The 92669-nt window shown below is 70.1% G+C and carries 72 protein-coding genes and 4 tRNA genes; 61 read left to right on the top strand and 15 right to left on the bottom strand.

Features of this window, described 5'->3' with window-relative positions:
• Positions 1 to 297: 297 nt before the first annotated feature.
• Positions 298 to 879 carry a biotin transporter BioY gene (locus GAS53_RS33965; RefSeq protein ID WP_151481591.1) on the top strand — a complete coding sequence of 194 codons (582 nt, stop codon included), beginning with the start codon at positions 298 to 300 and terminating at the stop codon, positions 877 to 879.
• On the opposite strand, the gene GAS53_RS33960 is transcribed toward GAS53_RS33965, so the two are convergent.
• A complete protein-coding gene (locus tag GAS53_RS33960) occupies positions 863 to 2251 on the bottom strand; it encodes an FAD-binding oxidoreductase (RefSeq protein WP_151481599.1) in 1389 nt (462 codons plus the stop codon). The genes GAS53_RS33965 and GAS53_RS33960 overlap by 17 nt on opposite strands.
• A gap of 277 nt (positions 2252 to 2528) precedes the next feature.
• Between GAS53_RS33960 and GAS53_RS33955 the strand changes: the two genes are divergently transcribed.
• On the top strand, positions 2529 to 3575 hold the full coding sequence (locus tag GAS53_RS33955; protein ID WP_151481590.1) for a serine/threonine-protein kinase: 1047 nt from the start codon (positions 2529 to 2531) through the stop codon (positions 3573 to 3575).
• Between the two features lie 82 nt (positions 3576 to 3657).
• Here GAS53_RS33955 and GAS53_RS33950 read toward each other — a convergent pair whose 3' ends face one another.
• Positions 3658 to 4410 carry an LPXTG cell wall anchor domain-containing protein gene (locus tag GAS53_RS33950; protein WP_151481589.1) on the bottom strand — a complete coding sequence of 251 codons (753 nt, stop codon included), beginning with the start codon at positions 4408 to 4410 and terminating at the stop codon, positions 3658 to 3660.
• 238 nt (positions 4411 to 4648) lie between these two features.
• Between GAS53_RS33950 and GAS53_RS56800 the strand changes: the two genes are divergently transcribed.
• Positions 4649 to 7117 (top strand): serine/threonine-protein kinase, encoded by a 2469-nt coding sequence (locus GAS53_RS56800; protein ID WP_404829365.1) that lies wholly within the window; start codon positions 4649 to 4651, stop codon positions 7115 to 7117.
• 116 nt (positions 7118 to 7233) lie between these two features.
• Here the strand turns inward: GAS53_RS56800 and GAS53_RS33940 are convergent, their stop codons facing one another.
• Positions 7234 to 8700 carry an amino acid permease gene (locus GAS53_RS33940; protein WP_151481588.1) on the bottom strand — a complete coding sequence of 489 codons (1467 nt, stop codon included), beginning with the start codon at positions 8698 to 8700 and terminating at the stop codon, positions 7234 to 7236.
• Positions 8701 to 9034: 334 nt separating this feature from the next.
• Here GAS53_RS33940 and GAS53_RS33935 point away from each other — a divergent pair, with 334 nt between their 5' ends.
• On the top strand, positions 9035 to 9520 hold the full coding sequence (locus GAS53_RS33935) for a ribose-5-phosphate isomerase (RefSeq protein ID WP_151481587.1): 486 nt from the start codon (positions 9035 to 9037) through the stop codon (positions 9518 to 9520).
• Between the two features lie 254 nt (positions 9521 to 9774).
• Positions 9775 to 10584, top strand: a complete 810-nt coding sequence (locus GAS53_RS33925) for an Fpg/Nei family DNA glycosylase (RefSeq protein ID WP_151481585.1) — start codon at positions 9775 to 9777, stop codon at positions 10582 to 10584.
• Positions 10585 to 10629: 45 nt separating this feature from the next.
• Here GAS53_RS33925 and GAS53_RS33920 read toward each other — a convergent pair whose 3' ends face one another.
• Entirely contained in the window at positions 10630 to 11865 is a 1236-nt protein-coding gene (locus tag GAS53_RS33920) for a GNAT family N-acetyltransferase (RefSeq protein WP_151481584.1), read from the bottom strand.
• Positions 11866 to 12050: 185 nt separating this feature from the next.
• Here GAS53_RS33920 and GAS53_RS33915 point away from each other — a divergent pair, with 185 nt between their 5' ends.
• On the top strand, positions 12051 to 13232 hold the full coding sequence (locus GAS53_RS33915; RefSeq protein WP_151481583.1) for a PP2C family protein-serine/threonine phosphatase: 1182 nt from the start codon (positions 12051 to 12053) through the stop codon (positions 13230 to 13232).
• A 171-nt stretch (positions 13233 to 13403) separates the two neighbouring features.
• Here GAS53_RS33915 and GAS53_RS33910 read toward each other — a convergent pair whose 3' ends face one another.
• The gene (locus tag GAS53_RS33910; protein WP_151481582.1) at positions 13404 to 14642 is read right to left on the bottom strand and encodes a cation:proton antiporter; all 1239 of its coding nucleotides are present in this window, start codon (positions 14640 to 14642) and stop codon (positions 13404 to 13406) included.
• 344 nt (positions 14643 to 14986) lie between these two features.
• Between GAS53_RS33910 and GAS53_RS33905 the strand changes: the two genes are divergently transcribed.
• Genes GAS53_RS33905 through GAS53_RS33895 form a run of 3 tightly spaced genes read left to right on the top strand, consistent with a single transcriptional unit; the run spans position 14987 to position 18770 of the window.
• A complete protein-coding gene (locus tag GAS53_RS33905) occupies positions 14987 to 15826 on the top strand; it encodes an ABC transporter ATP-binding protein (RefSeq protein WP_151481581.1) in 840 nt (279 codons plus the stop codon).
• Positions 15826 to 18288, top strand: a complete 2463-nt coding sequence (locus tag GAS53_RS33900) for an ABC transporter permease (RefSeq protein WP_151481580.1) — start codon at positions 15826 to 15828, stop codon at positions 18286 to 18288. The genes GAS53_RS33905 and GAS53_RS33900 overlap by 1 nt, the downstream gene beginning before the upstream one ends.
• Positions 18285 to 18770, top strand: a complete 486-nt coding sequence (locus GAS53_RS33895) for an HD domain-containing protein (protein ID WP_192583394.1) — start codon at positions 18285 to 18287, stop codon at positions 18768 to 18770. The genes GAS53_RS33900 and GAS53_RS33895 overlap by 4 nt, the downstream gene beginning before the upstream one ends.
• 61 nt (positions 18771 to 18831) lie before the next feature.
• Here GAS53_RS33895 and GAS53_RS33890 read toward each other — a convergent pair whose 3' ends face one another.
• A complete protein-coding gene (locus GAS53_RS33890; RefSeq protein ID WP_151481579.1) occupies positions 18832 to 20025 on the bottom strand; it encodes an acyltransferase family protein in 1194 nt (397 codons plus the stop codon).
• Between the two features lie 580 nt (positions 20026 to 20605).
• Here GAS53_RS33890 and GAS53_RS33885 point away from each other — a divergent pair.
• Entirely contained in the window at positions 20606 to 20800 is a 195-nt protein-coding gene (locus tag GAS53_RS33885; RefSeq protein WP_151481578.1) for a hypothetical protein, read from the top strand.
• Positions 20801 to 21212: 412 nt separating this feature from the next.
• On the top strand, positions 21213 to 22058 hold the full coding sequence (locus tag GAS53_RS33880; RefSeq protein ID WP_151481597.1) for an alpha/beta fold hydrolase: 846 nt from the start codon (positions 21213 to 21215) through the stop codon (positions 22056 to 22058).
• A 113-nt stretch (positions 22059 to 22171) separates the two neighbouring features.
• On the opposite strand, the gene GAS53_RS33875 is transcribed toward GAS53_RS33880, so the two are convergent.
• A tRNA-Gly gene (locus GAS53_RS33875) sits at positions 22172 to 22242 on the bottom strand.
• Positions 22243 to 22395: 153 nt separating this feature from the next.
• Here GAS53_RS33875 and GAS53_RS33870 point away from each other — a divergent pair.
• From GAS53_RS33870 to GAS53_RS33845, 6 genes are all read left to right on the top strand, one after another.
• Positions 22396 to 22472 (top strand) — tRNA-Pro (locus GAS53_RS33870).
• Positions 22473 to 22658: 186 nt separating this feature from the next.
• Positions 22659 to 24104 carry a trigger factor gene (gene tig, locus GAS53_RS33865; protein ID WP_151481577.1) on the top strand — a complete coding sequence of 482 codons (1446 nt, stop codon included), beginning with the start codon at positions 22659 to 22661 and terminating at the stop codon, positions 24102 to 24104.
• A gap of 427 nt (positions 24105 to 24531) precedes the next feature.
• The gene (locus GAS53_RS33860; RefSeq protein ID WP_192583395.1) at positions 24532 to 25143 is read left to right on the top strand and encodes an ATP-dependent Clp protease proteolytic subunit; all 612 of its coding nucleotides are present in this window, start codon (positions 24532 to 24534) and stop codon (positions 25141 to 25143) included.
• A 68-nt stretch (positions 25144 to 25211) separates the two neighbouring features.
• Positions 25212 to 25892 carry an ATP-dependent Clp protease proteolytic subunit gene (locus tag GAS53_RS33855; protein WP_151481575.1) on the top strand — a complete coding sequence of 227 codons (681 nt, stop codon included), beginning with the start codon at positions 25212 to 25214 and terminating at the stop codon, positions 25890 to 25892.
• 160 nt (positions 25893 to 26052) lie between these two features.
• Positions 26053 to 27339, top strand: coding sequence for an ATP-dependent Clp protease ATP-binding subunit ClpX (clpX, locus tag GAS53_RS33850; RefSeq protein ID WP_151481574.1), 1287 nt, complete (start codon positions 26053 to 26055; stop codon positions 27337 to 27339).
• Positions 27340 to 27524: 185 nt separating this feature from the next.
• Positions 27525 to 27779 carry a hypothetical protein gene (locus tag GAS53_RS33845; protein WP_151481573.1) on the top strand — a complete coding sequence of 85 codons (255 nt, stop codon included), beginning with the start codon at positions 27525 to 27527 and terminating at the stop codon, positions 27777 to 27779.
• A 72-nt stretch (positions 27780 to 27851) separates the two neighbouring features.
• Here GAS53_RS33845 and GAS53_RS33840 read toward each other — a convergent pair whose 3' ends face one another.
• The gene (locus tag GAS53_RS33840) at positions 27852 to 28799 is read right to left on the bottom strand and encodes a hypothetical protein (RefSeq protein ID WP_151481572.1); all 948 of its coding nucleotides are present in this window, start codon (positions 28797 to 28799) and stop codon (positions 27852 to 27854) included.
• A 136-nt stretch (positions 28800 to 28935) separates the two neighbouring features.
• On the opposite strand from GAS53_RS33840, the gene GAS53_RS33835 reads away from it, so the two are divergent.
• The 11 genes from GAS53_RS33835 (at position 28936) to GAS53_RS33785 (ending at position 45543) form a co-directional block, all read left to right on the top strand.
• Positions 28936 to 31560 carry a valine--tRNA ligase gene (locus tag GAS53_RS33835; protein WP_151481571.1) on the top strand — a complete coding sequence of 875 codons (2625 nt, stop codon included), beginning with the start codon at positions 28936 to 28938 and terminating at the stop codon, positions 31558 to 31560.
• A gap of 181 nt (positions 31561 to 31741) precedes the next feature.
• Complete coding sequence (folC, locus tag GAS53_RS33830; RefSeq protein WP_151481570.1) at positions 31742 to 33256, top strand: bifunctional tetrahydrofolate synthase/dihydrofolate synthase; 1515 nt, start codon at positions 31742 to 31744, stop codon at positions 33254 to 33256.
• Positions 33257 to 33259: 3 nt separating this feature from the next.
• Positions 33260 to 33613: a DUF4233 domain-containing protein gene (locus GAS53_RS33825; RefSeq protein WP_151481569.1), complete on the top strand. Its 354-nt coding sequence runs from the start codon at positions 33260 to 33262 to the stop codon at positions 33611 to 33613.
• A gap of 238 nt (positions 33614 to 33851) precedes the next feature.
• Positions 33852 to 34265: a nucleoside-diphosphate kinase gene (gene ndk / locus GAS53_RS33820; protein WP_151481568.1), complete on the top strand. Its 414-nt coding sequence runs from the start codon at positions 33852 to 33854 to the stop codon at positions 34263 to 34265.
• 1253 nt (positions 34266 to 35518) lie between these two features.
• The gene (locus GAS53_RS33815) at positions 35519 to 36538 is read left to right on the top strand and encodes a rod shape-determining protein (protein ID WP_081217257.1); all 1020 of its coding nucleotides are present in this window, start codon (positions 35519 to 35521) and stop codon (positions 36536 to 36538) included.
• Between the two features lie 161 nt (positions 36539 to 36699).
• The gene (gene mreC, locus GAS53_RS33810) at positions 36700 to 37653 is read left to right on the top strand and encodes a rod shape-determining protein MreC (protein WP_151481567.1); all 954 of its coding nucleotides are present in this window, start codon (positions 36700 to 36702) and stop codon (positions 37651 to 37653) included.
• 13 nt (positions 37654 to 37666) lie between these two features.
• Positions 37667 to 38338 carry a rod shape-determining protein MreD gene (gene mreD / locus GAS53_RS33805; RefSeq protein WP_151481566.1) on the top strand — a complete coding sequence of 224 codons (672 nt, stop codon included), beginning with the start codon at positions 37667 to 37669 and terminating at the stop codon, positions 38336 to 38338.
• Positions 38339 to 38413: 75 nt separating this feature from the next.
• Positions 38414 to 40669: a penicillin-binding protein 2 gene (gene mrdA, locus GAS53_RS33800; protein WP_151481565.1), complete on the top strand. Its 2256-nt coding sequence runs from the start codon at positions 38414 to 38416 to the stop codon at positions 40667 to 40669.
• On the top strand, positions 40666 to 41865 hold the full coding sequence (gene rodA, locus GAS53_RS33795; protein ID WP_151481564.1) for a rod shape-determining protein RodA: 1200 nt from the start codon (positions 40666 to 40668) through the stop codon (positions 41863 to 41865). The genes mrdA and rodA overlap by 4 nt, the downstream gene beginning before the upstream one ends.
• A 50-nt stretch (positions 41866 to 41915) precedes the next feature.
• Positions 41916 to 43430 (top strand): CYTH and CHAD domain-containing protein, encoded by a 1515-nt coding sequence (locus tag GAS53_RS33790; protein ID WP_151481563.1) that lies wholly within the window; start codon positions 41916 to 41918, stop codon positions 43428 to 43430.
• A 154-nt stretch (positions 43431 to 43584) separates the two neighbouring features.
• Positions 43585 to 45543, top strand: coding sequence for a TIGR03960 family B12-binding radical SAM protein (locus GAS53_RS33785; RefSeq protein ID WP_151481562.1), 1959 nt, complete (start codon positions 43585 to 43587; stop codon positions 45541 to 45543).
• Between the two features lie 123 nt (positions 45544 to 45666).
• Here GAS53_RS33785 and GAS53_RS33780 read toward each other — a convergent pair whose 3' ends face one another.
• Positions 45667 to 47061 (bottom strand): condensation domain-containing protein, encoded by a 1395-nt coding sequence (locus GAS53_RS33780; protein ID WP_151481561.1) that lies wholly within the window; start codon positions 47059 to 47061, stop codon positions 45667 to 45669.
• Positions 47062 to 47230: 169 nt separating this feature from the next.
• Between GAS53_RS33780 and GAS53_RS33775 the strand changes: the two genes are divergently transcribed.
• From GAS53_RS33775 to obgE, 8 genes are all read left to right on the top strand, one after another.
• A complete protein-coding gene (locus tag GAS53_RS33775; RefSeq protein ID WP_151481560.1) occupies positions 47231 to 47764 on the top strand; it encodes a GNAT family N-acetyltransferase in 534 nt (177 codons plus the stop codon).
• Positions 47765 to 47779: 15 nt separating this feature from the next.
• Complete coding sequence (locus tag GAS53_RS33770; RefSeq protein WP_404829364.1) at positions 47780 to 49255, top strand: hypothetical protein; 1476 nt, start codon at positions 47780 to 47782, stop codon at positions 49253 to 49255.
• A gap of 236 nt (positions 49256 to 49491) precedes the next feature.
• Positions 49492 to 50301: a TIGR03936 family radical SAM-associated protein gene (locus GAS53_RS33765; protein ID WP_151481559.1), complete on the top strand. Its 810-nt coding sequence runs from the start codon at positions 49492 to 49494 to the stop codon at positions 50299 to 50301.
• Between the two features lie 249 nt (positions 50302 to 50550).
• The gene (locus GAS53_RS33760; RefSeq protein ID WP_151481558.1) at positions 50551 to 54711 is read left to right on the top strand and encodes an Rne/Rng family ribonuclease; all 4161 of its coding nucleotides are present in this window, start codon (positions 50551 to 50553) and stop codon (positions 54709 to 54711) included.
• A 273-nt stretch (positions 54712 to 54984) separates the two neighbouring features.
• Positions 54985 to 56340, top strand: coding sequence for a phospholipase D-like domain-containing protein (locus GAS53_RS33755; protein WP_151481557.1), 1356 nt, complete (start codon positions 54985 to 54987; stop codon positions 56338 to 56340).
• Positions 56341 to 56560: 220 nt separating this feature from the next.
• Positions 56561 to 56881: a 50S ribosomal protein L21 gene (gene rplU / locus GAS53_RS33750; RefSeq protein ID WP_028802589.1), complete on the top strand. Its 321-nt coding sequence runs from the start codon at positions 56561 to 56563 to the stop codon at positions 56879 to 56881.
• 14 nt (positions 56882 to 56895) lie between these two features.
• Positions 56896 to 57150 carry a 50S ribosomal protein L27 gene (gene rpmA / locus GAS53_RS33745; RefSeq protein WP_006374707.1) on the top strand — a complete coding sequence of 85 codons (255 nt, stop codon included), beginning with the start codon at positions 56896 to 56898 and terminating at the stop codon, positions 57148 to 57150.
• 120 nt (positions 57151 to 57270) lie between these two features.
• Complete coding sequence (obgE, locus tag GAS53_RS33740; protein WP_151481556.1) at positions 57271 to 58707, top strand: GTPase ObgE; 1437 nt, start codon at positions 57271 to 57273, stop codon at positions 58705 to 58707.
• 170 nt (positions 58708 to 58877) lie between these two features.
• On the opposite strand, the gene GAS53_RS33735 is transcribed toward obgE, so the two are convergent.
• On the bottom strand, positions 58878 to 60962 hold the full coding sequence (locus GAS53_RS33735) for a hypothetical protein (protein ID WP_151481555.1): 2085 nt from the start codon (positions 60960 to 60962) through the stop codon (positions 58878 to 58880).
• 362 nt (positions 60963 to 61324) lie between these two features.
• Between GAS53_RS33735 and proB the strand changes: the two genes are divergently transcribed.
• The 5 genes from proB to GAS53_RS33710 all read left to right on the top strand — a co-directional run bounded on the left by proB (position 61325) and on the right by GAS53_RS33710 (position 66395).
• On the top strand, positions 61325 to 62431 hold the full coding sequence (gene proB, locus GAS53_RS33730; RefSeq protein WP_151481596.1) for a glutamate 5-kinase: 1107 nt from the start codon (positions 61325 to 61327) through the stop codon (positions 62429 to 62431).
• A 138-nt stretch (positions 62432 to 62569) separates the two neighbouring features.
• Entirely contained in the window at positions 62570 to 63028 is a 459-nt protein-coding gene (locus GAS53_RS33725; protein WP_151481595.1) for a hypothetical protein, read from the top strand.
• Between the two features lie 98 nt (positions 63029 to 63126).
• Positions 63127 to 64413 (top strand): glutamate-5-semialdehyde dehydrogenase, encoded by a 1287-nt coding sequence (locus tag GAS53_RS33720; RefSeq protein WP_151481554.1) that lies wholly within the window; start codon positions 63127 to 63129, stop codon positions 64411 to 64413.
• A 120-nt stretch (positions 64414 to 64533) separates the two neighbouring features.
• Positions 64534 to 65124, top strand: coding sequence for an SCO2584 family spore wall biosynthesis protein (locus GAS53_RS33715; protein WP_151481553.1), 591 nt, complete (start codon positions 64534 to 64536; stop codon positions 65122 to 65124).
• A gap of 203 nt (positions 65125 to 65327) precedes the next feature.
• Positions 65328 to 66395, top strand: a complete 1068-nt coding sequence (locus GAS53_RS33710; RefSeq protein ID WP_151481552.1) for an SCO2583 family membrane protein — start codon at positions 65328 to 65330, stop codon at positions 66393 to 66395.
• 134 nt (positions 66396 to 66529) lie between these two features.
• Here the strand turns inward: GAS53_RS33710 and GAS53_RS33705 are convergent, their stop codons facing one another.
• Complete coding sequence (locus GAS53_RS33705; RefSeq protein ID WP_404829363.1) at positions 66530 to 67627, bottom strand: M48 family metallopeptidase; 1098 nt, start codon at positions 67625 to 67627, stop codon at positions 66530 to 66532.
• 101 nt (positions 67628 to 67728) lie between these two features.
• Here GAS53_RS33705 and GAS53_RS33700 point away from each other — a divergent pair, with 101 nt between their 5' ends.
• The 7 genes from GAS53_RS33700 (at position 67729) to GAS53_RS33675 (ending at position 72942) form a co-directional block, all read left to right on the top strand.
• Positions 67729 to 67884 carry a hypothetical protein gene (locus tag GAS53_RS33700; protein WP_151481550.1) on the top strand — a complete coding sequence of 52 codons (156 nt, stop codon included), beginning with the start codon at positions 67729 to 67731 and terminating at the stop codon, positions 67882 to 67884.
• Positions 67885 to 67994: 110 nt separating this feature from the next.
• Positions 67995 to 68159: a hypothetical protein gene (locus tag GAS53_RS55450; protein ID WP_192583393.1), complete on the top strand. Its 165-nt coding sequence runs from the start codon at positions 67995 to 67997 to the stop codon at positions 68157 to 68159.
• Positions 68160 to 68206: 47 nt separating this feature from the next.
• On the top strand, positions 68207 to 68881 hold the full coding sequence (nadD, locus tag GAS53_RS33695; RefSeq protein WP_151481549.1) for a nicotinate-nucleotide adenylyltransferase: 675 nt from the start codon (positions 68207 to 68209) through the stop codon (positions 68879 to 68881).
• 16 nt (positions 68882 to 68897) lie between these two features.
• Complete coding sequence (locus GAS53_RS33690; RefSeq protein WP_151481548.1) at positions 68898 to 70688, top strand: LCP family protein; 1791 nt, start codon at positions 68898 to 68900, stop codon at positions 70686 to 70688.
• A gap of 362 nt (positions 70689 to 71050) precedes the next feature.
• A complete protein-coding gene (gene rsfS, locus GAS53_RS33685; protein ID WP_151481547.1) occupies positions 71051 to 71497 on the top strand; it encodes a ribosome silencing factor in 447 nt (148 codons plus the stop codon).
• Positions 71494 to 72186, top strand: a complete 693-nt coding sequence (locus tag GAS53_RS33680) for a histidine phosphatase family protein (protein ID WP_151481546.1) — start codon at positions 71494 to 71496, stop codon at positions 72184 to 72186. The genes rsfS and GAS53_RS33680 overlap by 4 nt, the downstream gene beginning before the upstream one ends.
• Before the next feature lie 683 nt (positions 72187 to 72869).
• Positions 72870 to 72942, top strand: a tRNA-Ala gene (locus tag GAS53_RS33675).
• Here GAS53_RS33675 and GAS53_RS33670 read toward each other — a convergent pair.
• Entirely contained in the window at positions 72934 to 73854 is a 921-nt protein-coding gene (locus tag GAS53_RS33670; protein ID WP_151481545.1) for a helix-turn-helix transcriptional regulator, read from the bottom strand. The genes GAS53_RS33675 and GAS53_RS33670 overlap by 9 nt on opposite strands.
• Positions 73855 to 73966: 112 nt before the next feature.
• Here GAS53_RS33670 and GAS53_RS33665 point away from each other — a divergent pair, with 112 nt between their 5' ends.
• The 3 genes from GAS53_RS33665 (at position 73967) to GAS53_RS33655 (ending at position 75915) form a co-directional block, all read left to right on the top strand.
• Positions 73967 to 75436: an MFS transporter gene (locus tag GAS53_RS33665; protein ID WP_151481544.1), complete on the top strand. Its 1470-nt coding sequence runs from the start codon at positions 73967 to 73969 to the stop codon at positions 75434 to 75436.
• Between the two features lie 68 nt (positions 75437 to 75504).
• Positions 75505 to 75678, top strand: a complete 174-nt coding sequence (locus tag GAS53_RS33660; protein WP_151481543.1) for a hypothetical protein — start codon at positions 75505 to 75507, stop codon at positions 75676 to 75678.
• A gap of 3 nt (positions 75679 to 75681) precedes the next feature.
• A complete protein-coding gene (locus tag GAS53_RS33655; RefSeq protein ID WP_010986886.1) occupies positions 75682 to 75915 on the top strand; it encodes a hypothetical protein in 234 nt (77 codons plus the stop codon).
• Here the strand turns inward: GAS53_RS33655 and GAS53_RS33650 are convergent.
• Positions 75894 to 77093, bottom strand: a complete 1200-nt coding sequence (locus tag GAS53_RS33650) for a glycosyltransferase 87 family protein (RefSeq protein ID WP_225859248.1) — start codon at positions 77091 to 77093, stop codon at positions 75894 to 75896. The two genes, GAS53_RS33655 and GAS53_RS33650, sit on opposite strands and share 22 nt — an antisense overlap.
• Positions 77094 to 77205: 112 nt before the next feature.
• Between GAS53_RS33650 and GAS53_RS33645 the strand changes: the two genes are divergently transcribed.
• Positions 77206 to 77278: transfer RNA gene (locus tag GAS53_RS33645), tRNA-Ala, on the top strand.
• A gap of 170 nt (positions 77279 to 77448) precedes the next feature.
• Here the strand turns inward: GAS53_RS33645 and GAS53_RS33640 are convergent.
• Together GAS53_RS33640 and GAS53_RS33635 are read right to left on the bottom strand one after the other, a co-directional pair.
• Positions 77449 to 79065 carry an NADH-quinone oxidoreductase subunit NuoF family protein gene (locus GAS53_RS33640; RefSeq protein WP_151481542.1) on the bottom strand — a complete coding sequence of 539 codons (1617 nt, stop codon included), beginning with the start codon at positions 79063 to 79065 and terminating at the stop codon, positions 77449 to 77451.
• Positions 79065 to 80294 (bottom strand): cytochrome b/b6 domain-containing protein, encoded by a 1230-nt coding sequence (locus GAS53_RS33635; protein ID WP_151481541.1) that lies wholly within the window; start codon positions 80292 to 80294, stop codon positions 79065 to 79067. Before GAS53_RS33635 ends, GAS53_RS33640 begins: the two co-directional genes overlap by 1 nt.
• Before the next feature lie 534 nt (positions 80295 to 80828).
• Between GAS53_RS33635 and leuS the strand changes: the two genes are divergently transcribed.
• The 9 genes from leuS to holA form a co-directional block, all read left to right on the top strand.
• Complete coding sequence (gene leuS, locus GAS53_RS33630) at positions 80829 to 83717, top strand: leucine--tRNA ligase (protein WP_151481540.1); 2889 nt, start codon at positions 80829 to 80831, stop codon at positions 83715 to 83717.
• 175 nt (positions 83718 to 83892) lie between these two features.
• Positions 83893 to 84675: a hypothetical protein gene (locus tag GAS53_RS33625; RefSeq protein WP_151481539.1), complete on the top strand. Its 783-nt coding sequence runs from the start codon at positions 83893 to 83895 to the stop codon at positions 84673 to 84675.
• 72 nt (positions 84676 to 84747) lie between these two features.
• A complete protein-coding gene (locus tag GAS53_RS33620) occupies positions 84748 to 85593 on the top strand; it encodes a DegV family protein (RefSeq protein ID WP_151481538.1) in 846 nt (281 codons plus the stop codon).
• Between the two features lie 108 nt (positions 85594 to 85701).
• Positions 85702 to 86745: a ComEA family DNA-binding protein gene (locus GAS53_RS33615; protein ID WP_151481537.1), complete on the top strand. Its 1044-nt coding sequence runs from the start codon at positions 85702 to 85704 to the stop codon at positions 86743 to 86745.
• On the top strand, positions 86742 to 89465 hold the full coding sequence (locus GAS53_RS33610; protein ID WP_151481536.1) for a ComEC/Rec2 family competence protein: 2724 nt from the start codon (positions 86742 to 86744) through the stop codon (positions 89463 to 89465). The genes GAS53_RS33615 and GAS53_RS33610 overlap by 4 nt, the downstream gene beginning before the upstream one ends.
• 4 nt (positions 89466 to 89469) lie before the next feature.
• Positions 89470 to 90297, top strand: coding sequence for an arylamine N-acetyltransferase family protein (locus GAS53_RS33605; RefSeq protein ID WP_151481535.1), 828 nt, complete (start codon positions 89470 to 89472; stop codon positions 90295 to 90297).
• Between the two features lie 172 nt (positions 90298 to 90469).
• Complete coding sequence (locus GAS53_RS33600; RefSeq protein ID WP_151481534.1) at positions 90470 to 91351, top strand: YceI family protein; 882 nt, start codon at positions 90470 to 90472, stop codon at positions 91349 to 91351.
• Between the two features lie 102 nt (positions 91352 to 91453).
• Positions 91454 to 91699: a hypothetical protein gene (locus GAS53_RS33595; RefSeq protein ID WP_151481533.1), complete on the top strand. Its 246-nt coding sequence runs from the start codon at positions 91454 to 91456 to the stop codon at positions 91697 to 91699.
• A 60-nt stretch (positions 91700 to 91759) separates the two neighbouring features.
• Positions 91760 to 92669, top strand: a 910-nt coding sequence (holA, locus tag GAS53_RS33590) for a DNA polymerase III subunit delta (RefSeq protein ID WP_151481593.1), incomplete at its 3' end; no start/stop codon positions are given.

Below are 92669 nucleotides of genomic sequence, written 5' to 3'. Positions count from 1 at the left end.
TCGGGGGCAGCGCCCCCGACGGGGTCTGGGGCGGAGCCCCAGAAGGATGGGACGGGTAGGGGGGCGGGGGCGAGAACCGTTTGGCGGGAACCTACAGTCCCCGCCCCTGCCGCCACTCCGGACAAAACATCCCCACCTCAGTGACCAGCATCACGCCCACGCGGGTGTACACGGCACTCTTTGTGAGAGTCCCACCACGCCCCCGATCCCCGCTTTGTGGACCGCTGCCGGTGATCGCACCAGGCGCCCTGGGATAGCGTCACGGAGTCCCCAACTGCCCTCACCGCCGGAGTCCGCATGACCACCGCCGCCGTCACCACCCGCCCGGGCCAGGTCCTCGCCGACCTGCTCCCCGCCTCCCGCGTCAGGGACGCCGCACTCGTGGCGGGCGGCGCCGCGCTCACCGGGCTCGCGGCCCAGCTCGCCGTGCCCGTACCGGGCTCCCCGGTGCCGGTGACCGGCCAGACCTTCGCGGCCCTCCTCGTCGGCACCGCGCTCGGCGCCGGCCGGGGCCTCTCCTCCCTCGCCGTGTACGCGCTCCTCGGCCTGGCAGGCGTCCCGTGGTTCGCCGGAGGCAGCTCCGGCGTCACCGCGTCCTTCGGCTACATCCTCGGCATGCTGCTCGCCGCGACCGTCGTGGGCGCGCTCGCCCGCCGCGGCGCCGACCGCTCGGTCGTGCGCATGGCGGGCACGATGCTGCTGGGCGAGGTGATCATCTACGCGATCGGTGTCCCGTACCTGGCCTTCGCCGCCGACCTGACACTCACCCAGGCCGTCGCCGCCGGCCTCACCCCGTTCCTCCTCGGTGACGCGCTCAAGGCCGCCCTGGCGATGGGCGTGCTGCCCACCGCCTGGAAGTTCGTCAAGCGCGAGAGCTGACAGCCAGGTTGCAGTTCCCGCGGAAGAGGTTCGCCGGGTCGTACGTCGACTTCAGCCCGGCGAGCCTCTTTCGCGTCTCGGAGTCGTACAGCCCTTCCGCCGTACGACCGCCCGCCCCGTACGCGAAGTTCAGCGCCCGCCCGATCGTCCACGGCTGCACGGTGGCGAGGGCCCGGTGCAGCCGCTCCCGCGCCGAGTCGTCGACGCCCCCGAGGACCCGTACGAGGAAACGCCCCGCGCGATGCGGCACCGCGTTCGGCCACTCCTCGCCCGATGCCGATGCCGATGCCGATGCCGCTGCCGGTGCCAGCGCCAGTGCTCCGCCGAGGTGGTTGATCTGGACGACGTACATCGAGGGCGCGTCCGGGCCGGTCAGCGCGAGGAGTTCGGCCGCGGCGTCCACGTCCAGCTCGCTCAGCACCGCGCTGTCCCCGTAGTACGCGTGCGGGAAATCCGGGTCGGAGTGGATGGTGTGGCTCTCGGGGTACGGCATCTCGCGGAGCGAATCGGAAAGGACCGGGCCGATCTCGCGCAGCGGGGCGACGAGTTGCCCGCCGTCGTCACCCGTGTAGGCGACCCGTACGGAGATGACGTACCGCCCGCGCAGATGCGGCGGCAGCGCCGGGATGTCCGGATAGGGCACGGCCGCGAACGACGAGGTCAGACCGTCAGGGACGGTCGTCGTCCAGCGTTCGTACGCGCGCAGCGCCGCCACAGGATCCACCTCACGCCCGTCGAAATCGAGCGATCCGCCGTACAGCCGCGCCACCGGTACGAGGCCGATCTCCAGCTCCGTCACCACACCCAGGTTCGCACCGCCGCCGAGCAGCCCCCAGAAGAGCTCGGAGTCGCCGGAGTCGCCAGAGCCGTCTGAGTCGTCTGAGTCGTCTGAGTCGTCCGAGTTCGGGGTCACGTGCCGGAGCCGGCCGTCCGCCGTGACGACGTCGAGGGAGCGGACGTGGTCGGCCGCGTACCCGAACTCCCTTGCCAGGATGCCGAGTCCACCGCCCAGCGTGTACGAGACGGCGCCCACGCCGGGCGCGGATCCGTTCAGCGGGGCGAGCCCGTACGGCTCGGCCGCCGCGACGACCTGACCCCAACGAACGCCTGCCTGCACACGGACCGTTCGCGCCTCGGCGTCGACCGTCACACCGTCCATGCGTTTCGTCGTGATCAGCACGCCGCCCTCCGTGGCACCCGGCAGCCCGTGTCCGGTGGCCTGGACGCCGACCGGCAGCCCCTCGGCGGCGGCGTACGCGACCGCGGCGGCCACGTCATCGGCCGAGCGGGCGGCGAAGACGACGTCTGGGCGCTGTACGAACCCGGTCTGGAAGCCGGCGAGTTCGTCCTCGAAGCCGGGGTCGCCGGGCATGAGGACGAGGCGGTCGGGGCTGTCAGGACGGTCGGGATGGTCGGGACGGTCGGGGTTGATGAAGTCCTGCATGCTCACGGGGATGTCCTCCGCAGTCGATCTCGCTCATGGATCTTGTCCATGCGTCTTGTTCATGGGTCTCGATTACGGGCGCCATGCTGGCCGGATTACCTGACATCCGCCGTCAACTTTTCCGGGCTGCGATTTTTCCCGTTTTTCCCTTTCCCTGATCGCCGCGAACTGTGTTGTCATGGAAAGAGGTTGGAGGTGGAACCGCATGCGGATCGCGGGCCGCTACCGCCTTGCGGAGACGGTCGGGCAGGGCGGAATGGGGCGCGTGTGGCGCGCGCGTGACGAGATGCTGGACCGCGCTGTCGCGGTCAAGGAACTACGGCTCGACGGCGACCCGGACGCCGAGGACCCGCGCACCCGCCGCGAGCGTGCCCGGCGCGAGGCGCTGGCCGGTGCGCGCATCGACCACCCCAATGTCGTACGGATCTACGACGTGGCCGAGGAGGCCGACCGGCTCTGGATCGTCATGGAACTCGTCGACGCGCCCTCCCTGGAGCGAGTCGTCCTCGAGGACGGGACGCTGGGTGTGACCGAGACGGCGCGCGTCGGACTCGCGCTCGTCGAGGCGCTGCGTCGTGTGCACGCCGCCGGGGTGCTGCACCGCGACATCAAGCCCGGCAACGTCCTCCTCGCACCGGACGGTCGCGTCGTCCTCACCGACTTCGGGATCGCCACCGTCCAGGACGCCCGCTCCCTGACCCGGACCGGTGTCCTCGTCGGCTCCCCGGAATACATCCCTCCGGAACGCGCCACCGGCCGCCCGCCCGGCCCGCCGGCCGACCTGTGGGCACTCGGCGCCACGCTCTGCACGGCCCTGACCGGCCGCTCCCCGTTCGCCCGCGGCTCCACCGCCGAGACGCTGCTCGCGATCGTGTACGAGGAGCCCGAACTGCCCGGCGGGGACTGCCCGCTGACCCCACTGCTGCGCAGGATGCTGGCCAAGGATCCGGGGGCCCGGCCGGGCGTGGACGAGATCATCGCGTATCTGACGCCTCTGGCGGCGGCATCGCCTTCGCCGGAGAACTCGCCCGGCGAGCTGCCCGCCGAGTCGCCCGGCGACTGGCGGCCGCGCCTGCTCACCGCTCTCGTACTGATCGTGGCCGCGGCCGTGGCCGCCGTGATGATCGTGACGGCGATCGATCCGGGCGGCGAGACCCGCCTGCCCGACACGAGCGAGCCCCCCACGGTCGCGGGCACATCGCGCCCACCGTCCTCATCGCCCGCGACGGACACGCCGACGCCTCCGCGGTGAGCCCGCGACGCCTCCGCGGTTGAGCCCGCGGAGGCGCCCCAGAAGCGGGTGGTGGTACGCGTGTTACTCGTGAGCGCGGGCCTTACGACTCGCTCCGCTGGGGCCGTCGGTGTGTCCACCACAGGCCCGCCGCACCCGCGGAGATCAGCGCCCCGCCGACCGCGCCGAGCGGCAGAACCTGGTCGGCCGGACCGGTCTTGGGCAGTTCCTCGCCGCCCGCCTTGTCCCCGCCCGCCTTGTCCCCGCCCGGGGTGACCGGGCTGTTGTCGGTGCCGAGCAGGAGCGGTGTGGCGGGGGCGTTCGGCGACGGGTTGTTCGCGCCGAACGGGACCGGGCCCTGCTGCCAGAACGTCATCGTGCCGGCGGCGTCCTGGACGGGCAGGCAGATCTTGCCCTCCTTCTTCAGATCGAAGGTCGCGTCGACGGGGTACGACTTCGACTTGCCGACCGCGAGATTGTCGATCGCACAGGCGAAACCACTGTTGGATCCCTCGGGGAGGTCTTTCTTGGCGATTTCTGAGCAACCCTCCACGCCCGTGACGGAGAGTCCGTCAAAACCGACCACAAGCAGTCGGATTTCGCCGCTGTCCTTTGTTCCCCCGTTCTTTACGGTGGCGGTAATTTCCGTTTCTTGTGAGCTGTTGTCGACCTCGATCTTCTCGGGCAGCAGCGTCGTCAGCTTCACACCTGCCGGTGCCTTGTCGATGACCTTTCCCCCTTTATCGCTCATCGGCCCCTGGTCGTCCGCCCCGGCGGAGAAGGAAAGGATCATCACCGCCGAGAAAGATGCGGTGAGCAGCGATCCGGCGATGGCTGTCGTGCGACGAGAACTCATGTTCGTCCCCCTTGTATCCCCCTGACCGCGCCTGAATTCGCAGTCCTTGAAGAGGTACCACAAGATTTCTCCGCACTATGCTGGTGCGGCACGAAGTGTGACCATTGTGCTTCTTTGCGTTTCGTCTGTGGTGGGTGTGGAAGGGGGGCATGGGGTGCCGGGAATAACGAGGGGTGGTATTCCGGGATTGCTGGTGACGGGCCGGTACCGGCTGGCCGAGAGTATTGGCCAGGGAGGAATGGGGCGGGTGTGGCGAGCTGCCGACGAAATGCTCGACCGTCCGGTCGCCGTCAAGGAAATGCGTATAGACGGCATGGACCAGGAGGACGCCCGGACCCGCCGCGAACGGACCCTGCGCGAGGCCAGGGCCACGGCCCGGATCGACCATCCCAATGTCGTGCGTGTGTATGACGTGGTGGACGAGGGCGAGCGGCTGTGGATCGTGATGGAACTGGTCGACGGCCGCTCCCTCGAACGGGTCGTGGCGGAGGACGGGCCGCTGAGCCCGCGCGATACGGCACGGATCGGGCTCGAACTGGTGACGGCACTGGGCCAGGTGCACGCCGGGGGCGTCCTGCACCGGGACATCAAGCCGGGCAACGTCCTGGTCGAACGCCGCGCGGGCCGCGTCGTCCTCACCGACTTCGGCATCGCCGCGATCCAGGACGCGGAGGCGCTGACGATGGTGGGGATGCTCGTCGGCTCCCCCGACTACATGGCCCCCGAGCGCGTGTCCGGCCGCCCCCAGGGCCCACCGTCCGACCTCTGGTCCCTGGGCGCCACCCTCTGCGCGGCCCTCGGCGGCCGCTCCCCCTTCTCCCGCGCCACAACCCTCGCGACGCTGCACGCGGTGCTGTACGAGGAGCCGGAGATTCCGTCCGCGGCGGGGGAGTTGCGCGACGTACTGACCGCCCTGCTGAAGAAGGACCCGACGGGCCGCCCCGGACTGGAGGAACTGGCCGCGGTTCTCGGTCCGGTGGTGGACGGGGGTACGGGGACGAGGGCGGAGGCTGGGCGTGGGACGGCTGAGCCCCTTGGCCCAGGGGAGAGGGAGGGAGCCGCTTCGGGCGCGGGCGCGGGGGAGGGGGTGGCGCCGGTAACGGGACCGGGGCCTGGGTCGGCGTCAGGCAGTATCGAGGCAGGTTTCGGGCCCGAGGCAGGCTCGGGCACGGACCTCGGGCCGGACTCCGGGGCGGACGTGGGCGTTGGGTCGGCCTCCGGGGCGGACGTGAGCGTTGGGTCGGGTTCGGGGATAGGCGTGGGCCCGGGCTCCGGCTCAGGTACGGGCCCAGGAACCGGATCCAGCCCAGACCCCGGGCCGGGAACTGGGCTCCGATCGGGAGCAGGACCAGCGGCAGGCGTCGGGCCCTCGGGATCGGAACCGGGATCAGGAGCAGGGCCGGAGTCGGGAACCGGCACACCGGACGCCGGTCTTGCCCAGCCCTCGGCCGAGGACGCCGGACAACCAACACCGGTCGCCCCCGAGTCCCCCGTACCTCCGACACCATCCCCATCCCCACCCCCGCCCCCGGCCGAGCACCCGACACCTCCGTTCCTGTGGATCCCCGCCCTGGAGCCGCCGCTCACCCCGTCCGCGGGCGAGGGCACCCCGAGGCGGGCGGAACCCATACAGGACGCCGTGCCGGTACGGCGGCGTACGCCGACGCTGCGGAACGCACCCGACTCTGAAGCGCCGGCGCCGGCGAAGGCATCGCCCGCAGCAGCCGGCCCCGCACCAGCCCCAACTGCGGAGGAATCCACCCCCGAACCACTCCCCACAGGCCCGACCGGAACCCCACCCCCCGACATCGAGAACACCTCCTCCGAAGCCCCGCCCGAAGGCACCCCCGAAATCCCCTCCGCGGGCGCGGCGCCGGGGCACGTCTTCCACGCGTCCGGGGTTCAGCTCGAGCGGCCGGAGCCGGAGCCGGAGCCGGAGCCGGAGCCGGAGCCGGAGTCGGAGCCGAATCCGATGGAGCCGCCGGCCGAAGGGAGCAACACGCTGCCGACGAGGCCCAGGGCCGCACCGATGCCGCCGGGCGAACTGCTCGGCCCCGCCGTGCCGTCCGGCCCGCGCCGCGGCTGGAGCCGGAATCGCAAGGGCGTCGCGGCGGCCGCGGGCGTGGTCGTCGCCGGAGCTGTCGCCGCCTTGGTCATCCCGGCACTCGGAGGATCACCCGACGACAAGGACAAGGCATCCCCGTCCTCCTCCTCTTCCTCCTCCAGCGGTGGCACCCCGTCCACCCCACCCCCCACCGTCGCGGGCACCGCACGCCCGCCCACCCTCCCGGAGGGCTCCCGAACGGAGGCCGGAATGTACGCGTGGGTCCCGCCCGAGGGCTGGGAACGCGTGGTGCAGAGCGGCGCCGAGGTCCACTACTCCTCCCCGGACCGCAGACAGGAGATCCTCGCCAACGCGGCCCCGGCCCGCGGTGACCTGATGGACCAGTGGGAGAAGACGGAGAAGACCACCAGCAAGGGCCTGCACTACCGGAGGATCCGCCTGGAGGAGACCACGTTCCGCGACGCACCGGCGGTCGTCTGGGAGTACACCGTCACGGCCAAGGGACGGCCGTGGCACGCCCGCCTGCTCGGCTTCAACGCCGGCGGCAAGTACTACGAGGTCACCACCTGGTACCACCCGGACATCGAGGACCGGGCCCTCCCGGTCTACGAGGAGGTCAAGAAGGGCTTCACACCCCTGTGAGACACGACGACGCCTCCACGGAAAGTCCCGCGGAGGCGTCGTACGAGAAAGCAGGCAGAAGCAGGCAGAAGCAGTCAGAGGTAGAAGCAGTCAGAAGCAGGCGAGCGGCGAAGCCGTCAGACCTTGGCGTCCGGCTCCTCCTGGAGCGGGGCGAGCGGGGCCTTCCCGCGCCGCACCTTCTCCAGTACCAGCGCGATACCCACCACGATCGCCGCCACCAGCAGCGACAGCAGTACCGTGTCGCGCCCGTCGTGCTCGGTGTCGGTGAGCATGTAGCCGAGCACGAAGATGATCAGCGCGATCGTCGCGTACGTCAGATACGGGTACAGCCACATCCGCACGACCAGCTTCTCCGGCGTCTCACGCTCGATGATCTTCCGCATGCGCAGCTGCGAGAAGCAGATGACGAGCCAGACGAACAGGGCGACGGCACCGGAGGAGTTGACCAGGAAGAGGAAGACCGAGTCGGGGAACTCGTAGTTGAAGAACACCGCGACGAAGCCGAAGACGACCGACGCGATGATCGCCGTCATCGGGACACCACGGCCGGTGGTGCGGGCGAAGGCCTTCGGCGCGTCACCGCGCTGCCCGAGCGAGAACGCCATGCGGGAGGCCGTGTAGAGGCCGGAGTTGAGGCAGGACAGTACGGACGTCAGCACGATGAACTTCATGATCTCGCCGGCGTTCGGGATGCCGAGCGAGTTCAGGGCGGCGACGTACGAACCGTCCTTCTGGATGGCCTCGGAGTCCCAGGGCAGCAGCGTGACCACGACGAAGATCGAGCCGAGGTAGAAGACGCCGATCCGCCAGATGATGCTGTTGGTGGACTTGGTGACCGCGCGCTGCGGGTCCTCCGACTCGCCCGCCGCGAGGGTGGCGATCTCGCTGCCCATGAAGGAGAAGACGACGAGCAGGATGCCGGTGAGGATCGCACCGGGCCCGTTCGGCAGGAAGCCGCCGTGGTCCGTCAGGTTGCCCAGCCCGGCCGTGTCGCTGTCGACCCCCGGCAGCACACCGAAGACCGCGAGCCCGCCGATGACGATGAACGCGCCGATCGCGACGACCTTGATACCCGCGAACCAGAACTCGAACTCCCCGTACGAGCCCACGGAGACGAGATTCGTCGCGGTCAGCACGACCATGACGATGAGCGCCCAGCCCCACTGCGGTACGGCCGGTATCCAGCTCTCCAGGATGACCGCGCCCGCCGTCGCCTCGATCGCGAGCACGACGACCCAGAAGAACCAGTACAGCCAGCCGATCGAGAACCCGGCCCACCGGCCGAGCGCCCGGTCCGCGTGCGCGGAGAACGAACCCGAGGTCGGGTTCGCGGCGGACATCTCGCCGAGCATCCGCATCACGAGGACGACCATCGTGCCGACGAGGGCGTACGACAGGAGGATGCCGGGGCCCGCGGTGGCGATGCCGGAGCTGGAGCCGACGAAGAGGCCGGCGCCGATGACTCCGCCGATGGCGATCATCGAGAGGTGCCGGTTCTTGAGTCCGGCCTGGAGGCCGTCGCCGGGTTCTCCAGTGCCTCCGGGGCCGCTTCCGGCCTTGGTCATGGTCGGCTGCGAGGTCATAGGACGGGGTTTCCTTTGCGCCGGTGACTGTGGGGGAGGGGACTGCGTGGGGGGCTATGGAATGGCTATGGGGGCTACAAGAAGTACGCGTCACCCGAGGCGCCCGTACGAGCGGTGTACGAGCGGAGTACGGGCGGTGCACATCAGGGGGTACACAAGCCGGTCCAGTGAATCCCAGGCGAACGGATTCTTGAACCTTTGAATCCAGATCGTTACTTGAGGTTTTCTTGAGGATCTGTAGTGTTACTCACACTTTTCCAGCGACCGCCTCAGCGCATTTCCTGCGCCCGCCCCGGCGGAGCCGATCGGAAACAGGCGTGTCACACTCGGAACCATGCGCGTGTACCTCGGCTCCGATCATGCCGGTTTCGAACTCAAGAACCACCTCGTCGAGTGGCTCAAGGCCGCCGGGCACGAGCCCGTCGACTGCGGGCCCCTCATCTACGACGCCCAGGACGACTACCCGCCGTTCTGCCTCCGCGCCGCGGAGCGCACGGCGGCCGATCCGGAGTCCGTGGGCATCGTGATCGGCGGGTCCGGGAACGGGGAGCAGATCGCCGCGAACAAGGTCGCCGGGGTGCGGGCCGCGCTCGCGTGGAGCGAGGAGACCGCGTCGCTGGGCCGGGAGCACAACAACGCCAACGTCATCGCGGTCGGTGCCCGTATGCACTCCGAGGACGAGGCGACGAAGTTCGTCGAGACCTTCCTGGGCACCCCGTTCTCCGGCGACGAGCGTCACATCCGCCGGATCGACATGCTGACGGCGTACGAGACCACGGGCGAGCTCCCGGCGATTCCGCCGCACCACCCGCAGGGCTAGGGACGTTTTCGCCCCCGCCGCCCCTACCCGTCCCATCCTCGGGGGCGCTGCCCCCGAACCCCCGCTCCTCAAACGCCGGAGAGGCTGAATACCAGGGCCGGCCCAGGCATACCCAGCCCGTCCGGCGTTTGAGGACGAGGCCGTTCAGGCCGATACGGGGGTCTGGGGGCGGAGCCCCCGGTTTCGGGAAGGGGTGGGGTTGGGGAAGGGAAACCGCTCGTACCGCACCCCCGCACACCGACCAGGAGGCCCCCGTGCCCGAAGGGCACACCATCCACCGGCTGGCCGAGGACTACCTCGCCGGCTTCGGCGGACGCAGGGCACGCGTCACCAGCCCCCAGGGCAAGTTCACCGACGCCGCAGCCCTCCTGGACGGCACGACGCTCACAACGGCGGAGGCCCACGGAAAACACCTCTTCCTCCGCTTCGAGACCGAGGACTGGATCCACATCCACCTGGGCCTGTTCGGCAAGGTGAACTTCGGCGGAACGCCCGCACCCCCACCCACGGACACGGTCCGCCTCAGACTCGCGAACGACACCGCGTACGTAGACCTCCGCGGCCCCACCACCTGCACGCTGATCACGGACACGGAGAAGCAGGCGATACACGACCGCCTGGGCCCGGACCCACTGCGCGAGGACGCGGACCCGGCCCACGCCTACACCCGTATCGCCCGCAGCCGCACCACGATCGCCGCTCTGCTCATGGACCAGAAGATCATCGCGGGCGTCGGCAACGTCTACCGCGCCGAGGTCCTCTTCCGCCACGGAATCGATCCGTACAGGCAGGGCAAGGACATCACCCGGTCCGAATGGGACGCGATGTGGACGGACCTGGTCGCGCTCATGCGCGAGGGAGTCCGCAACAACCGCATCGACACGGTCCGCCCGGAACACGAACCGGACGCGATGGGCCGCCCGCCCCGCAAGGACGACCACGGCGGCGAGGTCTACGTGTACCGCAGGGCCACCCTGCCCTGCCACATCTGTGGCGGCGAGATCCGCACCGCCGATCTCGCCGCCCGCAACCTCTTCTGGTGCCCCACCTGCCAGAAGGCCTGAAACGGATCAGAAGTCCTGAAACGGATCAGGAGGCCTGAAAACGGCTCAGAAGCCGTGCGGCAGCCAGGGCGCCACGACGGAGGAGAAGCCGAGCGCGGCCTCCGCGAGAGCGCCCTGGCGCAGCTCCTGCACCCGCCCCGCGGCGGCCAGCGAGGTGAGGGACACGCCACCGAGATAGGCCGCCCCCAACTCCCGTACGGACAGGGCGAGATCGGGCGCGTCGGCGGTACGCGCGCAGGACGCGCCCTTCGCATCACCGGTGAGCCGCCAACGCCCTTCGTTCCAGGGGCAGAAGGCGTCCTCGACCTCGAACACGACGTCCACGGGCGCCTGGTACGTCCGCGCCTCCAGCGCCGCGCCGACGTCGACGAGCCGTACGTGGAGCGAGTCCCGCAGTCCCACGTCGCACCGCCGGATGTCGGAGACGAGGTGCTGCCAGGCGTCGTCGACAGGCCGGTTGTACGTCTTCACCGTCGACGTCAGGTCGACCTCGAAAAGCAGCCGCCACAGCGCCGCGTAGGCGGCCGGGTCGAGCGCCTCCAGATCGCGCAGCTCGATCGTGCCCTTCGGGCCTGCCGCGTCCCAGTCCGGCTTGTTGAAATACCGGGCGTAGCCCACGACTTCACCGTCCCGCTCCGCGAGCACGCACTGCAGCGGCGACGAACCCTTGCGGTCGCTCTCCGGGTCGAGCAGCGGCAGCCGCTCCCAGCCGGGCCGCCGCTCCAGCATCCCGGGCCGGACGGCCACCTGCCGCGCGTACACGGCCTCACAGGCGTCGCGTACCTCGGGCGCGTCCGGCTTCACGAGACGCAGCCGTACGTCGTCCGTGCCCTCCGGCACCGACAGCCGCACCCGGGACGTGTCGATCTCGGCGCGCAGCTGCTGGGTCGCGATGCCGTAGCCGAACCGGCCGTAGATGACCGGCTCGGACGCCGTGAGCACGGCGAGCGGCTCGCCCCAGGACCGTACGTCGTCCAGCTGGCGCCGCATCATCGAGGTCAGCACCCCGCGCCTGCGGTGCGTCGAGGCGACGCTCACCATCGTGACGCCGGCCGCCTGGACCGAAGCCCCGCCCGGCACGGTGACCCGGAAGGTGAACGCTCCTGCCGTGGCCACGCACTCGTCGCCGTCCCAGGCCCCGATGAACCGCTCGTGCTCCGAGAGGTCGCTCCACAGCGCCCGCTCCTCGGCGGATTCCGCGACCCCGCCGAACGCGAGCTCCAGTTTCCCGTACCACTCGTCCCAGTCGTCCGGGCGCAGCACGCGCAAGTCTGTCGTCATGTCCTATGCCTACCAGGGCAATCCGGGATGAGCGACTGTATTTCTCCCGGCCCGGCGCTCTCGGGTCCTGATCCGGCCGTACGCTCTGCGAGGGTCGGGCTTCCCTGTGACTTCCGTCCCCGGACGGGGGACAAGTGGGACCTCCCGTGCCAAGCACCTGGTCCGATGGATAGGGTCCCGAACTAATGGCAGCAGGACGAGAGCGGCGCGCGGAAGCCGATACGTTCGCGGCCCGGTTGAAGAAGCAAGTTCACCGGGTCCGCACCGGCCTGCGCAGATCCGCCGTCGACTACTTCCGCGGGGACGGCTCTGACTGGGTCGCCCTCGCCGGTCTCCTCCTGACGATTCCCGTGATCGCCTGCTTCACGCTCATAAATTCGGTGTGGGTCTCACCGGCTCTGCTGGTCCTGCCGATCGTCGCCGGCGGGCTGCTGCTACGGCCGTCGAGCCTCCTCGGGCTGTACGCCGCGGCCGCCACAGCGCTGATCGTGGAGTCCGTGAAGCTCGGTCCTTACACGGAGGGCCCTTCCCGGGTGACACCGGGAATCGTGCTGGTCGTGGCCGCGTGCGGGTTCTTCGGGCTGCTGATCGCCCAGTTCCGCAGCCGGGTCGGGGTGCCGTGGCGGCGCGGCGGGACGATGCTGTTCGACCTGCGTGAACGGATCCGCGTACAGAGCAAGCTGCCCAAGCTGCCGATGGGTTGGCACCGGGAGATGGCACTGCGGCCGGCCGGTGGACAGTCGTTCTCCGGTGACTTCGTTGTCGCGGCCCGGACGAACGGCGGACGCACGCTCGAGGTGGTCCTGACGGACGTCTCCGGCAAGGGGATGGACGCGGCGTCGCGTGCACTGCTTCTCTCGGGGGCGTTCGGGGGACTCCTGGGTTCCCTGCCGCCGCACGCCTTCTTGCCCGCGGCGAACGGGTACCTGCTCCGGCAGGACTGGGACGAGGGGTTCGCCACATCGATCCACCTGGTCCTGGACCTCGACTCGGGCGACTACGAACTCTTCTCGGCCGGACACCCTCCCGGGCTTCAACTCAGCGCGGGCAGCGGGCGCTGGGAGGAGAAGGCCGCCGAGGGGCCGTTGCTCGGGGTGTACGACGGAGCCCAGTTCGACCCGGTGAAGGGGTCGTTGCGCCCCGGCGACGTCCTGATGCTCTTCACGGACGGACTGGTGGAGACGTCCGACCGCGACATCGTCGAGGGCATCGACCGCCTCACCGGAGAGGCCGACCGCTACGTGGCAGGCGGTTTCCACGGCGCCGCATGGCACCTCATCGAGGCAGTGGCAAAGGACGTCAACGACGACCGCGCCTTGCTACTGATCTGCCGCGAAGGAGCCACAACGGGCCCGACGACGGTCTGAGCTCTGACGCGGGGCGCCCCCTCAGGGGCGCGGATTGTGCGTGGCTTGCCGCGCCCCTTCAGGGGCGCGGGGAACGGCGCGCCAAGCTCCCACGCACCCGCAGCGACCGATCCGACCTCGGCCCCTTCAGGGGCGCGGGGAACTGCGCGACAAGCCCCCACCCACCCGCGGTCAACGAACGGGCCTCGGGGGTCTGGGGGCGAAGCCCCCAGTTTCGGGAAGGGGCGGGGTTGGGGAAAAGGAACCCCCCGGCCCCCACTCATCCGCCGAAGCCCCACCCCCAGGCAGCACCCGAGCCAACCACCCCGCCCGCCCCGCCGCCAGCGGACCAAGAACGGCCAACAGCAACACGTACCCGGCGATGAAGGGCGACAGCCGGGAGTCGAGCCCCGCGCTCGCCGCCATCGTCGCGAGGATGAGAGCGAACTCACCCCGGGCGAGAAGCGTGGTGGAGATGTTGGCGGCGGGCCCGGCCCCGAACCCGTACACCCGGGCCGCCCCCAGCCCCGCCAGCACGTTCATGACGAGCGTCAGCGACACCGCGGCCAGGACCGGCCAGAGGACCGTAGGAAGGTCGCCCGGGTCGATGGAGAGACCGAAGGCGAAGAAGAACATCGCGCCGAAGGCGTCCCGCAGCGGATGGACCAGCCTGCGTATGCGTTCGCCGGAGGCAGTGCTGCCGAGCATCAGCCCGACCATGAACGCCCCGATCGCGTCCGCGACCCCGAACCACTCCGAGACCCCCGCCATGAACACCGCCGCCCCGAGGAACGAGATGACCAGCAACTCGTCGTCCTTGGTGGCGAAAAGCCGCCCGACGACCCGCGTACCGAAGCGCGCGGCGAGCGCGAGCAGCAGAAGGAAGGCGAAGGCCGTGCCGCCGTCGAGGACGGCCGAGCCGAGGGAGTCGGCGCCGGACAGGATCGGTTGGAGCGCCGCCAGGTAGAGGGCGAGGAAGACGTCCTCCACGACGATGATGCCGAGGATCGGCTTGGTCTCGGGATTGCCCAGCCGCCCCGTGTCCACCAGCACCTTGGTGACGATCGCGGACGACGAGATGCCCAGCACGCCGGCGAGGACCAGCGCCTCGGAGGTGCCCCAGCCGAGGGCGAACCCGAAGCCCAGGCCCGCGCCGACGTTCAGCGCCAGATACGTACCCCCGGCGAGAGCCATCCGACGCCCGCCCGCCCTGAGGTCGTCCATGTGGAACTCGAGGCCGAGGTAGAAGAGCAGCAGGACCAGGCCGAGCGCGGAGAGCATCTCCATGTCGTGCGGGTCCGAGACGAGCACGATGCCGGGTGTGTGCGGGCCGAGGAGTATCCCGGCCAGGATGAAGAGGGGGATCGTGGGGAGCCCGATACGGGCGCCCGCGCGGGCGAGAACGGCGGCGGCCAGAAAGGCACCGCCCATGGCGATCAGAATCTCTGCGTGTCCGATGGGCCTGCTCCTCCTTGTTCGAGAGATCGGTCGAGAGGTCGGTCTGGGGTTCGGCCCGGGCGGCCTGTGATTCGGTCAAGAAAGCGTCAAGGAATCGTCAGTAGTTAGTTTACCAAACGACTTCTCGGTGATCCGAGGGGCCGGCCTTGGTGGGGTTCTCCCCACCCCGACTCGGCGGTCGCCCTCATGGTCCCGACCGGCCCCGAATCCGTAGCTTCGAGACATCGGCAGCGAGCGCCACGACCAACGCCACGACGAGCGCTGCGACGACCGAAGCGACGACCGACACGACAGATGACGGAAGGGCGGACCCGGCCATGGGGCTGCGCAAGAAGCGGTACAAGGACGGGGCCGCCGTACACGCCACGACCGACCCGGCGGGAGACGCTGGAGACGCAGGAGACACAGGGGACTGGGCCGTCGAACTCCGGGGCGTGCGGCGGCAGTACGGGCGCGGCGCCACCGCCGTGCACGCCCTGCGCGGCATCGACCTCGCCCTCCCGCGCGGCAGCTTCACCGCCGTGATGGGGCCGTCCGGTTCCGGCAAGTCCACCTTCCTGCAGTGCGCGGCCGGCCTGGACCGCCCGAGCGGCGGGACGGTCCGGCTCGGCGGCACGGAGATCACGGGCATGAGCGAGAACAAGCTGACGGCACTGAGGCGTGCACGCCTGGGCTTCGTCTTCCAGGCGTTCAACCTGCTCCCGTCCCTGACCGTCGAGCAGAACGTCGTGCTGCCGATGCGCCTCGCGGGCCACCGCCCCGACCGGCGCCGGGCGGCCGCGGTACTCGCCCAGGTCGGCCTCGACGGCCTGGCCCGTCGCCGCCCCGGCCAGCTCTCCGGCGGCCAGCAGCAGCGCGTCGCCATCGCCCGCGCCCTGGTCACCCGGCCCGACGTCGTCTTCGCCGACGAGCCGACCGGCGCGCTCGACACGACCACCGCCGCCGAGGTCCTCGGCCTGCTCCGGCAGGCGGTGGACGGCCTGGACGCCACCGTGGTCATGGTCACCCACGACCCGACCGCCGCCGCCTGGGCCGACCGCGTCCTGTTCCTCGCCGACGGCTCGATCACCGACCACCTGGAGCGCGCCTCGGCCGACCGGATCGCCGCCCGCATGACAGCCCTGACGGCACCCTCCTACTCGCGAGCGGCCGCCTGATGTTCGTGCCCAACGGCCTCGCCCGCGCCGCCGTCCGCTTCAAGCCCGCCGCCTTCGTGGGCACGTTCGTCGCGCTCGCCATGGCCGCGCTGATCGTGTCCGCCTGCGGCATCCTCCTGGAGACGGGCCTGCGCGCGTCCGTCCCGCCCGAGCGCTACGCCGGCGCCCCCGTGGTCGCCGCCGCCGACCAGCGCGCCCACCTCGTCACCGGCCACGGCGACAGCCGCGAGGACGACGCCGTACCGGTCCCGGACCGGGCCCGGCTGGGCAACTCCCTCGTCGCGAAGGCGGGTTCGGCGCCCGGAGCGCGCCAGGCCGTCCCGGACGTCACCTTCCCCGTCCAGTCCGGGGCGGGTGAGGAGATCACCGCACACGGCTGGGGCTCGACCGCCTTCACCGGCGAGCGGCTCACCGCGGGCCGGGCGCCCCAGCAAGGCGAAGTCGTCCTCACCGAAGACGCAGACGCCAAGGGCATCAAGAGCACGGTCGGCGACCGCGTCACCCTCACGACCGCCGACGGCCCCCGCACCTTCCGCGTCTCAGGCCTCACGCAGGCCGAGCACCCCACGGCCTGGTTCGCCGACACCGAAGCCGTACGCATCTCAGGCCACCCCGACCGCATCGACGCCATCGCCGTCCTCCCGAAGGACGGAGTCTCGGCCGGAACGCTCAAGTCCCAGGTGGCGCACGCCCTCGGGAACCGCGCCGAAGTCCACACCGGCGACGACCGCGGGGCCGTCGAGGACGCCACCCTCGCCGGGGCCCAGGAGACGCTCGCCGGAATCGGCGGCTCCTTCGGCGGCATCGCCGCGACGGTCGCCGTCTTCACGGCGATGGGCACCGTCGCACTGTCGGTCGCCCAGCGCGCCCGCGAGTTCGCTCTGCTGCGGGCCATCGGCACGACCCCGCGCCAGATCCGCCGCTCCATCGCTACCGAAACCCTGCTGGTCGCGCCCCTCGCGGGCCTGGCCGGCTGTCTGCCCGGAATCGCCCTGGCAGGCTGGTGGTTCGGGCAGCTCAAGGACAAGGGCGCCATCCCACAGGCCGTCGACCTGTCCGTCTCGTACATCCCGCTCGTCTCGGCCGTCGGCGCGGTGCTCTTGGCCGCGCTGCTCGCGGGATACGCGGCCGCCCGCCGCCCGGCCCGCATCAAGCCGGGCCAGGCGCTCACCGAGGCGTCCGTGGAGCGGCTGCGCCCGGGCTGGATCCGTACGCCGCTGGGGATCGCCGCGGCCGTCGGCGGCTTCGTCTGCGCGGGGCTCGCCGACTCGCTGACCGGCGAGGACGCGGCCAACGCGGCGCTGGGCATCGTCATGCTCTTCATGCTGGCCGTGGCGCTGCTCGGCCCCCTGGTCGCCCGCGCCTGCGCCGCCCTCTTCGGGCTCCCGCTGCGCGGGGCCGGCGCCTCCGCCTCGCTCGCGGCCGCCAACTCCCGTACGAACGCCCGCCGGCTGGCCTCGGCGATCACCCCGATCGTCCTCGCGATGGCCTTCTCCTCCGTCCTCGTCTTCATGCACACCAGCGAGGAGCGGGTCACCCAGGAGCAGCAGCGGGACGGCATCGTCGCCGACCACATCGTGACGTCGGACGCGGGCCTGCCGCCGGAGGCGGTGCGCACGGCCGCCCAGGCCCCCGAAGTCACCGCCGCCGTCGGCCTGTTGAAGACCGAGGTCCTCTTCCGGACGAACGGATACCTCGACTCGGCCTCCACGCAGGGCGTCACGGGCTCGGCGCGGGACCTGGCCCGAGTGCAGGACCTCGACGTCGAGAAGGGCGCCCTGTCCCTGGAGCGGGGCGAGATCGCGATCGATGCCTCGATGGCCCAGAACGCCGGCATCGGCGTGGGCGACCGCATGGAACTGCGCCTGCCCGACGGCACGAAGACGACTCCGACGATCGCGGCGACGTACGGACGTGGCATGGGGTTGTCCCAAGTCACCATGAACTACGAGGATCTGGCGACCCATGTCACCTCCGCCTTCGCCACCGAGATCTGGACGAAGGGCGGGAGCTCCGACGACCTGGCGAAGGTCGGTACGGTCCTGGACCGCGGCGACTACACCACCGCCCAGTCCCTCGACCGCGAGCTCAACGCCTGGGCGAACACCGTCATGGCGGCCGTCCTCGGCGGCTTCGCGGCCGTCGCCGCCGCCAACACACTGGTGATGACGGTCCTCGACCGCCGCCGTGAGCTGGGCACACTGCGGCTCATCGGCTCCACCCGCCGCCAGGTGATGCGCATGATCCGCTGGGAGGCACTCCTCGTCGCGCTCGCCGGCATCGTCCTCGGCACGGCCATCGCCCTCGCCACGCTCGTCCCGATGATGAAGGGCCTGACGGGCCAGGCGCCGTACATACCCCCGCTGGTGTACGGCTCGTTCGCGGCGGCCGTCCTGATCCTCGGAGTGACGGCGGCGACCGTACCGGCCCGGGCGGCGATACGCGGCACACTCGACGCATGACCGAGAAGGAGCGCCGAGTGACCGAGAACCCGCTGCTGACCCTCACCGAGGTAGAGGCCCTGGCCCGCAACGCGCACGCGGCCCAGACCGACAAGGCGGGCCGGCCGTACGCCGAGCACCTTCAGGCGGTGGCCGAGGGGGTGCGCGCCCGGGGCGGCGACGAGGAGCAGATCGCCGCCGCCTGGCTGCACGACGCCGTCGAGGACGACGCGGTCTCCGAGGAGTGGCTGCGCGACGAGGCCGCGCTGTCCCGGCGTACGAAGGACATCGTGCTGGCCCTCACCAAGCGGCCGGGCGAGCCCCCGGAGGCGTACGCCGGGCGCATCCTGGCCACTGAGGGAGCCCTGCTGGTGAAGGAGTCCGACCTCGCCCACAACGCGAACCGGGAGCGCCTGGCGGCCCTCGACGATCCGACACGGGCCCGCCTGACCCAGAAGTACGCGAGGATGCGCGCCCTCCTGGGCCTGCCCGAGGCCCAATAAGGGGCGCAGCCCCGTCCTTGAGGGGCGCTGAGCGTTCGACGGGGCGTCTGACGGGCCAAGTCTAAGAAGACTTGGCCCGCTCGCGGGCGAGCTCCGTGGCGTCCCTCTTGAACGCCCACTCCATCTTCGGCTCCATCGCGAAGCGGAACGCCCGCTGCACAGGAGGAGTACACAGCACGGTGACGACCGTCGCCGCGAAGAGGCTGACGAAGATCTCGCCGAGCGGCTGGTGCAGCCACGTGTACTCGTCGAACCAGCCCCAGAAACGGGAGCCCTTGGCGAGGAAACCGTGCAGCAGGTAGCCGTACAGCGTGCCCGCGCCGAGCACCGTGAACCACATCTTGCGGCGCGGCACCCATGAGAAGAAGCAGGCGGTGAGAACCATCGAGCAGCCGAAGAGCGCGAGCGTCATCACGACACCGGCCCACCACGGCGTGCCCAGCTCCTGGGCGCTGTCACGGTGGTAGAACCACGCGGACGTCATGCGCGGCCCCGCCCAGTACGCCAGCACCAGCGCGACCGCGATGATCGGCACCGACAGGATCCGGACCTCGCGGCGCCGCATCAGCTGGAAGTGCTCGGGCTTCATGAACAGGCCCACGACGAAGAACGGCAGGAACTGCAGGACCCGTTGAAGGTCCAGGTCGTCACCGATGTCGGGTGACACGGAGGCGAGGACCGCGATGGCGAGCGCGAGCGGTACGGGCCAGCGCACGACCTTCCACAGCGGGACGGTCATTCGCCACACGAACAGCGCGACCAGGAACCAGGTGAGATACCAGGGGTCGAGCAGGCTGATCGGGTGGCTCGGGTCGTCGTCGGCCCACTTCTTGAAGAAGGAGTACGCGACCTCGAAGAGGACGTACGGCACGGCGATGCCGGTGATCAGTCGCCGCAGCCGGTCGGCGCGCATGTCGAAACTGCGGGAGAAGTAGCCGGAGATGAGGATGAAGGCCGGCATGTGGAAGGTGTAGACGACCATGTAGAGCGCCTCGGCGGCGCGGCTGTGGTCGGTCAGCGGTTCCCAGGCGTGGCCCATCGCGACGAACACGATCGCCAGGTACTTGGCGTTGTCGAAGAACGCGTCGCGCTGTTTGGCGGGCCGGGCGGCCGGCCCTGCGGGGGTGGTGCCGGCCTGCGGGGGGCCCGTGGTCTGCGGTGGTCGCGGGCTCGGCACTCCCTGCGCCGGTGTTTGGGCCTGGGCCGGCGGGAGAGGAGCCCTTTGATGGCCGTGCGGACGGAGCGAGTTCGTCACAGACCCTCCCACCAGGAACTGGGGGAGACGATCCTGGACCTCGCTGCGCGTGCGGGGGACGAGGCAGCGTAGAACATCTGAGGCACCCTAGCGTTGCCTGTGGGATTTCGTAAAACCTCTGTGGTGAATCCTGCTTATCGCCCGGTGAGTAACCGGGATTTGACGAAGTCGACATGGCGATGTCCATGTCGATCGGCATACTGTATGCGGGTATTACGTCCGGATTCGTCATGACTAAATGACGCATAACGTCTGCGGGCGACTCTGGTGAAATGTCCGGGTGAGTCGTCTTTAGTGACCCACCGACCGGCCTCGTTGATGTGCCTGTGGCAACAATTCGAATTACCTGCGAACAGGTTGTGTGGACGGTTGTGTGGACATGGAAACGATCATCCTGAATTTACCGTGAGAGGGATCACTCGAATTACCGTGCGGGGGCCGGCCGTTCACGTCCGTGGCCGATGGATGCCTCACCCGCCGCATACGCAGGGCCTGTTGGTGGCACGATGGTTCTGGCGGGGGTGCGCGGGGTTGCACCTCCGGGCCGGGAGAGCGGACCGACCGTAGGGTGTGATCAGTTGTGGCCATTTCGCTGTCAGTGGTGCTGCTGTTGGGGATCGTCCTGGTGGTGTTGATACGGGGCGGATCGATCAAGGGAGGGCCGGCGGTGGTCGCCGTGCTCTTCGGTTTCTTCCTTGCCTCCACGGGCATGGCCGACGACATCCAACGGTTCCTCAACTCGGTGGCGGAGACCATCAACGAGATCCAGTTCTGAGCGGGTTCGCAGGGCCAGTACGTCGACAACCTTGAGTTCCGCACCGGGTTCCCCCGCGAGGTGGCCGAGGTGCCGTGCGACAACCACCGTGCGGGAGCCGTCCACCGCGACGAGGGCCGTCGAGAGCGAACCCGAACTCGAGGGCCCCCCGAGGAGTTGCTCCCCTTCACTCGACTCTGCCTGGAGAAGCCCCCTCGAGTCCCGCCTCGCCCTCGCGACGTACTCCTGACCGCTCCGCTCCTCCTACGCACACCCAGCCGTCCGGCGACGCCCCGTATGTGCCGTACGGAATCCACCCGGTCCACTCGGAGGACGTACGAGGCCGTCAATCGACGTACGACCTCTCCCGAAGGGGATACCGACGTACGACCTCTCCCGAAGGGAATCCGGCGACGTGAACCCGAAGACCGTGATGAGGACCTGGCAGCTGCGCGAGAGCTGGGAGAGCCCGATCGGAACCCTCCGGTGGGACCGTTTCGGGCCGGAGGACGGCCCGCCCGTGGTGCTGCTGCACGGCACACCGTTCTCGTCCTTCGTGTGGCACGAGATCACCCCGGCGCTGGCCGCCGAGGGACACCGGGTCCACGTCTGGGACATGCCCGGCTACGGCAGCTCCGCGAAGAGTGACGGCCAGGATGTCTCCCTGAAGGCCCAGGGCGAGGTGTTCGCCGAGCTCCTGGGGATCTGGGGTCTGTCGAGCTCGGACCCGTCCACGGGCCCATCGGTGATCGCGCACGACTTCGGCGGCTGCGTCTCGCTCCGCGCGCATCTGCTGCACAAGGCCGGGTACCGCCGCCTCGCGCTGGTCGACCCCGTCGCACTGGCGCCCTGGGGCTCGCCCTCCTTCCGCCTGCTCGGCGAGCACGCCGCGGTCTTCGAGCAACTCCCCGCGGCGCTGCACGAGGCCCTGGTCCGCGAGTACGTGAGCTCCGCGAGCTACTGGGGACTGCGGCCCGACGTCCTGGCCGAACTGGTCGCGCCCTGGACGGGCGAGGCGGGCCAGGCGGCGTTCTACCGCCAGATCGCCCAGGCCGATCAGCGCCACACGGACGAGATCCAACCCCTCTACCCCACGATGAACCTGCCCGTCACCGTCTGCTGGGGCACCGAGGACACCTGGATCCCACCCGCCAAGGGCGAGGAACTCGCCGCCCTGATCCCGGGCGCCCGCCTCCGCACGATCCCGGACGCCGGTCACCTCGTCCCCCTGGACGCCCCGGCCCGGCTCCTGGGCACCCTGCTCACGTTCCTCGACTAGCTGAACAGCCCGGATGGCGGACACGTAGGGGGCACGGCCACGGAACACGGCCCCCGGAAACGCCTCAGGGCCAGGTGGAGGACTGACCTCCGACCTGGCCCTGAGCCATACAGAGCGGGCGACGGGAATCGAACCCGCGTAGCTAGTTTGGAAGACTAGGGCTCTACCATTGAGCTACGCCCGCACAGGGTGCGCCGCAGGTCAGTGACGCGCGGCACGGGAGCATCGTAGCGGGTCGCGCCCCTTCGCCGCACACCCCGTTCCGGTGGGCGGGAGTGCCCCGTGAAATGCGGGAGCCGCACTGCCTGCGGGCATGTACCCTACGTGTCGCACCAGACGGGGTGTGGCGCAGTTTGGTAGCGCGTCCGCTTTGGGAGCGGAAGGCCGTGGGTTCAAATCCCGCCACCCCGACCACCGTGCCGGACCACCGGCAAGATCACCTTTTGGGGCGTGTACCACCTGCGGCTAGTATGCAAACTGCGCGCCCGTGTGTCTGCAATGTGACGTCCCCCGAGGGCCGCGAATCCGCTGAGGCTCCGCCGCACCCGGCAGAGGACATCAGCAGAACCCAAAGAAGTCAGCCCCCAAGGAGACCGAACCGTGAAGAGCGCCGTGGAGACCCTGAACCCGACCCGGGTTCGGCTCAGCATTGAGGTGCCCTTCGAGGAGCTCAAGGACAGCCTCGACGCGGCGTACAAGAAGATCAACCAGCAGGTCACGGTGAAGGGCTTCCGGAAGGGCAAGATTCCGGCGCGCGTCATCGACCAGCGGTTCGGCCGCGGTGCGGTTCTGGAGGAAGCGGTCAACGACGCGCTTCCGAAGTTCTACACCGACGCGGTCAACGAGGCCGAGCTGAACGTCCTCGGCCAGCCCGAGGTCGACATCACGGAGCTGAAGGACGGCGAGACGCTGAACTTCACCGCCGAGGTCGACGTCCGCCCGACCATCGAGATCCCGGACTACTCCGGCATCGAGGTCGAGGTCGACGCCGTTGAGGTCAGCGAAGAGGACGTCGACAAGGCCGTCGAGGAGCTCCGTGAGCGCTTCGCGTCCACCGCGCCGGTCGAGCGCGCCGCCGAGGACGGCGACGTCGTGACGATCGACCTGGAGGCCAAGGTCGACGGCGAGGTCCTGGAGGACGGCGTCGCGAGCGGTGTCTCGTACACCATCGGCTCGGGCGAGCTGCTCGACGGCGTCGACGACGCCGTGACGGGCCTGGAGGCCGGTGGCGAGGCCACCTTCGCCTCCGAGCTCAAGGGCGGCTCGGCGGCCGGCAAGGAGGCCGAGGTCACCGTCAAGGTCACCCAGGTCGCCAAGCGCGAACTGCCCGAGCTGGACGACGACTTCGCGCAGCTCGCGTCCGAGTTCGACACCCTCGAAGAGCTCCGCGCGGACAGCCGCAAGCGCCTCGAGAACATGAAGCAGTACGACCAGGCCACGCAGGCCCAGGAGCGCGTCCTGGAGAAGCTGCTCGAGCTGGTCGAGGTGCCCGTCCCCGAGAAGCTGCTCGAGGACGAGATGAACACCCGTAAGCACAACCTCGAGCACCACCAGCTCGGCCAGATGGGCCTCGACCTCGACAAGTACCTCGAGATCCAGGGCAAGACGGCCGAGGAGTTCGAGACCGAGACGCGCGAGGCCGCGGTCAAGGGCATCAAGACCCAGTTCGTCCTCGACGAGCTGGTCAACAAGGAGAAGCTGAACGTCAACCAGGAGGAGCTCACCGAGCACCTCATGCGGCGCGCAGCCTCCTCCGGCATGTCCCCCGACCAGTTCGCCCAGGCCGTCGTCGAAGGCGGCCAGGTCCCGATGCTGGTCGGCGAGGTCGCCCGCGGCAAGGCCCTTGCCGTGGTCGTCGAGGCCGCCACCGTCAAGGACACGAACGGCGAGGTCGTGGACCTGGACGACGAGGACGACGAGACCGAGACGGCCACCGAGGTCGCCGCGGACGGCTCCGCCGAGGAGACGGAGGCTGCGGCCGAGGCCACGGACGGCTCCGCCGAGGCCTCCGACGCCGAGGCCTCCGAGGAGAAGCCCCAGGCCTGACCGCCTCGCTTGTACGCCACGATGGGCCTCCGGCACTTTTGTGCCCCGGGGGCCCATCGCGCCTTTCAGGGGCGCGGGGAACTGCGCGACCAGCCCACTGCAAGCCGCACCCGCCGATGCGCAGTCCGTGGCAGATGCATCTGCGGCTGTGTGGGGGCTGAGCGCGCAGTTCCCCGCGCCCCTGAGAGCTGAACGGGGCCCGACGAATTCCCTGCTCGACCCAGCGGAGCGCATGCGCTCACAGCGAACAGTCACCTCTGCGGGATTCCCCGGAGGGACCCGCGCGTTAGGGTCCATGAGTACGAGGGCAGGGGAGTCCCCGGAGCCGTCCGACACGGCGCGCACACGGGGTCCCACGCCCCCAGCAGAAGACGTGAGACGGCCCGGCGCCGTCGTAAGACGAGCAGGTGGATACGTGACGAATCTGATGCCCACAGCCGCCGGCGACCCCATCGGTGGTGGCCTCGGCGACCAGGTCTACAACCGGCTGCTCGGCGAGCGGATCATCTTCCTCGGCCAGGCGGTCGACGACGACATCGCCAACAAGATCACGGCGCAGCTGCTGCTCCTTGCCTCCGACCCGGACAAGGACATCTACCTCTACATCAACAGCCCCGGCGGCTCGATCACCGCCGGCATGGCGATCTACGACACCATGCAGTACATCAAGAACGACGTGGTGACGATCGCGATGGGCATGGCGGCCTCCATGGGCCAGTTCCTGCTGAGCGCGGGCACTCCGGGCAAGCGCTTCGCGCTGCCGAACGCGGAGATCCTGATCCACCAGCCCTCGGCCGGCCTCGCCGGCTCCGCGTCGGACATCAAGATCCACGCCGAGCGGCTGCTGCACACCAAGAAGCGGATGGCGGAGCTGACCGCCTTCCACACGGGCCAGACCGTGGAGCAGATCACCCGCGACTCGGACCGTGACCGCTGGTTCGACCCGATCGAGGCCAAGGCGTACGGCCTCATCGACGACATCATGCCCACCGCTGCCGGAATGCCGGGCGGCGGCGGCACCGGAGCGGCGTCGGCGTAGACCGACACCAGCCCTTCCGAGCCCCCAGCCGACCGCCTCAGCCCTTATCAGGCTCTCCAGGAGACACAGTGAACGACTTCCCCGGCAGCGGCCTCTACGCCCGCACAGAGGCCGAGTACACCGGCCCTCGCGCGGAGTCCCGCTACGTCATCCCGCGCTTCGTCGAGCGCACCTCGCAGGGCGTCCGTGAGTACGACCCGTACGCGAAGCTCTTCGAGGAGCGCGTGATCTTCCTCGGCGTGCAGATCGACGACGCCTCCGCCAACGACGTCATGGCGCAGCTGCTGTGCCTGGAGTCGATGGACCCCGACCGTGACATCTCGGTCTACATCAACAGCCCCGGTGGCTCCTTCACGGCGCTCACGGCCATCTACGACACGATGCAGTTCGTGAAGCCGGACATCCAGACGGTTTGCATGGGTCAGGCAGCCTCGGCCGCCGCGATCCTGCTGGCCGCCGGTACACCGGGCAAGCGCATGGCGCTTCCGAACGCGCGCGTGCTGATCCACCAGCCCTACAGCGAGACCGGTCGCGGCCAGGTCTCGGACCTCGAGATCGCGGCGAACGAGATCCTCCGGATGCGCGCCCAGCTCGAAGACATGCTGGCCAAGCACTCGACGACGCCGATCGAGAAGATCCGCGAGGACATCGAGCGCGACAAGATCCTCACGGCCGAGGACGCGCTCTCGTACGGCCTGATCGACCAGATCATCTCGACCCGGAAGATGAACAACGCCGCGGTCGCGTGACGTATCGCTGTATCGTCTGCCGCTCCTTGACGCGGTTCACGACAAAGTGAACCGCGCCAAGGGGGGCCCGAACGGGGGGCTCGGCAAGGTACCGTCGGACATAAGGCAGCACCAGGAGCCGCTGGACCTAGGCGTCTCCCAGGCGAAGGGGAAGCACACCGTGGCACGCATCGGTGACGGCGGCGATCTGCTCAAGTGCTCGTTCTGTGGCAAGAGCCAGAAGCAGGTCAAGAAGCTCATCGCAGGCCCTGGTGTGTACATCTGCGACGAGTGCATCGACCTCTGCAACGAGATCATCGAAGAGGAACTCGCGGAAACGAGCGAGGTCCGCTGGGAGGAACTCCCCAAACCCCGGGAGATCTACGAGTTCCTGGAGGGGTACGTCGTGGGCCAGGAGGCCGCCAAGAAGGCGCTCTCGGTCGCGGTGTACAACCACTACAAGCGAGTCCAGGCCGGTGAGAACAGCGCGGGTCAAAACCGCGAGGACGCCATCGAGTTGGCGAAGTCCAACATCCTGCTCCTCGGCCCCACGGGCTCGGGCAAGACCCTCCTCGCCCAGACCCTGGCCCGCATGCTGAACGTCCCGTTCGCCATCGCCGACGCGACGGCGCTGACGGAGGCGGGGTACGTCGGCGAGGACGTCGAGAACATCCTGCTCAAGCTCATCCAGGCCGCGGACTACGACGTCAAGAAGGCCGAGACGGGCATCATCTACATCGACGAGATCGACAAGGTGGCTCGGAAGAGCGAGAACCCGTCGATCACGCGTGACGTCTCGGGCGAGGGCGTCCAGCAGGCGCTCCTGAAGATCCTGGAGGGCACCACGGCCTCCGTCCCGCCGCAGGGCGGACGCAAGCACCCGCACCAGGAGTTCATCCAGATCGACACGACGAACGTCCTGTTCATCGTGGGCGGCGCGTTCTCGGGTCTGGAGAAGATCGTCGAGTCCCGCGCGGGCGCCAAGGGCATCGGCTTCGGCGCGACGATCCGCTCGAAGCACGAGCTGGAGGCCAAGGACCGCTTCGAGGACGTCATGCCCGAGGACCTGGTGAAGTTCGGCATGATCCCCGAGTTCATCGGCCGCCTCCCGGTCATCACGTCCGTCCACAACCTCGACCGCGAGGCGCTCCTCCAGATCCTCGTCGAGCCCCGCAACGCGCTGGTGAAGCAGTACCAGCGCCTCTTCGAACTCGACGGCGTGGAGCTGGACTTCGAGCGCGAGGCCCTCGAGGCCATCGCCGACCAGGCCATCCTCCGCCAGACCGGCGCACGCGGCCTGCGCGCCATCATGGAAGAGGTCCTGCAAGCGGTGATGTACGAGGTCCCGTCCCGCAAGGACGTGGCCCGCGTCGTCATCACGGCGGACGTCGTCCGCTCGAACGTGAACCCGACGCTGATTCCGCGGGATGCGCGGGGGCGGGGGCCGGGGGAGCAGAAGACGGCGTAGCCGCCGCGCGCACGTACGAGGGGGCGCCCGACGACCTTGGTCGGGCGCCCTCTTGCGCGTCTTCACGCGAACTCCATTTGGATCAAGCCAAGCTTGTGGTTCCGGCTTGTGTCATGCGCACGCCAGATGATCTGCTGCCTACAGGGGTGACCGCCCTGTGATGAATCAAAACGGAGGGACAAGTCGTGAAGATGCAACGTGCTCTGGCAGCAGCCAGTTTGGCGGTGGCGGCAACCGTTCTGCCGCTCGTGGTGGCAGCGCCGGCACAGGCCAGCGCCAAGGATTGTCGGGACTATTTGCGCCCCAACTACATCGTTGGGCCCAAGGTCACGGAAGCCTGCGCGCAAACCGGAATAAATGGCTATACCGGGTGTTTGCAAAGACTCTTGAACGCAGGTGTCAGGGTCGAGCACGCGGCGGTGGCGTGCAACAGGCGCTGATCGCACCTGTGGGTAGATGATCTGAAGGGGCCCGATCAATTGAGTCGGGCCCCTTCGTCGTTGCTGCGTACGTCAGATCTTGACGCGGACTTCCTTGCGGAGCTTGGCGGCGGTCTCGGCCGATGCCGCGGGGTCGGCGCTCTTGCCCGCCGCGACGTCCGAGAGCTCCATGGGCAAGACGAACCCGAGCGTGCTGTGGTCGCCCCAGACGCAGTACGTCATGGTCACAGACTTCGGCTCGTTCGCTTCGCCGTCGGAGTTGTCCAATTTGGCGTCCTGGCACTTCATGACGGCGCCCTCCAGCGAGCTGGGCTTGTACTCCTTCGGGCTGCCGACGATGGTGACGCCTTCCTCGCCCTTGGAGTCCTTCTTCATGAAGGCGAGGAACGCGTCGACCGCCTTCTCCGGGTCCTCGATGTCGCCGTAGACGCCGCCAAAGGTGATCGTTTTCTGGGCCAGCGGGTTGTCCGCGTCTCCCGACTGGTAGTTGGCACTGACGTCCTTGGGGTTCTTCACGCCCCAGGACTCGGCGTCCTTCAGGTCCGACTTGGACATGCCGTCTCCGCTGGAGGCGTCACCCTTCTTGTACTCGGTAAGCACCGTCGCCGGAGTAGTCAGCTTGTGCGGGCCGTCGTCCGCTACGTCCGAGGAGCCGCCGCTGCCGCTCCCGATGACGAAGTACGCACCCACCGCGATCGCGGCCACGACCGCCACCGAGCCGATGATGATGCCCGTCTTCTTCTTGCCGCCGCCGGGAGCCGGCGGCATTGGCGCGCCGTAGGGCGTGCCGGGGGGCTGCTGCCCGTACGGCGGCTGCTGGCCGTAGCCGGGCTGCTGGGGCGGAGCCCCCGGCGGCGTCTGCTGGGGGTACCCATAGCCCGGCTGCTGCGGAGGCGCCTGCTGCGGGTAGCCGTAGCCGGGCTGAGGGGCCTGCGGCTGCTGGCCGTAAGGACCCGGCTGACCGTACGGTCCGGGCTGCTGGGGCTGCCCGCCGTACGGGCCCGGCTGGTTGTAGCTCATTTCTGGGTTCCCCTCCAGATGCTTATGCGTTCCGAACATCCTGGCGTAAGGAGCGCCCACGCGGAGCACCGGGGGTCTCACCGTTACTGAACAATCGAGTTTCAGGACGGACCCGTAACACCTCTAAACTGACCCCGTGACCGACAACGCTCAGCAGCAGCCGCCAGCCAACACCCCCGAACTGCCGACCCAGTACGCGCCGGCCGAGGTAGAGGGGAAGCTGTACGAGCGCTGGGTGGAACGGGGCTACTTCGAGGCGGACGCGAACAGCGAGAAGCCGCCGTACACCGTTGTCATCCCGCCGCCGAATGTCACGGGCAGCCTGCACCTGGGCCACGCCTTCGAGCACACGCTCATCGACGCTCTCACGCGCCGCAAGCGCATGCAGGGTTACGAGACGCTGTGGCAGCCCGGCATGGACCACGCCGGTATCGCCACGCAGAACGTCGTCGAGCGTGAGCTGGGCAAGGAGGGCAAGTCCCGCCACGACCTGGGGCGCGAGGCCTTCGTCGAGCGCGTCTGGCAGTGGAAGGCCGAGTCCGGCGGGCAGATCTCCGGGCAGATGAGGCGGCTCGGTGACGGCGTCGCCTGGGCGCGTGAGCGCTTCACCATGGATGAGGGTCTCTCGGAGGCCGTTCAGACCATCTTCAAGAGGCTGTACGACGACGAGCTGATCTACCGCGCCGAGCGCATCATCAACTGGTGCCCGCGATGCCTCACCGCCATCTCGGACATCGAGGTCGAGTACCAGGACGACGACGGCGAGCTCGTCTCCATGAAGTACGGCGACGGGGACGACACGATCGTCGTCGCCACGACCCGTGCCGAGACGATGCTCGGTGACACCGCCGTCGCCGTTCACCCCGACGACGAGCGGTACAAGCACCTCGTCGGCAAGCACATCCAGCTTCCGCTCACCAACCGGTCCATCCCCGTCGTCGCCGACGAGCACGTCGATCCCGAGTTCGGCACGGGCGCCGTCAAGGTGACACCCGCGCACGACCCGAACGACTTCGAGATCGGCCAGCGGCACGACCTGCCGGCCATCACGATCATGGACGAGCACGCCGTCATCACCGCACACGGCCCCTTCCAGGGCCTGGACCGCCTGGAGGCCCGTTCCGCCATCGTCGCCGCCCTGCGCGCCGAGGGCCGGATCGTCGCCGAGAAGCGGCCGTACGTCCACAGCGTCGGCCACTGCTCGCGCTGCAAGACCACCATCGAGCCGCGTCTTTCCATGCAGTGGTGGGTCAAGGTCGGCCCGCTGGCGAAGGCCGCCGGTGACGCCGTCCGTGACGGGCGCGTCAAGATCCACCCGCAGGAGATGGAGAAGCGGTACTTCGACTGGGTCGACAACCTCCACGACTGGTGCATTTCGCGGCAGTTGTGGTGGGGACACCGAATTCCGGTCTGGTACGGGCCGAACGGCGAGGTCGTGTGCGTCGGTCCCGACGACGAGGCCCCGACCGGCGAGGGCTGGACGCAGGACACCGACGTCCTCGACACCTGGTTCTCCTCCGGCCTGTGGCCGTTCTCCACGCTCGGCTGGCCCGAACAGACCGAGAGCCTCGCGAAGTTCTACCCGAACTCCGTCCTGGTCACCGGCTACGACATCCTGTTCTTCTGGGTCGCCCGGATGATGATGTTCGGCCTGTACGCGATGGACGGCACCCCGCCGTTCCACACCATCGCCCTGCACGGCATGGTCCGCGACCAGTTCGGCAAGAAGATGTCGAAGTCCTTCGGCAACGCGGTCAACCCGCTGGACTGGATGGACAAGTACGGCTCCGACGCCCTGCGCTTCACGCTCGCGCGCGGCGCCAACCCGGGCGTCGACGTGCCGATCGGTGAGGACTGGGTCCAGGGTTCGCGCAACTTCGCCAACAAGATCTGGAACGCCACGCGCTTCGCGCTGATGAACGGCGCCACGATCGAGGGCGAACTGCCGCCCGCCGAGCAGATGTCGGCCACCGATCGCTGGATCCTGTCCCGGCTGAACGCGACGGTCGCGGAGGTCGACGCCCTCTACGAGGACTACCAGTTCGCCAAGTTGTCGGACTCCCTTTTCCACTTCGCATGGGACGAGGTCTTCGACTGGTACGTCGAGCTGTCGAAGACGACGTTCATGGCGGGCGGCGCGGCCGCCGACGTCAGCAAGCGGGTCCTGGGCGAGGTCCTGGACGTCACGCTGCGGCTGTTGCACCCGGTCGTGCCGTTCGTCACGGAGACGCTGTGGACCACCCTCACCGGTGGTGAGTCGGTCGTGATCGCCGACTGGCCCAAGGACAGTGGTTTCCGGGACGCCGACGCCGAGCGCGAGATCGAGACGCTTCAGCAGGTCATCACCGAGGTCCGCCGCTTCCGTGCCGACCAGGGGCTGCAGCCGGGCCAGCGGGTCCCGGCCCGGCTGACCCTCGACGGGACCGCGCTGGCCCCGCACGAGGCGGCCATCCGCCAGCTGCTGCGCCTCCAGCCGGAGGGCGACGCCTTCACGGCCACGGCGACCCTGCCGGTCGCGGGCGCGCAGGTCGCGCTCGACCTCTCCGGCACGATCGACGTGGCGGCGGAGCGCAAGCGCCTCGCGAAGGACCTCGCGGCGGCCGAGAAGGAGAAGGCCCAGGCGAACGCCAAGCTCGGCAACGAGGCGTTCCTCGCCAAGGCCCCGGACCACGTCGTGGAGAAGATCCGCACACGGCTCGCCAAGGCGGACGAGGACATCGCCCGCATCCAGGCCCAGCTGGACCGCCTGCCGGAGGCGTAGGCGCACTCCGCCGGACGGTTGTCCGTACGTGGCCGAGGGCCTCGGAGCCGAGTACGGTTCCGAGGCCCTCGGCATGCGCATGTCCCCGCCCATGCCCCTGGTCGCCCCTGGTCGAATCGCCGCGCCCGGTGTGTCCGGACCTGTCCCCGCCTCTGTCGGTGATGCTCCGTAGACTGGGCGTGTGAGTGAGCTCCCGCACGACAGCAGTGAGTCCGACCCGTCCGACCTGTTCGACGAGATCGTCGAAGCGGAGACGGAGCGCGACCCCGACCTCGCCGTGATCGAGGCCGGCAGCCGCACCCTGCGCACGCAGGGCGGGCTGCCGCAGTCCGACATCCCCGCGCGCCCGGCCGACCCCGAGACCGACAAGGCACTGCGTGAGGTCGAGGCCGAGCTGGCCACCCGCTGGGGCGAGACCAAGCTGGAGCCCTCCGTGAGCCGGATCGCCGCGCTCATGGACGTGCTCGGGGAGCCGCAGCGCGCGTATCCCTCGATCCACATCACGGGGACCAACGGCAAGACGTCCACCGCCCGCATGATCGAGGCCCTCCTCGGCGCCTTCGACCTGCGCACCGGGCGGTACACCTCGCCGCACGTCCAGTCGGTCACCGAGCGGATCAGCCTGGACGGGGCGGCGATCACCGCCGAGCGGTTCATCGAGACGTACCGGGACATCCAGCCGTACGTCGAGATGGTCGACGCCCGGCAGGAGTTCCGGCTCTCCTTCTTCGAGGTGCTCACGGGCATGGCGTACGCGGCCTTCGCGGACGCGCCCGTCGATGTGGCCGTGGTGGAGGTGGGGATGGGGGGCAGCTGGGACGCCACGAACGTGATCGACGGCGATGTCGCCGTCGTGACCCCGATCGATCTGGACCACACAGACCGGCTCGGCACCACTCCTGGCGACATCGCCAAGGAGAAGGCCGGGATCGTCAAGCAGGACGCGACGGTGATCCTGGCCCAGCAGCCCGTCGACGCCGCCCAGGTGTTGCTCAAGAAGGCCGTCGAGGTCGATGCCACCGTAGCCCGCGAGGGGCTCGAGTTCGGCGTCGTGAGCCGCCAGGTCGCCGTCGGCGGGCAGCTGTTGACGCTCCGCGGTCTCGGCGGGGAGTACGACGAGGTGTACGTGCCGTTGCACGGCGCCTATCAGGCGCACAACGCGGCGGTGGCGCTCGCCGCCGTGGAGGCGTTCTTCGGTGTCGGGTCCCAGCGGCCCGAGCCGCTCGACATCGACACGGTCCGCAAGGCCTTCGCGTCGGTTACCTCGCCGGGGCGGCTCGAGATCGTGCGGCGGTCGCCGACGGTGGTGCTGGACGCCGCGCACAATCCGGCCGGGGCCCGTGCGACGGCCGAGGGCATCCGTGAGGTCTTCGACTTCAGTCGGCTGATCGGTGTCGTTGGGGCAAGTGGGGACAAGAACGTACGGGGGCTGCTGGAGGCCTTCGAGCCGATCTTCACCGAGGTTGTCATCACGCAGAATTCCAGCCACCGGGCGATGGACGTGGATGCGCTCGCCGGGCTCGCCGTCGAGGTGTTCGGGGAGGATCGCGTGCAGGTCGAGCCTCGGCTGGACGATGCGTTGGAGGCCGCGATCACGTTGGCCGAGGAGGAGGCCGAGTATGCGGGTGGTGGTGTCCTCGTGACCGGTTCCGTCATTACGGTCGGCGAGGCCCGACTGCTGCTGGGGAGGGGCTGATCCATGCGCACGCTCTGTGCTTCGACGCTGATCGGTGAGTTCTTCGTCATCGGGTTCGCCGGGCTCGTCGCCATGAAGGATCCCGATCTGTCCATGACCACGGTCTGGACGGTGAGCGGGGTCGCCATGGTGCTGTGTCTGCTGCTGTGCGGGATGATCACGCGGCCGGGGGGTGTTCAGCTGGGCTGGGCGCTGCAGGTCGGGCTGATCGCGAGTGGGTTCGTCGTGCCGGTCATGTTTTTCTTGGGGGCTGTCTTCGCGGCTCTGTGGTGGGCCTCGGTTCACTTCGGGCGGAAGGTGGAGGAGGCGAAGGAGCGGTTTGCTGCGCAGGCCGAGGCGGGGGGTAACGCGGCGTAGGCTGCCGCCCCGGACCTCGCGATCGGCCTGGACGGCCGCGTCCTCAAACGCCGCACGGGCTGGGTGGGCGGGGCCGGCTGGGAAGTGAACGTGACCGGCTGCTGGGCGGTCGCCGGAGCGGCTGTTGAGCAAACGCCCGGTCAGCTGCCCCGTATCACCTGACGCTGCGTAAAACGCACCCGGACACGCCCTGTAACCTCGGTCGTCCGCACATCTGTGACCTGAAGGAGCCACCACCGTGAGCCAGCGCACCCTCGTCCTTCTCAAGCCCGACGCGGTCCGTCGTGGCCTGACCGGCGAGATCATCAGCCGGATCGAGCGCAAGGCCGGCTGGGAGATCACCGCGCTGGAGCTGCGCACGCTGGACCAGGACACGCTGGAGCAGCACTACGGCGAGCACAAGGGCAAGCCCTTCTACGAGCCGCTGGTCGCCTTCATGGCCTCCGGCCCGGTCGTGGCGCTGGTCGTCGAGGGCGAGCGCGTCATCGAGGGCGTACGGGCGCTCTCGGGCCCGACCGACCCCATCGCCGCCGCCCCCGGTTCCATCCGCGGCGACTTCGGCGTGATCGTCCGGGAGAACCTGATCCACGCCTCCGACTCTGAGGAGTCCGCCGCCCGCGAGCTGAAGATCTTCTTCCCGGGCCTCGCCTAACCGCTACCGCGGCGGAACCGGAACCCGGGGCCCGGGGCCCGGGTCGCCCGAGCTGTGCGCCTGGGCAGGGTGGTGTAGTAGCTCTCGCCGGACCATGCGCGGCGAGCAGCCGTGCCTGGGCACAGTAGTTGGGCGCGGCGCCCCCAGGGGCCTGCGCCCGCGGGCGCAGCGTCGGGCACGGCGCCACGCACCCCGGCGCAGAGGCACCACCAGGCGTGGCGCCCAAACGCCGGCCTGGGAGCGCCGGGCCTGGGAACCTTGGTCCCCTGCCCGGGAGGGCCGGCTCCGCACCCCACAGCTCGCTCGTCGGAGCGTCGGACACTGCGCCCGGGCACCTCGCGCGGGGCGCGGTGTCCGGTTCTCTGCCCGGGAGGGCCCGGGCTCAGCGCTTGGTGTCTCGCCCGGTCGGCGTCGGACGTGGCGCCTCGGCGTCCCCTGTGGGCATGTATCAAACAGGGCACTTCGGGCATCTCGCGTGCGCGTAGTGGGGGCCGTTGCGCCGGGCCGCGGCAGCATGGGTGCCTGGTGCACCGCTGCTCCCGGCAGGGACCGTCGGCGATGGCGATGTGGCGTCCCGCGTGGGTGCAGGTGTCGGACAGGGCAACTTCGGGCATCCTGCGTGCGCTCAGCGCGGGGCGTGGCGCATGGGGCCCGTGTGCGCGGGCCGTGGCAGTAACGGGTGTGCGGTGCAACTGCCGTGCCCGGTGTGGGGCATCGGGCACGGTGCTCAGGCGTCGTGTCGACCCGGGCGCAAGCGTCGGTCGTGGTGCCCCTGCGCGCCGAGCTGCTGAGCTGCCGGACTCCGGTAGGCGTAGGCTCCGGGCCGGCGGCGCGCCCGGGAGATCCGTTCTCCGGTTGGAAGGCTCGGGCCCTACGGTAGGCCCGGGTCCAGGGGGAAGCCGGGCGCCCATCCCCGCGGCCCGGCGCCCAGCCGTCAGGTGCCGTCCGTCAAGCCGCATCGAAAATCTTCTGACACTCTGTCAGTCGGCTATGCGTCTGACCTGGGGTAGCCGCAGAATGGCAGTCGTCCGTTGGCATATGCGTGGCGATCGGGGGAACGCGTTCCCCCGATGGCCCGTCTCCACAAGCGAGGCGGCTCGTCATCTGCTGACAATGGCGAAGACCCTCGCGCGGTGTTCGTGCAGGCGAGACTACGATGGAAGCCTTCACGTCACAGCGCTCACCCTCGCCGACCTAAAAAGCCATCAAAAGCTCCACTTGGGAAGGCCAGACGAATCCTGATGGGGAACTCAATGTCGTTCATCGGCCGTGACATGGCTGTCGACCTCGGGACCGCCAACACGCTGGTGTACGTCAGGGGTCGCGGGATCGTACTCAACGAGCCGTCCGTCGTCGCGATCAACACCAACACCGGTGGCATCCTCGCGGTCGGCGCGGAAGCGAAGAAGATGATCGGGCGGACGCCGGGCAACATCGTTGCCGTGCGCCCGCTGAAGGACGGTGTCATCGCCGACTTCGAGATCACCGAGCGCATGCTCCGCTACTTCATCCTGAAGATCCACAAGCGGCGCTATCTCGCCCGTCCTCGTGTCGTCGTCTGTGTGCCCTCCGGCATCACAGGCGTCGAGCGCCGTGCCGTCATCGAGGCGTCGTCCCAGGCCGGCGCCCGCCAGGTGCACATCATCGAGGAGCCGATGGCCGCGGCCATCGGCTCCGGCCTGCCGGTCCACGAGGCCACGGGCAACATGGTGGTGGACATCGGCGGCGGCACCACCGAGGTCGCGGTGATCTCGCTCGGCGGAATCGTCACGGCACAGTCCATCCGCGTCGCCGGCGACGAGCTGGACAACGCGATCATCCAGCACATCAAGAAGGAGTACTCGCTCCTTCTGGGTGAACGGACGGCCGAGCAGATCAAGATCACGATCGGTTCTGCGTACGACCTCGACACTGACGAGCACACCGAAATCCGCGGCCGGGATCTCGTCTCCGGGCTGCCCAAGACCGTCGTCATCTCGGCCGCCGAGGTCCGCAAGGCGATCGAGGAGCCCGTCAACGCGATCGTCGACGCGGTCAAGACCACCCTCGACAAGTGTCCGCCGGAGCTGTCCGGTGACGTCATGGACCGTGGGATCGTGCTGACCGGCGGCGGCGCCCTGCTCCGCGGCCTCGACGAGCGGCTGCGTCGCGAGACGGGCATGCCGATCCACATCGCCGAGGATCCGCTGGACAGCGTGGCGCTCGGTTCCGGCAAGTGTGTCGAGGAGTTCGAGGCGCTCCAGCAGGTGCTGGACGCCCAGCCGCGCAGATGACGTAACTCTTCGATTCCGCCGTACGAGATGATCCCTTCTCGTACGGCGGATCGTTGATATTGAGGCATAAGCTCCCCCATAACACCCGCGGGTTCCGCCCTCCGGGGCTCTCCTGGGTGAGCCATACACGAATTCCGACGAGGAAGGCACGGCCGCCGCACGTGAGGGACACACGAGAGAGCCGGCTGCTCCTGGTGCTGCTGATCGCCATCGCGTTCGCTTTGATCACGGTGGACATCCGCGGCGGCGAGGATTCGCCGGTCGACGGTGCCCGGCAGGCAGCCGCCACGGTCTTCGGCCCGATCGAGGATGGGGTGTCGTCCGCCGTCGACCCCGTCGGCAACGCGATCCAGGCCGTGAAGGACTCCGGCGAACGCCACGATCGCATCTCCCAACTCGAGCGCGACAACGCCGCGTTGAAGGCGAAGCTGGGCAGCGACGACCGCAACCGCAGTCGCCTCAAACAGCTCGACAAGATCCTCAAGACGGCCGGCGCCGGGCAGTACGGCATCAAGGGCGCCGAGGTCATCGCCATAGGGGCGGCCCAGGGCTTCTCCTGGACGGTCACGATCGACGCCGGCGCGAACGACGGCCTCAAGCGCGACATGACCGTCCTGAACGGGGACGGGCTTGTCGGGCGGGTGACGACCGTCGGGCCGAACACCGCCACCGTGCTGCTCGCCAGCGACCCCGACTTCACGGTCGGTACGCGCATGGAGTCCACCGACGAGTTGGGCTTCGCGTCCGGCCAGGGCGACCGCCCGCTGCGCGTGGAGATGCTCAACGGCAAGGCCAAGATCAAGAAGGGTGACCGCCTCGTCACCTTCGGCTCGCAGGCCGACAGGCCGTTCGTGCCGGGTGTCCCCGTCGGCATCGTGTCCCGGGTGGACCCCTCCGGCGGCGACCTGACCCGCACGATCTACGTCACGCCGTACGTCTCCTTCACCAAGCTCGACGTCGTCGGCGTCGTCGTCCGGGCCCCGCGCGAGGACCCGCGTGACGAGGTACTGCCGCCCAAACCCAAGCCAACGCCCACGCCGACCGTGACCGTGACGGTCACGCCCTCGGCCGACGCGCCCGCCGACGGTCTGCAGCAACAGCAGCAAGAGCAGTAGGAGCTGAACCCCCATGCGCTTCAACCGAATGCTGCTGTCCACGACCCTGGTGATCGTCGCCCTGGTGATCCAGGTGAGCGTCCTCGCCCGCCTCCACCTCCCGGGCGCCGTCCCCGACCTGCTGCTGCTCACCGTCCTTGGCCTCGCCCTGGTCTACGGCCACACCGGCGGCGCCCTCATCGGCTTCGGCGCGGGCCTCCTCGCCGACCTGGCCCCGCCCGCCGACCACGCGGCCGGGCGCTACGCCCTCGTGCTGTGCGTCATCGGCTACCTCGCCGGACTCGCCAAACCCGAGAACGGCCAACTCAAGTCCGCGACCGGCCCGATGGCCGTGGTCGTCGCCGCCGCGATCGGCTCCACGCTCCTGTACGCGGGAGTCGGCGCCCTCGTCGGCGACACCGCCGCCCGCCATGTGGGCCTCGGCAGCCTGCTGTTCACGGCCGCGCTGTACGACCTGCTGCTCGCCCCGTTCGTGGTCCCCGGAATCATGGCCCTGGCGCGGCGCGCCGAGAACGATCCGCTCGCCGAGACCGGCGGCTCGTCCAAGGCGACCGACGTCTCCGCGGGCTGGCTGACCTCCGGCACGGGCCTGCGCATCGGCAGCCAGCGCGGCGGCCTGAGAGTGCGGGCGGCCAAGGCGAGGGTGGCGCGCGCGGGACGTATCAAGGGGGTCAAGCGGCTGTGAGAGTGGCGCCCTCGACGACAGCACACCGAACGCCCGCGACAACAGCACACCGAATGAGCTGAGGGAGGGGGAGCAATGACCAACATCCCGGAGACCGGCCGGACCCCACGGGTCCAGATCAGGCTCGTCGTCATCCAGATCCTTGTTCTGTCCCTCCTCGGCACGCTCGGCGCACGCCTCTGGTACCTCCAGATCCGTGAGGGCGACGCCTACGCCAAGGAGGCCTCCGGCAACCACGTCCAGCAGGTCGTCAGCCCCGCCGTGCGCGGCTCGATCCTCGACGCCCGCGGTGTACCGATCGCCGACAACGAGACCCGGCTCGTGGTCTCCGCGTCCCGCACCGACCTGCTGAAGATGAAGGACGACGGCAAGGCGGTCCTCAGCAAGCTCGCGGGCGTGCTCGGTCTGAAGGCCAAGGACGTCATCGAGAAGGTCCGCCTCTGCGACTCGAAGACACCGCAGCCGTGCTGGAACGGCTCGCCTTACCAGCCGATCCCCGTCACCGACGAGGCCACCCCCAAGCAGGCCCTGCAGATCCGCGAGCGCGCCGAAGACTTCCCCGGCATCACCGCCGAACCGCAGGCCGTCCGCCGCTACGCCGCCCCCGGTGAGGCCAACACCGCACAGGTCCTCGGCTATCTCTCGCCCGTCACGGACGAGGAGATCACCAAGGCCAAGGACACCGACTCGCCGTATCTGCGCTCCGACCAGGTCGGCCGAAGCGGCCTTGAGCGCCAGTACGACAAGGCACTGCGCGGCAAGGCCGGCGTCACCCGCTACGAGGTCGACAAGCTCGGCCGCGTCATCGGCCAGGCCAAGAGCGACAAGGCCGAACCCGGCGCGAACGTCGTCACCAGCATCGACTCCCGAGTCCAGCGCGTCGCCGAGTACGAGCTGAACCAGGCGATGAAGGACGCCCGCAAGGAGTTGGACAGGAACACCGGCGAGAACTACAAGGCCGACTCCGGTGCCGTCGTCGTCATGGAGGCCAAGACCGGCCGCGTCGTCGCCATGGCGTCCAACCCGTCCTACGACCCGAACGCCTGGGTCGGCGGCATCTCCGGCAAGGACTACACCAGGCTCACCGGCAAGGACTCCAACTACCCGCTCCTGAACCGCGCGATCCAGGGCCAGTCGGCCCCCGGCTCGGTCTTCAAGGTCATCCCGACGGCCGCCGCGGTCAACGCGGGCTACTCCTTCGACGGCCCCTACCAGTGCTCCAGCTCGTACTCCGTCGGCGGCCAGGTCTTCAAGAACTTCGAGTCCAAGGGGTACGGCCCGATCAGCCTCGGCCGTGCCCTGGAGGTCTCCTGCGACACCGTCTTCTACCGGCTCTCGCACGAGGAGTGGAAGCGCGACGGCGGCATCAAGCCGAACAAGAACGCCGGCGACTGGTTCTACAAGACGGCCCACCAGTTCGGCCTCGGTAAGGAAACCGGCATCGACCTGCCGAACGAGGTCACCGGCCGCGTCCCCGACCGCCAGTGGAAGCAGGACTACTGGAAGGCCAACAAGGACGCCTGGTGCAAGTACGGCAAGAAGGGCGGCACATACGCCCAGCAGATCGCGTACGAGAACTGCCTCGAAGGCAACCGGCTGCGCGCCGGTGACTCCGTCAACTACGCGATCGGCCAGGGCGACACGCTCGTCACACCGATCCAGATGGCGACGATCTATGGGGCGATCTCCAACGGCGGCACCCTCTACGACCCGACCGTCGGCAAGGCGATCGTCAGCCCCGACGGCAAGACCGTCCAGGAGATCAAGCCGAAGTCGCACGGCAAACTGCCGATGACGCAGCAGACCCTCAGCGAGATAGACGGTGCCCTCGAGGGAGTCGCGACCCGCGGTACGGCCGCCTGGCGCTTCGGCGGCTGGCCGCAGGACGAGATCCCGATGCACGCCAAGACGGGTACGGCCGAGGTCTACGGCAAGCAGACGACCTCATGGTTCACGACATACACCGAGGACTACACGGTCGTCATGACCATCTCCCAGGGCGGTACGGGCTCCGGCGCCTCGGGCCCCGCCGTACGCAAGATCTACAACGCGCTGTACGGCGTCTCCGAGGACGGCGCCATCGACAAGAAGAAGGCCCTGCTGCCCGAGCCCCAGAAGAGCCTGCCGAAGATCGAGAAGGACGGTTCGATCGACTCCCCGAAGGCCGAGGCGTACCCGCCGCCGAAGGACGAACAGGCCTCCGAGGAGGGGCAGCAGCCGGTGAACGGTGACAACCCGGCCGCCACCGTGCCCGACCCCAACACCGGCAACAACCGCGACACCCGACGGCGTACGGCCCGCCCGAAGAAGAGGCGGAGGACGCTCACATGACCGGCGCGAACGGCTTCTCCGTCTCCGGGTACGGACCCCAACGCTCCAGCTGGACGCGGCTGTTCGCCCGCGACTCGCTGGCCCGCAGACTCGACTGGCCGATACTGTTCTCGGCCATCGCGCTCTCCCTGATCGGCGCGGCCCTCGTCTACTCGGCGACCCGCAACCGCACCGAGCTCAACCAGGGCGACCCGTACTACTTCCTGGTCAGACACCTGCTCAACACGGGCATCGGCTTCGCCCTGATGATCGGCACGGTCTGGCTCGGCCACCGCACCCTGCGCACGGCCGTACCGATCCTGTACGGGATCTCCGTCTTCCTGGTCCTGCTGGTGCTGACCCCGCTCGGCGCGACCATCAACGGCGCGCACGCGTGGATCGTCATCGGCGGCGGCTTCTCGCTCCAGCCCTCCGAGTTCGTGAAGATCACGATCATCCTGGGCATGGCGATGCTGCTCGCGGCCCGGGTCGACGCCGGCGACAAGCCGTACCCGGACCACCGCACGGTCCTGCAGTCCCTGGGCCTGGCCGTCGTACCGATACTGATCGTCCTGCTCATGCCCGACCTCGGCTCGGTCATGGTCATGGTGATCATCGTGCTCGGCGTGCTGCTCGCCTCCGGCGCCTCCAACCGCTGGATCTTCGGGCTGATCGGCACCGGCGCGGTCGGCGCGATCGCGGTCTGGCAGCTGGGGATCCTCGACGAGTACCAGATCAACCGCTTCGCCGCCTTCGCCAACCCCGAGCTCGACCCGGCCGGCGTCGGCTACAACACCAACCAGGCACGCATCGCGATCGGCTCCGGCGGCCTCTTCGGCACCGGGCTCGGCAAGGGCTCGCAGACCACCGGCCAGTTCGTCCCCGAACAGCAGACGGACTTCGTCTTCACGGTCGCGGGCGAGGAACTCGGCTTCGTCGGCGCCGGACTGATCCTGCTGCTGCTCGGCATCGTCCTGTGGCGGGCCTGCCGCATCGCTCGCGAGACGACCGAGCTGTACGGCACGATCGTCGCCGCCGGGATCATCGCCTGGTTCGCCTTTCAGTCCTTCGAGAACGTCGGCATGACCCTCGGCATCATGCCGGTGGCGGGTCTACCACTTCCCTTCGTCTCCTACGGAGGCTCGTCGATGTTCGCCGTCTGGGTGGCCGTGGGGCTCCTGCAGTCCATCAGAGTTCAACGACCGATGTCCGCCTAGTGAACTTTGGGGGTCTGCCCATGTATCGGATTCGCGACTAGATTCGGTTCATGGCGGAGACAAAGCGGGAGATCGAGCGGAAATACGAAGCGGACGAGAGCGCCGGACTGTCGGACCTGCCGGACCTGACGCGCGTCACCGGCGTCTCGGCCGTCATCGACAAAGGCGTGGCCGAACTCGACGCGACCTACTACGACACGGCCGACCAGCGGCTCGCCGCCGCGTCGCTCACCCTGCGCCGCCGCACCGGTGGCGACGACGCGGGCTGGCACCTGAAACTGCCGGTCTCCGATGGCGTACGGGACGAGATCCACGCCCCGCTGTCCGACACCGTGCCCCGCACGCTCACCGGACTCGTCCGCTCCCGGGTGCGCGACGCCGAACTGGTCCCCGTCGTACGGCTGCAGTCGGCCCGCGACACCCGCCACCTCGTCGACGCCTCCGGCGGCCTGCTCGCCGAGATCAGCGTCGACCGCGTACACGCCGAACGGCTCAACGGCGGCGACGGCACCGCCGAATGGACCGAGATCGAGGTCGAGTTGGCGGACGACGGCGACCCCGCCTTCCTCGACAAGGTCGAGAAGAAGCTCCGCAAGGCGGGCGTACGCCGCTCCAAGTCGGCGTCCAAGCTGGCCAGGGCCCTCGGGGAGACGGGACGGGCACCCCGTACGGAAGCTGTCGTGGCAGCGGAACCGGTCACGGCCGGGGACCACGTCCTCGCGTACGTCCGCGCCCAGCGTGACGCGATCATCGAGCTCGACCCCGCCGTCCGGCGTGACGTGTACGACTCCGTCCACCGCATGCGCGTCGCCACCCGCCGGATGCGCAGCGCCTTCCGCTCGTACGGGAAGGTCCTGGACCGGGCCGTCACCGACCCGATCGGCGACGAGCTGAAGTGGCTCGCCGGGGAGCTGGGCGTCGACCGCGACCAGGAAGTCCTCACCGAGCGGCTGACGGCGGCCCTCGACGAACTCCCGCGCACCCTGCTCGCCGGACCCGTCCGCACCCGGCTGCGCACCTGGGCGCACGCTCGCCGCTCCGGCTCCCGACGCCATCTGATCGCGGTCCTCGACGGCAGGCGCTACCTGGACCTGCTCGCCGCCCTCGACACGCTGCTCGCCACCCCGCCACTGCTCAAGGCGGCCTCGGACAACGCGGAAAAGGTGATCGGCAAGGCCGTACGCAAGGACTTCGACAAGCTGTCGGGGCTGGTCGGACAGGCCGTCGACCTGTCGCCCGGCGCGGAGCGCGACCTCGCCATCCACGAGGCGCGCAAGAAGGCCAAGCGCACCCGGTATTCGGCGGAGGCCGCCACCCCCGTCCTCGGCAAACCCGCGAAGAGCCTGGTCGGGGACATGAAGTCCCTCCAGACCCTGCTCGGCGAGCACCAGGACAGCGTCATGGCCCGCATTGCCCTGCGCGACGTCGCGACCCAGGCGCACGCCGCGGGGGAGAGCGCCTTCACGTACGGGGTCCTGTACGGGCGCGAGGAGCAGACGGCGGTGTCCGTCGAGGCCGAGCTGCCGGGGACGTGGGACACGATCCGGAGCGGGATGGCCCTCTGAGGACTCCGAGGACGCCTGAGGACGCCTGAGGACCTCCGCGAGGACCCACGGGGGCCCGGAGTAGCCCTGCCCGGACGAGGGGCGGAGGGCGGCCGCGGGTCCGTTAGGCTTGAGGGTCATCCCTGTCAGATTTCACCTCACGAAGGTTCGCGAGATGTCTGCCGAAGTCGCTGCATCGGTGTTCCCGCAGCTCGAAGCTCTGCTCCCGCATGTGCAGAAGCCGATCCAGTACGTCGGCGGAGAGCTCAACTCCACGGTCAAGCCCTGGGACGCCTGTGACGTCCGCTGGGCGCTCATGTACCCGGACGCGTACGAGGTCGGGCTGCCCAACCAGGGCGTCATGATCCTTTACGAGGTCCTGAACGAGCGCGAGGGTGTGCTCGCCGAGCGCACGTACAGCGTGTGGCCGGATCTGGAAGAGCTGATGCGGGAGCACGACGTCCCGCAGTTCACGGTGGACAGTCACCGGCCGGTGAAGGCCTTCGACGTGTTCGGGCTGAGCTTCTCCACCGAGCTGGGCTACACGAACATGCTGACGGCGCTGGACCTGGCGGGCATCCCGCTGGAGTCCAAGGACCGGACGCTGGACGACCCGATCGTGCTGGCCGGCGGCCACGCCGCCTTCAACCCCGAGCCGATCGCCGACTTCATCGACGCGGCGATCATCGGCGACGGCGAGCAGGCCGTGCTCGACATGACCGAGATCATCCGCGCCTGGAAGGCGGCGGGCCGCCCCGGCGGCCGCGAGGAGGTCCTGTTCCGCCTGGCGAAGACGGGATCGGTGTACATCCCGGCGTTCTACGACGTCGAATACCTCCCCGACGGCCGTATCGCCCGCGTGGTCCCGAACAAGTCGGGCGTCCCGTGGCGGGTCAGCAAGCACACGGTCATGGACCTGGACGAATGGCCGTACCCCAAGCAGCCCCTCGTCCCCCTCGCGGAGACGGTCCACGAGCGGATGTCGGTCGAGATCTTCCGGGGCTGCACGCGCGGCTGCCGCTTCTGCCAGGCGGGCATGATCACCCGCCCGGTGCGCGAGCGCTCCATCACCGGCATCGGCGAGATGGTCGAGAAGGGCCTCAAGGCGACGGGCTTCGAGGAGGTCGGCCTGCTGTCGCTCTCGAGTGCCGACCACAGCGAGATCGGCGACATCGCGAAGGGCCTGGCGGACCGGTACGAGGAGGACAAGATCGGCCTGTCCCTCCCCTCCACCCGTGTGGACGCCTTCAACGTCGACCTGGCGAACGAGCTGACCCGCAATGGCCGGCGCTCGGGCCTGACCTTCGCGCCGGAGGGCGGCTCCGAGCGCCTGCGCAAGGTCATCAACAAGATGGTCTCGGAAGAGGACCTGATCAGGACGGTCTCGACGGCGTACGGCAACGGCTGGCGCCAGGTGAAGCTGTACTTCATGTGCGGCCTGCCGACGGAGACGGACGACGACGTCCTGCAGATCGCGGACATGGCGATGAAGGTCATCGCCGAGGGCCGCAAGGTCTCCGGCCAGAACGACATCCGCTGCACGGTGTCGATCGGCGGCTTCGTCCCCAAGCCGCACACGCCGTTCCAGTGGGCGCCGCAGCTCTCGGCGGAGGAGACGGACGCCCGCCTGGAGAAGCTCCGCGACAAGATCCGCGGCGACAAGAAGTACGGCCGCTCCATCGGCTTCCGCTACCACGACGGCAAGCCGGGCATCGTGGAAGGCCTCCTCTCCCGCGGCGACCGCCGCATCGGCTCGGTCATCCGCGCCGTGTACGAGGACGGCGGCCGCTTCGACGGCTGGCGCGAGCACTTCTCGTACGACCGCTGGATGGCATGCGCCGACAAGACCCTCCCCGCCCTCGGCGTGGACGTCGACTGGTACACCACCCGCGAGCGCACCTACGAGGAGGTCCTCCCCTGGGACCACCTCGACTCCGGCCTCGACAAGGACTGGCTCTGGGAGGACTGGCAGGACGCCCTCGACGAGACGGAGGTCGAGGACTGCCGGTGGACGCCTTGCTTCGACTGTGGGGTGTGCCCGCAGATGGACACGCAGATTCAGATCGGCCCCACGGGCAAGAAGCTGCTGCCGTTGACGGTGAAGAAGCCTGTGGCCAGTGGGCACAGTCACTGAGGTGATCGGGGAGTCGGCGGACATGGCTGATGCTGCCGCTTGCTGATGCTGTGCCTTCAGGGCCCGCATTGAGACCCTCCTGACCTCCGGGGTGGAGGGCCTCGGTGTGGCGGTGGAGCGGGGCTAGGCGGGCACGGCCGTGTCCCGTGCCACCGACACGATGAGTTCGCGCAGGCCCTCGACGTACAGCCGCATGTTCTTGTGGGCGACATCGGTGCCCGGATAGCGGCTGGCGAACTGCAGGCCGTCGTGGACCCTGGTGAGCCAGGCGCACACCTGATCGCCGTACGAAACCCGGATCAGCGCGTGCGCCTTCATGCTCTGCCACTGGTCCGATCCCGGAAAGCCGCGCGTGTCGACGAACGAGACGATCGAGTGCAGGTCCGGAGACGTGGGCCGGAAGTCGGAGCCCAGCAGACGCAGCACGCGGGCGAGGGGCATCCGGGACAGCAGCCTGTTCTTGCGCAACTCGGCGCGGACCGTCGCCAGCGCGCTGTCGAAATCCGGCGCCTGAGCCACGGAGATCTCGATCGGCGCGCCGCCCACGTACCAGCCCACCGAGTCGAGCCACTGGGACTTCACCCTGGTGTGGAACGGCACGACGGTGCGGTACACGCGCTGCCCGCCGATCTCGTGGACGATGAGGGCGGTGGCGGCGAGGATGCCGACCAGGACTCCGCCGTACGGGCGGCAGTACGCCTCGAAGGCTGCCGCGTCCGCGTCGTCCACGAGCATTTCGCGCATCAACTTCTGGGTCGGCAGCGGCCCTTCGGGGTCGAGGCCGAGGTCGACGGGGAAGTTCGGCAGCTTCCCGTCGCAGTCGGCGACGAACTCGCGCCAGCGGGCGACGATCGCGTGGGTTTCGTCGATCTGATCGGCGTTCGTCCGCTCGATCGCGCAGAAGTCGACGTAACTGGCGGTCGGCAGGGTCTCCGCGGCGCGGCCCGCGAGAGCGGCCTCATAGAGCTCGTGGATCTCGGCGGGGATGCGGTAGATCGAGTACGCGTCGACGTTGCTGTGGTCGAACACCATGTAGACACTCGCGCCGTCCTCCCTGACGACTGCGGCGTAGATGAAGTTCGGCCAGCTGAGTGCGTCCGCGGCGACGTCGAAGCGGCCCTCCAGGTACCGGGTCAGCGCTGCCGCGTCGGCGAAGTCGTCCACGTCCTCGCGGTGCAGCGCGACGGCGTCCGCGTCCAGCGTGAAACGCCGCATCTCGTCGCCGACCCAGCGGAATCCGCTGCGCAGTGTCTCGTGCCGAAGGGTCCAGGCCCGCAGTGCCTTCTGGAGGACATCGATGTCGACCTGCCCTGGGATGTCGAACGCCGTTCCGCTCCAGGTCGGTACGAACAACCCGTCTTCGCGTACCGAACGCGCCGTTCGTACATGCGATTCCTGTACGTAGGCGGGTGGCCGGGAATCCTCCGGCAGACCGGCCGCCGCCTCGACGGTCGTCGGATGCAGCGTCCACTCCACCAGGTGTCCGGGCCGGATCTCGCAACGCTGGATATCGGTCATACGCAAGGGGCTCTCCGTTCCCGGCATCGCTCGATGCCCATATCAGCCCAACGAGGCTTTGATCCGAAAGAGACGCGATGGCGCACGGCTCCGCGCGGACACCGGGTCATCGTCGGGCCGCGGTCGATCGCCCTGGCCGAGTCCTCGCGCGTCGCGCCACAATGACGCGATGCCGCAGCTGGTCAGTCCTGATCCCCGATTCCGGGCCTCCTTCCTGGAGGCCGTGCGGGAAGACCTCGCCGAGGGCGAGCACTTCGGAAACACGCTCAAGCGGGAGCTCGCCGTGTACGGCGACAGCTGGCACGAGCCGGACGGATTCGCGCGCTATGTCGCGGCGGTCCGCGAGGAGGAATCGGAGGAGGGGCGTCGCCCGGAGGGCTTCGTGCCGGGCAGCTGGTTCTGGTACGTGGACGGGGACGTCTACCTGGGCCGGATCCAGATACGGCACCGACTCACCCCGCATCTACGCGACTTCGGCGGTCACATCGGCTACGGAGTACGGCCCCCCGCGCGCAGGAAGGGGTACGCCACCGCCATGCTCCGTGACGTGCTGCCGCGCGCGCGTGCGCTCGGGCTCGATCGTGTTCTCGTCACCTGCGACACCACCAACATCGGCTCCCGCAAGGTGATTGAGGCCAATGGTGGGGAGTTCGAGGACGAACGGGGCGGAAAGCTGCGGTTCTGGATCCGTACGGGCCGTTGATGCGTCCTCGTCGGTATGGACCTGGAAAAGTCGCCGTCGCCGGCACCACCCGAGACGTCTGCGGCGCCCGCGCCGGATGAGGCGTCTCGTACGCCCGCGACGTCTGGCGCGTCTGTGGGGCAGCGGGACGCCGCTCCCGAGGGGTGTCTTGCCGTCGCGATCCGTATTCCGGTGCGGATCGTGGTGTTGGTGCTGGTCGTGCCGGTGCGGATGGTGTGGGACGCGCTGGTCGTCGGCGGGCGTTTGCTCAGGGACACGGTCCTCCGGCCGGTGGGACGGGCCATCGAGTGGCTGCTGACCGGGCTCGGGCACGCGCTGGTGTGGCTGGGCAAGCTGGTGTTCGTCTGGCCGTGGGTGGGGCTGTGGCGGTACGTGGTCGTGCCGGTGGGGAAGGGGCTGGCCTGGCTTGGGCATGTGCTGCTGGTCGTGCCCGCCTTGTGGTTGTACGCGCGGGTGTCGACGCCCTTCGGCCACGGTGTCGTGTGGGTGCTGCGGGGGATCGGAGCCGGATGCGCCTGGCTGTGGCGCGTGTTGGTGGTCGCTCCCGCGAGCTGGTTGCACCGGGCGCTGCTCGCCCCGACCGGGCGGGGGCTCGCCTGGCTGGCCCGGGGCTTCGGGTCCGGGGTGGCCTGGGTCGCGCGAGGTCTGTGGGGCGGGATCACATGGCTCGGCAGTGGTGTGTGGGCAGGCGTGACATGGGTCTCCCTGGGGCTCTGGGCCGGTGTCGTATGGGTCGCCAGTGGCGTGTGGGCCGGTGTCGTATGGGTCTCCCGGGGTCTGTGGAGCGGCATGACATGGATCGGTGGGGGCCTGTGGGCCGGCATGACATGGATGGGTCGTGGGATCTGGGCCGGGGTGACCTGGATCGCCATGGTCGTCGGGACCCTTCTGCGGTGGATCTTCGTCGTGCCCGCCGTCGCTCTGTGGCGTTGGGTGCTCGCGCCGATCGGACGAGGCATCGCCGTCGTCGCGCGGGAGATCGGCGAAGCTCTGGGGCACGCGTGGCGGGTCGCCGGGCATGTGTCGCTCGCCGTCGGGCGGTTCCTCGGACGACTCTTCCGATGGATCTTCGTGGAACCGGTGCGATGGGCGTACAAGAGCGTGCTCACGCCCGTCGGACACCTCGTACGGGACGCCGTCTGGCGGCCCGCGGCGGAGGCGGCCCGGAGCGTGGGCCGCACCACCCGGCAGGCCCTGGCGAGCGCCCGCGAGACGGCACGGCAGACCCGCGCCGACATCCGGCGCATGCTGTTCGGAACCCCGCGCGAGCCCGAGCCGGTGCGGCCGGCCAAACCGAGCGCCGAACCGGAGCCGGTGTCCTGGGCCAAGCCGCGCAGCGAACCGGAGCCGGTGCGGCCGGCCAAACCGAGCGCCGAACCGGAGCCGGTGTCCTGGGCCAAGCCGCGCAGCGAACCGGAGCCGGTGCGGCCGGCCAAACCGCGCGCTGAACCGGAGCCGGTGTCCTGGGCCAAGCCCGACGTGAGCCGTTAGCACGTGCCGGGCCATGCCCGGAGGGAACCGGACGCGGGCGAGACGCGTACCCTGGAGCAAAGGTCCAGGCGCGGAGTGCCTCCGCCCACGCGGGGGCGATCCGGAGTGGACGACGCCGAGCAGGCGTCAACCGGAGTTGTCCTCGCCGACGCGGGGATCGCGTCACGGACCGCCGTATACAAGGAGAAGTAGCACTGGGCAAGCGACAGCCCGAAGGCCCGCCGCCCGCACCCGCGGTGCAGCGCATCCGACTGCGCTACACCAAGCGCGGCCGCCTCCGGTTCACCAGCCACCGTGACTTCCAGCGCGCCTTCGAGCGTGCGCTGCGCCGCGCCGAGGTGCCCATGGCGTACTCGGCGGGGTTCACGCCGCACCCGAAGGTGTCGTACGCCAATGCCGCACCCACCGGCACGGGCAGTGAGGCCGAGTACCTGGAGATCGCGCTCACCGACGCGCGCGACCCCGACAAGCTGCGCGAGCTCCTCGACGAGTCGCTGCCCGCCGGGCTCGACATCATCGACGCGGTGGAGGCCCGTACGTCGGGTCTCGCCGACCGGCTCAGCGCATCCGTGTGGGAGCTGCGCCTCGACGGCGTGACCCCCGAGGACGCGGAGCGCGCGGTCGACGCCTTCAAGTCGGCCGAGACCGTCGAGGTCCAGCGCAGGACGAAGAACGGCATGCGCACCTTCGACGCCCGCGGCGCCGTCGCGAGCCTGGAGGTGCGCAGCACACAGTGTGAGACGGACAGCACACAACCTGAGACGCACAGTCCACAGGCTGATAGGCCGACCGACCAGCCCTGTGCGATACTGCGGCTGGTTGTTCGGCACGTGACGCCTGCCGTTCGACCTGACGACGTCCTGTCCGGTCTCCGAGCTGTGGCCGACCTGGCGCCGCCGGTCCCCGCAGCGGTGACCAGGCTGGCGCAGGGGCTTTTCGATGAAGAGACCGGCACGGTGACCGACCCGCTCGCGCCCGACCGCGAGGCAGTGGCAGCCGCCTCACCCATGGCCGCAGCCACCGCCGCCGCGAAGGCGCCGGCGTAAGGAAGGTCCCGCGTAAGGACGGACGTCGAAGCGCCGCCCTCGTATCCGGGAGCCACCTGGGTCGGGCAGCGCACCGACCAGAAGACTTTCGCCAGGCCGTACGCACACATGGCGTACGGAACCGGCGAGACAGGACACAGAGAGCTCCCGTGCGGCGCCCGCGCCCCGGACGGCGGCACCGCGCATCGCGCGAGCCGCGGACGTCACCGGATCTGCGGCGCCCGGGAGCCTGACGGGAGATCCACCCGCATGCTCGAGCCGACCGAACCCACTGAGGGTTCCGAGAACAGCACCCCCAGCGACACCCTGCCGCCGCGGCGACGCCGTCGCGCAGCCTCCCGCCCCGCCGGACCGCCCTCGGCGACCGCCGAGGCCGCGAGCGCGGCCGAGACCACGGCGCCGGCCATACCGGCCGTGAGCTCCGCCGATCTCGCGACGGCGGAGCCGGAGGAGACCGAAGAGGCGGTTGTGACCGCCGAGACGGTAGCCACCGAGGAGACGGCAGCAGCCTCGACTGCCACCACAGAGCCCGCCGCGCCCGCCGCGGAGGAGGTCGAAGCCGAAGCGGCCGAACCCGCCCCGCGTACGCGCCGTCGGGCCACTCGTCGTGCATCCGCTCCCGCCGGTGCGCCGCAGGCCGCCGAGGCGGCGGAGACCACCGTGGCCGCCGAGGCCGCTGTGACCACCGCGTCCGACGAGGCCCCCGTGACCGAGACCGTCGCGGCCGCCCCGGCCGTGGAGACGGCGCCCGAGACGCCCGCTGAGCCGGTGACCGCGGAGCCCGTGGCAGAAGAGGCCGAAGCCGCCCCGCGTACACGCCGGCGTGCGACCCGTCGTGCGTCCGCCCCCGCGGGTGCGCCGCAGGCGGCTGACACTGAGGCGCCGGTGACCATCGAGGCCGGCGAGGCCGCCGAGCCCGTCGCCGCCCAGGACACGACCGCCGCCCCGGCCGCCGAAGAGGCGCCGGCCGCCGAGACCGTCGAGGCCGTCGAGACCGAGGACGCCGCTCCTCGCCGTACGCGCCGTCGGGCCACGCGCCGTGCCACCGCGCCCGCCGGAGCGCCGCAGGCGGAGACCGAGGCACCCGCGGAAGCGACCGCCGAGGCCGCCGCCGAGCCCACCCGCCGCGCCACCCCGCCGAAGGCGGAGCGTGCCGAGACCCCCACCGCGACCGAGCCCACCGAGGCCGTTGTCCGCGACGAGCGCAGGGAGGCCCCCGTGGCCGCTGCCAAGAACGACCGGGCCGCCGAGGCCGAGACCCCCACCGAGGCCGAGGACGCCGCCCCGCGCCGCACCCGGCGCCGTGCCACGCGCAAGGCGGCCGGAGGCTTCGCAGCGCCCGCGCCGCAGAAGACCGGCAAGTCGGAGGAGGAGCCCGCGCAGCGCCCCGCGCGACCCGCCGTCGCCGTGTTCCAGCCGCCCGTGTTCACCGAGCCGATGTTCCAGACGCCGGAGCGCGCCGCGGCCGCCGCCGCTGCCGAGGCCGCCGAGGAGCCCGAAGACGTCGTGGAGCCGGTCCAGGAGGCCGCCCCCGTCGTCGAGGAGGAGACCGCAGGACCGCGCCGGCGCCGCCGCAGGAAGGCCGAGGAGCCCGCCGCCCCCGTGGCGGAGGCCCCCGAGGCCGAGGAGTCCGCCGACGAGGAGTCCGCCGAGGACGCCGTCGAGGGCGAGGAGACGGAGGAGACGGAGGAGACCGGCTCGCGCCGTCGCCGCCGTCGCGGTGGCCGCCGCCGTCGCCGGGGCGAGTCCGCCGAGGCCGAGGGCGACGAGTTCGCCGCCGAGCAGGCCGAACAGGCTGCCCAGGACGCCGAGGACACCGCCGAGCAGGCCGAAGAGGACGCCGCGGACGCGGAGGACGAGCGTGAGGAGTCCGGCGGCTCCAGCAGCAGCCGTCGCCGTCGCCGCCGTCGTCGTCGTGCCGGTGACGCGTCCACCGAGGCCGAGCCCAGCGAGAACGACCCCGAGCGCACGGTCGTCAAGGTCCGTGAGCCGCGGAAGAAGGACGAGCGCGTCGGCGACGGCACGGACGAGGTGCAGTCCATCAAGGGCTCGACCCGTCTGGAAGCCAAGAAGCAGCGCCGCCGCGAGGGGCGCGAGCAGGGCCGTCGCCGCGTTCCGATCATCACCGAGGCCGAGTTCCTGGCCCGCCGTGAGGCCGTCGAGCGCGTGATGGTCGTCCGCCAGAGCGGCGAGCGCACCCAGATCGGCGTCCTGGAAGACAACGTGCTCGTGGAGCACTACGTCAACAAGGAGCAGGCGACCTCGTACGTCGGCAACGTCTACCTGGGCAAGGTCCAGAACGTGCTGCCGTCGATGGAGGCCGCCTTCATCGACATCGGCAAGGGCCGCAACGCGGTGCTCTACGCCGGTGAGGTCAACTTCGAGGCGCTGGGCATGGCCAACGGCCCCCGCCGCATCGAGAGCGCGCTGAAGTCCGGCCAGTCGGTCCTCGTGCAGGTCACCAAGGACCCGATCGGCCACAAGGGCGCCCGCCTGACCAGCCAGGTCTCGCTGCCCGGCCGCTATCTGGTCTACGTGCCCGAGGGCTCGATGACCGGCATCAGCCGCAAGCTGCCCGACACCGAGCGCGCCCGCCTGAAGACCATCCTCAAGAAGATCGTCCCCGAGGACGCGGGCGTCATCGTGCGCACCGCCGCCGAGGGCGCGAGCGAGGACGAGCTGCGCCGCGACGTCGAGCGGCTCCAGGCGCAGTGGGAGGACATCCAGAAGAAGGCGAAGAACGGCAACGCCCCGACGCTGCTGTACGGCGAGCCGGACATGACCGTCCGCGTCGTCCGCGACATCTTCAACGAGGACTTCTCCAAGGTCATCGTCAGCGGTGACGAGGCGTGGGAGACGATCCACGGGTACGTCGCCCATGTCGCCCCCGATCTGGCCGACCGCCTGTCCCGGTGGACCTCCGAGGTCGACGTCTTCGCGACGTACCGGATCGACGAGCAGCTCGCCAAGGCGCTCGACCGCAAGGTCTGGCTGCCGAGCGGCGGTTCGCTGGTGATCGACAAGACCGAAGCGATGATCGTGATCGACGTCAACACCGGCAAGTTCACCGGTCAGGGCGGCAACCTCGAGGAGACGGTCACCAGGAACAACCTGGAGGCGGCCGAGGAGATCGTGCGCCAGCTGCGGCTGCGCGACCTCGGCGGCATCGTCGTCATCGACTTCATCGACATGGTCCTGGAGTCCAACCGCGACCTGGTGCTGCGGCGCCTGCTGGAGTGCCTGGGACGCGACCGTACGAAGCACCAGGTGGCCGAGGTCACCTCGCTGGGCCTCGTCCAGATGACCCGCAAGCGGGTCGGCCAGGGCCTGCTCGAGTCGTTCTCGGAGACCTGCGTCCACTGCAACGGCCGTGGCGTGATCGTGCACATGGAGCAGCCGACCTCCGTCGGAGGCGGCGGCAAGCGCAAGAAGCGCGGCCGTGGCGGCGCCGAGCAGGCTCCTGAGCCGGAGCACGCGCACGAGCCGGAGACGATCGAGCCGCTCGAGGTCGAGACGGCGGCCGAGGTCGCGGCGGAGGTCGCCGAGCCGGTGGCGCTGGCCGAGCCCGAGTTCGTACCCGACGAGGAGCTGTACAGCAGTGCCGCCGAGGCGGAGGCCGCGGCCACCCGTGGCCGTTCGCGGCGTCGTGCGAGCAGGCGTGCGTCGGCCCCGGCGGGTGCGCCGAGGGCCGAGACCCGCAGGCCCGAGCGCCGGACCGAGGCGCCGACCGCCCAGAGCGTGACGGCGGAGGACGAGGTCGCGCGCCCCGTGCAGCCCGAGTCGGCCGCCGTGGCGCAGGCCGAGCCCGCGGCCGCCGAGGACCCGGTGGTCGAGGCCCCGGCTGTCGACGAGGCCGCGCCCAAGGGCCGTACGCGCCGTCGGGCGACCCGCAAGGTCTCCGCGCCGGCCGGTTCGCCCAAGTCGGCGGAGGAGGCCGTGGTGACCGTCACGGAGCCGGTCGCCGCACCCGCCGAGCCCAAGGCGGAGCCGGTCGCCGAGGCCGAGCCCGAGCCCGTGACGGAGAGCGCCGCCCCGGCCCGTCCGCGCCGCCGTGCGGTCCGTAAGGCCACCGCGCCCACCGCGCCCGCGGAGACGGCCGTCGTGGTCGTCCCGTCGACGCCGGCGGAGACTCCGGCGGAGGCTGCCGAAGCGCCCGCCGAGGCTCCCGCGGAGGCGTCCGGCGAGGAGGCTGCGCCGGCCAAGAAGACGGCCCGTAAGACGGCCAAGAAGGCGACGGCGAAGAAGGCCGCCGCGAAGAAGACGACGACGGCCAAGAAGACGGCCGCCAAGAAGACCGCGGCCAAGAAGACGGCGAAGACCGCCAAGACGGCCGCGAAGTCGACGTCGAAGAAGACCGCGGCGGCGCAGCAGACGTCGTCCACCGTCACGGCCTCCACCGACGAGGGCTGACACTCCGCTCGACCCCAGACGCCCCCTGACCTGCGGCACGACCGCCGGTCAGGGGGCGTCGGCGTACCCGGACGACCCTCGACATGCCCGAACTGTCATGGGGTCCGCCCGCTTTGGCATGCCCTGACATAGCTTCAGAAGCATCACGGACATCACATTCACCCCCCGCCTCTTGGAACGCGATCACCTTCCTGTAAAACTCAAGCAGTCATAGGCATGAACACACGGGTGCGCGTTGGGGAGACGGTCACTCGTGTCAGGGGAGGGGATCTCATGGCGCGCGTGCGCCTGAAGGGCACTGGGCGGCACCGTGCCGTGAAGCCGGTCAAGGGCGGGCGGCAGGCCGTAGCGCTGGCCACGGTGCTGTCCGCGGCGGGTGTCCAGCTCGCCACGTCGGCGGGTACGGCGGATGCCGTGGACAACCCGACGTGGACCGAGGGGCCGATCTTCAACGACCCGCTCAGCACCGACTCCAGCCAGCAGACCGTGATCCGTACGCGGCTGATAGAGCTGACGAACGCCGCGCTGCCCGACTCCACGATCAAGGTCGCGGTCTACCACATCTGGGAGGCCGGCGTCGTCAACGCGCTCGTCGCCGCCAAGAACCGCGGCGTGAACGTGCAGGTGCTGCTCGACGAGTCCAGCATCAGCGACCGCCCGACCAACACCGCGTACGGCACGCTGGCCTCGGGACTCGGCACGGACCGTACGCAGGGCTCGTACGTGGCGACCTGCCCGGAGAACAAGTCGTGCCTCGGCGACCCGAAGTTCGGGCAGTCGATCATGCACAACAAGTTCTGGCTGTTCTCCGCGGTCAAGGGCGCCACCAACGTGGTCGTCGAGACCACCTCGAACTCGACGCCGTCCGCGCACACCCGCTTCTTCAACGACGCGCTGCTGCTGCCGAACAACCCGACGATGTACGACGCGTACGCGGACTACTTCGACACGATGGTCGCGCAGGACTGGGAGTCCTGGAACTACCGCACGGTGAGCAACGGCCTCTACAAGGCGTACTTCTTCCCGCGGGCCGGCAACACCCGGGCCACCGACACGGTGTACTCGATACTCAACAACGTCACCTGCAAGTACACGGACACCGCGGGCGTCACGCAGTCGACCAAGGTCCGGGTGGCGATCTTCAAGATCACGCGGATGGCCATCGCGGAGAAGCTGGTCTCGCTGAAGAAGGCGGGCTGCTCCGTGAGCATCGTCTACGCGGAGTCGGACAGCGCCAAGAGCACCGGCGGCACCGCGGGCACGTGGGAGAAGCTGCACACCACCGGCGGCCCGACCGTGCGCTGCTACAACGACGAACGGGACCCGCTGAACCCCGGCCAGAAGCTCTCGGTGCCGTACATCATCCACTCCAAGTACATCCTCGTCGACGGCATGTACGACGGCGTGAAGAACAAGGTCAGCTTCACCGGTTCCGGGAACTACACGGGCCCGGCGCTGCGCGAGAACGACGAGTCGATCGTGAAGGTCGACGACGACGCGGTGCACGACATGTACCGGGTCCACTTCGACCGGGTGACCAAGGTCGCCTACCCGGGCACCGCGGACGCCACCGACCTGTGCAAGGGCGTGAAGCCGCTGCCCGCGGACGGTGAGAAACCGACCGTGTGACGGTGAGCGGTCGGCCGTGCGGGGCCCGGGCGCGAGCTGCCCCGGGCCCGGTTTGACCCCCAGGTCGGGGCCCCGTAACCTTGACCCTCGGCGTGTCCATAGACATGCCGCATTCCCGTAAACCTCTTCCTCCCGGTGCCTCGCGCCCCGGGAGAGGCCGCCTGCTTCAGTCGGCGGCTGGACTGCGGGGATTCCGATTTCGAGCGAAAGAGAGATCCGCGTGTACGCCATCGTGCGCAGCGGTGGTCGCCAGCACAAGGTTGCTGTCGGCGACATCGTTGAGGTTGACAAGATTTCCACTGCCAAGGTCGGCGACACGGTCGAGCTCTCGACGCTGCTCGTTGTCGACGGTGACGCCGTCACCAGCGACCCGTGGGTGCTTGCCGGCATCAAGGTCCAGGCCGAGGTCGTGGACCACCACAAGGGCGCGAAGATCGACATCCTTCGCTACAAGAACAAGACCGGCTACCGCCGTCGTCAGGGCCACCGCCAGCAGTACACGGCGATCAAGGTCACTGAGATCCCCGCGGCTGCGAAGTAAGGGACTGAGGAGAGATGGCACACAAGAAGGGCGCATCGTCCACCCGGAACGGTCGCGACTCCAATGCTCAGCGGCTCGGCGTGAAGCGCTTCGGCGGTCAGGTCGTCAACGCCGGTGAGATCCTGGTCCGCCAGCGCGGCACCCACTTCCACCCCGGCGCGAGCGTCGGCCGTGGCAAGGACGACACGCTGTTCGCCCTGGCCGCCGGTGCGGTGGAGTTCGGTACTCACCGTGGCCGCAAGGTCGTGAACATCGTTCCGGTCGCCTGACCGGATCTTTCGCGAGGCGGACCTCACTTCCCGTACGGGAAGCGGGTCCGCCTTTCGCGTGTTTCAACTGAGCAGAGAATTCTGCGTAGAGATTTCCGTACGTAACTGGAGGCACATCCCATGACCACCTTCGTGGACCGCGTCGAGCTGCATGTCGCCGCGGGTAGCGGAGGTCACGGCTGTGCCTCCGTCCACCGGGAGAAGTTCAAGCCGCTCGGCGGCCCGGACGGCGGCAACGGCGGCCGTGGCGGTGACGTGATCCTGATCGTCGACCAGTCCGTCACCACGCTCCTCGACTACCACCACTCCCCGCACCGCAAGGCCACCAACGGCAAGCCCGGCGAGGGCGGCAACCGGTCCGGCAAGGACGGCCAGGACCTGATCCTGCCGGTCCCCGACGGCACGGTCGTCATGGACAAGGCGGGCAACGTGCTCGCGGACCTGGTCGGGCACGGCACGTCGTACGTCGCCGCCCAGGGCGGCCGTGGCGGCCTCGGCAACGCGGCGCTGGCCTCGGCCCGCCGCAAGGCGCCCGGCTTCGCGCTGCTGGGCGTTCCCGGTGACCTCCAGGACATCGTCCTGGAGCTGAAGACGGTCGCGGACGTGGCGCTGGTCGGCTACCCGAGTGCGGGCAAGTCGTCGCTGATCTCGGTTCTCTCGGCCGCGAAGCCGAAGATCGCGGACTACCCCTTCACCACGCTGGTCCCGAACCTGGGCGTGGTGACGGCGGGCTCGACGGTCTACACGATCGCGGACGTGCCGGGACTGATCCCGGGCGCCAGCCAGGGCAAGGGCCTGGGCCTGGAGTTCCTGCGCCACGTGGAGCGCTGCGAGGTGCTGGTCCACGTCCTCGACACGGCGACCCTCGAATCGGACCGTGACCCGGTCTCCGACCTCGACATGATCGAGGAGGAGCTGAAGCAGTACGGCGGCCTCGGCAACCGGCCGCGTCTCGTCGTCCTCAACAAGATCGACGTACCGGACGGCAAGGACCTGGCCGAGATGGTCCGCCCGGACCTGGAGGCGCGCGGCTACCAGGTCTTCGAGGTCTCGGCGGTGGCCCACACGGGCCTCAAGGAGCTCTCCTTCGCCCTCGCCGGCCTGGTCGCGAAGGCGCGTGCGGCGAAGCCGAAGGAAGAGGCCACCCGCATCGTCATCCGCCCGAAGGCGGTCGACGACGCCGGCTTCACGGTGGTCCAGGAGGAGGACGGCCTCTTCCGCGTGCGTGGCGAGAAGCCCGAGCGCTGGGTCCGCCAGACCGACTTCAGCAACGACGAGGCTGTCGGCTACCTCGCCGACCGCCTCAACCGCCTCGGCGTGGAGGACTCGCTGATGAAGGCGGGCGCCCGCGCGGGCGACGGCGTCGCCATCGGCCCCGAGGAGAACGCGGTCGTCTTCGACTGGGAGCCCACGGTCATGGCCGGTGCGGAAATGCTCGGCCGCCGCGGTGAGGACCACCGGCTGGAGGAGCCGCGGCCGGCCGTCCAGCGTCGGCGCGAGAAGCAGGCGGAGCGGGACGAGGCGGACAAGGAGTTCGACGACTTCGACCCGTTCTAGGGCGCCTGTGCCCATGAGGTGGCTGGGGCCGCGCCCCGTCAGGGGCGCGGGGAACTGCGCGACAAACCCCCACACACCCGCAGCCGACCACGTACCCCATGGATCACGCAGAACGAGGGCCCCGGAGAATCTCCGGGGCCCTCGTTCTGCGCTCGCTCACGCGGCAGCGGCTACGCGTTGACGGAGTCCTCCGCCCCGCTCGACTCCTCCGCGGCCTCCTCGGCCGCATCCTCCGCCGCGGACCGCGGCGAGGGGATCTCCGCGGCGAGCCGCGACTCCATGCGCACGCGCCGCTCGTCGGCCTTGGTGCACAGGGCGTCGATCGCCGCGTTGAAGCGGGCCAGCGACGGCGGGTCGGAGGGGCCGAGCAGGTGCTCCTTGAGCTCGGCGCGGGCCGCCGTGAAGTGGTCCTTCTCCGGGTGGCGGACCGACTCCAGGAGCGCCGGTACGCCCTCGGCCTTGGGCGTGAGGATGGCGCCCGCGGACACGGTCGGGAAGCCGGTGCGGAAGGCCGCCTCGGACATCCCCGAGGTGTTGGCGACCGCGTACGGCTTCTCGCTGGACAGCCAGTCGGAGACGACCGACGACACATCGCTGATCAGCAGGTCGGCCTGGTTGAAGCAGGCGAAGATGGCCGGCCGCGCGTCCGTGATGATCTGGTGCTCCCACTCCGGGAAGGACGACCAGTACGCCTTCTCCCAGGCCAGCGTGGCCTCGACGATGGCGGCCTCGCGGTCACCCTTCGGCGCGCCCTGGAGCAGCATCCGCTCCATCTCGTCGGCGCTCTCCCGGAAGTCGGTGGACGTCAGCTTGTCCAACTCGGCCGTACGACGCGCCAGTTCGGCGGCGGCAGCGGCGTCGGGACGCGCGCCCGACCGCTTGGTGTTGGCCTCGCGGATCATCGCCTTGATGCGCTCGTTCGCGGCGCCCGCGCGCGGGTCGACGGAACCGGTCATCGGGTGCGGCTTGTAGAGGAGCCGTACGCCCTCGTCGGCGAGCAGCCGCCGCACGATGTTCTCGCCTGCCAGCACCACCGACGTGTTGCCGGGGTTGCCGTCCCAGCCCTCCCAGGTGGGGGCGTACAGCACGGTCGTGTACGGGCCCGTGGGCGCGCCCGAGAAGGGGCGGATCGGCGCGAGCTGCGGGCGGCCGACCTCCACGATGTCCTTGTCCTCGACGCCGACCTCGGCCAGTGCGTAGCGCTCGCGGGCCGCGGGACCGGCCACCCACACCTCGTCGTACGCCTTCGCGTACGGGTTGCAGGAGGACAGCTTGTCGCTCTCGCCGTGGTTGATGAAGGCGTGCTTGATCGTGGGGATGCGCAGGACCTGCGAGGTCTTCGCGGCGTTGGCCGGGTGCAGCATCATCTTCAGCGTCGAGTTCTCCAGCGAGAACATCGTCGACACCTTCGGGAAGCAGATGACCGGCACGTCCGTGGCGTCGATCTTCTGCACCATGAAGCGCTCACGCAGCACGATCAGCGGCTTGGCGTCGACCGAGGAGAGCGTGGAGAGCCACATGTTCGCCTGGTAGGCGGAGGTCGTACCGCCCGAGAAGTACATGGCCACGGTCGGCTTGTAGCCGGCCAGCCACTTGTCCAGCCAGTCCATGACCTTCTGCTCGCTCTTGGCGCGCTTCTTCGGCAGCAGCCAGGTGCCGAGGTAGGCCGTGCCGCCGCCCATCAGGGCGATGGCCAGGGCGAGGCCGATCCCGCCCCAGTACGCGTCCGTGGTGGCCGCGGTGACCACCAGGCCGACCGTGGTCGGGATCGAGAAGGTGAGCAGGCGGTGGCCCGGGCGGCGGGCCAGGACCCGCGGCGGCGCGGCGGTCAGGCGCAGCGCGGACGCGTCGATGTTCCGGGTGACGATCGGCAGCGTACGGGTGCGGCGGACCATGACCGCGGCGGCCTGGCACGCGAAGTGCAGGGCGTAGAAGACGCACAGGGCGATCAGCAGCGGCGCCTGCTCGCGCATCGGGTTGATGCCGTCGATCCGCAGGAGCCCCACCAGGATCAGCATGTCGCGCAGCAGCTGCCGGACCGTGACGTCGAAGCGGACCTTGCTCAGCAGTGAGAGCAGTCCGGGATCCCGGTACTGCAGATACACGTCTAGGGCGAGGCCCGCCGCGCTCGCGGCGATGAACACCGGGACGTTCGGCAGCAGAGCGGAGACGATCTGGGCCGTGAAGAGCGCGAACATCGAGAGCAGCGCGGACAGCTGCACGATGCGGCGGGGGGCGAGTCCGGCGGAGGGCACGGAATGGACTCCTGCGAGGGATGCGGCGGATGGGGGGATACGTGGGAGGTCGGGCCTCGACGTACCGCCGTGAGGCTCGTACGAGAGAGGCCGATCCCTGACCGTATGACTTCGGCGGGCCGCCTAGCAATCTTGCGGGAGAGCTATCGCCGGATTTCCGGTTAAAACGACTGGAACCTGTGAGGAGTTTCTTCCATCTTCATCACACGGCCCTCTTGCCGTTCCCCGGCCGGCGCCCGCATCGTCCGCCACTCGAAACGCGGCGGCGTCCGCCACCCGCTGTCACGTAGATTGCACAGACCGGGCTGGTCGGAACATTGGGGTACAGAGTGTCAGCGGCAGTGCAGGCGGCGAGGCAGGATGTGGCGGAAGCCCGCAGGATCGTCGTCAAGGTGGGTTCCTCGTCCCTGACCACCGCGTCCGGAGGCCTCGACGCCGACCGCGTGGACGCCCTCGTGGACGTACTAGCCAAGACCCGCAGCGGCGGCGAGAAGGAGATCGTCCTCGTCTCGTCCGGCGCCATCGCCGCCGGCCTCGCCCCGCTGGGCCTGCGCCGCCGCCCCAAGGACCTCGCCCGCCAGCAGGCCGCCGCCAGCGTCGGCCAGGGCCTCCTGGTCGCCCGCTACGCCGCCTCCTGCGCCCGCTACGGCGTCCGGGTCGGCCAGGTCCTGCTCACCTCCGACGACATGAGCCGCCGCGCCCACCACCGCAACGCCTCCCGCACCCTCGACAAGCTCCTCGCGATGGGCGCCCTGCCGGTCGTCAACGAGAACGACACCGTTGCCACGGACGAGATCCGCTTCGGCGACAACGACCGCCTCGCCGCGCTCGTCGCCCATCTCGTACGCGCCGACCTGCTGGTCCTCCTCTCCGACGTGGACGGTGTGTACGACGGCGACCCCAGCAGGCCCGGTACGTCGCGGATAGCGGAAGTACGCACTCCGGCTGACCTCGCACACGTCGACATCGGCAGTGCGGGCAAGGCGGGCGTCGGCACCGGCGGCATGGTCACCAAGGTCGAGGCGGCCCGGATCGCGGCCGCGGCCGGCATCCCGGTGGTGCTGACCAGCGCGGTCCACGCCGCGGACGCCCTCGCGGGACGGGACACCGGCACGTACTTCCACGCCACCGGCCGCCGCTCCGCCGACCGGCTGCTGTGGCTCCAGCACGCGTCGACCCCGCAGGGCGCCCTCACGCTCGACGACGGGGCCGTGCGCGCGGTCGTCGAACGGCGTACGTCCCTGCTGCCGGCCGGCATCGCGGGCGTCGAGGGCGACTTCGTGGCGGGCGACCCCGTCGAACTGCGCGACAGCGCGGGGCGCGCGGTGGCCCGGGGGCTGGTCAACTTCGACGCCAAGGAGATCCCGCAGCTGATCGGCCGCTCCACGCGGGAGCTGGCCAGGGAGCTGGGTCCCGCGTACGAACGCGAAGTCGTACACAGGGACGATCTGGTGCTGCTGCACCCGTAAACGGCCGAAAGGACGGCCCTCCCCGGTGGACGTTCAGTAAAACGGTCACACGAAGCCTTCCCACCTGCTCAACTTTGTTTCAGGGAGACCCCCTCGGTCCGAGCGACCCATTGCGTAAAGGAGGCCGTCGTGAGACGAGTGCGCCCTGGGGCGGCGGCGTCCCGCGGTGGTGCCGGCTCCCGAGCGGCCGGCGAGGAGCGGGCCCTCACCAGCGTCGCGGCCGGCGACACGTACGAGGCGGAGGAGCCGCGCGACCTGCCGCGGCTGTGGCACGTCACGCTGAGCGTCTCGGGCGACGAGGCCCCGCTGAAGGAGGTCAGGCGCGGTCTCGAACAGCTCGCCCACGACCACCCCTTTCTGCTGACCAGCCGGTACGCCAACGACCACGCGGAGATCCGTTACTGGGAGGAGGCCCGCGACCTGCACGACGCGGCGGCGGTCGCGCTGCGCCTGTGGGGCGAGCACCGCCAGACCTCGAAGCTGCCGCCCTGGGAGATCGTCGGCCTGGAGGTCATCGACCGCGAGACCTACCACCAGCGGATCTCGGAGGGGTACGGACCGCTGCCGGCCACCCCCGTCGGCGTGCACCCGTTCTAGCTACCTCGGGGTACACGCTTTCTACGGGCATTCAGGACCCGTCTCGCGGTGTGGGACAACGGCTGAACACCTTTCGCGGGCGCACTACCCTGCGGGATATGACCACGCTCTCGCCGTACGACTCGATGTCCCCGGTCACCCAGGCCGCCTACCGTGCCAAGGGCGCCGCCGCCGACCTCGCCCCGCTGCCGCGGGCCGAGAAGGACGACGCGCTGCTCGCGATCGCGGACGCGCTGGAGGTCCGTACGAGCGAGATCGTCGAGGCCAACGCCAAGGACATCGAGCGGGCCCGTGAGGCCGGCACCAGCGAGTCCATCATCGACAGGCTCACGCTCACGCCCGAGCGGATCCGCGCGATCGCCTCCGACGTACGCGACGTGGTGGCGCTGCCCGACCCGGTCGGCGAGGTCGTCCGCGGCTCGACCCTCCCGAACGGCATCGACCTGCGCCAGGTCCGCGTCCCGCTCGGCGTCGTCGGGATCATCTACGAGGCCCGCCCGAACGTGACGGTCGACGCGGCCGCCCTGTGCCTGAAGGCGGGCAACGCGGTGCTGCTGCGCGGCTCCTCCTCGGCGTACGAGTCCAACACCGCCCTCGTACGGGTTCTGCGCGACGCGGTCGGCGGCTCGGGCCTGCCCGCCGACGCCGTACAGCTCGTACCGGGCGAGAGCCGGGAGTCCGTACGGGAGCTGATGCGCGCCCGCGGCCTCGTCGACGTGCTCATTCCGCGCGGCGGCGCCTCCCTGATCCGCACGGTCGTCCAGGAGTCCATCGTCCCGGTCATCGAGACCGGCACCGGCAACTGCCACGTGTACGTGGACGCGAACGCCGACCTCGACATGGCGATCGACATCCTGATCAACTCCAAGGCGCAGCGGCCCAGCGTCTGCAACGCCGCCGAGACGCTCCTGGTGCACCAGGACATCGCCGCCGAGTTCCTGCCGCGCGCCCTCGACGCCCTCGCGGACGCCGGGGTCACCGTGCACGCCGACGAGCGCGTCCTCGCGTTCTCCAAGGACTCCAAGGCCACCGTCGTCGAGGCCACGACCGAGGACTGGGACACCGAGTACCTGTCGTACGACATCGCCGCCGCCGTCGTCGACTCGCTCGACAAGGCCGTCGCCCACATCCGGCTGTGGAGCTCGGGGCACACCGAGGCGATCGTCACCACCTCGCAGCAGGCGGCCCGCCGCTTCACCCAGTTGGTGGATTCGACGACGGTCGCCGTCAACGCGTCCACGCGCTTCACGGACGGCGGCCAGTTCGGCTTCGGCGCCGAGATCGGAATCTCCACGCAGAAGCTGCACGCGCGGGGGCCGATGGGGCTGCCGGAGCTGACGAGCACGAAGTACATCGTCACGGGCGACGGACACGTCCGGCGCTGAACGGGATCGGCGAGGGGCTTCTCGCGGTGCCTTTGGGACGCCCCTCAAAAAGAGTCTCGCCAGGCGGATGAATTTCCTTACCGTCTGCCCAAATTGACCACCCCGGTCTACTCTGGATCCGTGCCGGAGGACGTGGGGGGCACGCCGTTCCCTGACGGCTGGGAGCCCGACGACGACCGCGACCGCGGGGGTGCGGACGAAGAGTTCGCCTCCGTGGTCTTCGACGAGGCCTTCGTACGGGCGGCGACGGTTCACGAGCCGACCGCCGTCGAGCGCCTCCTGGCCGCCGCTCAGGCGAGAGCGGAGGCCTCCGAGGCCGAGGCGCGCCGGGCGCACCCCCGGGGCGTACGCGGCGACGACGAGCTCTACGAAGACGGGTTCGGCCCCGACGGCCGCGGTGATTTCGGTCATGATCCCGATCTGGACGACCTCGACGACCGCGACATCCTCCACGGCGGCTACGGCAACCCGGGCACGTACGGGAAGCAGACCCGCTGGCACCGCCCCGTCGCCTGGATGCTCGCCCTTGTGATGGGCATCGGCATGGTCGCGCTCGCCTTCACGGCGGTCTACCGCGGCGCCTCCTCGGGCAGCCGGGACCAGGTACCGCCGCCCGCCTCCACCGGACTCGAACAGGGCGGCGGAATCGGCCCCTCCGCCTCCGCCGACTATTCACAGCCGGCCGTCTCGGCGGAGCCGCGCACTCCGTGAGGGTTCTGTGCGTCTCGTTCTGTGCGTCTCTGCGAGACCGGGCCCGGGACAGGTTTGAAAACGCTCCTCCGCAGCCCGCGGGGCCGGCCCGGGATCTTCTACGGGGCAGGCCCGGGACCTGGTGGCGACCCTGGTGAGAACCTGTCAGAACTTGTCGTGTACCAGGGCGTTTACCTGAGGTCCCTGAGACCTACTCTGAAAGTATGGGCGGACCTGGAGACCCACCTGAGGGGACACCCGAGGGTGCTCCCGGTGGTGGCGAGGACGAGTACCGATCCGTCGTCTTCGACGAGTCGTTCGTCAGGGCTGCCCGCCTCCAGGAGTTCTCCGCGCAGGAGCGGATCGCCGACCACGCCCCGGCCGTCCGCCGCCGCCCGCCGCTGCGCCGGGGCCTGTCGCGGCAGGCGCTGATCCTCGTCCTGCTGATCGCCGTGGCCTTCGGCACCGCGATCTACATGGGCGTACGCCACCCGTACCAGACGCCCGCCGAGAAGCACCCCGAGCCGCTGCGGATGACCGTGATCCCGCTCGCGCCGCAGAGCGCCGTGCCCGGCACCGCCGACGTCGAGGCGCTGTACGCGCACAGCCCGGCCGGCCAGTTCCGCATCGGCGCCGACGGCATCACCCTGCCCGCCTCCCGGCGCACCGCGCACTTCTCCGACAGCCAGGTCGTCACCGCCCTGACCACGGCCAAGGACTACCTCGTCGAGTCCTCGCTCGACCCGGACGTGCTCACCGGCGGCGCCACCCGGTCCGTGCGGATACTGCTCGACCCGCAGCAGCTCGACCAGTTCGACCAGAGCTTCGAGAGCCCGTCCGCGGACGGGCGGCACGCGCCCACCGGCTGGCTGGTCCGCTTCGACCCGAACCAGGCCGAGCTGGCAGACCGCAAGATCCGGGTGCAGGGCACGCTGACGGCCGCCGAGACCGACTCCGACACCCTCGAGGTCAGCGCCGACCACACCTTCGTCTACGCGCTGCGGCCGACCGGCTCGGACGAGAAGGCCAGGGCCTCGCTGTTCACCGTGCGGCGCGAGCTGCACTTCCGGTTCGACCGCGACGATCTGCGCATGCACCAGACCGAGCTGGTCGTCTCGTACGTCCAGGCCGGGCCGCTGGCCTGCGCCGAGGACGCGACGAACCATCTGCGTCCGCTGCTCGCGGGCGAGACGGCCAAGGTGGGCGGCCCGGCCGGCACCGACCCGTACGCGACGGGCAGTGCCACGGCGCTGTGCGGGTCGCTGGCGGCCAGTGCCCAGCCCAGGCTCTAGCTGTCTCTGTCTCTACTGTCTGTCTCTGCAGCCTGTGCTGTCTGTGACGAAGTCCGGCTGGTCCAGCTGTCCGTGATCAGTTTCCAGGCCTGATCAGCCGGCTCCGTCGGGGCTCCTTGTCTCAGCTGCTTCCGTCAGCTGCTTCCGTTGGGGCTCTCGTCGTCCGGGCGGTCGGTGGGCGGCTGGTCCTTGGGGGAGCCGCCGCCGGTCGCGAAGCCGCCGAAGCCGCGCCGCACCCGGCCGCCGAGGTCGCCCGCGCCGCCCGCGATGTCGCTGACCAGCTTCATCAGCGGGTCCTTGGAGCTCTTCACATCGCTGGCGTAACTGGACGCCGACTGCCGGAAGGAGTCCGTGACCGAGGTGTCCCGGTCCTCGTCCCGGCGCGGGTAGTGGCCGTCCATGATCCGCTGGTAGTCGCGGGACTCGGCCCACTTCTTCAGCTCGGCCGCCCGGACCGTGGTGAAGGGGTGGGAGCGGGGCATCACGTTCAGGATCTTGAGCACGGAGTCGCGGAGGTCGCCCCCGGCCTCGTACTCCTCGGCCTGGGCGAGGAACGCGTCCACGTTCATCTCGTGCAGGTGGTTGCCGCCCGCGATCTTCATCAGGCCGCGCATGGAGGCCTGCAGGTCCTGGCCGACCAGGAGGCCCGCCCGGTCCGCGGAGAGCTCCGACTTGCGGAACCACTCGCGCAGGGCCGTCACGATCGCCATGATCGCGAGGTTGCCGAGCGGGATCCAGGCCACCCGGAGGGCGAGGCTGGTCAGGAAGAGCAGGATCGTGCGGTAGACGGAGTGGCCGGACAGCGCGTGGCCCACCTCGTGGCCGACGACCGCCCGCATCTCCTCCTCGTCGAGCAGCTCCACGAGGCCGGTGGTGACGACGATGATGGGCTCGTCGAGGCCGATGCACATCGCGTTCGGCTGCGGGTCCTGGTTGACGTACATCGGCGGGACCTTCTCCAGGTCCAGGATGTAGCAGGCGTCGCGCAGCATGTCGTTCAGGTGCGCGAACTGGGCGTCCGAGACGCGCACCGAGTCCGACAGGAACAGCAGCCTGAGACTGCGCTCCGGGAGCAGGCCGCTGAGCGCCTTGAAGACCGTGTCGAAGCCGCTGAGCTTGCGCAGGGCGACCAGGGCCGAGCGGTCCGCCGGGTGTTCGTACGCCCGGGAGGAGATCCCCTCGAAGCGCCGGCGCTGCCTGCTCGGTACGTTCTCGTGGCTGTCTTCTGGCATGTGGTCCCCCATGCGTTTGATTGCCTTCTGTGCCCCCAAGGCGGGGTCCAGCCTAGGCGGAGATACCGTGGACGGGCAGTACAGCGAAGGAGTCGTACGTCATGGAGCACCTTCCCGGAACCTGGCTCACCGAGGCCGCGAGCGCCGCCGAGCAGCAAGGGGCGGGGAATCTCCTCCGTGTCGTGCTGATCGTGATGGTCGTGGGCTGTGTACTGACCGCCTGGTTCTTGCTGCGCGGCTACAAGCGGGACGACTGAGACCCGGCGGAAGGTTCCCGACAGCGGAGTCGGAGTGATGCCGGCTTCGGCCCCCGCATACGATGTGCGGAAGTCTTTATCCCGCCCACACCGGATAGGTTCTGCCGAAGATGAGCTTCCACAGCACCGCTGCCCAGTTGGTCACACTTGCCGCCGAGGGCGAGGAGCACGGCGGCAACCACGAGAGCCTCAGCCCCTACCTGACCGGCGGCGGAGCCCTGTTCGTCCTCCTGCTGCTGCTGTGGATCACGACCCGCTTCAACCGGGACCGCTGACGCCCGCGCGACAGGGCCCGCCGTCCGGGCCGGTAGGGTCTGCACGCATGGGAGAGCAGGACATGCCTACCGGTCCGACGGGCGGCACGGCGCACGGCGCACGGCGTGGTCCCGGAAACGGCCCGTCGAATCCGGGCAAGCGCCGCCTCGGCGTCATGGGCGGAACGTTCGACCCGATCCACCACGGGCACCTCGTGGCGGCCAGTGAGGTCGCCGCGCAGTTCCACCTCGACGAGGTGGTGTTCGTGCCCACCGGACAGCCGTGGCAGAAGACCGACCGCAAGGTCTCCGCGGCCGAGGACCGCTATCTGATGACGGTCATCGCGACCGCCGAGAACCCGCAGTTCTCCGTGAGCCGCATCGACATCGACCGCGGCGGCCCGACCTACACCACGGACACGCTGCGCGATCTGCGCGCGCTCAACCCGGACACGGACCTCTTCTTCATCACCGGCGCCGACGCGCTCGGCCAGATCCTCACCTGGCGCGATGCCGAAGAGCTGTTCTCCCTCGCGCACTTCATCGGGGTCACCAGGCCCGGCCACATACTGGCCGACCCCGGCCTGCCGGAGGGCGGTGTCTCGCTCGTCGAGGTTCCCGCGCTCGCCATCTCGTCCACGGACTGCCGTGCCCGAGTCGCGAACGGCGACCCGGTCTGGTATCTGGTGCCGGACGGTGTGGTGCGCTACATCGACAAGCGAGAGCTGTACCGCGGCGAGTGAGCCGAGAGGGGCACCGGTGAACGACCGATACGACGCTGGGTACGGGGGCGACCAGTACGAGCTCGTCGGCTACGACGAGTTCGGGCAGCCTGTGTACCGGCAGGTACCGCCGCCGGGGCAGCCACCGCGACAACCTCCGCAGCAACAGGAGTACGGCTCGTACGACCCCTACGGGGGCCAGGCGCAGGGGCAGCAGGGGTACGGGTACGACCCGTACGCGACCGGCCAGCAGGCGCCCATGTCGTCGTATGACACCGACCAGCAGCAACCTGTGGCGTCCTATGACACGGCTCAACAGCAGCCCGCCTCCTCGTACGACCCGTACGGCAGGGGGAGTTCGGGCGGGGCTCCGACCGCGTACGACGCGTACGGGCAGGCCGCGAGCACGGGCCGGCAGCAGCCTCAGGCCGCCGGGCAGACCGCCTACATCCCGCAGCAGGCGAGGCCCGCGGAGACCGCGGAGCCGTCGTCGCGGACCGACGGGGACCGGACCGACACGGAGCAGGGAGCCCGGGAGGACCGGGACTACCGCACCGAGCAGTTCGCCTTCGTCGAGGAGCAGCCCGAGGACTCCGAAGACGTCATCGACTGGCTGAAGTTCACCGAGAACCGCACTGAGCGGCGCGAGGAGGCCAGGCGCCGGGCCCGCGGCCGTGTCGTCGCCCTGGTCGTGACGCTCGCGCTGGTCGCGGTCGGCGGCGTCGGCTACCTCTGGTACGCCGGGAAGCTCCCCGGGACCTCGTCCGACTCGAAGCCCGGCGCGACCACCGCCGCCGGGGCCCAGAAGCGCGACGTGATCATCGTCCATCTGCACAACACCAAGGGCGGCGGCACCTCGACGGCGCTGCTCGTCAACAACACCACCACCAAGCAGGGCACCACCGTCCTGCTGCCCAACTCCCTTGCCGTGACGGACGAGAACGGCACCACGACCACGCTCGCCAAGTCGGTCGACGACGACGGTTCCTCCGGGACGCGCGACGAGCTCGACACCGTGCTCGGGACGGACATCGAGGGTACCTGGCGCCTCGACACCCCGTACCTCAACAACCTCGTCGAACTCGTCGGCAACATCGACATCGACACCAACGCGAACGTGCCGGACCCGGACGCGAAGAAGAAGGGCGAGGCGCCCCTCGTCAACAAGGGCGACGACCAGACGCTGAGCGGCAAGATGGCCGTCGCGTACGCCACGTACCGCGCCTCCGGGGAGTCGCAGAACGCCCAGCTGGAGCGGTTCGGCCAGGTCATGCAGGGCGTGCTCCGCAAGCTCTCGTCGGACCCGCAGGCCGCGACGACCACCGTGCAGACGCTCGCGCAGATCCTCGACCCCTCGCTGACCGACAAGGACCTCGGCGCCTTCCTGTCCAAGCTCGCCGACCGCGCCAAGGTCGGCGACTACAAGACGGCGCTGCTGCCGGTCCAGACGGACGGCAGGCTCAGCGCGCAGGCCGGCGACAGCGTGGTCAAGGACGTCCTCGGCGGCACCGCGAAGAGCCCCGAGAAGGACGCGGCCGTCCAGGTCGGCATCCGCAACGCCACGGGCAACGAGGACGCCACCGAACAGGCCCGGGTCGTGCTGCTCAACGGCGGCTACACGTTCGTCGACGGCGGTAGGGCCGGTGCCGCGCAGTCCGTGTCCCAGATCACATACACCGACGCCGCGAAGAAGGAGGACGCGGTGGAGGTCGCCAAGACGCTGGGCCTGCCGACGAGTTCCGTGAAGAAGGGCAAGGTCACGTCGAACGCGGATGTGTCGGTGGTGCTGGGCCAGGACTACAAGGTGGGCGATTCGGCGGGCGGCTGACCGGGGGGCTTCAGAGGGCGCTCGGGGCTTGCGCGACCCGGCCCCCGGGCGCCCGGAGCGCAGGCGGGGGTTCAGAAACAGGCTCCTTAATCACGTGGGGTGCTGTCGGCGGTCCGTGAGACCCTTGGGGTAGGGCCTGTCCGGCGGATCAGGTCGGAAGAAAGTCATGGCGCCTGACAAGCACGGATGAGCGGGGTCCGGTGCGTGCGGCTGCAAGGCGGAGGAGGGCGTCGGCGCGCGAAGCGTCGGCAACCGACGTCAACGCCGCAGATGTGCGTGCCGGACCCCGCGTCTCCGGCATGATCCGCCGGACAGGCCCTACCCCTCCGGGGGACTCATGACCGCCTACGGAAAGCCTTGTAGTGACCGCCACTGACCGCTCTCACGAGCTCATCACCGCCGCCGCACAGGCGGCCGCCGACAAGCTCGCGCACGACATCATCGCGTACGACGTCAGCGACGTGCTGTCGATCACGGACGCCTTCCTGCTGGCCTCCGCGCCCAACGACCGCCAGGTCAAGTCGATCGTCGACGAGATCGAGGAGCGGCTGAGCAAGGAACTCGGCGCGAAGCCGGTGCGCCGCGAGGGCGACCGCGACGCCCGCTGGATCCTGCTCGACTACGTCGACATCGTGGTGCACGTCCAGCACAGCGAGGAGCGCGTGTTCTACGCGCTCGAGCGGCTCTGGAAGGACTGCCCCGAGCTCGACCTGCCCGCTGACGCCAAGGCCACGCGCGGCAAGGCCGCCGAGCACGCCAAGCTCCAGGACGCGGAGGACGCCGCCGAGCTGCGCGGAGAGCTGCGGTGACCGCCGGGGCGGAGGCGTCGGCCGGCGCTGGGGCCGGGGCCGGGAAGAGAGCGGGCCGGGGGCGTCGCGTCATTCTGTGGCGCCACGGCCAGACGGCGTGGAACGTGGAGCGCCGCTTCCAGGGCACCACGGACGTCGAGCTCACCGAGACCGGTGTGGGCCAGGCGCGCCGCGCGGCCCGGCTGCTCGCGTCCCTGAGGCCCGACGCGATCGTCGCCTCGGACCTGAAGCGGGCGGCGAACACCGCGGGTGAGCTGTCCGCGCTCACCGGCCTCGACGTGACGCACGACGAGGGCCTGCGCGAGACGTACGCGGGCGTCTGGCAGGGCCTGACGCACGAGGAGATCATCGCGCGGCACGGCGACGAGTACGCGGCGTGGAAGCGCGGCGAGCCGGTGCGCCGGGGCGGCGGTGAACTGGAGACCGAGGTCGCCGACCGCGCGGCCCCCGTGGTGCTCCGGCACGCCGAGAAACTCCCCGACGACGGCACGCTCGTGGTCGTCAGCCACGGCGGCACCATCCGCACCACCATCGGCCGCCTCCTCGGCCTGGAGTCCCAGCACTGGGAGAGCCTCGGCGGTCTGTCCAACTGCTGCTGGTCCGTCCTCGGCGAGGGCGCCCGCGGGTGGCGACTGCTGGAGCACAACGCGGGGACGCTGCCGGAGCCGGTACTGGGGGACGACGACTAGGGCCTGCGGCCGGGGCGCGGGTGCCCTTGCGCCGGCTCGGGCCGCCGAAGGTTGGGCCTCGGGCCCTGTTGGACGCGGACTTCTGGCCCGTTGGAAGCGGACTCGGGCGCGGGGGAGGGCGGATCTCGGGCGCGTCATGGGGCGGGCCTCGGGGCTGTCGCAGGGCAGATTTCAGTCCTGCTGGGGGCCAGTCCCGCTGGAGGCCTTCAGCCCTGCCGGACGTCAGCCCGCCGGAGGCTGGAGGGTCGGCTTCGGGCTTGCCGGAGGCCGGACCGCGAGCTTCGCCCGGGCACAGCGGCAGCGGCAGGTCGACTGGCTGCAGCAGCCCCGAGCGAGTCGCCGGGCAGAAGCCAAGCTGTGACGTCCAGACGGCCCTGTCAGCCACCCTGACGTGCAGGGCGCGAGCCACCCGAGCACGGCCCGGTGGCGCACCCGCACGGCCCGTCGGCGGCCCACGCGCAGGGGCCTTTCGGGCCTGTCGGCAGCTCACGCGCGCGGCTCGCGATGTCTTCGTCCAGCTCGCGGGAAGCCTCTGCACCGGATCTGCCGGGCGTCCCTCGCCCAGCCCCGAAGCGCCTCCCGTCCGGGCCCCTGTGCCTGCCGGGGTGGATTTCACTTTCCGGCTGGTCGCAGGCTAAAGTTCTTCTTGTTCCGCCGCCGGGAAGGTGGGCGGGACACCGCAAGGGGCTATAGCTCAGTTGGTAGAGCACCTGCATGGCATGCAGGGGGTCAGGAGTTCAAATCTCCTTAGCTCCACAGACCGATGATCCCGTTCCCATCAGGGGGCGGGATTTTTCGTTCCCCTCGCCGCCCTTGCCCCCGCCGCCTTCGAAGGTCCCGCAGCCGCGCGGCCCGCGCGCTCGTCTCCTCGTCGTCCGGCCGGTAGACCACGATCCGGCAGTCCGGCATGCCGTTGACCGACAGCGACACCGACGTCATCCGCAACTCACCCACCGCCACGTGCCGGAACGTCTTCACCCGCGGCCCCGGCGGTGCCACGTCCCCGCTCCGCCACAGCTCGGCGAAGTACGGACTGGCCTCCGACAGCCGGCGTATGAAGTCCTCCCACGCGGGCTCTCCGACATGTCTCCCGTACGCGGCCCGCAGCGTCGCCACCATCACCGGCAGCTCGCTCTCCCGGAACATCAGGGGACAGTCCCGCTCGTCCACCGTGAACAGCGACCACAACGCGTTACGCATCCCGCCTTCGTCGGTACCCGGCATCTCCGGCACGAAGAACAGGTCCCGGTACGTCGGATTGGTGGCCAGGATGTCGAACCGCGCGTTGTAGACCACCGCCGGCTGTGGTTCGAGGGCGTCGATGATCTCCTGGATCTCCGGGCCCACGGCCAGCGCGGTCGACTCGGGACCTGGCGTGTACGGCACCTCGGCCAGGTCGTACAAGTGCTCGCGCTCCGGCTGGTCCAGCCGCAGTGTGCGCGCCACGGCGTCCAGGACCTGAGGCGACGCGTTGATCGGCCGTCCCTGCTCCAGCCACGTGTACCAGGTGACACCGACCCCCGACAGCTGCGCGACCTCCTCGCGCCGCAGTCCGGGCGTGCGGCGGCGCAGACCGGGCGGCATCCCCACGTCGTCCGGTGTCACCCGCGCCCGCCTGCTCCGCAGGAAGGCCGCAAGCTCCGGCCGGCGCCGCTGTCTCGTGGCCATCGTCGTCACATCCCCCATCGTCGACCCCGGACCCTGCCCCTGACAGGTGCTGCCAGTACCAGCATCAGCGGGCTCTCGGCACCCGTACCCGCCCGCCGCCACGCTCGCTGCCATGACGACCACAACCCCCGCGGGCGCAGGCCCCGCACCCGGACCAAGGCCTGCCACCAGTAAAACTCCCGGCACTGACAATCACCCCGGACGGCTCCTCGCGATCGTCCTCGCCGCCCAGTTCATGGCACTGCTCGACGTCTTCATCGTCAATGTCGCGGTGCCCACCATCGGCGCCGAACTCCACGCCACCGGCGCCGAGTTGCAGCTGGTGGTCGCCGGATACGCCATCACGTACTCCGTGCTGCTGATCACCGGTGCCCGCCTGGGCGACCTGTTCGGCCACCGCCGCGTCTACCTGGCCGGCCTCGCGCTGTTCACGGCGGCCTCGCTCGCCTGCGGACTCGCGCAGGGAACCGGCGAGTTGATCGCCTTCCGGCTGATCCAGGGCGCCGGCTCGGCGGTGATGATCCCGCAGGTGCTCAGCCTGATCCAGCGGAACTTCACCGGCGAGGCCCGGGGCAGGGCCCTCGGTCTGTACTCGGCGGTCCTCGCGACCGGCGCCGCGGCCGGACAGGTGCTGGGCGGCGTCCTGGTCAGTGCGGACCTGTTCGGCACCGACTGGCGGCCGGTGTTCCTGGTGAACGTCCCGGTGGGCGCCGTACTCCTGGCACTTGGCGCGCGCGTCCTGCCGCGCGACGACGCACGCGCCCCCGAGCGCTCGCACCGCCTCGACTTGCCGGGCCTGGTGCTCCTGGGCGCGGCCGTCTCGCTGCTCACAGTGCCGCTGGTGCTCGGCCAGGAGGAGGACTGGCCGCTGTGGTCCTGGCTGTCGCTCGCCGCGGCCGCGGTCTTCTTCGTCCTGTTCTGCGCGTACGAGTCCCGGCTCGCCCGGCGTGGCGGCACCCCGCTGATCGCACCCCGGGTACTGCGCCACCCCGGCATCGGGCTCGCGATCTTCCGGATCATGGCCGTGATGGCGGTCAACGGCGGCTTCCTGTTCACGCTCACCCTGCACGTCCAGGGCGGCCTCGGCTACAGCGCGCTCCGCGCGGGACTCACCTTCGCGCCGACCGCGGTGGTCTTCGGCCTGGTCGGGCTGACCTGGCGCAAGTGGCCCGCTTCCTGGCAACGGGTGCTGATTCCCGCCGGGTTCGTGCTCGCCGCGGTGTCCGTCGCCGGCGTGGGCCTGGCGCTGCGGGACGGCCGCGGGGCCGGCTTCTGGCTGTACGCGGCGTTCGCCGGCGTCGGCGTCGGGCTCGCGCTCGGCTTCAGTCCGACCCTGACGCGGGCGCTCGCGACGGTGCGCCCGGAGGACGCGGCGGACGCCAGCGGACTGCTCGCCACGGTCACCCAGCTCGGTCAGCTGATCGGCGTCGCCGCCTTCGGCACACTCTTCTTGAATCGGCTTGAGTCACTTGGGGCCTCGGAGGCGTATACCTCTTCGGACGCGCTTCTCGTCTGCATGTTCGCGCTGGCCGCGACCGCCGCGACGGGTGCCGTGTCCGGACTGGTACGAAGGCGTCGCTGACCGTATTGGTCCGGCCGTGGCAGAATCAAACGGCCGAAGGGGGCGCGGCCCGACGGGAGGGAGTGGCGATGCCTGCGAGCATCCTCGGGGAGGTCGACGACCTTCCCGAAATCGAGGTGATACGGGACCGGATCACCCGCCTCGACTGCCCTTCCTGCGGTTCGGCCCACGTCGCCCTGGTACTTGGCGACAACGGCGGATTTTCCTACGTGTGCACGGCCTGCGGCCACAGCTGGAGCTGATTGATGGGTGCACACAGGCGAAAGTGCGATTGGTGCGGCAGTGGTACGCCGATCGTCCGCGACATGGAACCGGTCAACCACGACTATCAGTACTGGTGCGAGGAGTGCGCGCGGGCGCTGATCATAAAAGGCGACCCCATCGAGACGTACCGCGAGCTGGAGGGCGAGCCGATCTACGGCCGGCTTCTCGACGAGCACTGCACGCTCAAACGGTTCTATTCGTTCGCCACAGCCTGATTCCGGCCGGGGTTTTGCCACATGGCGACCCCGGCAACGGCCAGAAACACGAAAGCGGCACCTCCGTAGAGGGCCGACAACGTCAACTCGACGCCGTTCTGCCGCAGTTCCGGACGTCCTGGGCCGTGTGGCACCCACCACAGCGCGTACGAGCAGAAGACCACCGCCATGCCCGCGGCGACCGTTTTCGTCCTCCCCAGGAGCAGCACCATCGGCACGCACCACACCCAGTGGTGCGACCACGACACCGGACTGACGAGCAGCGCCGTCGTGGCGCAGACGACGACGGCCCAGGCGCGCCTCCCGCGCAGTTCCGCGGCCACGGCGACCCCGAGCCCCAGGACACCCGCCAGAGCCGCCGTGACGACCCACCAGGCGCCCGGCTCCGGGGTGTGCAGCAAGCGCGCGAGGATCCCGCGGAGCGACTGGTTCGCGGTCTCCTCGGCGTGCCCGACCCGCCCCGTCTCGAAGACCATGCGCGTCCAGAAGCGCCAGGAGTCGTACGGCAGGACCGCCGCCGTGAGCAGCGTCGCACCGGCGAACGCGGCGGCCGCCCCGCGCGCGTGCCGCAGCCACGGCCCTCCGGAGCCATGCCTTTTGCGTGCCACGAGACCGGTGACCAGCAGGAACACCACGAACAGGGCGGGAGTCAGCTTGACCGCCGCCGCGATGCCTATGCCCAGCCCCGGCCAGCGGTGGCCCGGGCGCCGTGACAGGTCCCACAGCACCAGCACGGCGAGCAGCAGATTGACCTGCCCGTACCGCAGCGTCGTCCACACCGGTTCGCACCACACGGCGGCCGCTGCGACCCACCAGACGCTCGCCACGCGCGTGTGGCCGGCGATCCTCAGGGCGAGTGCGACGAACACCACAAGGAGGGCCAGGTTTCCGGCCGTCGCCAGGGTGCGCATGGCCGCCGTGTCCAGCAGTGTCAGCGAGGTGAACATAAGGGCGGCGAACGGTGGGTAGGTGGTGGGCAGTTGGGACTCGGTGGCACGCAGCGCGTACAGGTCGCCGCCCGCGCGTACCGTCTCGCCCTCGGCCCGGTAGACCATCAGGTCGACCATCGAGACCTCGGCGGCACGCTGGGCGACCCAGAAGGCCGCGAAGGACAGCAGGCAGGCCCCCAGAGCGACGGACGCGCGGCGATGAACATGGGGGAGCGCGATCACGGTCACGAAGGCCGACACTAGCCCCCGTATCCGTACAGAACGGAAACGATTTGGTAGTGCCCCCTGAAGACCGTGTAATGTTGGCGTCGCCGCCAGGGAGACCGGCGGAACACCGCAAGGGGCTATAGCTCAGTTGGTAGAGCACCTGCATGGCATGCAGGGGGTCAGGAGTTCAAATCTCCTTAGCTCCACATATGCGAGGGCGACTTGTGTCCGCGAAGAGCGCGGACCGGGTCGCCTTTGTCGTTTCTGCGCGGCTGTGCCGCGCGCTGCGGGGGCTTCGCCACCCGCGCCCCCTTTGAGCGCGCGGGAGTTGACGCGAGAGGCGGGCCACCCCGTACCAAGTGGCCCGCCTTTGGTGTCAGCGGCCGCTGCCCAGGGCGCGGCGGCCGCGGCCCTCGCGGACGGCCGGGAGGTTCTGCCGGGGGGCCGCGCCGCGGGTGTCCTCCTCGATGCGCAGGGCGAGCGCCGGGCAGCGGCGTACGGCCCGCATGGCCTTCGCCTCCGCGTACCGGGGCACATTCGCCTGCGCGACGGTCGGGAAGCCGTCCGCGCCCAGCTCGAAGACCTCCGGGAGGATGTCCGCGCACAGGCCGTGCCCGCGGCACAGCGTCCAGTCGACGTAGATCTTCTGACGGCTGGGACCCTGCTCCTGCTCCGGCTGGCCGCCCGGGATGCCGGTGGGCTGCTGGCCGCCCTCGAAGAGCGGCAGAACGCCTTCTACGGGCCTTCCGCAGCCGTTGCCGAGGACATGCGCCGCCAGGTCGTCCGTGAACGCCTTGATGGTCGACTCCAGGAACATCGCGGAGCCGTCCGGGTGCGAGCACGCGCCGCGCCGCTTCACGGCGTTGGCGACCTGCTTGAGCGCCTCCAGGGCGGCCGGGCCACCGCCGTTGAGGATGTCCTCCATGCCGCGCGCCGCGGCGGGCAGCCCGAGGTAGCAGGGACCGCACTGACCCGCGCTCTCCTCCGCCAGCCACTGCGCCACTCGCAGGGACTCGCCCAGCGGGCAGGTCGCCGTGCTGATCGGGAGGATCGCGCCGGCGCCGAGCGCACCTCCCACCGCGTCCAGGGAGTTGCGCGAGACGATCGCCTCGTTGACCGTCGCCGAGTCGAGCCACTTGCCGTGGTACCCGCCGGTCAGTACGCCCTGCGGGACCGGCGGGGCGCCGGCCAGCTGCAGGATGTAGCGCAGCGGTACGCCCGTGGGGGCCTCGATCACCATGGGGCGGGCGACCGCTCCGGACACGGTGAGCATGACGGTGCCCGGCTCGTCGTACAGGCCGGTGTTGCCGTAGCGCTCGGCGCCGATGCGCGCGGCGATCGCCAGCTGGGCGAACGTCTCGGCGTTCGACAGCAGGGTGGGCGCGCCACCGACACCGTTCTGCGAGGCGCTGGTCTTGCGGCCGGGCGGGATCGCCGGCCCGCCGTCGATGGAGCGGACCAGCGAGGCCGCCGCCCCGGTCACCATCCGTATCGGATTGCGCTGCACGCGCGCGCGGATGGTCGCTCCGCGCCGGTTGGTCAGCCCGCGCTCGGAGAGCGCCGCCTCCATCGACCGCTGCGTGGACTCACGGGTCACACCGACGACCAGGGTGCGGGCGCCCAGCGCCTCGGCGACCAGCAGGGCGCCGTCCAGGATCAGATGCGGGGCACGGTTGATCATCACCGTGTCCTTGCGGCAGGCGGGCTCGTCCTCGCTTCCGTTGACGACGACCACAGGACGTACACCGCGGCGGATCGCCGCCTCGGCGACCGACCGCAACTTCTTGTGGAACGGGAAGCCCGCGCCACCACGGCCCTTCAGGGAGATCCGCTCGGAGAGCTGCGCGAGCTGCTCACCGCCCATGGGCTCGAGCGGCCCGTGCACCTTCAGGTGCATGGGCAGGTCGAGTCTCTCGACGAGGTCGAATCCGGAGGTGAGCTGGGGCAGGCCCACCACTCGGACTTCGGGGACGTCGGGAAGGGCCTCGTTCACTAATAGCCTCCGGAAGGCGCGTTCCAGGGTTCGCCGTTGCTGGGTGCCTCGTAGGAACCGGGCTGCGTTTCAGTGGCGGGACCGCTGTTGTACGTGTCGTTCGGGTTGTACGTACCGAGGGGGTTGTTCGTCTCACCGGTGTCGTACACATCACTCCCGCCATACGCGGGGATGGTGCCGGTGTCGTACGCGGCGTTCGCGTCGTACGTGGGGATGGTGCCGGTGTCGTACGTCGGTGTCCCGGCGGGGCGCGGCGGGGCCTCGTAGAGCGGGGGGGACGGGGTCGGCCAGCGGGCACCGGTGTTGCCGTCGACGCGCGGCATCGCCTCCGTGGGCTGCATGTCCAGCGGGACCTGCATGCGCTGGGTCGGGTCGGGCGTCAGCGGATCCTGCGCGCGCGGCGTGTTGGACACCGCCCGGTAGGCCGCCGCGAAGCCGCTCGTGTCTGTGAGGGCGGCGTTCTGCCCGGTGTCGTACAGCGACGACGACGCGGACGACGTTCCCTGCTGAGGCATGAACGCCTCCTGGGAATCCCGTCGTGAACGGGCGCCCGGAAAGGAGGAGTCTTCGGTGGCACGGCGTGCCGCGGGCTTCTCGCGGAGCTGTCGTTCGTCGGAGCCGATCATGTCCTGAATTCGGCGGGCGACCTTGTACTTGAAGGGCTGCGGAGCCATGCGCAGGGACAGTGCCCCCCCGACCGCCACCAGGCTCAGGCAGTAGAGGATCACGAAGATCGGCTTTGCCTCGCGCCCGGCGAGCAGGCCATGGACCAGCGCCGCGCACCACGCGGGATAGGCCAGCATGTGCATGGCCCGCCAGCGGGCCGCGACGGGCGCCGGCGACGCGAAGCGGTGGCGCAGGAGGCCGGTGATGGCCACGAAGATCATGAGCATGCTGGCCAGGGTGCCGAGGCCGATGAGGAAGGCCCTGCCCGTCGCGTCCTCGTCGTTCGTGGCAAGAAGTCCGAAGGGGATCACCGCGGCGATCCACGAGGTGTGCTCCAGTGCCAGCTTGACCCCGATGTGCACCAGGAGGAAGACGATCGAGGCGACCGCGGTGGTGCGGTGCACCGCCTGCGCCAGCATGCGCTGGCGCGCGTTGAGGAGGATCCGATCCTGGGCGATGAGTCCCCAGAGCACCGAGGTGGTCAGGCAGACCAGCGACAGGACGCCCGCGCCGAAGTTGAGGAACTCAGCGAACGAGTCATCCACCGTACTGTCGTCTGTCATGACAAACCCCCTGATATCGCGGCGAGGGGCATGCGCAAGAGTGCGGCAGCAGTGGTTTCACCGCTGGCCGAGCGGCCCGGTCGGGAAACCGGGCTGATCGTGCGTCGAGGCTTCATGGGGGTGTCTCCCAAACGGTTCGGGGAAGCGGTCCCGCTGCCGCACTCTAGGTCGAGCCATACCGAGGGGTACGAGGTTTGAGTTATTGCGTTGTTATCAAAGGGCAATGAGGGAGTTGTGATGTCCCTTAGAGGCCATTACGCGAAGTAACCTTTGACTTCTATTCAACTTTTGCCGACCTGCTGCGGACGTGACACGCAGTGCCGCAGCGTAGCCGAAAGCGCGTCGCGGCCCGCTCGGTCGCTGCGGTACCCTGACGCCATGCGTGCCGTACGCCTTCTGCTTAGCGAGCCGCGCTGATCAGCCCCGGCCACCGATGAATCCGTGGCCGGAATCGGCGCGGCGTCCCCTCCTGTGCGAGGGGCTTTTTCATTTCCTAAGCCGCTGGCAGAGACGATCGATGGAGCTTTGAGGATCATGAGCGAGACGAATACCGCTGCCGCCTCCGAGGTGGCCGCGCCGCACCGCTACACGGCCGCCATGGCCGACCAGATCGAGGCACGCTGGCAGGACTTCTGGGACGCCCACGGCACCTACGAGGCGCCCAACCCGAAGGGTGACCTGGCCGGTGACCCCGAGCTGGCCGCCAGGCCCAAGAAGTTCATCATGGACATGTTCCCGTACCCCTCCGGTGCGGGCCTGCACGTCGGCCACCCCCTGGGATACATCGCCACCGATGTATTCGCCCGGTACCAGCGCATGACCGGCCACAACGTCCTGCACACCCTGGGCTTCGACGCCTTCGGCCTGCCCGCCGAGCAGTACGCCGTGCAGACCGGCACGCACCCGCGCGTGTCCACCGAGGGCAACATCGAGAACATGAAGGTCCAGCTGCGCCGGCTGGGCCTGGGCCACGACAAGCGCCGCTCGTTCGCGACGATCGACCCGGGCTACTACAAGTGGACCCAGTGGATCTTCCTGCAGATCTTCAACTCCTGGTACGACGACGAGGCGAAGCAGGCCCGCCCGATCGCCGAACTGGTCGCCCAGTTCGAGAGCGGTGAGCGTGCCGTACCGGGCGTTGTGGGCGGCACGCGCGCGTGGAGCGACCTGACCGCCGCCGAGCGGGCGGACGTGCTGAGCGAGTTCCGGCTGGCGTACGCCTCCGACGCGCCCGTCAACTGGTGCCCCGGGCTGGGCACCGTCCTGGCGAACGAGGAGGTCACCGCGGACGGCCGCTCCGAGCGCGGCAACTTCCCCGTCTTCAAGGCCAAACTGCGCCAGTGGAACATGCGCATCACCGCGTACGCCAACCGCCTGCTGGACGACCTGGACGCACTGGACTGGCCCGAGGCCATCAAGCTGCAGCAGCGCAACTGGATCGGCCGCTCCGAAGGCGCCCGCGTCGACTTCCCGATCGACGGCGAGGCCATCACGGTCTTCACCACGCGCCCGGACACCCTGTTCGGCGCGACCTACATGGTGCTGGCGCCCGAGCACCCGCTGGTCGAGAAGTTCACCCCGGCCACCTGGCCCGAGGGCACCCACGACGTCTGGACGGGCGGTCACGCCACGCCCGCCGAGGCCGTCGCCGCCTACCGCGCCCAGGCCGCCTCGAAGTCCGACGTCGAGCGGCAGGCCGAGGCCAAGGACAAGACCGGCGTCTTCACGGGCGCCTACGTGACCAACCCCGTCAACGGCGAGCAGCTCCCGGTCTTCATCGCCGACTACGTGCTGATGGGCTACGGCACCGGCGCGATCATGGCCGTCCCGGCGGGCGACCAGCGCGACTTCGAGTTCGCGCGCGCCTTCGAACTGCCGATCCGCTGCATCGTCGAGCCGACCGACGGCCGGGGCACCGACACGTCGACGTGGGAGGACGCCTTCGCGTCGTACGACGCGAAGATCATCAACTCCTCCAATGACGACATCTCGCTGGACGGCCTGGGCGTCGTCGATGCCAAGGCGCGCATCACCGAGTGGATGGAGCGCAAGGGCATCGGCGCGGGCACCGTCAACTTCCGGCTGCGCGACTGGCTGTTCAGCCGCCAGCGCTACTGGGGCGAGCCCTTCCCGATCGTCTACGACGAGGACGGCATCGCCCACGCGCTGCCCGAGTCGATGCTGCCCCTGGAACTGCCGGAGGTCGAGGACTACTCGCCGCGCACCTTCGACCCGGACGACGCGAACACGTCTCCGGAGACCCCGCTGTCCCGCAACGAGGACTGGGTCAACGTCACGCTGGACCTGGGCGACGGCCGCGGTCCGCGCCCGTACCGCCGCGAGACCAACACCATGCCCAACTGGGCCGGTTCCTGCTGGTACGAGCTGCGCTACCTGGACCCGCACAACTCCGAGAAGCTGGTCGACCCGGAGGTCGAGCGGTACTGGATGGGCCCGCGGGAGGGCCAGCCGCACGGCGGCGTCGACCTGTACGTCGGCGGCGCCGAGCACGCCGTGCTGCACCTGCTGTACGCGCGCTTCTGGTCGAAGGTGCTGTACGACCTGGGGCACGTCTCCTCGGCCGAGCCGTTCCACAAGCTGTTCAACCAGGGCATGATCCAGGCCTACGTGTACCGCGACAGCCGTGGCATCGCCGTACCGGCCGCCGAGGTGGAGGAGCGCGACGGCGCGTACTACTACCAGGGCGAGAAGGTCTCCCGGCTGCTGGGCAAGATGGGCAAGTCCCTGAAGAACGCCGTCACTCCGGACGAGATCAGCGCCGAGTACGGGGCGGACACGCTGCGCCTGTACGAGATGGCGATGGGCCCGCTGGACGTGTCGCGGCCGTGGGACACGCGCGCGGTGGTGGGCCAGTTCCGGCTGCTGCAGCGGCTGTGGCGCAACGTCGTGGACGAGGCGACCGGCTCGCTGAGTGTGGTCGACACAGAGCCTGACGAGGACACGCTGCGCGCCCTGCACAAGGCGATCGACGGCGTACGGCAGGACCTGGACGGCATGCGCTTCAACACCGCCATCGCCAAGGTCACCGAGCTGAACAACCACCTGACCAAGGCGGGCGGTCCGGTGTCGCGCACGGTCGCCGAGCCGCTGGTGCTGCTGGTCGCGCCGCTGGCCCCGCACATCGCCGAGGAACTGTGGCGCAAGCTGGGCCACACGGACTCGGTCGTGCACCAGGACTTCCCGGTCGCCGTCCCGGCGTACGTCGTGGACGAGACCGTGACCTGCGTCGTGCAGATCAAGGGCAAGGTCAAGGCCCGCCTGGAGGTGTCCCCGTCGATCTCGGACGAGGAACTGGAGAAGGTGGCGCTGGGCGACGAGAAGGTGGTCGCCGCGCTGGACGGGGCCGGGATCCGCAAGGTGATCGTGCGGGCGCCGAAGCTGGTGAACATCGTTCCGGCGTAGGCCCTCTCCGGGGCGGCCGGTGTGATGAGCCGGCCCGCGTGGGCCGGTGTGCCTGGGCGGCTCGGGGTAGTCCCCTACGGGCAGGTTGGGGGTTCCGCTGGAACCCCCGGCCTGCCTTCTCCGTTTACGGTGGAAGAGCCCGTAGGCACTGGATGCAGGACCCGAGAGGACCGTCATGGAAGCCGTTGTCGCAGTCGTGGCGCTGATCTTCGTGCTGTTTTTGGTGCTGGGCGCGTACGCGACGGTGAAGGTGGTCGGCGCGGCCAAGCGAGGCGTGGACCGCACCGTCGCGCAGGCCCGCCGGACGGTGGAGGACTCCACGCTCAGGGCGAAGACCCTCGCCCAGCCGGGACCGCAGGGCGAGATCGCCCAACTGCGGCTCTCCTTGCGCACATCGATGCGCGCCACCCAGGACGCGCTGCACGCGGGCGTGACCGAGGATGAGTCGCTGAAGGAGTCCCTGGCGCTCTTCGAGCGGCTCAGCACGCACGGCCACGAGCTGGACGGCGAGCTGAAGCGACTGGAGCGCGAGCCGGACAGGGCCCGCCTCACCGAGCGATTGCCGTCACTGCGGGAGCGCACGGAGCAGATAACGAAGTCGGCGGACGCACTCCGCTGGGCGGCCCGCGACCGCGCCCAGCGTTTCGTGAACGACGACCTGGATTCGCTGAGCACGCAGATCGACATGGAGGCGGGCGCTCTGCGGCACTGGACGACGACGGAGCCGTCTGCCACGCCGACACCGGAGCCGGCCCCCACGTGGGCGCCGGAGCCGTCTTCCGCGCAGACCCCGCCGCCGTGGCCGGAGGCACCGACCGCCCCCGCCGATCAGCAGACCTGGCCGGAGAGCCCCGAGTCGCGTACGGCCGAGGAGCCGACCCGGGCCGCGATCGACCCGCCGGTGCAGCGGCCCGCTTACCCTTGGGAGAAGAAGCGCCGCCCCGAGAGCACGACTTGATTCCGCCTGTCCGGCCGCAGGTGGGAGGGGCCGGGCTGCCGCCCACGGCCCCTGACAGGTAACCTCCAGCTCATGTCCCGCCATGTCGCGATCGTCACCGATTCAACGGCCTACCTGCCGCCACGGACGATGGAGCGCCACGGCATCACCGCGGTACCCCTGACCGTGGTCCTCGGCGACCAGGCGCTCGAAGAGGGCACCGAGATCTCGGCCCGTTCACTGGCCCAGGCGCTGCAGAAGCGACGGTCCGTCACGACCTCCCGGCCCAGCCCCGAGGTCTTCGCCGAGACCTACCGCAAGGTCGCCGAGTCGGGCGCAACCGGCATCGTCTCGCTGCATCTGTCCGCCGAGTTCTCGGGCACCTACGACGCCGCCGTCCTCGCCGCGCGCGAGGCTACCGTGCCCGTCCGGGTGGTGGACACCGGGATGGTCGCCATGGCTCTCGGCTTCTGCGCGCTGGCCGCGGCCGAGTCCGCGGAGGCGGGCGGCACGGTCGACGAGGCGGTCACCGCGGCGGAGAAACGGGCCGCGGGTACGTACGCGTACTTCTACGTCGACACACTCGACTATCTGCGCCGGGGCGGCCGGATCGGGGCGGCGCAGGCGCTGTTCGGGTCCGCACTGGCCGTGAAACCGCTGCTGCAGCTGGACGGCGGGCGCATCGAGCTCCTGGAGAAGGTGCGGACCGCTTCCAAGGCGATCGCCCGCCTGGAGGAGATCGTGGCCGACCGGGCGGGGAGCGCGCAGGTCGACATCGCGGTCCATCATCTGGCCGCGCCCGAGCGGGCGGCGGCGCTCGCGGAGCGGCTGCGGGTTCGGGTACCGGGGCTGGCCGATCTGCATGTGAGTGAGGTCGGGGCGGTGATCGGGGCGCATACCGGGCCCGGGTTGCTGGGGGCGGTCGTTTCCCCTCGGTGAGGGTTTGACCTGCCCTTACGGGTGATGGAGTTATCCACAACTGGGCAGTAATCCCCGGGAATTGAGCAAGATCATCGCGGTCGGGCGATGGTGCCCGATTCTCGTCGCATGGCACTTCGATCAGCTTCACGGACAGCGACAGCTACCAGTGGGCCGGGCCGCGGCCCGGCCTCCGACGGTCGTACGCGACACCGTCGTCACCCCTATCGCACCAGGTCCCGGCGCCGCGAGGCCTCGGCGGAGGCGCTGCGCCTTCGCGCGGAGACACTCTTCGCCGAACGGACGAGAGTGCGCGGAGAGTTGAGGCATGGGCCACCGGTGGTGCCGCACGAACCGGAGTGGAGTGATGTCGGCACCGGTGTGGTCACGAGCGCGGAAACCGACGCGGCCGGAGGTGGAGACAGGGCCCAGGCCGGAACAGCATGGCGCGAGCGGGCCGGGCTTGCCGTCCGAGAGCGGATGCCCCTGTGGCTGCAGACCAGGTGCGGACTGGAGCGGAGGAGTGTGGTCGCGCTCTCTGCGGTGCTCCTCGTCGCGGCGGCCTTCGCCGCGCAGCACTTCTGGTCGGGGCGGACCGAGCCGGTGCGAGCGCCGGAAGTGGTGCGGGCCGCGGTTCCGTACGGGGAGGAGCACGGGGGTACGCAGGAGGCGGCGCCCGGATCCTCGGCGGCCGCACGGGACCCCGTGGGCGCGGCCGGTGCCGCGATCGTGGTGGACGTCAGCGGCAAGGTGCGCGAGCCCGGTATCCATCGGCTGCCGGCCGGTTCCCGGGTCGCCGACGCGCTCCGGGCGGCCGGCGGCGTGCGCCCCGGCACGGACACCGAGGGCCTCAACCGCGCCCGGCTCCTCGTGGACGGTGAGCAGGTGGTGGTCGGAGCACCGCCGGCCGTGGCCGGGCCCGGCGTGGCAGGAGGCGGCCCGGGCGCCGTGGGCTCCGGCGGAGCCGCAGCTGGTGCGACCACTCCGGTCGGCCTCAACACAGCCACCCTGGAGCAGCTGGACACGTTGCCCGGCGTCGGCCCCGTGCTCGCCCAGCACATCATCGACTACCGCACCCAGCACGGCGGCTTCCGCTCGGTCGACGAACTCCGCGAGGTGAACGGCATCGGTGACCGCCGCTTCGCCGATCTGCAGAATCTCGTACGGCCATGACGGGCCCGGGGATTCGTGGCGTGGCAGGGCCGGGCGGGCCGCGCGCTTCCTCGGCCCTCGGACCACCCGCCCCTGCCGCCCCGCCCGACCGCCGCCCAGTCGTACATGCCACCGCCGGCAATCCGCTCGGCGCCGCGCATCCTCGCCAAGAGGGGCCGACGGATCTGCGGTTGGTGCCGCCGGCGCTGGCGGCATGGGCGACCGCGGCGGTGGCGTTGGACGCACCACAGGAGTGGGTCGCCGGAGTGGTGATCGTCTGTGTGGTCGTGGCGGGTTGGCTGCTGGTCACAGGACGCCGCCGGGTGGGCGGCGAGCGGCAGCCGGAGCCGGAGCCACATCATCGGCCTGGGCCTGGGCCTGGGCCTGAGCCGCAAGCGACTCATCGACCCGAGCCGGAGCGGCATCGGCAGCCGCGGCGGGGCGACCCGTGCCGGGACGACCCGTGGCGGGGCCGATGGCGTTCGTGGCCGAAGGCCTCCGTCGCCGCCGTGCTGCTCTGCGTCGCGGCAGCGGCTGCCTCCGGCGGGCTGCATGGCGCGGACCTGCGTCGTGGTCCCGTACCGGAGTTGGCGCGGCAGTACGCCGAGGTGACAGCCGAGGCGGAGGTCACCTCGGACCCACGGCTCACCCGCCCCAGGATCAAGGGGGACCACGCGGCTCCGACCGCCATCCTGCTCAACGCCGAGGTCCGGCGTATCGAGAAGCCGGACGGGACGGTCGCACAGACGCGGACCCCGGTGCTGCTGATCGTGGACGCGAGCCCGCGGACGGCTCGTGACCGGCAGGGCTCGCCCTGGCTCTCCCTCCTGCCCTCCACGAGGGTGCGTGTGTCGGCGCGGATCGTGCCCGCGCTCGGCGACGGCGACCGGATCGCGGCCGTGGTGCGCGTACGCGGCAGCGGACCGCCGAGGGTGGTCGGGCAGCCGTCGGGCACGCAGAGGTTCGCCGGAGAGCTGCGGGCTGGGCTGCGGGCGGCGACCGACGGGCTGGAGCCGGACGCGCGGGCGCTGCTGCCGGGGCTGGTGGTGGGGGACACCTCACGGGTCACGCCGGAGCTGGACGAGGCGTTCAAGGCGACGGATCTCACACACATCCTGGCTGTCAGCGGGGCCAACTTCACCATCGTGCTCGCCCTGCTCATCGGACCACCCGGCCGCGCCCAGCAGGCCGAGCGCCGCGGACTGGCACCCCGGCTGGGCATCCCGTTGCGGGCGACCGCCCTGTGCGGCGGTGTGCTCACGCTCGGGTTCGTGATCGTGTGCCGCCCGGATCCGAGCGTGCTGCGAGCCGCGGCCTGCGGATCGATCGCGCTGCTGGCCATCGCCACGGGCCGCCGCAGATCACTGATCCCGGCGCTGGCCACGGCGGTCCTGGTGCTGGTGCTGTACGACCCCTGGCTGGCCCGGAGCTACGGCTTCCTGCTCTCCGTGCTCGCCACCGGCGCCCTGCTCACGCTGGCCCCGAGGTGGAGTGCCGCGCTCCGTCGGCGCGGGGTGCCACCCAGGCTGGCGGAGGCGTTGGCGGCCGCGGGGGCGGCGCAGGCGGTGTGCGCGCCTGTCGTCGCCGTCCTCTCGGCCCGGGTGAGCCTGGTGGCGGTGCCGTGCAATCTGCTGGTGGAGTTCGCGGTCGCGCCGGCCACGGTGCTGGGTTTCGCGACGCTGGCCACGGCTCCCTGGGCGATGCCGGTCGCCAAGGCGCTGGCGTGGTGGGCGAGTTGGCCCGCCGGATGGATCGCCGACATCGCCCGTGCGGGGGCGGCGCTGCCGGGCGGAGGAGTCGACTGGCCGGGCAGCTGGGCGGGTGCGCTGCTGCTCGCCTGCGCGATCGCCGTTGTCGTGCTCGTCGGCCGGAGGCTTCTGAGGCATCCCTGGCTGAGCGGTGCCTGCGGGGTGCTGCTTCTGTTCGTGATGGTGCAGCCGCCTCCGCTCACGCGGGTGATCACGGGGTGGCCGCCGCCCGGCTGGCGGTTCGCGATGTGCGACGTGGGGCAGGGCGACGCGACGGTGCTCGCGGCGGGCGACGGTACCGGTGTGGTGGTCGACGCGGGACCGGACCCGATGCTGGTCGACCGGTGTCTGCGCGCGCTCGGCATCACACGCATCCCGCTCGTCGTCCTGACCCACTTCCACGCGGATCATGCGGCGGGGCTGCCGGGCGTGCTGCGCGGGCGTTCGGTGGGCGCGATCGAGACGACGGGTTTCGAAGAGCCGCTGGATCAGGCGGAGTTCGTCCATCGGCAGGCGGCGGCCCGGCGTATCCCGGTGACGCGGGCGGTGGCGGGGGAGCGCCGTCGTACGGGCGCGCTGGACTGGCAGGTGCTGTGGCCGCCACCGCGCCCGGCCCCGGGACCGGAGGGTCCGAACGACGCGAGCGTCACCCTGCTCGTACGGTCGGCCGGGCTGACGCTGCTGATGCTCGGAGACCTCGAACCACCGGCCCAGCAGGCGCTGTTGAGATCACCGGCCGGGGCCGGCCTGGGGGCCGTGGACGTGCTCAAGGTCGCCCATCACGGCTCGGCCTACCAGGACCCGGACCTCATACGCCGGGTGGCGCCGCGCCTCGCGCTGATCTCCTGCGGGGCCGAAAACCCGTATGGGCATCCGGCGCCGAGCACGGTGGCGGCGCTGCGGACCGGGGGCGCGGAGGTGCTGCGTACGGACGAGGACGGGGCGGTCGCCGTGGCCGGTGGAGGTGATCACCTGCTGGTGGCGCGAGACTGAGGGCATGAAACCCGCACAGGCCGATGCCTACCTCCGCCGGATCGGCGCCGCCCACCCCGCCTGGCCCACCGCCGACGTACTCCGCGAACTCCAGCTGAGACACCTGCAGACGGTGCCGTTCGAGAACCTGTCGATCCACCTCGGCGAGGAGATCGTCCTGGAGGAGGAACGGCTCCTGGACAAGGTGGTGGGCGCCCGGCGAGGCGGCTTCTGCTACGAACTGAACGGGGCGTTCGGGGCATTGCTCGGGGCACTGGGCTTCGATGTGACGCTGCTCGCGGGGCGCGTGTACGGAGAGGAGGAGCGACTGGGGATTCCGTACGACCATCTCGCGCTGCGGGTACGGACAGTGGACGGCGGTGACTGGCTGGTCGACGTCGGATTCGGGGCCAACAGCCACTACCCGCTGGCCTTCGAGGAGCGGGGCGAGCAGGCGGATCCGAGCGGCACGTTCCGGGTGATCGTGGCGGGAGCGGATCCGGCGGGGGTACGGGGAAGCGCAGGGGAGTTCGGGGATCTCGACGTGGTGCGGGACGGCAGGTCGCAGTACCGGCTGGAGACACGGCCACGGGTGCTCGGGGACTTCGAGGCCGGGGCCTGGTGGCACAGCACCTCGCCGGAGTCGCACTTCACGCAGTCACTGGTCTGCTCGCGGGTGACCGAGGACGGCGGTCGGATCACGCTCAGTGGTCGCTCGCTCACGGTCACGGACCGCGAGGGCAGGAAACAGGGGTCGGATCTGGCCACGGACGAGGAGGTGTTGGAGGCGTATCGGGAGCGGTTCGGGATCGTGCTGGAGCGCGTCCCGGTTGTCCGGAAAGGGGGCGTCTGAGGGAAAACATAAACGGAGCTGCCAATTCGGGCTACTCGTGCGTAGTCCCAGCACATGTGCTGGATTCCTGCGATGTGGTCGCGTGTTGCCTCGAAAGTCGCATCAGTGGTCGAATACCTCCTCGGCAACAGGTGATTTCACGTCATTCGTATGGCACGAGGGTGGGTCGCAGATGGTCGGCAGTTGGCTGGGAAAGCGGACGAAGCGAGCACAACGGACGGGTCACCGTGCCGCGGTGCCGATGCCGGACGGTGCCGGAGTGCTCAACTGCCGGGTGCTGGATCCGGTCAACCAACCGGTGCCGCATGCGGAGTTCGTGGTGACGGACGCCTTGGGGCGCAAGGTGGTCGGCGGGGGGTTGGATCCGTTCGGGTCCTTCATGGTGACGGTGCCGGCGGGGGAGTACCGGCTCGCGGTGTCGGCGGAGGGGTACGCCCCGTACCGGGCGGACGCCACGGTGGCCGAGAACGCACTCGCCTCGCTCGGTGATGTGACGCTGCACGTCGCTCGACCGCCCGCGCTACCCCGCCCGGGAGACTGGGAGATCGAGCCGACCCACTCCTCGATCGCCTTCACCGCACGGCACATCGGGCTGGCGCGGGTGCGTGGCCGGTTCAACGCCTTCGCCGGGGTGATACGGATGGCCGAGCGCGTGGAGCAGTCGGCCATGCACGTGGTGATCGACGCCGCGTCCATCGACACCAACGTGAAGATGCGGGACGACCATCTGAGGTCCGCGGACTTCCTGGACGTCGACCGGTTCCCGACGCTGGAGTTCTACAGCGACCGGTTCGGGCACCGGGGCGGCAACCGGTGGGCGGTCACCGGCGCGCTGACGCTGCACGGGGTGACGCGCACGGTCACGCTCGACACGGAGTATCTCGGCGTCGGCAACGGCATGGAGGGCGAGGTGCGGGCAGCCTGCCGGGCCACCACCGAACTGCGCCGCGACGACTTCACGGTGAGCTGGCAGACGATGCTCGCACGGGGCATCGCCGTGGTCGGACCGAGCATCAGGATCGACCTGGACGTACAGATCGTGCCCAAGAGCTGACCCGGAGTTTCGACGGCCGCCCGCTCGCCCCCCGGCCTGGCGTCCCGCCCAGCGTCCCGCCCCCCGGCCCGGCGCCTCGCCCACGTACCGGAAAATGTCCGTGTGAGCGATGTGAGACATGTACTGGTTCTGCCTGACCGCGACGCCGCTCAGGCGGCGGCCGAGGCACTCGGGGAGCGGTTCGCACTCGACGAGGAGCCGCAGCTCGTACGGGACGCACTGGCCGGTGAGGACGATGCCGAGGACGCGCAGTGGCTGCTGGTCCTGCGGGACGCGGACGGGCGGCTCGATGCAGGGCAGCTGGACGAGTTCGCGGGGGAGTGGGACGGCTGGCGCGAGGAACCGTAAGCCGCCCCATGGCCATCGCCCGGAGCCCGTTGTCAGTGGTGCGTGGGATGCTTGACCGCGATGGCCAGGAACTCTGCACACGACAACCCGCTCGCTCCTGTCACGATCGCCGTGGGGCAGGAGGACCTGCTGCTCGACCGCGCCGTACGCGAGGTGGTGGTCGCCGCCCGGGCCTCCGACGCGGACACGGATGTACGGGACCTCACGTCGGACCAGTTGCAGCCGGGGACGCTCGCCGAGCTGACGAGCCCGTCGCTCTTCGCCGAGCGCAAGGTCGTCATCGTGCGCAACGCGCAGGACCTGTCGGCCGACACGATCAAGGACGTGAAGGCGTACCTGGGCGCCCCCGCCGAGGAGATCACCCTCGTACTCCTGCACGCGGGGGCGGCCAAGGGCAAGGGACTGCTCGATGCCGCACGCAAGGCGGGGGCGCGAGAGGTCGCCTGTCCCAAGATGACGAAGCCGGCGGACCGGCTGGCCTTTGTGCGCAGTGAGTTCCGGGCGCTGGGCCGATCCGCCACGCCGGAGGCCTGCCAGGCCCTCGTCGACTCCATCGGGAGTGACCTGCGGGAGTTGGCATCCGCCGTGACACAGCTTGTCGCGGACGTCGAGGGGACGATCGACGACGCCGTCGTCGGGCGGTACTACACGGGCCGGGCCGAGGCTTCCAGCTTCACGGTGGCCGACCGGGCGGTCGAGGGACGCGCGGCGGAGGCCCTGGAGGCCTTGCGGTGGTCCCTTTCGACCGGCGTGGCCCCTGTCCTGATCACGAGTGCGCTGGCCCAGGGCGTACGGGCCATCGGGAAGCTGTCCTCCGCCCGCGGCGGCCGGCCCGCCGACCTTGCCCGGGAGCTGGGCATGCCGCCCTGGAAGATCGACCGGGTCCGTCAGCAGATGCGCGGCTGGACCCCCGACGGTGTCGCGGTCGCCCTCCGCGCGGTCGCGGAGGCCGACGCGGGCGTCAAGGGCG

The sequence above is a fragment of the Streptomyces albicerus genome (genome assembly GCF_008905045.1).
Classification (GTDB): Bacteria; Actinomycetota; Actinomycetes; order Streptomycetales; family Streptomycetaceae; genus Streptomyces; species Streptomyces albicerus.
The sequence above is the reverse complement of the archived record's forward strand: the minus strand, read 5'-3'. Positions and strand labels throughout refer to the sequence as shown.

Coding starts and splice junctions, on each gene's coding strand:
- GAS53_RS33965 (WP_151481591.1), top strand. CDS start 298: ATGACCACCGCCGCCGTCACCACCCGCCCGGGCCAGGTCCTCGCCGAC.
- GAS53_RS33960 (WP_151481599.1), bottom strand. CDS start 2,251: ATGCCCGGCGACCCCGGCTTCGAGGACGAACTCGCCGGCTTCCAGACC.
- GAS53_RS33955 (WP_151481590.1), top strand. CDS start 2,529: ATGCGGATCGCGGGCCGCTACCGCCTTGCGGAGACGGTCGGGCAGGGC.
- GAS53_RS33950 (WP_151481589.1), bottom strand. CDS start 4,410: ATGAGTTCTCGTCGCACGACAGCCATCGCCGGATCGCTGCTCACCGCA.
- GAS53_RS56800 (WP_404829365.1), top strand. CDS start 4,649: ATGGGGCGGGTGTGGCGAGCTGCCGACGAAATGCTCGACCGTCCGGTC.
- GAS53_RS33940 (WP_151481588.1), bottom strand. CDS start 8,700: ATGACCTCGCAGCCGACCATGACCAAGGCCGGAAGCGGCCCCGGAGGC.
- GAS53_RS33935 (WP_151481587.1), top strand. CDS start 9,035: ATGCGCGTGTACCTCGGCTCCGATCATGCCGGTTTCGAACTCAAGAAC.
- GAS53_RS33920 (WP_151481584.1), bottom strand. CDS start 11,865: ATGACGACAGACTTGCGCGTGCTGCGCCCGGACGACTGGGACGAGTGG.
- GAS53_RS33915 (WP_151481583.1), top strand. CDS start 12,051: ATGGCAGCAGGACGAGAGCGGCGCGCGGAAGCCGATACGTTCGCGGCC.
- GAS53_RS33910 (WP_151481582.1), bottom strand. CDS start 14,642: ATGGGCGGTGCCTTTCTGGCCGCCGCCGTTCTCGCCCGCGCGGGCGCC.
- GAS53_RS33905 (WP_151481581.1), top strand. CDS start 14,987: ATGGGGCTGCGCAAGAAGCGGTACAAGGACGGGGCCGCCGTACACGCC.
- GAS53_RS33900 (WP_151481580.1), top strand. CDS start 15,826: ATGTTCGTGCCCAACGGCCTCGCCCGCGCCGCCGTCCGCTTCAAGCCC.
- GAS53_RS33895 (WP_192583394.1), top strand. CDS start 18,285: ATGACCGAGAAGGAGCGCCGAGTGACCGAGAACCCGCTGCTGACCCTC.
- GAS53_RS33880 (WP_151481597.1), top strand. CDS start 21,213: ATGAGGACCTGGCAGCTGCGCGAGAGCTGGGAGAGCCCGATCGGAACC.
- GAS53_RS33860 (WP_192583395.1), top strand. CDS start 24,532: ATGCCCACAGCCGCCGGCGACCCCATCGGTGGTGGCCTCGGCGACCAG.
- GAS53_RS33840 (WP_151481572.1), bottom strand. CDS start 28,799: ATGAGCTACAACCAGCCGGGCCCGTACGGCGGGCAGCCCCAGCAGCCC.
- GAS53_RS33825 (WP_151481569.1), top strand. CDS start 33,260: ATGCGCACGCTCTGTGCTTCGACGCTGATCGGTGAGTTCTTCGTCATC.
- GAS53_RS33815 (WP_081217257.1), top strand. CDS start 35,519: ATGTCGTTCATCGGCCGTGACATGGCTGTCGACCTCGGGACCGCCAAC.
- mreD (WP_151481566.1), top strand. CDS start 37,667: ATGCGCTTCAACCGAATGCTGCTGTCCACGACCCTGGTGATCGTCGCC.
- mrdA (WP_151481565.1), top strand. CDS start 38,414: ATGACCAACATCCCGGAGACCGGCCGGACCCCACGGGTCCAGATCAGG.
- rodA (WP_151481564.1), top strand. CDS start 40,666: ATGACCGGCGCGAACGGCTTCTCCGTCTCCGGGTACGGACCCCAACGC.
- GAS53_RS33790 (WP_151481563.1), top strand. CDS start 41,916: ATGGCGGAGACAAAGCGGGAGATCGAGCGGAAATACGAAGCGGACGAG.
- GAS53_RS33785 (WP_151481562.1), top strand. CDS start 43,585: ATGTCTGCCGAAGTCGCTGCATCGGTGTTCCCGCAGCTCGAAGCTCTG.
- GAS53_RS33780 (WP_151481561.1), bottom strand. CDS start 47,061: ATGACCGATATCCAGCGTTGCGAGATCCGGCCCGGACACCTGGTGGAG.
- GAS53_RS33775 (WP_151481560.1), top strand. CDS start 47,231: ATGCCGCAGCTGGTCAGTCCTGATCCCCGATTCCGGGCCTCCTTCCTG.
- GAS53_RS33770 (WP_404829364.1), top strand. CDS start 47,780: ATGGACCTGGAAAAGTCGCCGTCGCCGGCACCACCCGAGACGTCTGCG.
- GAS53_RS33760 (WP_151481558.1), top strand. CDS start 50,551: ATGCTCGAGCCGACCGAACCCACTGAGGGTTCCGAGAACAGCACCCCC.
- GAS53_RS33755 (WP_151481557.1), top strand. CDS start 54,985: ATGGCGCGCGTGCGCCTGAAGGGCACTGGGCGGCACCGTGCCGTGAAG.
- rpmA (WP_006374707.1), top strand. CDS start 56,896: ATGGCACACAAGAAGGGCGCATCGTCCACCCGGAACGGTCGCGACTCC.
- obgE (WP_151481556.1), top strand. CDS start 57,271: ATGACCACCTTCGTGGACCGCGTCGAGCTGCATGTCGCCGCGGGTAGC.
- GAS53_RS33720 (WP_151481554.1), top strand. CDS start 63,127: ATGACCACGCTCTCGCCGTACGACTCGATGTCCCCGGTCACCCAGGCC.
- GAS53_RS33710 (WP_151481552.1), top strand. CDS start 65,328: ATGGGCGGACCTGGAGACCCACCTGAGGGGACACCCGAGGGTGCTCCC.
- GAS53_RS33705 (WP_404829363.1), bottom strand. CDS start 67,627: ATGCCAGAAGACAGCCACGAGAACGTACCGAGCAGGCAGCGCCGGCGC.
- GAS53_RS33700 (WP_151481550.1), top strand. CDS start 67,729: ATGGAGCACCTTCCCGGAACCTGGCTCACCGAGGCCGCGAGCGCCGCC.
- GAS53_RS55450 (WP_192583393.1), top strand. CDS start 67,995: ATGAGCTTCCACAGCACCGCTGCCCAGTTGGTCACACTTGCCGCCGAG.
- nadD (WP_151481549.1), top strand. CDS start 68,207: ATGGGAGAGCAGGACATGCCTACCGGTCCGACGGGCGGCACGGCGCAC.
- GAS53_RS33670 (WP_151481545.1), bottom strand. CDS start 73,854: ATGGCCACGAGACAGCGGCGCCGGCCGGAGCTTGCGGCCTTCCTGCGG.
- GAS53_RS33665 (WP_151481544.1), top strand. CDS start 73,967: ATGACGACCACAACCCCCGCGGGCGCAGGCCCCGCACCCGGACCAAGG.
- GAS53_RS33660 (WP_151481543.1), top strand. CDS start 75,505: ATGCCTGCGAGCATCCTCGGGGAGGTCGACGACCTTCCCGAAATCGAG.
- GAS53_RS33655 (WP_010986886.1), top strand. CDS start 75,682: ATGGGTGCACACAGGCGAAAGTGCGATTGGTGCGGCAGTGGTACGCCG.
- GAS53_RS33635 (WP_151481541.1), bottom strand. CDS start 80,294: ATGACAGACGACAGTACGGTGGATGACTCGTTCGCTGAGTTCCTCAAC.
- leuS (WP_151481540.1), top strand. CDS start 80,829: ATGAGCGAGACGAATACCGCTGCCGCCTCCGAGGTGGCCGCGCCGCAC.
- GAS53_RS33625 (WP_151481539.1), top strand. CDS start 83,893: ATGGAAGCCGTTGTCGCAGTCGTGGCGCTGATCTTCGTGCTGTTTTTG.
- GAS53_RS33620 (WP_151481538.1), top strand. CDS start 84,748: ATGTCCCGCCATGTCGCGATCGTCACCGATTCAACGGCCTACCTGCCG.
- GAS53_RS33615 (WP_151481537.1), top strand. CDS start 85,702: ATGGCACTTCGATCAGCTTCACGGACAGCGACAGCTACCAGTGGGCCG.
- GAS53_RS33610 (WP_151481536.1), top strand. CDS start 86,742: ATGACGGGCCCGGGGATTCGTGGCGTGGCAGGGCCGGGCGGGCCGCGC.
- GAS53_RS33605 (WP_151481535.1), top strand. CDS start 89,470: ATGAAACCCGCACAGGCCGATGCCTACCTCCGCCGGATCGGCGCCGCC.
- GAS53_RS33600 (WP_151481534.1), top strand. CDS start 90,470: ATGGTCGGCAGTTGGCTGGGAAAGCGGACGAAGCGAGCACAACGGACG.